At 61.4% G+C, this 105345-nt stretch carries 104 protein-coding genes, 2 tRNA genes, 1 other RNA gene and 1 pseudogene; 64 read left to right on the top strand and 44 right to left on the bottom strand.

Features of this window, described 5'->3' with window-relative positions; translation table 11 throughout:
• The first annotated feature begins 563 nt into the window (after positions 1 to 563).
• Positions 564 to 770, top strand: a complete 207-nt coding sequence (locus GA0061103_RS33805) for a hypothetical protein (protein ID WP_092720247.1) — start codon at positions 564 to 566, stop codon at positions 768 to 770.
• Positions 771 to 835: 65 nt separating this feature from the next.
• On the opposite strand, the gene GA0061103_RS33810 is transcribed toward GA0061103_RS33805, so the two are convergent.
• The gene (locus GA0061103_RS33810) at positions 836 to 2188 is read right to left on the bottom strand and encodes an ATP-binding protein (protein ID WP_092720250.1); all 1353 of its coding nucleotides are present in this window, start codon (positions 2186 to 2188) and stop codon (positions 836 to 838) included.
• A 3-nt stretch (positions 2189 to 2191) separates the two neighbouring features.
• On the bottom strand, positions 2192 to 2911 hold the full coding sequence (locus tag GA0061103_RS33815) for a response regulator (RefSeq protein ID WP_092720253.1): 720 nt from the start codon (positions 2909 to 2911) through the stop codon (positions 2192 to 2194).
• Positions 2912 to 3272: 361 nt separating this feature from the next.
• Between GA0061103_RS33815 and GA0061103_RS33820 the strand changes: the two genes are divergently transcribed.
• The 4 genes from GA0061103_RS33820 (at position 3273) to GA0061103_RS33835 (ending at position 7673) form a co-directional block, all read left to right on the top strand.
• On the top strand, positions 3273 to 4073 hold the full coding sequence (locus GA0061103_RS33820) for a pseudouridine synthase (RefSeq protein WP_092720256.1): 801 nt from the start codon (positions 3273 to 3275) through the stop codon (positions 4071 to 4073).
• Positions 4074 to 4086: 13 nt separating this feature from the next.
• The gene (locus GA0061103_RS33825; protein WP_092720258.1) at positions 4087 to 4770 is read left to right on the top strand and encodes a phosphoribosyltransferase; all 684 of its coding nucleotides are present in this window, start codon (positions 4087 to 4089) and stop codon (positions 4768 to 4770) included.
• 144 nt (positions 4771 to 4914) lie between these two features.
• The gene (locus GA0061103_RS33830; RefSeq protein ID WP_092720400.1) at positions 4915 to 5859 is read left to right on the top strand and encodes a phosphoribosylaminoimidazolesuccinocarboxamide synthase; all 945 of its coding nucleotides are present in this window, start codon (positions 4915 to 4917) and stop codon (positions 5857 to 5859) included.
• A gap of 350 nt (positions 5860 to 6209) precedes the next feature.
• Positions 6210 to 7673, top strand: a complete 1464-nt coding sequence (locus GA0061103_RS33835; RefSeq protein WP_092720260.1) for an efflux transporter outer membrane subunit — start codon at positions 6210 to 6212, stop codon at positions 7671 to 7673.
• Here the strand turns inward: GA0061103_RS33835 and GA0061103_RS34900 are convergent.
• Positions 7645 to 7920, bottom strand: coding sequence for a hypothetical protein (locus GA0061103_RS34900; RefSeq protein ID WP_141694513.1), 276 nt, complete (start codon positions 7918 to 7920; stop codon positions 7645 to 7647). The two genes, GA0061103_RS33835 and GA0061103_RS34900, sit on opposite strands and share 29 nt — an antisense overlap.
• Before the next feature lie 462 nt (positions 7921 to 8382).
• Between GA0061103_RS34900 and GA0061103_RS33845 the strand changes: the two genes are divergently transcribed.
• Entirely contained in the window at positions 8383 to 9264 is an 882-nt protein-coding gene (locus tag GA0061103_RS33845) for an SH3 domain-containing protein (RefSeq protein ID WP_092720265.1), read from the top strand.
• A gap of 223 nt (positions 9265 to 9487) precedes the next feature.
• Here the strand turns inward: GA0061103_RS33845 and GA0061103_RS33850 are convergent, their stop codons facing one another.
• The 3 genes from GA0061103_RS33850 to GA0061103_RS33860 form a co-directional block, all read right to left on the bottom strand.
• Positions 9488 to 9730, bottom strand: a complete 243-nt coding sequence (locus GA0061103_RS33850; protein WP_092720268.1) for a DUF982 domain-containing protein — start codon at positions 9728 to 9730, stop codon at positions 9488 to 9490.
• 226 nt (positions 9731 to 9956) lie between these two features.
• Positions 9957 to 10079 (bottom strand): hypothetical protein, encoded by a 123-nt coding sequence (locus GA0061103_RS35605; protein ID WP_280949812.1) that lies wholly within the window; start codon positions 10077 to 10079, stop codon positions 9957 to 9959.
• A 78-nt stretch (positions 10080 to 10157) separates the two neighbouring features.
• Positions 10158 to 10346: a hypothetical protein gene (locus tag GA0061103_RS33860; RefSeq protein WP_092720271.1), complete on the bottom strand. Its 189-nt coding sequence runs from the start codon at positions 10344 to 10346 to the stop codon at positions 10158 to 10160.
• Between the two features lie 339 nt (positions 10347 to 10685).
• Between GA0061103_RS33860 and GA0061103_RS33865 the strand changes: the two genes are divergently transcribed.
• From GA0061103_RS33865 to dnaJ, 3 genes are all read left to right on the top strand, one after another.
• Positions 10686 to 13106, top strand: a complete 2421-nt coding sequence (locus GA0061103_RS33865) for a transglycosylase domain-containing protein (RefSeq protein WP_092720273.1) — start codon at positions 10686 to 10688, stop codon at positions 13104 to 13106.
• A 397-nt stretch (positions 13107 to 13503) separates the two neighbouring features.
• A complete protein-coding gene (gene dnaK / locus GA0061103_RS33870; protein WP_092720275.1) occupies positions 13504 to 15423 on the top strand; it encodes a molecular chaperone DnaK in 1920 nt (639 codons plus the stop codon).
• 84 nt (positions 15424 to 15507) lie between these two features.
• Positions 15508 to 16653 (top strand): molecular chaperone DnaJ, encoded by a 1146-nt coding sequence (gene dnaJ, locus GA0061103_RS33875; protein ID WP_092720277.1) that lies wholly within the window; start codon positions 15508 to 15510, stop codon positions 16651 to 16653.
• A 145-nt stretch (positions 16654 to 16798) separates the two neighbouring features.
• Here the strand turns inward: dnaJ and GA0061103_RS33880 are convergent, their stop codons facing one another.
• Complete coding sequence (locus tag GA0061103_RS33880; RefSeq protein WP_092720279.1) at positions 16799 to 17602, bottom strand: APH(3'') family aminoglycoside O-phosphotransferase; 804 nt, start codon at positions 17600 to 17602, stop codon at positions 16799 to 16801.
• A 365-nt stretch (positions 17603 to 17967) separates the two neighbouring features.
• Between GA0061103_RS33880 and recF the strand changes: the two genes are divergently transcribed.
• Complete coding sequence (gene recF, locus GA0061103_RS33885; protein WP_092720281.1) at positions 17968 to 19095, top strand: DNA replication/repair protein RecF; 1128 nt, start codon at positions 17968 to 17970, stop codon at positions 19093 to 19095.
• A gap of 36 nt (positions 19096 to 19131) precedes the next feature.
• Positions 19132 to 19902 (top strand): molybdopterin-synthase adenylyltransferase MoeB, encoded by a 771-nt coding sequence (locus GA0061103_RS33890; protein ID WP_092720283.1) that lies wholly within the window; start codon positions 19132 to 19134, stop codon positions 19900 to 19902.
• 284 nt (positions 19903 to 20186) lie between these two features.
• On the opposite strand, the gene murA is transcribed toward GA0061103_RS33890, so the two are convergent.
• Positions 20187 to 21500, bottom strand: a complete 1314-nt coding sequence (gene murA, locus GA0061103_RS33895; RefSeq protein ID WP_092720285.1) for a UDP-N-acetylglucosamine 1-carboxyvinyltransferase — start codon at positions 21498 to 21500, stop codon at positions 20187 to 20189.
• Positions 21501 to 21642: 142 nt separating this feature from the next.
• Positions 21643 to 22644 (bottom strand): 2-hydroxyacid dehydrogenase, encoded by a 1002-nt coding sequence (locus tag GA0061103_RS33900; RefSeq protein ID WP_092720288.1) that lies wholly within the window; start codon positions 22642 to 22644, stop codon positions 21643 to 21645.
• A gap of 192 nt (positions 22645 to 22836) precedes the next feature.
• Here GA0061103_RS33900 and GA0061103_RS33905 point away from each other — a divergent pair, with 192 nt between their 5' ends.
• Both GA0061103_RS33905 and GA0061103_RS33910 read left to right on the top strand, forming a co-directional pair.
• Positions 22837 to 23376, top strand: a complete 540-nt coding sequence (locus tag GA0061103_RS33905) for an SH3 domain-containing protein (RefSeq protein WP_092720290.1) — start codon at positions 22837 to 22839, stop codon at positions 23374 to 23376.
• A gap of 94 nt (positions 23377 to 23470) precedes the next feature.
• Positions 23471 to 24073, top strand: coding sequence for a cadmium resistance transporter (locus GA0061103_RS33910; RefSeq protein WP_245304959.1), 603 nt, complete (start codon positions 23471 to 23473; stop codon positions 24071 to 24073).
• An 82-nt stretch (positions 24074 to 24155) separates the two neighbouring features.
• Here GA0061103_RS33910 and GA0061103_RS33915 read toward each other — a convergent pair whose 3' ends face one another.
• On the bottom strand, positions 24156 to 25148 hold the full coding sequence (locus GA0061103_RS33915) for an adenosine kinase (RefSeq protein WP_092720294.1): 993 nt from the start codon (positions 25146 to 25148) through the stop codon (positions 24156 to 24158).
• A 398-nt stretch (positions 25149 to 25546) separates the two neighbouring features.
• Here GA0061103_RS33915 and GA0061103_RS33920 point away from each other — a divergent pair, with 398 nt between their 5' ends.
• Both GA0061103_RS33920 and GA0061103_RS33925 read left to right on the top strand, forming a co-directional pair.
• Positions 25547 to 26491: an AEC family transporter gene (locus GA0061103_RS33920; RefSeq protein WP_092720296.1), complete on the top strand. Its 945-nt coding sequence runs from the start codon at positions 25547 to 25549 to the stop codon at positions 26489 to 26491.
• A gap of 120 nt (positions 26492 to 26611) precedes the next feature.
• Positions 26612 to 27769, top strand: coding sequence for a patatin-like phospholipase family protein (locus tag GA0061103_RS33925; protein WP_092720298.1), 1158 nt, complete (start codon positions 26612 to 26614; stop codon positions 27767 to 27769).
• Between the two features lie 61 nt (positions 27770 to 27830).
• Here GA0061103_RS33925 and GA0061103_RS33930 read toward each other — a convergent pair whose 3' ends face one another.
• Positions 27831 to 28406: a c-type cytochrome gene (locus tag GA0061103_RS33930; protein ID WP_092720300.1), complete on the bottom strand. Its 576-nt coding sequence runs from the start codon at positions 28404 to 28406 to the stop codon at positions 27831 to 27833.
• 151 nt (positions 28407 to 28557) lie between these two features.
• On the opposite strand from GA0061103_RS33930, the gene GA0061103_RS33935 reads away from it, so the two are divergent.
• Positions 28558 to 29313 carry a 3-deoxy-manno-octulosonate cytidylyltransferase gene (locus tag GA0061103_RS33935; RefSeq protein ID WP_092720302.1) on the top strand — a complete coding sequence of 252 codons (756 nt, stop codon included), beginning with the start codon at positions 28558 to 28560 and terminating at the stop codon, positions 29311 to 29313.
• A gap of 24 nt (positions 29314 to 29337) precedes the next feature.
• Positions 29338 to 30192 carry a prephenate dehydratase gene (locus GA0061103_RS33940; protein ID WP_092720304.1) on the top strand — a complete coding sequence of 285 codons (855 nt, stop codon included), beginning with the start codon at positions 29338 to 29340 and terminating at the stop codon, positions 30190 to 30192.
• Between the two features lie 212 nt (positions 30193 to 30404).
• On the opposite strand, the gene GA0061103_RS33945 is transcribed toward GA0061103_RS33940, so the two are convergent.
• The 6 genes from GA0061103_RS33945 to GA0061103_RS33970 form a co-directional block, all read right to left on the bottom strand.
• Positions 30405 to 30803: a VOC family protein gene (locus tag GA0061103_RS33945; protein ID WP_092720306.1), complete on the bottom strand. Its 399-nt coding sequence runs from the start codon at positions 30801 to 30803 to the stop codon at positions 30405 to 30407.
• A gap of 210 nt (positions 30804 to 31013) precedes the next feature.
• A complete protein-coding gene (locus GA0061103_RS33950; protein WP_092720308.1) occupies positions 31014 to 31382 on the bottom strand; it encodes a VOC family protein in 369 nt (122 codons plus the stop codon).
• A 321-nt stretch (positions 31383 to 31703) separates the two neighbouring features.
• The gene (locus GA0061103_RS33955) at positions 31704 to 31931 is read right to left on the bottom strand and encodes a hypothetical protein (RefSeq protein WP_092720310.1); all 228 of its coding nucleotides are present in this window, start codon (positions 31929 to 31931) and stop codon (positions 31704 to 31706) included.
• A gap of 186 nt (positions 31932 to 32117) precedes the next feature.
• The gene (locus GA0061103_RS33960) at positions 32118 to 32804 is read right to left on the bottom strand and encodes a helix-turn-helix transcriptional regulator (protein ID WP_092720312.1); all 687 of its coding nucleotides are present in this window, start codon (positions 32802 to 32804) and stop codon (positions 32118 to 32120) included.
• A gap of 13 nt (positions 32805 to 32817) precedes the next feature.
• Positions 32818 to 33777, bottom strand: a complete 960-nt coding sequence (nudC, locus tag GA0061103_RS33965) for an NAD(+) diphosphatase (RefSeq protein WP_092720314.1) — start codon at positions 33775 to 33777, stop codon at positions 32818 to 32820.
• Positions 33774 to 34184 carry an HIT family protein gene (locus GA0061103_RS33970; RefSeq protein ID WP_092720401.1) on the bottom strand — a complete coding sequence of 137 codons (411 nt, stop codon included), beginning with the start codon at positions 34182 to 34184 and terminating at the stop codon, positions 33774 to 33776. Before GA0061103_RS33970 ends, nudC begins: the two co-directional genes overlap by 4 nt.
• Positions 34185 to 34275: 91 nt before the next feature.
• Between GA0061103_RS33970 and ffs the strand changes: the two genes are divergently transcribed.
• From ffs to GA0061103_RS33985, 3 genes are all read left to right on the top strand, one after another.
• An RNA gene (gene ffs, locus GA0061103_RS33975) (signal recognition particle sRNA small type) lies at positions 34276 to 34373 on the top strand.
• Between the two features lie 66 nt (positions 34374 to 34439).
• The gene (locus GA0061103_RS33980) at positions 34440 to 36317 is read left to right on the top strand and encodes a DNA polymerase III subunit gamma/tau (RefSeq protein WP_092720316.1); all 1878 of its coding nucleotides are present in this window, start codon (positions 34440 to 34442) and stop codon (positions 36315 to 36317) included.
• 98 nt (positions 36318 to 36415) lie between these two features.
• On the top strand, positions 36416 to 36739 hold the full coding sequence (locus GA0061103_RS33985) for a YbaB/EbfC family nucleoid-associated protein (protein WP_092720318.1): 324 nt from the start codon (positions 36416 to 36418) through the stop codon (positions 36737 to 36739).
• A 15-nt stretch (positions 36740 to 36754) separates the two neighbouring features.
• On the opposite strand, the gene GA0061103_RS33990 is transcribed toward GA0061103_RS33985, so the two are convergent.
• Positions 36755 to 37231, bottom strand: coding sequence for an Lrp/AsnC family transcriptional regulator (locus tag GA0061103_RS33990; RefSeq protein ID WP_092720320.1), 477 nt, complete (start codon positions 37229 to 37231; stop codon positions 36755 to 36757).
• Between the two features lie 113 nt (positions 37232 to 37344).
• Between GA0061103_RS33990 and GA0061103_RS33995 the strand changes: the two genes are divergently transcribed.
• Positions 37345 to 37881: an RBBP9/YdeN family alpha/beta hydrolase gene (locus GA0061103_RS33995; RefSeq protein ID WP_092720402.1), complete on the top strand. Its 537-nt coding sequence runs from the start codon at positions 37345 to 37347 to the stop codon at positions 37879 to 37881.
• Between the two features lie 94 nt (positions 37882 to 37975).
• A complete protein-coding gene (locus tag GA0061103_RS34000) occupies positions 37976 to 38587 on the top strand; it encodes a LysE family translocator (protein WP_092720321.1) in 612 nt (203 codons plus the stop codon).
• Here the strand turns inward: GA0061103_RS34000 and GA0061103_RS34005 are convergent.
• On the bottom strand, positions 38584 to 39207 hold the full coding sequence (locus GA0061103_RS34005) for an MOSC domain-containing protein (RefSeq protein ID WP_092720323.1): 624 nt from the start codon (positions 39205 to 39207) through the stop codon (positions 38584 to 38586). The genes GA0061103_RS34000 and GA0061103_RS34005 overlap by 4 nt on opposite strands.
• Positions 39208 to 39264: 57 nt before the next feature.
• Here GA0061103_RS34005 and recR point away from each other — a divergent pair, with 57 nt between their 5' ends.
• The 13 genes from recR to GA0061103_RS34070 all read left to right on the top strand — a co-directional run bounded on the left by recR (position 39265) and on the right by GA0061103_RS34070 (position 54598).
• On the top strand, positions 39265 to 39870 hold the full coding sequence (gene recR / locus GA0061103_RS34010) for a recombination mediator RecR (protein ID WP_092720325.1): 606 nt from the start codon (positions 39265 to 39267) through the stop codon (positions 39868 to 39870).
• A gap of 23 nt (positions 39871 to 39893) precedes the next feature.
• A complete protein-coding gene (locus GA0061103_RS34015; RefSeq protein ID WP_425349582.1) occupies positions 39894 to 41336 on the top strand; it encodes a lytic murein transglycosylase in 1443 nt (480 codons plus the stop codon).
• Positions 41337 to 41495: 159 nt separating this feature from the next.
• Entirely contained in the window at positions 41496 to 42101 is a 606-nt protein-coding gene (rimP, locus tag GA0061103_RS34020; RefSeq protein WP_092720327.1) for a ribosome maturation factor RimP, read from the top strand.
• A gap of 62 nt (positions 42102 to 42163) precedes the next feature.
• Positions 42164 to 43774, top strand: coding sequence for a transcription termination factor NusA (gene nusA, locus GA0061103_RS34025; RefSeq protein ID WP_092720329.1), 1611 nt, complete (start codon positions 42164 to 42166; stop codon positions 43772 to 43774).
• Positions 43771 to 44463, top strand: coding sequence for an RNA-binding protein (locus GA0061103_RS34030; RefSeq protein WP_092720331.1), 693 nt, complete (start codon positions 43771 to 43773; stop codon positions 44461 to 44463). Before nusA ends, GA0061103_RS34030 begins: the two co-directional genes overlap by 4 nt.
• 101 nt (positions 44464 to 44564) lie before the next feature.
• Positions 44565 to 47312: a translation initiation factor IF-2 gene (infB, locus tag GA0061103_RS34035; protein WP_092720333.1), complete on the top strand. Its 2748-nt coding sequence runs from the start codon at positions 44565 to 44567 to the stop codon at positions 47310 to 47312.
• Between the two features lie 95 nt (positions 47313 to 47407).
• Positions 47408 to 48007: a hypothetical protein gene (locus GA0061103_RS34040; RefSeq protein WP_245304960.1), complete on the top strand. Its 600-nt coding sequence runs from the start codon at positions 47408 to 47410 to the stop codon at positions 48005 to 48007.
• Positions 48008 to 48077: 70 nt separating this feature from the next.
• Positions 48078 to 48485 carry a 30S ribosome-binding factor RbfA gene (gene rbfA, locus GA0061103_RS34045; RefSeq protein ID WP_092720337.1) on the top strand — a complete coding sequence of 136 codons (408 nt, stop codon included), beginning with the start codon at positions 48078 to 48080 and terminating at the stop codon, positions 48483 to 48485.
• 12 nt (positions 48486 to 48497) lie between these two features.
• Positions 48498 to 49430 carry a tRNA pseudouridine(55) synthase TruB gene (gene truB, locus GA0061103_RS34050; protein WP_092720339.1) on the top strand — a complete coding sequence of 311 codons (933 nt, stop codon included), beginning with the start codon at positions 48498 to 48500 and terminating at the stop codon, positions 49428 to 49430.
• 94 nt (positions 49431 to 49524) lie between these two features.
• Entirely contained in the window at positions 49525 to 50376 is an 852-nt protein-coding gene (locus GA0061103_RS34055; RefSeq protein ID WP_092720341.1) for an alpha/beta fold hydrolase, read from the top strand.
• Between the two features lie 164 nt (positions 50377 to 50540).
• Positions 50541 to 50810 (top strand): 30S ribosomal protein S15, encoded by a 270-nt coding sequence (rpsO, locus tag GA0061103_RS34060; RefSeq protein WP_092720343.1) that lies wholly within the window; start codon positions 50541 to 50543, stop codon positions 50808 to 50810.
• Between the two features lie 325 nt (positions 50811 to 51135).
• Positions 51136 to 53274 carry a polyribonucleotide nucleotidyltransferase gene (gene pnp / locus GA0061103_RS34065; RefSeq protein ID WP_092720345.1) on the top strand — a complete coding sequence of 713 codons (2139 nt, stop codon included), beginning with the start codon at positions 51136 to 51138 and terminating at the stop codon, positions 53272 to 53274.
• A gap of 307 nt (positions 53275 to 53581) precedes the next feature.
• Positions 53582 to 54598, top strand: a complete 1017-nt coding sequence (locus GA0061103_RS34070) for a class I SAM-dependent methyltransferase (protein ID WP_092720346.1) — start codon at positions 53582 to 53584, stop codon at positions 54596 to 54598.
• A 303-nt stretch (positions 54599 to 54901) separates the two neighbouring features.
• Here the strand turns inward: GA0061103_RS34070 and GA0061103_RS34075 are convergent, their stop codons facing one another.
• The 5 genes from GA0061103_RS34075 to fabA all read right to left on the bottom strand — a co-directional run bounded on the left by GA0061103_RS34075 (position 54902) and on the right by fabA (position 58565).
• Complete coding sequence (locus GA0061103_RS34075; protein ID WP_092720348.1) at positions 54902 to 55477, bottom strand: GNAT family N-acetyltransferase; 576 nt, start codon at positions 55475 to 55477, stop codon at positions 54902 to 54904.
• Positions 55478 to 55511: 34 nt separating this feature from the next.
• The gene (locus GA0061103_RS34080) at positions 55512 to 55877 is read right to left on the bottom strand and encodes an HIT family protein (protein ID WP_245304958.1); all 366 of its coding nucleotides are present in this window, start codon (positions 55875 to 55877) and stop codon (positions 55512 to 55514) included.
• Positions 55878 to 55961: 84 nt separating this feature from the next.
• Positions 55962 to 56768: an enoyl-ACP reductase FabI gene (gene fabI / locus GA0061103_RS34085; protein WP_092720352.1), complete on the bottom strand. Its 807-nt coding sequence runs from the start codon at positions 56766 to 56768 to the stop codon at positions 55962 to 55964.
• Between the two features lie 4 nt (positions 56769 to 56772).
• Positions 56773 to 57996, bottom strand: coding sequence for a beta-ketoacyl-ACP synthase I (gene fabB / locus GA0061103_RS34090; RefSeq protein ID WP_092720354.1), 1224 nt, complete (start codon positions 57994 to 57996; stop codon positions 56773 to 56775).
• A gap of 53 nt (positions 57997 to 58049) precedes the next feature.
• On the bottom strand, positions 58050 to 58565 hold the full coding sequence (gene fabA / locus GA0061103_RS34095) for a 3-hydroxyacyl-[acyl-carrier-protein] dehydratase FabA (protein ID WP_015338264.1): 516 nt from the start codon (positions 58563 to 58565) through the stop codon (positions 58050 to 58052).
• 297 nt (positions 58566 to 58862) lie between these two features.
• Between fabA and irrA the strand changes: the two genes are divergently transcribed.
• A complete protein-coding gene (gene irrA / locus GA0061103_RS34100) occupies positions 58863 to 59285 on the top strand; it encodes an iron response transcriptional regulator IrrA (protein WP_092720356.1) in 423 nt (140 codons plus the stop codon).
• Between the two features lie 55 nt (positions 59286 to 59340).
• On the opposite strand, the gene GA0061103_RS34105 is transcribed toward irrA, so the two are convergent.
• Positions 59341 to 59976, bottom strand: coding sequence for a trimeric intracellular cation channel family protein (locus GA0061103_RS34105; RefSeq protein ID WP_092720405.1), 636 nt, complete (start codon positions 59974 to 59976; stop codon positions 59341 to 59343).
• Between the two features lie 140 nt (positions 59977 to 60116).
• Between GA0061103_RS34105 and GA0061103_RS34110 the strand changes: the two genes are divergently transcribed.
• The gene (locus tag GA0061103_RS34110) at positions 60117 to 60596 is read left to right on the top strand and encodes a hypothetical protein (protein ID WP_092720357.1); all 480 of its coding nucleotides are present in this window, start codon (positions 60117 to 60119) and stop codon (positions 60594 to 60596) included.
• A gap of 89 nt (positions 60597 to 60685) precedes the next feature.
• Here the strand turns inward: GA0061103_RS34110 and GA0061103_RS34115 are convergent, their stop codons facing one another.
• From GA0061103_RS34115 to GA0061103_RS34140, 6 genes are all read right to left on the bottom strand, one after another.
• The gene (locus GA0061103_RS34115; protein ID WP_092720359.1) at positions 60686 to 61477 is read right to left on the bottom strand and encodes a YdcF family protein; all 792 of its coding nucleotides are present in this window, start codon (positions 61475 to 61477) and stop codon (positions 60686 to 60688) included.
• Positions 61478 to 61549: 72 nt separating this feature from the next.
• A complete protein-coding gene (locus GA0061103_RS34120) occupies positions 61550 to 62272 on the bottom strand; it encodes a YoaK family protein (protein ID WP_092720362.1) in 723 nt (240 codons plus the stop codon).
• A 102-nt stretch (positions 62273 to 62374) separates the two neighbouring features.
• A complete protein-coding gene (locus tag GA0061103_RS35730; RefSeq protein WP_092720364.1) occupies positions 62375 to 62845 on the bottom strand; it encodes a GIY-YIG nuclease family protein in 471 nt (156 codons plus the stop codon).
• Positions 62806 to 62881 (bottom strand) — tRNA-Ala (locus GA0061103_RS34130). The genes GA0061103_RS35730 and GA0061103_RS34130 overlap by 40 nt, the downstream gene beginning before the upstream one ends.
• Positions 62882 to 63033: 152 nt before the next feature.
• Complete coding sequence (locus GA0061103_RS34135) at positions 63034 to 63414, bottom strand: TIGR02300 family protein (protein ID WP_092720365.1); 381 nt, start codon at positions 63412 to 63414, stop codon at positions 63034 to 63036.
• A gap of 83 nt (positions 63415 to 63497) precedes the next feature.
• Complete coding sequence (locus GA0061103_RS34140; RefSeq protein WP_092720366.1) at positions 63498 to 63689, bottom strand: hypothetical protein; 192 nt, start codon at positions 63687 to 63689, stop codon at positions 63498 to 63500.
• On the opposite strand from GA0061103_RS34140, the gene aroA reads away from it, so the two are divergent.
• From aroA to rpsA, 4 genes are all read left to right on the top strand, one after another.
• Complete coding sequence (gene aroA, locus GA0061103_RS34145; RefSeq protein ID WP_092720367.1) at positions 63688 to 65037, top strand: 3-phosphoshikimate 1-carboxyvinyltransferase; 1350 nt, start codon at positions 63688 to 63690, stop codon at positions 65035 to 65037. The two genes, GA0061103_RS34140 and aroA, sit on opposite strands and share 2 nt — an antisense overlap.
• A gap of 100 nt (positions 65038 to 65137) precedes the next feature.
• Positions 65138 to 65773, top strand: a complete 636-nt coding sequence (locus GA0061103_RS34150) for an FMN-binding negative transcriptional regulator (RefSeq protein WP_092720368.1) — start codon at positions 65138 to 65140, stop codon at positions 65771 to 65773.
• 29 nt (positions 65774 to 65802) lie between these two features.
• Positions 65803 to 66435 (top strand): (d)CMP kinase, encoded by a 633-nt coding sequence (cmk, locus tag GA0061103_RS34155; RefSeq protein WP_092720369.1) that lies wholly within the window; start codon positions 65803 to 65805, stop codon positions 66433 to 66435.
• A 179-nt stretch (positions 66436 to 66614) separates the two neighbouring features.
• Entirely contained in the window at positions 66615 to 68318 is a 1704-nt protein-coding gene (gene rpsA / locus GA0061103_RS34160; RefSeq protein WP_092720370.1) for a 30S ribosomal protein S1, read from the top strand.
• A gap of 103 nt (positions 68319 to 68421) precedes the next feature.
• Here the strand turns inward: rpsA and GA0061103_RS34165 are convergent, their stop codons facing one another.
• From GA0061103_RS34165 to GA0061103_RS34175, 3 genes are all read right to left on the bottom strand, one after another.
• Positions 68422 to 70110, bottom strand: a complete 1689-nt coding sequence (locus tag GA0061103_RS34165) for a hypothetical protein (protein ID WP_092720371.1) — start codon at positions 70108 to 70110, stop codon at positions 68422 to 68424.
• A gap of 238 nt (positions 70111 to 70348) precedes the next feature.
• Entirely contained in the window at positions 70349 to 70975 is a 627-nt protein-coding gene (locus GA0061103_RS34170; RefSeq protein ID WP_069615362.1) for a ribonuclease D, read from the bottom strand.
• A gap of 82 nt (positions 70976 to 71057) precedes the next feature.
• Positions 71058 to 71885 carry a MerR family transcriptional regulator gene (locus GA0061103_RS34175; RefSeq protein ID WP_092720372.1) on the bottom strand — a complete coding sequence of 276 codons (828 nt, stop codon included), beginning with the start codon at positions 71883 to 71885 and terminating at the stop codon, positions 71058 to 71060.
• Between the two features lie 222 nt (positions 71886 to 72107).
• On the opposite strand from GA0061103_RS34175, the gene GA0061103_RS34180 reads away from it, so the two are divergent.
• Together GA0061103_RS34180 and GA0061103_RS34185 are read left to right on the top strand one after the other, a co-directional pair.
• Entirely contained in the window at positions 72108 to 73379 is a 1272-nt protein-coding gene (locus tag GA0061103_RS34180; RefSeq protein ID WP_092720373.1) for a 4-aminobutyrate--2-oxoglutarate transaminase, read from the top strand.
• Positions 73380 to 73450: 71 nt separating this feature from the next.
• A complete protein-coding gene (locus tag GA0061103_RS34185) occupies positions 73451 to 74932 on the top strand; it encodes an NAD-dependent succinate-semialdehyde dehydrogenase (RefSeq protein ID WP_092720374.1) in 1482 nt (493 codons plus the stop codon).
• Between the two features lie 7 nt (positions 74933 to 74939).
• On the opposite strand, the gene GA0061103_RS34190 is transcribed toward GA0061103_RS34185, so the two are convergent.
• Positions 74940 to 75713, bottom strand: a complete 774-nt coding sequence (locus GA0061103_RS34190) for a metallophosphoesterase (RefSeq protein ID WP_092720375.1) — start codon at positions 75711 to 75713, stop codon at positions 74940 to 74942.
• Between GA0061103_RS34190 and GA0061103_RS34905 the strand changes: the two genes are divergently transcribed.
• Both GA0061103_RS34905 and copD read left to right on the top strand, forming a co-directional pair.
• A complete protein-coding gene (locus GA0061103_RS34905; RefSeq protein ID WP_141694514.1) occupies positions 75712 to 75906 on the top strand; it encodes a hypothetical protein in 195 nt (64 codons plus the stop codon). The genes GA0061103_RS34190 and GA0061103_RS34905 overlap by 2 nt on opposite strands.
• A gap of 185 nt (positions 75907 to 76091) precedes the next feature.
• Positions 76092 to 76976 carry a copper homeostasis membrane protein CopD gene (gene copD, locus GA0061103_RS34195; protein WP_092720376.1) on the top strand — a complete coding sequence of 295 codons (885 nt, stop codon included), beginning with the start codon at positions 76092 to 76094 and terminating at the stop codon, positions 76974 to 76976.
• Here copD and GA0061103_RS34200 read toward each other — a convergent pair.
• Together GA0061103_RS34200 and GA0061103_RS34205 are read right to left on the bottom strand one after the other, a co-directional pair.
• Positions 76973 to 77743 carry a TIM barrel protein gene (locus GA0061103_RS34200; RefSeq protein WP_092720377.1) on the bottom strand — a complete coding sequence of 257 codons (771 nt, stop codon included), beginning with the start codon at positions 77741 to 77743 and terminating at the stop codon, positions 76973 to 76975. The genes copD and GA0061103_RS34200 overlap by 4 nt on opposite strands.
• An 82-nt stretch (positions 77744 to 77825) precedes the next feature.
• Positions 77826 to 78776, bottom strand: coding sequence for a helix-turn-helix domain-containing protein (locus GA0061103_RS34205; RefSeq protein ID WP_245304961.1), 951 nt, complete (start codon positions 78774 to 78776; stop codon positions 77826 to 77828).
• 86 nt (positions 78777 to 78862) lie between these two features.
• On the opposite strand from GA0061103_RS34205, the gene GA0061103_RS34210 reads away from it, so the two are divergent.
• The 5 genes from GA0061103_RS34210 to GA0061103_RS34230 all read left to right on the top strand — a co-directional run bounded on the left by GA0061103_RS34210 (position 78863) and on the right by GA0061103_RS34230 (position 85102).
• The gene (locus GA0061103_RS34210; RefSeq protein WP_092720379.1) at positions 78863 to 80137 is read left to right on the top strand and encodes an ABC transporter substrate-binding protein; all 1275 of its coding nucleotides are present in this window, start codon (positions 78863 to 78865) and stop codon (positions 80135 to 80137) included.
• A 112-nt stretch (positions 80138 to 80249) separates the two neighbouring features.
• On the top strand, positions 80250 to 81110 hold the full coding sequence (locus GA0061103_RS34215) for a carbohydrate ABC transporter permease (RefSeq protein ID WP_092720406.1): 861 nt from the start codon (positions 80250 to 80252) through the stop codon (positions 81108 to 81110).
• Positions 81107 to 81943 (top strand): carbohydrate ABC transporter permease, encoded by an 837-nt coding sequence (locus GA0061103_RS34220; RefSeq protein WP_092720380.1) that lies wholly within the window; start codon positions 81107 to 81109, stop codon positions 81941 to 81943. Before GA0061103_RS34215 ends, GA0061103_RS34220 begins: the two co-directional genes overlap by 4 nt.
• 15 nt (positions 81944 to 81958) lie before the next feature.
• Positions 81959 to 83047: an ABC transporter ATP-binding protein gene (locus tag GA0061103_RS34225; protein WP_092720381.1), complete on the top strand. Its 1089-nt coding sequence runs from the start codon at positions 81959 to 81961 to the stop codon at positions 83045 to 83047.
• 51 nt (positions 83048 to 83098) lie between these two features.
• Positions 83099 to 85102, top strand: coding sequence for an aldo/keto reductase (locus tag GA0061103_RS34230; RefSeq protein WP_092720382.1), 2004 nt, complete (start codon positions 83099 to 83101; stop codon positions 85100 to 85102).
• 163 nt (positions 85103 to 85265) lie between these two features.
• Here the strand turns inward: GA0061103_RS34230 and GA0061103_RS34235 are convergent, their stop codons facing one another.
• Complete coding sequence (locus tag GA0061103_RS34235) at positions 85266 to 85799, bottom strand: methylated-DNA--[protein]-cysteine S-methyltransferase (RefSeq protein ID WP_092720383.1); 534 nt, start codon at positions 85797 to 85799, stop codon at positions 85266 to 85268.
• Positions 85800 to 86055: 256 nt separating this feature from the next.
• Here GA0061103_RS34235 and GA0061103_RS34240 point away from each other — a divergent pair, with 256 nt between their 5' ends.
• Positions 86056 to 86391, top strand: a complete 336-nt coding sequence (locus GA0061103_RS34240) for a DUF6665 family protein (RefSeq protein ID WP_092720407.1) — start codon at positions 86056 to 86058, stop codon at positions 86389 to 86391.
• 3 nt (positions 86392 to 86394) lie between these two features.
• Here the strand turns inward: GA0061103_RS34240 and GA0061103_RS34245 are convergent, their stop codons facing one another.
• A complete protein-coding gene (locus GA0061103_RS34245; RefSeq protein ID WP_092720384.1) occupies positions 86395 to 87597 on the bottom strand; it encodes an ROK family transcriptional regulator in 1203 nt (400 codons plus the stop codon).
• Between the two features lie 229 nt (positions 87598 to 87826).
• Between GA0061103_RS34245 and GA0061103_RS34250 the strand changes: the two genes are divergently transcribed.
• The 13 genes from GA0061103_RS34250 to GA0061103_RS34310 all read left to right on the top strand — a co-directional run bounded on the left by GA0061103_RS34250 (position 87827) and on the right by GA0061103_RS34310 (position 102929).
• Positions 87827 to 89065 carry an extracellular solute-binding protein gene (locus tag GA0061103_RS34250; RefSeq protein WP_092720385.1) on the top strand — a complete coding sequence of 413 codons (1239 nt, stop codon included), beginning with the start codon at positions 87827 to 87829 and terminating at the stop codon, positions 89063 to 89065.
• Positions 89066 to 89136: 71 nt separating this feature from the next.
• A complete protein-coding gene (locus GA0061103_RS34255) occupies positions 89137 to 90021 on the top strand; it encodes a carbohydrate ABC transporter permease (protein ID WP_092720386.1) in 885 nt (294 codons plus the stop codon).
• Positions 90021 to 90866, top strand: coding sequence for a carbohydrate ABC transporter permease (locus tag GA0061103_RS34260; RefSeq protein ID WP_092720387.1), 846 nt, complete (start codon positions 90021 to 90023; stop codon positions 90864 to 90866). The genes GA0061103_RS34255 and GA0061103_RS34260 overlap by 1 nt, the downstream gene beginning before the upstream one ends.
• Complete coding sequence (locus GA0061103_RS34265; RefSeq protein WP_092720388.1) at positions 90863 to 91885, top strand: SIS domain-containing protein; 1023 nt, start codon at positions 90863 to 90865, stop codon at positions 91883 to 91885. Before GA0061103_RS34260 ends, GA0061103_RS34265 begins: the two co-directional genes overlap by 4 nt.
• Complete coding sequence (locus tag GA0061103_RS34270; RefSeq protein WP_092720389.1) at positions 91886 to 92815, top strand: PfkB family carbohydrate kinase; 930 nt, start codon at positions 91886 to 91888, stop codon at positions 92813 to 92815.
• Positions 92812 to 93876 (top strand): ABC transporter ATP-binding protein, encoded by a 1065-nt coding sequence (locus GA0061103_RS34275; RefSeq protein WP_092720390.1) that lies wholly within the window; start codon positions 92812 to 92814, stop codon positions 93874 to 93876. Before GA0061103_RS34270 ends, GA0061103_RS34275 begins: the two co-directional genes overlap by 4 nt.
• Positions 93877 to 94025: 149 nt before the next feature.
• The gene (locus tag GA0061103_RS34280) at positions 94026 to 95228 is read left to right on the top strand and encodes an MFS transporter (protein WP_092720391.1); all 1203 of its coding nucleotides are present in this window, start codon (positions 94026 to 94028) and stop codon (positions 95226 to 95228) included.
• Between the two features lie 114 nt (positions 95229 to 95342).
• The gene (locus tag GA0061103_RS34285) at positions 95343 to 96017 is read left to right on the top strand and encodes a response regulator transcription factor (protein ID WP_092720392.1); all 675 of its coding nucleotides are present in this window, start codon (positions 95343 to 95345) and stop codon (positions 96015 to 96017) included.
• Complete coding sequence (locus GA0061103_RS34290) at positions 96014 to 97351, top strand: sensor histidine kinase (RefSeq protein WP_092720393.1); 1338 nt, start codon at positions 96014 to 96016, stop codon at positions 97349 to 97351. The genes GA0061103_RS34285 and GA0061103_RS34290 overlap by 4 nt, the downstream gene beginning before the upstream one ends.
• Before the next feature lie 278 nt (positions 97352 to 97629).
• On the top strand, positions 97630 to 98259 hold the full coding sequence (locus GA0061103_RS34295) for an outer membrane protein (protein WP_092720394.1): 630 nt from the start codon (positions 97630 to 97632) through the stop codon (positions 98257 to 98259).
• A gap of 135 nt (positions 98260 to 98394) precedes the next feature.
• Positions 98395 to 99519, top strand: coding sequence for an efflux RND transporter periplasmic adaptor subunit (locus GA0061103_RS34300; RefSeq protein ID WP_092720395.1), 1125 nt, complete (start codon positions 98395 to 98397; stop codon positions 99517 to 99519).
• A gap of 12 nt (positions 99520 to 99531) precedes the next feature.
• Positions 99532 to 102660, top strand: coding sequence for an efflux RND transporter permease subunit (locus tag GA0061103_RS34305; protein ID WP_092720396.1), 3129 nt, complete (start codon positions 99532 to 99534; stop codon positions 102658 to 102660).
• The gene (locus GA0061103_RS34310; RefSeq protein WP_092720397.1) at positions 102657 to 102929 is read left to right on the top strand and encodes a hypothetical protein; all 273 of its coding nucleotides are present in this window, start codon (positions 102657 to 102659) and stop codon (positions 102927 to 102929) included. Before GA0061103_RS34305 ends, GA0061103_RS34310 begins: the two co-directional genes overlap by 4 nt.
• Positions 102930 to 102965: 36 nt before the next feature.
• Here GA0061103_RS34310 and blaOXA read toward each other — a convergent pair whose 3' ends face one another.
• From blaOXA to GA0061103_RS34335, 5 genes and pseudogenes are all read right to left on the bottom strand, one after another.
• The gene (gene blaOXA / locus GA0061103_RS34315; protein WP_092720398.1) at positions 102966 to 103766 is read right to left on the bottom strand and encodes a class D beta-lactamase; all 801 of its coding nucleotides are present in this window, start codon (positions 103764 to 103766) and stop codon (positions 102966 to 102968) included.
• A gap of 11 nt (positions 103767 to 103777) precedes the next feature.
• Positions 103778 to 104014, bottom strand: coding sequence for an SIMPL domain-containing protein (locus GA0061103_RS34320; protein ID WP_141694515.1), 237 nt, complete (start codon positions 104012 to 104014; stop codon positions 103778 to 103780).
• 117 nt (positions 104015 to 104131) lie between these two features.
• Positions 104132 to 104503 carry a hypothetical protein gene (locus GA0061103_RS34325; protein WP_425349583.1) on the bottom strand — a complete coding sequence of 124 codons (372 nt, stop codon included), beginning with the start codon at positions 104501 to 104503 and terminating at the stop codon, positions 104132 to 104134.
• Positions 104504 to 104608: 105 nt separating this feature from the next.
• Positions 104609 to 104827: pseudogene (locus GA0061103_RS34330) on the bottom strand (sterol desaturase family protein); the annotation flags it as partial.
• A 182-nt stretch (positions 104828 to 105009) separates the two neighbouring features.
• Positions 105010 to 105086: transfer RNA gene (locus GA0061103_RS34335), tRNA-Met, on the bottom strand.
• Positions 105087 to 105345: the final 259 nt, after the last annotated feature.

The following is a 105345-nucleotide window of genomic DNA, read 5'->3' on the forward strand; positions in this document are numbered from 1 at the left end:
TCAGGTCCCGCAAGCTTCGCCGCCCACGTTTCTCTTTCTTCTCATCTTCAATTGTCAAATAACAGACCAGAAAAACCCAGTCGAAACAGAACTTCCTTCAATCCCAGGCCAAGCCCAGAACCAACAATCAGCATCGCAGCCAATCAAGGAAACACTAGAGCGAAGGACTTCGTCGCCAGCAGCGCCGCCGCCCTCGTCAGTGATCGGGCTTATAGACCCCCCACCCCGAACTAGTCAACACTCCAACTGTAAAAATTCTGACATTTTTGTAAGTAATTGATTTATAAGATTGTTTTGTCGGAGCCGCGGAAATGATGGAGAATTTTACCTCGAAAGGCCGTAAAAATGTTGTCCGGATGGTCAAATTTTGCTCGAGCGACGGAATCCGACAGACTTCCCCTCCATATATGCCCTGCTCATCTGTCTGAGCACCCCTTCCAGGCTGCCGGACGGCTTGTTGGGTTCACGGGCAAATCCAGCGGCGGCAAACCTCAGAAAAACCAAGATTTTCCATAAGGTTTCTGCTATGGTTCCAGCTAGATAATAAGGGAAGGGAGGAAACAATGCATACAACAAGACCGGAAAGCATTATCGAAGTCAGCTTCGACAGCGCCAATGGCCGCCGTGCGCTCGGTATTATGAGCATGCGCCAGGCATTGGATCTGCCCGACCTGCCGAGCTTTACCTATACGCATCCTGATCCGCAGAAGGCGGCTGCCGGCATCGTCTTGAGCCGGCAAGAGCTGCAAAGCTTCCTGACCTGCCATTGAGCAGGCGGCCTCGCACAACGCGTCGATCGCGCCCAGGCGCGATCGATTATTAATCACGGCTGTCTTCAGGCCGCTCTTCTTTCCATTATTGCCAGCGGTAGCAGGACGACGGCATTCAGGCCGCCTCCTTCGCGGTCTTCCAGACAGAGCGCGCAACCATGCGCATCGAGAATCTGGCGGACGATCGCCAAGCCGAGCCCACTGCCACCGAGATCGCGATTGCGCGATTCCTCCAGCCGCACGAAGGGTTCGAGGACCTCTTTGCGTCGCTCTGCCGGGATGCCTGGTCCGCGATCGCCGACGACGATGGCACCGTGATCGCCCCGACGCTCGACGACAATATCGGCCCGGCTACCGTAGCGCAGCGCATTGTCCATGAGATTGTCGAGCACCCGCACCAGCGCGGTCTCTGTCATCGTCACGGCGATCGGCTGCCCGATCGGCGCAAAACCCACGAGGCCCTGGCCGTCCTGCCGCTCTGCGAGGTGGCCTCGAATGGCCGCATCGAGATCGACGATGGTCTTGCCATCCGAGACGACGGTGCTGCGGGCAAAGCCGAGCGCGTCCTCCACCAAGCGCTGCATGGCCTCGACGTCGGCGATCGCCCGCTCGCGATGCGGCGTTTCGGGCATCATTTCCATGCGCAAGCGGAAACGGGTAAGATAGGTTCTCAGATCATGCGAGATCGCCCCGAGAATGAGGGTGCGGTTGCTGACAAGCGCGGCGATGCGCAATTGCATAGCATTTATCGCCTTGATCAGCAGACGCAGCTCGCAGGCGCCTCTTTCGGGAATATGAACCGGCTGCAGACCATTGCCGATCGAGTTGACGGTTCGCGACAGGCGCGTCAGGGGCCGGGTTTCCCGCGCCACGGCGGCAATGGCGATAACGGCGACCAGCATGCCGAGGATGCCGGCGATGAGGCCGATGGGAACGCCGTTCAATCGCACCGTCGGCGTATCAGGCAGGTTGAAGACGGCGATCTTGCCGCCGGCAACGCCGATCGACACTTCCATGATCCTGTCCGGCGCACCGACGGAGAACCAGCCCTGTGGCTTTTCGGAGAGAGAACGCATGTTGAAGTAGCGATTGCCCAAGGCGATTGCCGCAAACTCGCGAGCCAGCTTGTCGGTAAGCGTCAGATTGGACGCCTCTTCCTTCCGGCCTGGAGCCGGCAGATCGGCGAGACGGATCGCCAGGCCATTGGCATTCAGTGCTCGCACGGCTGTCTGCTGCGCCTCGGGCGGAATGGCATCGAGAAGACGGATCGCCGTCTTGACCTGCATGGCCGGCGACAGCTCCGGATTGAACGGCGTATCCGGCTTGAGCTGCGCGGCGACGAAAGCCGCAAGCTGGATGATAAACAATGCCACGGCGACGATCATGATGATGCGGGCGACGAGACCGAGTTTCAGCATGGCTCAGACATCCTTCACGTCCATTGTGAGGAGATAGCCGGCATTGCGCACGGTGGTGATGATATGGGCGCCATCGGGCAGGCAATGGCCGAGCTTGGTGCGCAGGCGGGAGACCGTGACATCGATGGTGCGATCGAAGGGATCGGCGCCACGGCCGCGCGTCCAGTCGAGCAATTGCTCGCGTGAGAGCACACGACGCGGCCTTTCGAGGAAGCAGACGAGCAGATCGAATTCGGCCGTCGTCAGGTGCACGACGCGCTCGCCATCCATCTCGATCACCCGGCCGTCAAGATCGACCGTCAACCCCGCAAAGCTTTTTCGCCTTGACGGGCGGCTGATATCTTCCGGCCGTTCCGGGCCGGAACGGCGAAGGATGGCGCGGATGCGCGCCAGGAGCTCGCGCGGATTGAAGGGCTTGCCGAGATAGTCGTCGGCGCCCATTTCGAGGCCGAGGATGCGGTCTATATCTTCCGTTTTCGCCGTCAACATGAGGATCGGCACCTTGCTGCGGGCGCGGATGCGGCGGCATGCCGACAGGCCGTCTTCGCCGGGCAGCATCAGATCGAGGATGATCAAATCAGGAAAGCCCTTGGACAAAAGGCGATCCATGGCAGCGGCGCTGTCGGCCGCCTGCACGGAGAAACCCTCACGGCTCAGGAACTCCTCCAGGAGCGCCCTAATCTCGCGGTCGTCCTCGACCAGAAGCAGCGATGCGGAAACCATGGCTCTTCCATGCGGGGCGAGAGGCGGTTTTGGCAACAGGGAAACGGCCGGCGTTACAAACTGTAACAAATTTCCCTTCTTTTGAAAAATCCCAGCAAAAGAAGCAGTGCAGTTTCTCTGCAACCGCGATCCCTCCGGAGCGAATGGCGGCAGCCACGTTGCCGTCTACCCGACCCCATCGCCCGCTCCGGTCCGCGACAGGGCTCGTATCCATGAAATGCGAGCCCTGTCTGCCTTTCAAACCGACCTCTCCGATCCTGCCTCGACAATGCGATTTGCGTCCGGTTCGTTGCCATGCGAAAGAATTGTGCTCCCCGGCTGCCATGCCGGACCACGGCAACAAGCATATGAGGCAAGACGGGTGAGCCAACGGCAATCACCGCAAAGATCAGGCAGGGCGGCGAAAGGCAGGCCGGAGCCAGAGGGCAAGCGCGTGACCTTGCCACGGGCGCTTTCCAAGCTCGGCTATTGCTCCCGCACCCAGGCGGAGGCACTGATCGCGGCCGGCCGCGTGAGCGTGGACGGGCGCAAAGTGTCAGATCCCGCCACCTGGGTCGATCTCGAACATTCGAAATTCGCGGTTGACGGCACGCAGATCGCTGCGGAGAAAAAACTCTACTTCATGCTGAACAAGCCGCGCGGACTGGTGACCACCCGCGACGACCCCGAGGGGCGTCCAACGGTCTATGATTGCCTGAAGGAGATCGATGCCCGCCACCTCGCTCCCGTCGGGCGATTGGACAAGGCGAGCGAGGGGTTGCTGCTCTTTACCAATGATACGGTGCTGGCGCAGGCTCTGCTCGATCCGGTCAGCCATGTCGGCAAGACCTATCATGTGCAGGTCGACCGGATCATGGATCACGAGCAGCTTTCGCGCATGGAGCGCGGCATTATCGACGATGGTGAGCTGCTGACCGCCAGTTCCGCCCGCCTGCTGCGCAGCGGCGATCGCAACGGCTGGATCGAAGTGGAACTGAAAGAGGGCCGCAACCGTCAGATCCGGCGCATGCTGGAGGCGCTTGGCATCGAATGCCTGCGGCTGGTGCGCATCGCCTTTGGCGATATCGTGCTCGGCGATCTGCCGAAGGGCGCGGTGCGCGCCCTGGCCGAGGCCGAAATCCTCGTGCTGCACCGGCGCGCCGGAATGAAGACCAACAGATAGAAGGCGGACTGCGATGCAACCCCATGACTTCTGGCAGGAGCTGCATGCGCCTGGCACTTTCGATCCCATGGAGGAGCGCGCGGATTTCCATGTGGCCGAACTGCCGGACGGTCGTCAATTGCGCCTGCCGATCCGTGTGCTCGCCGATGGCGAACATGCGCTGGCATCGCTGATCGTCAATCAGGCAAGCTTCACCGTTCTGGAAGCTCTGGCGGAGACGCTTGCGGAGCGGATCGCAGCTTACGATATCGATGTCGTCGCCGGCTTGCCCACCCTCGGGCTGACACTGGCGGCAGCAGTGGCCCGCGTGCTCGGCCATGCGCGTTACGTGCCGCTCGGGACATCGCGAAAGTTCTGGTATCGTGACGAGCTGTCGGTCTCGCTTTCCTCCATCACCACGCCGAACCAGGATAAGCGTCTTTATATAGACCCGCGCATGCTGCCATTGCTGCAGGGAAAGCGCGTGGCGCTGATCGACGATGTGATTTCCAGCGGCACCTCGATCGTGTCAGGGCTTTCGCTTCTATCCTCCTGCGAGATCGAACCGGTCATGATCGGTGCGGCCATGCTGCAATCCGATCGCTGGCGGGAGCGCATCGATGCGGATGGCAAGCAATGGAGCGCGCGGATCGTCGGCGTCTTCTCGACACCGATCCTCGAGCAGAGTGAAAACGGCTGCTGGCGCCGGCCGGCGTGACCACTTTTCGCACCGGCAACCCGACGAATGGAGCCGTTTACATATTATTGTATGTGAAAACCGTTCCGATTCCGGCTGCAATGCGCTAAGGGTCCGCTCAAGAAGCATCCGCCGGGCGGATGCATGAGCCTGTTGGTGGACGCGTTGCGAATTCTCTCCGAAGCCCATTTCCCCGAATTGCCCAACTACTATCGCGGCAAGGTGCGCGAGAATTACGATCTGCCCGACGGTAGCCGCATCATCATCAGCACCGATCGGTTGAGTGCCTTCGACCGCATCCTCACCTGCATTCCCTACAAGGGTCAGGTGCTGACGCAAACCGCCCGGTACTGGTTCGAACAGACGCGCGATATCTGCCCGAACCACGTCATCGACTATCCGGACCCGAATGTCGTCGTCGGCAAGCGGCTGAATATTCTCCCCGTCGAAGTCGTCGTCCGCGGCTATCTCGCCGGCACGACCGGCACGTCCATCCTGACGCTCTACAAGAAGGGCCAGCGGGAGATGTACGGAATTACGCTGCCCGACGGCATGCGCGACAACCAGATCCTGCCGGAGCCGATCATCACGCCGACGAGCAAGGAATTCGACGGCGGTCACGATGAGCCGCTGACGCCGACCCAGATTGTCGAGCACGGGCTTCTGACAAAGGAGCAATGGCAGACGCTGACGAATTACGCTTTTGCCCTGTTCGCACGCGGGCAGGAACTCGCCCGCAAGCGCGGGCTGATCCTCGTCGATACCAAATATGAATTCGGAACCGACGAGAACGGCACCATCATCCTTGCCGACGAGATCCATACGCCCGACAGCAGCCGTTACTGGCTGGCCGACAGCTATCAGGACAGGTTCGAAAAAGGCGCGCGCCCGGAAAGCTTCGACAAGGATTTCGTCCGTGCCTGGGTCACGGAGCGCTGCGATCCCTACAAGGACGAGATTCCGGAGATTCCGAGCGACCTCATCGAACAGACGTCCAAGGTCTATATCCGCGCCTATGAAGCAATCACGGGCATGTCTTTCGTGCCTGATGATCGCGGCGCGACGCCGCTTGATCGGGTTCGCGCAAGCCTCGCCCGCTACACGCCGTAAGGACAGTCCAAACGGACTTTTGACTGGAGCGATTCTGCGAAGCAACTCCTTAGAGTTGCGGCGTGCGCCGATTTTTGGCTATCCTGCACCCTTGAGTGGTGTGCAAAAGGGTATGTTTTTTGCAACACCTTAGATTTTTTTTAACGGCGCACTGATATTTCGGCCGATCCCACATATGTTCGCAGCCGAGAATTCGTAAAAGCCACTGTGCTATTGCAAAACTCGTTGCTAGATTAACGCCGACCGCTTCGGGTCATTGTTTGTATCGTGTAAGACTGGAGCGCCGGCATATGGGGTCATTCCGATCCCGACAAAACACTGATCAGTAAATTGAATTGTGGGACAATGTGATGGTTTCCATTCGTACAGCCGCCCCCGCCCTGCTGCTTGTTTTGGCAGGTTGCGTCAGCGGCCCAGACCATAAGCCACCGGAAATGCCTCTCCCGGCCAAATTCTCGGAGGGCGGTACGAAGGCGAACGGCGATATTGCCGGCTCGCAATGGTGGACCGCTTTCGGCGACTCCAAGCTGAATGCCTTCGCCGCACAGGGACTTGCCCAGAACCTTACCATCCAGCAGGCACTGGAACGCATCAACCAGGCGGAAGCTGCTGTCGTCACCGCAGGTGCAGGCGGTCTCCCGAGCCTCACCGTCTCCGGCGACAACACGACCAGCGGCCAGAAGGGCGGCTCCAGGGTTTCCTCGTCCGGCGGAAGACGAAACACCACGACCGGCACCGCTTCGGCTTCCTGGCTGCTCGACCTCTGGGGTCAGTATCGCCGCGCAACGGAAAGCGCCAACGCCTCGCTCGACGCGGCCTACTCGACCGTCGACGTCCAGCGCCTGGCCTATCTGCAGGATCTCGCCAACAGCTACGTCAACGCCCGCTATTACCAGGCTCTGATTTCGATCGCTCAGGAAAACCTGAAGTCGCGGCGCGACACGCTTTCGCTGACCAAGTTCCAGCTGGAAGCCGGTGCGGCATCCCGCCTCGACGTGGTTCAGGCGGAAGGCCTCGTCAACCAGACGCTGGCACTGGTACCTGGTTATGAAATCAGCTACCGCCAGCAGGTGCATCATATTGCAACGCTGCTCAACGTTCCCTCATCGACGATCATCGCGCAGATGCAGGGCGGCGGCAGGCAGCCGATCTTCCGCGGCAGCGTCCGCACCGGTGTTCCGGCCGACCTCATCCGCAACCGTCCGGACGTTCGCGTTGCAGAGCGCACCCTCGCAGCCTCGACGGCCCAGATCGGCGTGGCCGAAGCCAAGCTCTTCCCGTCGATCACGCTCAGCGGCTCGATTTCGCCGACCTATATCCATACCTCGTCGGCGAGCGGCGGCCTGACCACCTGGTCCTTCGGCCCGTCGCTGAACCTGCCGATCTTCGATGGCGGCGCCCTGCGCGCTGGCGTCAAGAGCGCTGAATCGACGAGCCGTGAGAACTATCTCGCCTGGCAGTCGACGGTACGCTCGGCGATCGAAGAGGTTGAAAACGCGCTCTCGGCCGTCAGCCGCGATGCTCAGACGGTTGCCGCGCTGCAGGCTCAGGTCAAGTCCTATCAGGAAGCCCTGCAGCTCTCGACGGCAAGCTATAAGGACGGTGCATCCTCGCTGCTCGACGTTCTCGATGCTCAGCGCAACGTGACCGCCGCCCAGCAGAGCCTGGCACAGGCCGTCCAGACGAGCGCAACCGACTATATCTCGCTGAACGTCAACATCGGCGCCGGTTATGTCCCGGCCAGCAAGGCGACTGTCGCCCAGGCTCCGGCCAAGGCCAAGGTCGTCAAGGTTTCGGCCAAGAAGGCGAACTAACGATATCGCCTGCCTGGCAGGCGCATCGCTTAAAGTGAAAAGCCGCCGCAGGCATCTGCGGCGGCTTTTCTTTTGCCATTTGAGAGATGCCGAAAATGAAAATGGCGCGCTCCGCTTTCGTCGGGAGCGCGCCATCGCCAAAAAACAAAAAGGCCGGAATGATCCGGCCTTTCGCCATCCGCCTTCGTATCAGTGCCAGTACATCCGTGGTCAAAGGCAAGGGCGGAACTGCAGCCAGATTGATCATGAAAGGTCAACGAAGAGTTAACGCTGCTTCCATGATATCGACGGACCAAACGGCTCGCTTTCCAGCGCGCCCAGCGCCCCTCGGCTGCATGACTGAACCGTATATCGGCATCCAAGGTGTCAATTTCAAGGCCGCTTTTTAGTTTCTTCGAAAAAGCTCTTGAAGCAGCCGACGCTGCCACGTCGGTAACGCCGATGAAGGCAAGTAAGCCTTGTCAAAAAAGGCACGCAGCTTTTCAGTTTCGAACTGATGCCGTTCAAGCTGCATTCATGCAATTACTTCTACAACACATGCAAAGATTGAAGAGGCATCATGGAATCCTATCAGATTCCGTGCAGCGCCAGGCCTTTATCTTGCCGAAATTGGAAAGTCTTACCGAAGAGCGCCGGGGTAGGCGCACGACAGCGGAACAGGCACCAGGCAGCGATTTCGCAGCATGGGTGCGCAAAGGGAGAATAATCTATGAGGTTCAAGATTCTTGCGGCGGGCATTCTGGCGGCGCTCGTGGCGCTGCCAGCCATCGCGGAAGCGGCAGAAGGCTTTGCCACCGCGAACGTCAACATGCGGTCCGGTCCGAGTACCGCCTATCCGGCAGTGACGATGATCCCCGTCGGCGTGCCGCTTCAGATCAACGGTTGCCTCAATGAGACGCCGTGGTGCGATGTTTCCTTCTATGGCGGCCGCGGATGGGTTGCCGGTCGTTATATCCAGGCAACCTATCAGTCACGCCGCATCTATGTCGGTCCGCAATATTACCGCCCACTCGGCATCCCGACTGTGGTCTTCAATTTCGACGACTACTGGGGTCGCTATTATCGCGGCCGCGACTTCTATCGTGACCGCGACCGCTGGCGCCGCGGCCCGGGCTGGGTCGACCGCCGTCCCGACAGCGGCTGGGACCGCAATCCTCCAGGCTGGGATAACGGACCGGATCGCAACTGGGACCGCCGCCCCGATCGCAATCGCGATTGGGATCGCGGATCGGACTGGAGCAACCAGCCGGACCGCAACTGGGATCGCCGGCCCGATCGTGATCGCAACTGGGACAGGCAGCGCGACGGCAATCGCGACTGGGGCAGACAGCGCCCGGACGACAACCAGAACTGGGGTAACCGGCCGGACCGCCAGCGCGACAACAATCGCCCGGACAATAATCGCCCGGACAACCGCCCGCGTCCGGAACCGCAGCAGGCTCAACCGCAACCACAGCCGCAGCAACCGCCGCCGCAGAACAATCCGCGACCGAATGCAGCCGAGCCGGGACCTTATAGCCCTAACCACAGGGATCCATGCCCCGCGTCGGAACCGAATTGCCGGATGTCCGTGAGAGGCTCCAACCGCTGACGGCTCAGCGACACGCAAAAAGCAAAAAGGCCGGCGACTTCGAAAGTCGCCGGCCTTTTTGCTGGCATCGCCTGTCAGAGAACGGCGCTCACCGCTTTGCGTGGGAGCGCATTAACGAGATGTCTTCATGAAACCGTATCCGTCCGAAGCTCTTGGCGCCCGCCGCGCATTCGCCGGCTCCAAGACTTGGACGGCTGATCAGGCCGAATGCACCGAGCACGCTTCAATGCATCTTCAGATGCGCTTCCCGCGTCGCCGAGATGAACATTTCCCGTGCCTCCTCGGCGGACTTGCGGCCGTCGATGGCAGCCCGGCAAAGGCTTCTTGCCGCCACGTAGAGCGGACCGCGCCGGTCAGGCCAGAGATTGGCCATGCAATTCAAGGCCTCGGACGGACCAGTGACGACCTGGAAGGTACCCTGAGCAAAGCCGATCTCGATCGGATTGCTCCATTTGACGTGTCGCATGAATACTCCTCCTCACGCGCTACCAATTGCTTGGAACTGTCCTCCAAGACAGCCACATGACAGTACTATAACCTTGATCAGCTCATTCGAAAATACGGAAGATTGCGGGCAATACGCGAAGTTTCGCCGCATCCGCCAGGACAGTTCGGCCGCATCGCGGCTGGGTCGTCTTCCTGAAGCTTTTGGGAAACAGATGGGATGGCCGATATTGAAGGCGCGGCAGCGGCTATTTTTCGCGCGCGATCCGCCTTGCCTCGTCCGGGGAGAAACCTGCCCGGCGGGCAAGCTGCTCAAGGCCGAATATCCGGTCGATCTGGTCGACCAGCCAGAGTTCGAAACGCTTCCACATTGGCGTAGCCTCCTCCGCTGCGATCCCTTCGGTCGCAACAGCATGCGATGAACATCGCGCCCCGCTTGCCAATTCCTGTCAGCGAAATTGGGGCGGCCTCTGCGCGTTGGAGAGCAGTTCCTGCTTTGTCGCAAAGTCGCCGAACAGCTTTTTCAGCCGGGCTTCCTCCTCCTTGCAAATCCGGTGGCGTCGGGCGAAATCCTCGACACTCCAGACCTCGCGCAACTTGCTCTCTTCGACTTCCTCTATCTTGATCAATGAACTCATGGGTTCGCCCTCTTCGTTTTTTATGGGGGGATAATGCTCAGGATAGCGAAAAGTTCCCTATACACGCCTGGCGGACACCGGGCGAAGGCAACGATGATGCGGATCGGAATGTTCTTAATCCCTCCTTAAATCGCCGCATTTACAGTTCAGGCGGGACTTGATGTCTTCACGAGGGGTTCGTGGACGAATAGTGGGTTGCTCCGCCTTGAAAGCCAATGACGGTTTTCGGGATCATGCGCCGCCCGGGCGACCGAGCAGGCTCAAAGATTTCTACCGCTCCCGTGATCAGCCTGATAGAAGACATGGAATACAAGGGCACCGAGGTACGACCGGCCGGCAATGGCAGATAAGAAGAAATCACGCCAAAGGATAGAACCATCCTTTTCCAGCGGCCGGGAACGCATCGAGGACGGATTCAATGCCGGCGAGCGCATCATCGGCAACAGGCGCTCGGCCAAGAAATATTCATCTTCTTCCAAGACATACTACGAAGAGCCTGACCCCGACGAAGACGAGGATGAAGACGACGAGGACGAGCCCGTGGTCGAAAAGCCTCGCCGCACCCGTGCCCGCCGCCGCCGCAAGCCTGCGCGCCGTGCGCCGCCGCGGCGTGGCTTTTTCGGCTTCATCCGTTCGACAATCTACTGGGGTCTTGTGCTCTGCCTCTGGGGCGGCATCGGCCTTGCCGGCCTCGTCGCCTATTACGGGTCGCGCATGCCGAGCGCCAGCACCTGGTCGATCCCCGAGCGGCCGCCGAACGTCAAGATCAACGATCTCGACGGCAGCCTGATCGCCAATCGCGGCACAACGGGCGGCGAGGCGGTCGCACTCAGCGACATGTCGCCCTATATCCCGGAAGCCATCATCGCCATCGAGGATCGGCGCTTCTATTCGCATTTCGGCTTCGACCCGATCGGCCTTGCCCGCGCCGTCGTGACGAACGTCGTCACCGGGCACGCCGTGCAAGGCGGCTCGACGCTGACGCAGCAACTCGCCAAGAACCTGTTCCTGTCGCCGGACCGAACGCTGGAACGCAAGGTGCAGGAGGTGCTGCTGGCGCTGTGGCTGGAGCACAAGTACACCAAGGACCAGATCCTGGCGATGTACCTGAACCGCGTCTATTTCGGCTCCAATGCCTATGGCGTGGAAGCCGCATCGCGGCGCTACTTCAACAAATCGGCCAAGGACGTCAATCTCGGCGAGGCGGCCATGCTTGCCGGTCTGGTGAAGGCGCCATCGCGGCTGTCGCCGGCCCGCGATCCGGCCGCCGCCGAGGCCCGCGCCCAGCTGGTGCTGCAGGCCATGCACGACCAGGGTTTCATCAGCGAATCCGACATCAAGACGGCGCTGGCGCAGCCGCCGACCCGATCGAAGAGCTATTGGAGCGGCGCCGAGAACTACGTTGCCGATATGGTCATGGACCAGCTGCCGAAGCTGATCGGCGGCGACGTCAAGGAAGATCTGATCGTCGACACCACGCTCGACATGTCGCTCGAGGAAAAGGCCGAAAAGGCGCTAAGCGACGTGCTTGAAAAGGAAGGCAAGAAGCTCAACGCCTCGCAGGCCTCGCTCGTTTCCGTCGACGCGACGGGCGCGATCCGCGCTCTTGTCGGCGGCCGCGACTATGCGCAGAGCCAGTTCAACCGCGCCGTCACCGCCAAGCGCCAGCCGGGCTCCGCCTTCAAGCCCTTCGTCTATACCGCAGCGCTTGAGATGGGCCTGACGCCGAATTCGATCCGCAACGACATGCCAGTCAAGATCGGCAACTGGGCGCCGGAAAACTACGAGCAGCGCTACAGCGGTCCAGTGACCCTGGCGACGGCGGTGGCGAAATCGCTGAATACCGTTGCCGCTCAGGTGGTCGCCGAGGTTGGGCCTGATCAGGTCATCAAGGTCGCTCGCAGGCTCGGCATCGAATCCGACCTGCAGGCCAATGCCTCGATCGCGCTCGGCACCTCCGAAGTGTCGCTGCTGGAACTCACCTCCGCCTACGCCACCTTCATGAACGGCGGCTTCAAGGTAGCGCCGCATGTCATCACCAAGGTGACGACTGCCTCCGGCAAGGTGCTCTACCAGGCCAATACGGACAATCCGGAGCGCGTGCTGAACCCGGATATCGTCACCAACATGAACGCCATGATGGCCGGCGTCATCGCCAATGGCACCGGCAAGGCAGCACGCATTCCCGGCTGGCAGGCGGCCGGCAAGTCGGGCACGACGCAATCCTTCCGCGATGCGCTGTTTGTCGGCTTCACCAGCCATCTGACGACGGGCGTCTGGTTCGGCAATGACGACGGCAAGTCGATGCGCAAGGTGACCGGCGGCGGTCTGCCGGCGAAAGCCTGGAAGGAATTCATGATCGCCGCCCACAAGGGCATCACGCCGACACCGATCTTCGGCGGCGGCCAGATCATCGACAACGGCCTGCCGATGGCGCAGACCGGGCCGAACGGCGACCAGCCGACGACGATCGGCAACATCATTTCCGGCGTCGCCGACGGCGGACAGCCCGTACAGCAGCCGACCTTGCAGCAGCGGCCATCGCAGCAGCCGGTTCAGCCGCAGATCGTCAACCAGACCGCCGCCAACGACGATCCACAGGATCTGCCGCCGGCGAACCTGGCCGACGATGCCAACCCCTACAGCTCCAATCCATATGACAGCGATATACCGCCGGCGGATGTCGGCGATAGCGGCGCGCCGATCGCCACAGCGCGGCCGCACCGCTCCTCGCTGCTCGACGTCATCCTCGGCCGATAAAATCGCAATTTTGCACCCACAGCACCGCGCTTCACATATGGCGCGCTAAGGTCGCTGTAGCGCTTTAGCGCTGCTGCATGATTTTCTCCCTAAATCGATGCCGATTTAAGGAATTATGCAGTAGACGCTTGCATGGCCGCCGCAAGGCTGCTCTGATACGCGGTCGCGTCAAATCCGCTGATCCCCGGCGCATATGGGACCACGTGGAATTTGGGCGACAAACCATTTGTTTTGCTGGATTTCAGGCCATTTCCTGCCTTGCAGTCAGTAAAACCGCTACTTATATACGCGGCATCACCGCAGTCATGGCTGCGCAATCCTCAAGACCATCCCGTAAGGGGCTGTCAATGGAATGCCTGACAGGGGTTCCGACAGCTTGCTTCAAGGAGAGAATGACATGGCAAAAGTAATTGGTATCGACCTTGGAACGACAAATTCCTGCGTCGCCGTCATGGACGGTAAGGACGCGAAAGTGATCGAGAATGCCGAAGGCGCCCGGACCACCCCCTCCATGGTTGCCTTCACCGACGACGGCGAACGTCTCGTCGGCCAGCCGGCCAAGCGCCAGGCTGTCACGAACCCCACAAACACCCTCTTCGCTGTCAAGCGCCTGATCGGCCGCCGCTACGAAGATCCGACCGTCGAGAAGGACAAGCACCTCGTTCCCTTCAACATCGTTCGGGGCGACAATGGCGACGCCTGGGTCGAAGCCAACGGCAAGGGCTATTCGCCCGCACAGATTTCCGCAATGATCCTTCAAAAGATGAAGGAAACCGCCGAATCCTACCTCGGCGAAAAGGTCGACAAGGCCGTTATCACCGTTCCCGCATACTTCAACGACGCGCAGCGCCAGGCAACCAAGGATGCTGGCCGCATCGCCGGCCTTGAAGTCCTGCGCATCATCAACGAGCCGACCGCGGCCGCACTTGCTTACGGCCTCGACAAGAAGGACGGCAAGACCATCGCCGTTTACGACCTTGGCGGCGGCACCTTCGATATCTCCATCCTGGAAATCGGCGACGGCGTCTTCGAAGTGAAGTCGACCAACGGCGACACCTTCCTCGGCGGTGAAGACTTCGACATGCGTCTCGTCGAGTACCTCGTTGCCGAGTTCAAGAAGGACAACGGCATCGACCTCAAGGGCGACAAGCTTGCCCTGCAGCGCCTGAAGGAAGCTGCCGAAAAGGCCAAGATCGAACTTTCGTCCGCACAGCAGACCGAAATCAACCTGCCCTTCATTACGGCAGACGCCACCGGCCCGAAGCACCTGACGCTGAAGCTGACCCGCGCCAAGCTGGAAAGCCTGGTCGACGATCTCGTCCAGCGCACCATCGCTCCGTGCAAGGCAGCCCTCAAGGATGCCGGCGTCACGGCTGCCGAGATCGACGAAGTCGTTCTCGTCGGCGGCATGAGCCGCATGCCGAAGGTACAGGAAGTCGTCAAGCAACTGTTCGGCAAGGAACCGCACAAGGGCGTCAACCCGGATGAAGTCGTCGCTCTCGGCGCCGCCATCCAGGCCGGCGTTCTGCAAGGCGACGTCAAGGACGTTCTGCTCCTCGACGTAACCCCGCTGTCTCTCGGCATCGAAACGTTGGGCGGCGTCTTTACCCGCCTGATCGAGCGCAACACGACGATCCCGACGAAGAAGTCGCAGACCTTCTCGACCGCCGATGACAACCAGTCGGCCGTGACCATCCGCGTCTCGCAGGGCGAGCGCGAAATGGCTGCCGACAACAAGCTGCTCGGCCAGTTCGACCTCGTCGGCCTGCCGCCGGCACCGCGCGGCGTTCCGCAGATCGAAGTCACCTTCGATATCGACGCCAACGGCATCGTTCAGGTTTCGGCCAAGGACAAGGGCACCGGCAAGGAACAGCAGATCCGCATCCAGGCTTCCGGCGGTCTTTCCGACGCCGACATCGAAAAGATGGTCAAGGATGCAGAAGCCCATGCTGCTGAAGACAAGAAGCGCCGTGAAGGTGTTGAAGCCAAGAACCAGGCTGAAAGCCTGATCCACTCCAGCGAGAAGTCGCTGAAGGATTACGGCGACAAGGTCACGGAAGCCGATCGCACCGCGATCAGCGACGCGATCGCAGCCCTGAAGACGGCAACCGAAGCTGCCGATCCGGATGCGGAAGACATCAAGGCCAAGACCCAGACGCTCATGGAAGTTTCCATGAAGCTCGGCCAGGCGATCTATGAGTCGCAGCAGGCGGAAGCAGGTTCGGGTGATGCCTCGGCAGCTGGCGGCAAGGATGATGTCGTTGATGCCGACTACGAGGAAATCAAGGACGAAGACGACCGCAAGCGGTCTGCATAAGCGCGAACCGAAAGGTTCGAGGAAACTTAGATCCGGCTGCCTTTTGGCAGCCGGAAATCCATTTCCGGGGTTCTAATCCTTAATATGGCAAAAGCGGATTTTTACGAGACGTTGGGCGTCTCCAAGACGGCGGACGAGAAAGAGCTGAAGAGCGCCTTTCGCAAGCTGGCAATGCAATATCATCCGGACAAAAACCCGAATGACAGCAATGCCGAGCGGAAGTTCAAGGAAATCAACGAAGCCTACGAAACGCTCAAGGATCCGCAGAAGCGCGCAGCCTATGACCGCTACGGCCACGCCGCTTTCGAGCATGGTGGCATGGGTGGCGGTGGCGGCTTCGGAGCCGGTTTCGGCGGCGGCGGCTTCTCCGATATTTTCGAGGATATTTTCGGCGAGATGATGGGTGGCGGCCGCGCGCGCGGGCGTTCCTCCGGCGGTCGCGAACGCGGCGCCGATCTTCGTTACAACATGGAAATCTCGCTCGAGGAAGCCTTCAGTGGCAAGACGGCGCAGATTCGCGTGCCGACCTCGATCACCTGCGACGTCTGTTCCGGCTCAGGCGCCAAGCCCGGCACACAGCCGAAGACCTGCGGCACCTGTCAGGGTTCCGGCCGCGTCCGCGCCGCCCAGGGCTTCTTCTCCGTCGAGCGCACCTGCCCGACCTGTCACGGCCGCGGCCAGATCATTCCCGATCCCTGCACCAAGTGTCATGGCCAGGGCCGCGTGACCGAGGAGCGTTCGCTCTCCGTCAACATTCCCTCGGGCATCGAAGACGGCACGCGCATTCGCCTACAGGGCGAAGGCGAAGCAGGCCAGCGCGGCGGTCCTTCGGGCGATCTCTATATCTTCCTCTCCGTCAAACCGCATGAATTCTTCCAGCGAGATGGCGCCGATCTTTATTGCGCCGTGCCGATCTCGATGACGACGGCGGCACTCGGCGGCACCTTCGATGTGGCGACGCTCGACGGCACCAAGTCGCGCGTCACCGTTCCCGAGGGCACGCAGGTCGGCAAGCAGTTCCGCCTCAAGGGCAAGGGCATGCCGGTGCTGCGCTCCAGCCAGGTGGGCGATCTCTATATCCAGATCCAGATCGAGACGCCGCAGAAGCTGACTAAGCGCCAGCGCGAACTGCTGCAGGAATTCGAGCAGATCTCCTCGAAGGACAACAATCCCGAATCGACGGGCTTTTTCGCCCGCATGAAGGATTTCTTCGACACGTTCAGCGACTGATTCGCGAATCAGAAGTGTTTCACATGAATCCGGCCGATGATTCGGCCGGATTTTTTTGTTTTTGCAGGCGAATCACCCGCCCTCATGGTTCGAGACGACCCTGCGGACCTCCCCGCGATGCGGGCTAGTTTTGGCAATCCGCGAATCAGCCCCAGGTCAGCGGATCGAGGCGGAGATAGAAGGCGAGACGCGCGCGATCCGGTTCTGCGATCTCCAGGGTTTCGAACAGGATCGAAAAGGCCCTTTGCCCCTGTTCAGGCGTCGTCCAGTTTTCCTCGGCATTGGCGATCATCAGCGCGAGATCGACATAGCGATCGGCCTTGCCGACGCGGCCGAGATCGATCAGCCCGGTACATTGCAGGCTATGCGGATCGACCATGAAGTTGGGCATGCAGGCATCGCCATGGCAGAGAACCCTGTCGATGGCCTCCTGATCCAGCCGGACGGGCAGATCGCGCTCGACGCGATCAATCAGGTCGCAGGCGGGCCTATCCTGATCCTCCGGCGGCAGGAAATCCGGGTTCACCGCATCTCGCGCAACCACATCCACCGCCTTCGCAAACATCAGCGACAGGCTGCGATCAAAGGGGCATCGATCGACCGGAAGCTCGTGAAGAGCCTTCAGCTGTCGCACCATCGACGGCCAAGCCTTCAAAAGCGCATCTCCGTCCAGATCGACCGCCGGTATGCCGGGAATTGCAGTCATGACCAGGCAGGCCCCCTCCTCCACCTCACGCCAATCGAGGACTTCGGGCACGGCAATGCCCTTGCCTTGCAGCCAAAGCAGCCGGTCGCGCTCTCCGGTAAGGTCAGTCGACCGGGCTGACGACGCGATTTTCGCATAAGCGAGGCCATCTTCGCGGCGATAGACAAGATCGCCCGATTCGCCCGCCTTTACGCGCGTCCAACGGGCGTTCGTATGCGCGAGCAGTGTCTTTGCAAATTCCAATTGATGCCCCCTTTATCCCAAAACTTTCCCGAGCATAGCGATATAGGTAGTGCCGTGCGCTAATGCCAATATCGGCGGGAATTCAAGCAGATCTCTTCAAGAGACAAGGATGCCGAATGGCGGGCGAATCACCCGCCCTCGTGGTTCGAGACGGCCCATCGGGCCTCCTCACCATGAGGGCTAGTCTTCGCCGAATCAATTTCCTTGGGGCTGGATGCAAGACCTCACTCCACCCTCATCCTGAACCCGTCGAAGGACGAGGGTGGTCCTAGACGCCACCGACACCGCGATCCAGCGGCAAAATCCTTGCACTTGCGCAGGGTTCGGCATACCCCTCGGCCATCGATTGCGAATCTTAAGGACTCATGCCGAACAAGGTTTCCATCTCGCGCCTGAAGCTGACCGACTTCCGCAATTATGCGGCGGCGGCGCTGACGCTTGACGGGCGACACGTGGTGCTGACCGGCGACAATGGCGCGGGCAAAACCAATCTCATGGAAGCGGTTTCGCTGCTGTCGCCCGGTCGCGGCCTGCGTCGCGCCGCCTATGCCGATGTTACGAGAGTCAACGCAGCGGGAGGATTTTCGATCTTCGCCGAGCTTGAGGGCATGGAAGGCACCGTCGAGATCGGCACCGGCATCGATACGACCGACGAATCAGCTGCCCGCCGGCTGCGAATCAACGGCACGCCGGCCAAGACCGTCGACGAGCTGACCGATCATTTGCGCGTGCTCTGGCTGACCCCGGCGATGGATGGCTTGTTCACCGGTGGTTCTTCCGAGCGGCGCCGCTTTCTCGACCGGCTGGTACTCTCGCTCGATCCCGCCCATGGCCGTCGCGCCAGCGATTTCGAGCGCGCCATGCGCAGCCGCAACAAGCTGCTATCCGAAAGCCGATTCGATCCGTCCTGGCTTGCCGGCATCGAGGAACAGATGGCGAGCCTCGGCATTGCCATGGCGATCGCGCGGCAGGAAATGCTCGGCCTTCTCTCGCGGCTGATCGCCGAAACGCGCGAGACGACGCCATTTCCCTCGGCAGCCCTTGAGCTTTCCGGTTTCCTCGACGGACAGTTCGACCGGCCAGCCGTCGACCTGGAAGATACCTATGCCGATATGCTGCGCGAAGGGCGTTACCGCGACGCCGCTGCCGGACGTACGCTGGACGGGCCACACCGCGCCGATCTCCTCGTGCGCCACCGCGAGAAGGACATGGAGGCGGAACGCTGCTCGACGGGCGAACAGAAAGCCTTGCTCGTCGGCCTCATCCTCGCCCATGCGCGTCTGGTCGGCAACCTCACGGGCTATGCGCCGATCCTGCTGCTCGACGAGATCGCTGCCCACCTCGACGAAGGCCGGCGCGCGGCGCTTTTCGATCTCATCGACGGGCTTGGCGGCCAGGCCTTCATGACCGGCACCGACAAATCCATGTTCTCCGCCCTTGGCGAACGCGCCCAATTCTTTACCGTGGCGCATGGCGGCATTACGGAATCCTAGCGGCTCCTTCGCCGCGATTGTGATAGAGTTGCGCCCATGGATCCTTTGAACTCAGACGAAATCGCCCGCTATCACCGCCATATCCTCCTGCCGGAGGTGGGCGGCGCCGGTCAGCAACGATTGAAAGCGGCGCGCGTGCTTGTCATCGGCGCCGGCGGCCTTGGTGCGCCGGTGCTGCAATATCTCGCCGCTGCCGGCGTCGGCACGCTCGGCATTGCCGATGACGACCGCGTTTCGCTGTCCAACCTGCAGCGGCAGGTGATTCACGATACTGGCACCATCGGCGAGATGAAGACGCAGAGCGCGGCCGATGCCATTGCGCGGCTAAACCCGCATGTGCGGGTCATCCGCTTCGAGGAGCGGTTCAGCCTTGAGACAGCAGCGCGGCACCTTGCCGGTTTCGATCTCGTCATCGACGGCTCTGACAATTTTGACACGCGCTACGCCGCCGCCGATGCGACAGAAGCCGCCCATCTGCCGCTGGTGACTGGTGCCGTCGGGCGATTCGATGGGTCCGTCACGACGTTGAAGCCCTATGAAAGCGATGCGGACGGCAACCTCAATCCGCGCTATCGCGATCTCTTCCCGGCACCGCCGCCGGAGGGTCTCATCCCCAGCTGCGCGGAAGCCGGCATCATCGGCGCGCTGACGGGTGTCATCGGCACGCTGATGGCGATGGAGGCGATCAAGCTCATCACAGGCATCGGAGAACCGCTGATCGGCCGACTGCTGCTCTATGACGGGCTTTCGGCGCGATTCGAGACTGTGCGCTACAAGCGCAAGAAAGTGCGTATTGCTGCGGAGTGATACACCTCTATCGGTGGCCCTCACCCGCCCTCGTGGTTCGAGACGGCCCTTCGGGCCTCCTCACCATGAGGGGCTAGCCTTCTTGTTCCGGCGCTAAGGAGAGCTACCTCCTCGCTTCGCCGCCAGTGAGTGGCATCGGCATCGAAGTCCGGGGCCTCTCCACCTTACCCTGAGGTGCGGAGGCTCCTGAGCTTGTCGAAGGGCCGAAGCCTCGAAGGGCGAGGTGGCCCCTTGGCCTGCAAATGCAACAAAGCCGACCACAGCTACCGATCCTCTAAAAAGGATCACGCCTCGCGTGGCGGGATGCGGGTGATGCGGGCACCCATGGCGTTCAGCCGTTCCTCGATGCGCTCATAGCCGCGCTCGATCTGCTGGGCATTGTTGATGACGCTCGTGCCTTCGGCGCACATGGCAGCGATCAGCATCGCCATGCCGGCGCGAATGTCAGGGCTTTCGAGCTGAGCGGCGCGCAGCTTCGACGGGCCAGCGACGATGGCGCGATGCGGGTCGCACAACACGATGCGGGCGCCCATGGCTATCAGTTTGTCGACGAAGAACATGCGGCTTTCGAACATTTTCTCGAACATCAGCACAACGCCATCGCATTGCGAGGCGGTGACGATGGCGATCGACATGGTGTCAGCCGGAAAGGCAGGCCAGGGCTGATCCTCGATCTTCGGAATATGACCGCCGAAATCGGGCTGGATCTTCATTTCCTGACCGGAGCGGATGATGAGATCGTCGCCATCGATCTGACAGCGGATGCCCAGGCGCTCGAAGGTCATCAGCGTGGAACGGAGATGCTCGACCCCCGCACGGCGAATGGTGATTTCCGAGCCGGTGACGGCGGCAAGGCCGATCAGCGAGCCAACTTCATTGTGGTCCGGGCCGATGCGATGCGACGCGCCGCCGAGCCGCTGACCACCATGGATGGTCATCATATTGGTGCCGACGCCCTCGATTCGAGCGCCCATGGCTATCAGGAACCGCGCCAAATCCTGAACATGTGGCTCGGAGGCGCAATTGCGCAGGATCGTCGTCCCCTCGGCGAAGACGGCAGCACAAAGCGCATTTTCCGTTGCCGTCACCGAAGGTTCATCAAGGAAGACGTCGGCGCCGCGCAAGCCTTCCGTGCGGAAGCTGTAGACGCTGTTGACCTCGATTTTCGTGCCGAGCTGCTCCAACGCCAGGAAATGCGTATCGACCCGCCGGCGGCCGATGACATCGCCGCCGGGCGGCGGCAGGGTGATCTCGCCACAGCGCGCCAGCATCGGACCGGCAAGCAGAATGGAAGCACGAATGCGGGCACAGAGATCGGGATCGAGGTTGGCAGGACGCAGCTCGCGCGCCTCGATCTCAAGCTCATTGCGGCCAAGCCAGCGTACCTTCGCACCGACCGACTGGATCAGCTCCACCAGTGCTTCGACATCGCGGATGCGCGGCACGTTGCTCAGCTCGACGCGTTGATCGGTCAGAAGCGACGCGGCGATGATCGGCAATGCGGCGTTCTTGTTGCCGCTCGGTTCGATCTCGCCCGACAGCTTGAAGCCGCCCTCGACCACATATTGAATCCGCTCATGCGGCAGCGCACGCGCCATTGTTTCCGCCCTTCCTGATTTGTGTTTGTGGTCACCTCTGGGCCGGCTTTGTGACATGCACATGACCGGCGAGTGGGAAGTGCGATCAAATTTGCAGCCGAATATTCAGCCGCGTTTCGGCGGGCGAATCAGCGGGCTTCGATCACCGAAACGGCAGCACGCGATTGGGCGGACGATGACCGTCGATGAAGGTGCGGATGTTGATGATGACCTTGTCGCCCATGTCGATGCGGCCCTCGAGCGTGGCCGAACTCATATGCGGCAGGATCACCACCTTGCCCTCGTTGGCGAGCTTTACCAGCTTCGGATTGACCGCCGGTTCGTTCTCGAACACGTCGAGGCCGGCGCCGGCAATCTTGCCCTCGCGCAGGATCTTGATCAGCGCCGTCTCGTCGATGACGTCGCCGCGCGCCGTGTTGACGATGTAGCTCGTCGGCTGCAGCAGCGCGAGACGCCGGGCCGAGATCAGATGATAGGTGGCCGGGGTCGACGGGCAATTGACAGAGACGATATCGACACGGGCGAGCATCTGGTCGAGGCTGTCCCAATAGGTCGCCTCCAGCTCGTCCTCGGTCGCCGGGTTGACTCGTTTGCGATTGTGATAGTGGATCGAGAGGCCGAAGGCCTTGGCGCGGCGGGCAACTGCGGTGCCAATCCGCCCCATGCCGACGATGCCGATTCGCTTGCCGTGAATGCGGCGACCAAGCATCCAGGTGGGCGACCATCCGGCCCAATCGCCGGGATTGTCTGTGAGAACGCGCGCACCTTCCGCCAGCCGCCGCGGGACGGCGAGGATCAGCGCCATCGTCATGTCGGCCGTGTCTTCGGTCAGCACGTTGGGCGTGTTCGTCACAGTGATGCCGCGACGGGCAGCAGCCTCGACATCGATATGATCGGTGCCGTTGGAGAAGCTGGCGATCAGCTTCATCTGCGGGCCGGCTTCCTCGATGATCTCGGCGTCGATGCGGTCGGTGACCGTCGGCACCAGCACATCGACATCACGAACGGCCTGGATCAACTCGTCCTTCGTGCGCGGGCGATCATCGATGTTGAGCTCGGCATCGAAGAGCTCGCGCATGCGCGTCTCCACCGCATCAGGCAGTTTGCGCGTGACGTAGACCTTCGGTTTTTTCTTCGTCGTCATGGCGAGCGGCGATGCCTTGTTCAGATGTTCTTAACCAAGAAGCGGGATAATTTTCCCGTTCCGGGCATTTCTACCAGACCCGCAGGCGAAGACAAATAAAACTCGCTGACGCGATCCGAGGATTTGCCGCTTACCGGAGCGAAAGGTCGCCGGAACGGCGCGCCTTTGTCATGACGAACGAACGGAAATCCCATGCGTGGCAACGTCTTGAAGTCCTGCGCCATTTTCGCAATCGGCCTGATGATGGCTGCTGCGTCAGCCGATCTTGCCGCCGCCCAGGCCGCCAAGGGGCCGAGCGGCCTGCCGCTGCCGCGCTTCGTCACGCTGAAGTCGAAGCGGGTCAACCTGCGCATCGGCCCGAGCGCTGATTACGCCGTGTCGTGGCTCTATCTCAAGCAGGGCCTGCCGGTCGAAATCATCCAGGAATATGATAATTGGCGGCGCGTGCGCGATGCCGACGGCACGGAGGGCTGGGTCAACCAGTCGCTGCTGTCCGGCCAGCGTTCGGCGATCGCCGCTCCCTGGATGAAGGGCAAGGGCAAAGCCGTTTTCGTCAACATGCGCCGCGAATCCCAACCATCCGCGGCCGTCATCGCCAAGCTTCAGCCCGGCGTGATGATGACCATCAAGGAATGCACCGGCGACTGGTGCCTCGCGAGTGCCGACGGCACCGAGGGATGGGTCGCGCAATCCGAGATCTGGGGCGCTTACCCCGGCGAGGCCTTCAAGTAACGACCGCTCGCTTGGCGCCGAACGCAGCCATGCGACTTTCGCGGCGTAATGCTATATCCGGCATAAGAAACGGAGACCGGTTATCTTGGGGTATGTGCTCGGCGTTCTCGGCGTTGCAATCGCTACGTTCACATCAACGAACATAGACGATATTTTCGTGCTGCTCGGCTTCTTTGCCGATCCGAAGTTCCGATTGAGGCAGATCATTGTCGGTCAATATCTCGGTATCGGCGTTCTTTACGGCGTCAGCGCCATCGCTTCATTGCTCGCTCTCGTCATTCCGGCCACCTATATCGGCTTGCTCGGCTTTGCACCAATCTACTTCGGCCTGAGGAGGTTGTGGGAGCTCTGGAACGGCGTCGAGACCGACGACAATCCGGAAGATCACACCAAAGCGTCGGCTGGGCATGGAAACATCATGGCGGTCACGTTGGTGACGATCGCCAATGGCGGCGACAACATCAGCGTCTATACACCTCTCTTTGCCACGCGCTCCGCCTATGAGGTGCTGACCATCGGCTGTATCTTCGCTGTGCTGACGGCAATCTGGCTTGTTACCGCGCACTCTCTCGTCAATCATCCGACAATCGGCGCCCCGATCAGGCGCCACGGACACAGGATCGTGCCGTTCGTTCTGATCGCGCTCGGTATTCTGATCCTGTATGAGGCCGAGACGATATCGCTCTTCTGGCGTTAGTGGAGGCAGCCAACATCAAAAGCAAAAGCCGCCCGACGCTGTGCGACGGGCGGCTTTTGCGATCATCAACAATGATTCCCACTCAGAGCAGACCGAATTCCTTCCCGGCGTCCGAGAGTGACCGCATCGGCCGTGGGCCGATCTGTTCGATGACTATGGCCGCGGCGAGGTTACCGAGCCTGGCGCAATCCTCCAGGCCGCGGCCCTGCGTATAGCCGAACAGGAAGCCGGCGGCGAAGAGATCGCCGGCGCCAGTCGTATCGACTCGCTCCTCGATCGGATGGGCATCGACGACATAGCGCTCGTTGCCGCGCACGATCACGGCGCCGTCCTTGCCCGTCGTCACGGCGGCGATCTTGCAATCAGCAGATATCAGCTTCAATGCCTTGTCAAAATCATCGGTCTCGTAGAGCGACAAAGCTTCATCGCGATTGGCAAAGACGATATCGACGGTGCCGGAGCGCATGAGATCGAGGAACTCGTCGCGGTAGCGACCGACGCAGAAGCTGTCGGAGAGCGTCATCGACATTTCCCGGCCATTGGCATGGGCTATGCGGGCGCATTCGCGGATAGCTTCCTTGGCGCGCGGCGGATCCCAGAGATAGCCTTCGAAATAGGTCACCTTGGCATCGGCAACGACCTCTTCCTCGACGTCTTCGGGGCCAAGTTCGACGCAGGCGCCGAGATAGGTGTTCATGGAGCGCTCGCCATCCTCGGTGACGAAGATCATCGAACGGGCGGTTGGCGGAAAAGTGCCCTTCGCCTTGGTTTCGTAATGCACGCCCTGGGCGCGAATATCGTGCGCGAAGATCTCTCCGAGCTGGTCTTCGGCGACCTTGCCGAAATAGGCTGCCCTGCCGCCGAAATTCGCGACACCCGCAGCCGTGTTGCCAGCGCTGCCGCCAGAGGCTTCCAGCGCCGGTCCCATGCGCGAATAAAGAAGCTCGGCGCGCTCGGCGTCGATGAGGTTCATCGCGGCCTTGGTGATCTTGTTGTCGATCAGGAACTGATCATTGCAACGGGCGATAATGTCGACGATGGCATTGCCAACGGTCAGTACATCGAAGCGAGTCATCTATAGGAAGGTCCCGGATACTGGTGATAGCCGGTATCCGGTATTATCGGTTTTTCTGAAGTTTGGAAGAAAAATCGGCACCGGCGCGGCGAAGTTAATTGCATTCAGTCATTTGCCTGTCACTTTCTATCTTTAAATGCTTATCAAGCGGCTGGGATGGGAAGCTCGAAAGACTTCCAAGCCAGTCTGGGAAGGAATGATGCCTTCCGCCTCACCGGTACGCGGGCCGACCACGGATGAACTGGCGGCATGTGCACCGGGGGGATTTTCCGGCGAGGCCGGACACACAAGCGGGCTAAGCCCGCTTTTTTGTTTTTTGTGGGTTCTCACGCGTCGGTGAACTGCTACAACTTCTGGATCACCCTCCAGAGTCACGCTTTTTCACGACCCCGCCCGGCATGTCCGAAATCCTCACCGATGTTCTTCCGGTCTTCCTGCTCATTCTCGTCGGCTGGGTGATCGTTCGCACCGGCCTATTGAAGGCCGAGGTCGGCGAGGCGATGAGCGAGTTCGTCTTCAAGATCGCAGTGCCGCTCTTGCTGTTCCAGACCATAGCGGAGGCCGACTTTCGCGGCGCATCGCCGTTTCGGCTCTGGATCGCCTATTTCTCCGGCGTCGCCATCACCTGGACCGCCGGCCATATCGTGGCGACGCGGTTTTTCGGGCGGGATGCGCGCATCGGCGTGCTGGCCGGCGTTTCCTCGGCCTTCGCCAACACGATCTTCATCGGCCTGCCGTTGGTCGGGCGCACGGTCGGGCCAGATGGCGTCATGGCGATGTCGATCCTGATCGCCGTGCACCTGCCGACGATGATGATCGCCGGCACGCTGCTGATGGAACAGGCCGAGCGCAAGGAGAATGCCGGCGCCGGCCGCAGCACCATCGAACTGCTACAGCAGGTCGGCAGCAATCTCGTCCGCAATCCTCTCGTCATTGGGCTTTTCTGCGGTCTTGTCGTCCATCTGACCAGCCTTCCCATCCCTGCGACGCTCGGTACCGCTATTGACAGCATTGCCAATATCGCCGGCCCGGCGGCGCTGATCTCGCTCGGCATGGCACTGCGCCAATACGGAATGTCAGGCAATCTCGGCATTACCAGCGTGATTGCCTCCTTCAAACTGTTCCTTCTGCCAGCCTGCGTGCTGGCAGCCGGCCATCTCCTTGGTCTTAGCCCGGAATGGCGCGCCGCGCTCGTGCTGACTGCCGCAGTTCCTACAGGTGTGAACGCCTGGCTGATTGCCAATCGCTTCGGGGTCGGTCACAGTCTCGCCGCCTCGACGATTACCTTGACGACAGCGCTCGGGGCGTTCTCGGTGTCGCTTTGGGCCTATCTGCTCGGATAGCTGGGCTCGAACCCACCGACAATAACGGCATCTCTCCGCTTTCGGAGAGGCACGCAGGAAAATGGTCATATATTTTGCGCATCCCGGCCTTCCCACCCGGAGCGCAGCAAAGGATGGCACATGAATATTGCAGCTCCAGTCACCAATCCCGCATCAGCCTATTCGCAGAAAGTCTTCGTGCTTCAAGGCGGCGGCGCGCTCGGCTCGTATCAGGCGGGTGCCTTCCAGGCGCTCAGAGAACAGAATATCGAGCCGGACTGGATCGCCGGCATCTCGATCGGCGCGATCAACGCCTCGATCATGGCCGGCAACGTGCCCGGCGAACGGCTTGAGGCACTGCGTTCCTTTTGGAACAAGGTGACCGTACATCTCCCCGTCGATTTGCTGATGGAAGATCGGCGCGAGACCAACCCCTTCTATCGCTCGGTCAGCAGCTGGTGGGTGTCGACCTTCGGCGTACCCGGCTTCTTTTCCCCTTGGCAGATTCCGTCCTGGCTCCAGACGCGCGGTTCGGCGGGCGCGACCAGCATCTACGACACCGGGCAATTGCGCCAGACGCTGCTCGACCACGTCGATTTTGACCGAATTAACCACGGCCCGGTGCGCCTGAGCCTCGGTGCCGTCAATGTCCGCACCGGCAATTTCGCCTTCTTCGATAACAAGGACATCAAGATCGCGCCGGAACATGTGATGGCGAGCGGCGCCTTGCCGCCTGGTTTTCCCGCAGTCAAGATCGGCAACGAGCACTACTGGGACGGCGGCCTGGTCTCGAACACGCCCCTGACCTACGTGCTGCGCAACGGCGCCGCGATCGATACGGTCGTCTTCCAGGTCGACCTTTTCAGCGCCGTCGGGCCGCTGCCGCAGGATCTGGAAGAAGTGGAGGAACGGCGCAAGGACATCACCTATTCCAGCCGCACCCGACTCAATACCGACCTCTTTCTCGAGCGCCACCGCCTGCGGCGCGCCATCTCCGATCTTTACGCACGACTTCCCGAAGAGGCCAAGGCCGATCCGGAAATCAAGAAGCTGGAGCAGCATTGCTCCGACTATGGCGTGACGATCATCCACCTGATCTATCGCAACAAGCAGTTCCGCTCGCATTCCAAGGACTACGAGTTTTCGGCGCTGTCGATGCACGAGCATTGGGAGGCCGGCTTGCGCGATGCGCGAAAGGCGCTGATCGCCGAGGATTGGCGCATGCCGCCGAGCGCCGAGGACGGATTGAAGGTCTTCGACCTCGATCAGCGGACGCGTTCACGCCGTCACGCGATCTAACGGATGAAACACGAAAACCCGGCCATGACGGCCGGGTTTTCAATCGATCTTCCGCTTTGGCTTAGTTCGTGGCGGCCGGTGCATTCGGGTCCGGCAGCGGCACCTGCGTATCGGCAAGCGTGCGCAGATAGGCGATCACGTTGGCACGATCCTCTTCCTTCGGCAGGCCGGCAAAGCCCATCGCCGTGCCCGCAACGAATTTCTTCGGAGCGGCCAGGAAGTGATAGAGGTGGTCGTAGGTCCACTTTTCCGCACCGCCCTTGGAGAAGTCCTTCATGCCGGACGAATAGGCGAAGCCCTCGTGCTCGGCGACCGGGCGGTCGACAATACCCCAGAGATCGGGGCCAACCTTGTTCGGCCCTCCCTTCTCTCCGGAATGACAGGCCTGACACTTCTTGAAGATCGTCTCGCCGACCTTGGCATCAGCCTTCTGCAGCAGCTGAGCAATCGGCGTATCCGGCTTGGCAGCCGCAGCCTTATCGCCCGCCGCCGGCTCTTCCGTAGCGACGATGGCGAAGCCGGGCTTTTCCGGTGCCTCCGAATGGAAAATAAATCCTGACGCGAGCGACACGGACTTCAACACGAACAGCGTGGCCAAAAGCGCCCCGACTCCCATGTTCACGTAGGATGAATTCATCTGCTATGCTCCCCTCGCCGCCGGCATCCTCCGCCGGCCCATCTTGAATTCGCGCGAAACCTATGTCTTTTGGCTGTTTCTTGCAACTCTGTAAACGGTCTCCACCATGAGACGTTTTGACACTTTTCCCTCGGGAATAGAAGGCCCAAGAATGACTGATTCAAATTTAGACAAGACGCTGGTCCTCATTCCCGCCCGCATGGCCTCCACACGCCTGCCGGGCAAGCCGCTGGCGGATATTTGCGGCCTGCCCATGATCGTACAGGTTGCCAAGCGTGCGCGCGAGGCGGCGATCGGTCGCATCGTCGTCGCCGTCGACCATGAGGATACCTATGCGGCAGTCGCCAATGCCGGCTTCGAAGTGGTCATGACCCGCACCGACCATCAATCCGGCTCGGACCGCATCTACGAAGCGCTGCAGGCGGTCGATCCCGAAGGCCGCGCCGAAATCGTCGTTAACGTGCAAGGCGACCTGCCGACGATCGATCCCGACACCATCCGCGCGTCCCTGCGCCCGCTCGAAGATCCGGCCGTCGACATCGCCACGCTGACGGTCGAGATCAAGGACGAGGAAGAAAAGACCCTGCCGAGCGTCGTCAAGGTCATCGGCTCGCCGATTTCCGACAATCGCCTGCGGGCGCTCTATTTTACCCGGACGACCGCGCCCTATGGCAACGGGCCGCTCTTTCACCATATCGGCCTCTATGCCTATCGCCGCGCTGCGCTCGCGAAATTCGTGAGCCTCGGCCCATCGACGCTGGAACGGCGAGAATCACTCGAGCAGTTGAGGGCGCTGGAAGCCGGCATGCGCATCGATGTCGAGATCGTTGACACGGTCCCGCTCGGTGTCGATACTCCCGGCGACCTCGAAAAGGCCAGACGTATCCTCTCCGCCGCTTCTCTCTGACGGCATTCCCCCAAGGGCAGTCCCATGATTACCAAGACCAACAAGATCTCCTTCCAGGGCGACTACGGCGCCAATTCCGACATGGCCAGCCGTGACATGTTCCCGACCATGGAGCCGCTGCCCTGCCAGACCTTCGAGGATGCGCTGACCGCCATCGACAATGGCGACGCGGATCTCGGCATGATCCCGATCGAGAACACGATCGCCGGTCGCGTGGCGGACATCCATCACCTTCTGCCGGAATCCCGCCTGCATATCGTCGGCGAATATTTCATGCCGATCCGCTTCCAGCTGATGGTGCTGCCGGGCGTGAAAAAGGAAGAAATCCGCACGGTGCACAGCCACATCCACGCGCTCGGCCAATGCCGCAACATCGTGCGCGCGAACGGCTGGAAGCCTGTCATTGCCGGCGATACGGCGGGTGCTGCCAAGCTGGTGAAGGAAACCGGCGATCGCAGCATGGCGGCGCTGGCGCCGCGGCTTGCGGCCGATCTCTACGGGCTGGAAATCATCGCCGAGAATGTCGAAGACACCGAAAACAACATGACGCGCTTCGTCATCCTGTCGCGCGACGAGGACTGGGCCGAGCGCAGCGCACCTGACGAAAAAATCGTCACGACCTTCGTCTTCAACGTCCGCAACATTCCGGCCGCGCTCTACAAGGCGCTCGGCGGCTTCGCCACCAACGGCATCAACATGACGAAGCTCGAAAGCTATCAGCTCGGCGGCCGTTTTGTAGCAACGCAGTTCTATGCCGATATCGAGGGCCATCCCTCCGATCCGCATGTGCGCCGCGCGCTGGAAGAATTGCGCTTCTTCTCGGAGAAGGTCCGCATACTCGGCGTCTACAAGGGGCATCCGACGCGGGGCGATCTTTAACATTCGGCACTGACCTGGGCCACCTCGTGGTTCGAGGCGCTGCCGTCATCGCTCCGCTTCGACCACAGCGCACCTCACCATGAGGTGGGTCACACCCCTGTGGCCAGGCACAAAAGATCAGTCCTCATGGTGAGGTGCGGAGCTCGAAGAGCGCAGCCTCGAACCACGAGGGCGGATGGCTATTTGCGACCACTACGATTTGCGTCCGGCGGCTATCTTTCGACCTTGGTCACGACCTCGATTCGATGCCCGTCTGGATCGATGACGAAGGCTGCAAAGTAGCTCGGGCCATAATGAGGCCGAAGGCCCGGCGGGCCATTGTCCTTGCCTCCATGCGCGAGCGCGGCCTCATGAAACGAGATAACCGCTTCATGGCTTGGCGCGGCGAAGGCAAGATGGAAGCCCGCACCTGGCGCATGAGCCGCGCTGCCGCGCAATTTGATGGCGAACTTGTCGCCCCCACCCGCAGGGCCATATCCAATTGCCTGGTCGGGATCGCCGGGGGTCAAGTCTTCCCAAACCCTGACATAGCCGAGCGGCGCGAAGGCTGCGTCGTAGAATGCAGCGGCTTTGTCGATATCTGCGACGCCGAACGAAATATGATGCAGCAATTGTGGCTCCTGTCGCTCTTTGGGCGTGTCGTTCAGTTTCTTCCGCGAATGCGCGAAGTCAACTTGGACGTGCGGCGCGGCTGCAAGGCAAGTTGCTTCGACGGGACGATCTCTAATCGTCGCTTCTAGCCCCTCATCCGGCCTTCGGCCACCTTCTCCCCGCAAGCGGGGAGAGGGCTAGGGTGAGGGGCAAGCCAGACAATCGGCAACCTACTTATCCGGCTCACAAACGCGAAGGCGATGGCCGTCCGGGTCGAGGACGACGAAGGTCGGGCCGAAATCCATCGTCGTCAGCTCCTGCGCGATGGGCAGGCCGCGTGCCTTCCAATCCTTGTAGTGCTGCTCGACGGCGCCGGCGCCTTCGACCATGAAGCCCAGTTCGCCGCGATTGCCGATGGCGGAGGACTGGGGCTCGACGCTGCTTCGGCGCCAGAGGCCGAGACTTAGGCCATTGTCGAGCGAGAAGGCCACGAAGTTCGGTGACGCAAAGGCTGGTTCGCGGCCGAACAGATCGCGGTAGAACGGCGTGCTCTCGCTGGGGTCCTTGACATAGAAGATGATGAGGTTCGGGCTGGTCATCTGAATAGTCCTCTTGTTTTGATGGATTTAAGGGCATGCAACGGCAGTCCGGCAGACGGAGCTCGGCCCGCCGAAGATGGCTTTGTCTGTCATGATGAGTGCTTGCGAAGCCGCGTTTCCGAAGCCTTCAGCAGCCTCCGGATCGGCGCCTTGCGCTTGAATTTCCGATTTTACCGATGTCTCTATCGCAAAGTCGCGCCGAACTTCGCGCGGGATGCTCTGGGGCGGTTCAGTTTCTCATGGAATCTCTGAACCGTCCTATCTCGTTATTTTCCTGCAATTCCGGATGGAAAACTGCTGCGCACTTTTCCGGGAATTGTTCTAATGCATCCGCTCTTCCTCACGGTAAGGTGCGCGGCCATCGAGAAAACCGAGATCCCGCATCACGGAACTCGGCGCCTCCTCGATATCGAGACGATTCCAGCGGCGGGTGAAATAGCCAAGCGCGACCTCGGAGAGACGAGCCGGCCATGACTGATGCTTGCCTTTGAGCGCCTCGACGCCACCGCGATGCACGTGTTGCGAAATGATGGAAACGTTGCCGGCCATGATCGGTCCTCCTTCCTGATTGGATGGACCCATCATAGCCGCATCTACTGACAGTTTCTGGCAGTAGCATCACACTAAAGCGCGTCACGATCTTTCAGATTTGCTTCCTGCGCTTCAGGTCTTTGATTTTACGCATGTCGTTGTCGCAAAAACGCTGCCCACTTTTGCGCGACATGCTTTGGCGGATCAATTGTGGACCCTGCCCTCCCGGGCGTGCCATTCCCTGGCGAGCGCGACACGCCGGCGCGGATAGCGCGCCTCCAGCACCGCGAAGTCAACAATGCGATCGGCGCGGAAATGGCGGAAATCCTGGCGCAGCTCGCACCAGGCCATGACGATGCGGGCATTGTCGAAATAGCCGAGCGCGAAGGGCCAGATACGCCGGGTGGAAATGGAGCCGTTCACATCGCCATAGGTCAGCTGCACCATGCGTTCGGTGCGGATCGCCTTGCGCATGAGGGAAAGATCGGCCTTGTCCTCGGTGACACGGCGTGTGGCAACGACCACCGCCGCCTGGTCGACCTCGTCGCGGAGGTCCGCGGGCAGCACGGCGGCGATCTTGGCAAGCGCGTCGGCACCGGCTGCCGCCAATCGCGAATCGGTGGCGCGCGCCACCCATCTGGACCCCAGCACCAGCGCCTCGATCTCATCCTGCGAAAACATCATCGGCGGCAGCATGAAGCCGGGTTTCAGGACATAGCCGATGCCCGGCTCGCCCTCGATCATGGCGCCCTGCGACTGCAGGCTGGCAATATCGCGATAGAGCGTGCGCAGACTGACGCCGGTCTCCTCCGCCAGAACGGCACCGCTGACCGGACGGCGATAGCGCCGCAGCGTCTGCAACAGCGTCAGCAAGCGTTCGGAGCGGGCCATGGCACGATAAGACCTAGCGTTTCCATTCCACCCAGTCGCGCATCAGGCGATGGGCAATGGCGCCCTTGGGTGGAGATGTATTGCCGGAAGCCGAAACGCGATCGAGCATGGCGAGCGTCTCCTCTGGCGTGAACCAGCGGCAATCCTCAAGCTCGGCTTCATCCATGTGGATTTCCGTCGACTTCGCCTCGGCATAGCAGCCGATCATAAGGGAATGCGGCATCGGCCAGGGCTGGGAAGCATGGTAGCGCACGCGGCCGATCTGAATACCGGACTCCTCATGCGTCTCGCGGCGCACCGCATTCTCGATGGTTTCGCCCGGTTCGACGAAACCGGCGAGACAGGAATACATGCCTGGCGCGAAGTGATGGCTGCGGCCAAGCAGGCAGCGATTCCGCTCCTCATCGATCGTGAGCATGATGACGACCGGATCGGTGCGCGGAAAGATCATATGCTCGCAGGCCGTGCAGACGCGCTTATAGCCGCCGATGCGGCTTTCCATAACCGAGCCGCAGCGCCCGCAGAAACGGTTATCGCCATTCCAGCGGAGGAGGCTCATGCCCTGCGCCGCTTCGCCGAGGATTTCGCCTTCGAGCAAAAGATCGCGCCAGAGCGAGCGCATGTCGGCCGGCTTGTACTGGCAGGCAAGTTCATCTGCATTGACGCGCACAGGCACGGCAAGCCGGGGTTCGCCAGTCTTGCGATAGCCGAGAAGCACGGCCTCATCCCAATTGGGATCGAGGTCCTTCAGCTCATAGCGGGCAAAGAGCGGGTCGAGCACCTGACCATCATGTTTCAACACCAAACGATCCTGGGCGAAAGCCAGGATATGCGTGCCCTCCTTGGCCAGCGCATGCTTGATCGATTCCTCGTCGCGATGCTCGGCATCCCGGTTGAGCTGGTTTTCCGCAAAAGCGGTGAGACTGCTGGCTTCCGGATGCGGCGCATCCGAGGAAAAGATGGAATGGCTCATTGTGAAAGCGTTTCCCGCAACTTGGCTATGAGGCTGTTCATGTCTTCATCCGAATAGGGTTCGGCCTTGCCATAGCCCCAGACGGGACCAGGCCAGTTGGCGTCACCTTCGAACCGCGCGATGACATGAACATGCAGCTGGCGGACGATATTTCCAAGTGCCCCGACATTGATTTTTGTCGCACCCGTCACCGTCTTCAGCGTGGCTGCGACCTTATCCGTTTCGAAGGTCAGCAAAATCCGGTCGAGCGGGGTCAGCTCGAAAACCTCCGATTTGTCGGGCCGTCGGGGGATCAGCACGAGCCATGGCCAGCGGCTATCCTTCATCAGCCGCACGTCGCAAAGGCCGGTGATGGCGACGGAAATGCTGTCATTCGCCAGACGATCGTCGAGCGTAAACTCCTTCAAGGGGGCATCCTCCATTGTTTTATCAAATGTTTAGCAGTTTTTTTTGACCTTGGCTTGCTTTTGATGACGATATTGCCGATATGTGCATCCGGGAGGTTGGTGGTGGACGAGCCACTCGCCAACCGGGTCAGGTCCGGAAGGAAGCAGCCCTAACGAGCCCGGCACGGGTCATTCGTGCCAGCCTCCCACCCTTTCCGAAAGCAAGTCCCGGCTTTCGTCCGGCGATAAGCTAGGCACCGGGCAACAAGCAGGGCGATGAGCGACACCGAGCGACAAGCAAAAGATGCCGCCTCGACCGGCACCGGTTACCGGGTGCTGGCCCGCAAGTACAGACCCAAGGACTTCACGGACCTGATGGTCGGCCAGGAGCCGATGGTTCGCACGCTGACCAACGCGTTCGAGACCGGTCGCATCGCTCAAGCCTATATGCTGACCGGCGTGCGCGGGGTCGGCAAGACCACGACCGCCCGCATCCTTGCCCGCGCCCTCAACTACAAGACCGCTGACATCGACCGTCCGACGATCGACCTGCGCGAACCGGGCGACCATTGCCAGGCGATCATGGAAGGCCGGCACGTCGACGTCATCGAGATGGACGCCGCCTCGCACACCGGTATCGACGATATCAGAGAGATCATCGAGCAGGTGCGCTACCGACCGGTTTCGGCGCGCTACAAGGTCTACATCATCGACGAAGTGCACATGCTGTCGACGGCCGCCTTCAACGGCCTCTTGAAGACGCTCGAAGAGCCGCCCGAGCATGTGAAGTTCATCTTCGCCACCACCGAAATCCGCAAGGTTCCGATCACGGTGCTGTCGCGCTGCCAGCGCTTCGACCTGCGCCGCATCAGCGCCTCCGATCTCGTCGGGCTCTTCACCACCATCGCCGGCAAGGAAGGCATCGAGGCCGAGCCGGAAGCGCTCGCCATGATCGCGCGTGCCGCCGAAGGCTCGGCGCGCGACGGCCTGTCGCTGCTCGACCAGGCGATCGCCCATGGCAGCGGCTTCGTTGCCGCAGATGCCGTACGCGCGATGCTCGGGCTTGCCGATCGCGCCCGCATCGTCGATCTCTTCGGCCATGTCGTCAAAGGCGATGTCTCGGCCGCCCTTGCGGAATTCAACAGCCAGTACGAGGCCGGCGCCAATCCTGTCGTCGTGCTCACCGATCTTGCCGATTTCACCCATCTCGTGACCCGCCTCAAATATGTGCCCGATGCCGCCGGCGATCCGTCGCTCAGCGAAGTCGAGCGCACGAAAGCGGCGGAATTTGCGCAAGGCGTGGCGGTAACTGCGCTTTCCCGCATCTGGCAGATGCTTCTGAAGGGCATCACCGAGACGGAGAATGCCTCGCGCACCGCCGGTGCTGCCGAGATGGTGCTGATCCGGCTTGCCCATGCCGCCCATCTGCCGGCACCGGAAGATGCCGCGCGCAGGCTTGCCGAATTTTCAGACGGCAATGGTGGCTCCCGTCCCTCGCCGTCTCCGAGCGGCGGCAATGGTGGTGGCGGAGCGGTGTCCTATCAGGGCAACGCCATGGCCCGCGCCGTCGAAACGCCGGCGCCGCGCCCGGCGCCCTCCGCACCGATCGCCATGCTTCGCTCCGTGCCGAATACACAACCGGATTCGCAACCTGTCGGCCGCATCGAGCCGAAGCCGGTCGAAGCGCCGAAGCCACTGGTGCCTGTTAATTCGATGGCCGATATCGCCGAGCTTGCCAGCCAGAAGCGCGATCCGAAGCTGAAGGCGCTGGTGCGCACCTTTGTGCGCCCGGTCAAGCTCGAGCCGGGCCGGCTCGATGTCAGCCTGACCTCGGGTGCACCCGGCACGCTGTTGAACGAGTTGGCCGTCAAGCTCAAGGAATGGACCGGCATCCACTGGATCGTCAGCCTCAGCCGCGAGGAAGGTCAGCCGACGCTGGTCGAAGCCGAGGCGAACGCGCAAAAGCAGCGGGTCGCGGATGCCCGGCAGGACCCCGATGTCGCGGCGATCCTGGCGCAGTTTCCCGGCGCAAAGATCATCGACGTTAGGGTGCGGGCGCCCGAGACGGAAGACGAAGAGGAGACTGCTGCTCCTCCGGCCGCTGCCGAATCCGTTGATGGCGATATTCTACCGGGCGACGATATCGAATTCTAGCGCTAGGATAGACGTTTGCGGAACCGCATCGGTTTGAGGCCGTTGGCGACATATCCCGGCTGACCGAACAGACACTTGCAGAAGAAGGACCAAAGACGATGCGCGACATCATGGGCATGATGGGCAAAGTGAAGGAAATGCAGGCGAAGATGGAGAAGATGCAGTCGGAGATCGCCGACATTCGCGTCGAAGGCAAGGCCGGTGGCGGCCTCGTCACCGTCACCGTCAATGGCAAGGGCCTGATGCTCAGCCTGAAGATCGATCCCTCGCTGTTCAAGGAAGACGATGTCGAGATCCTCGAGGACCTGATCGTCGCCGCCAACAAGGATGCCCAGGAAAAGGCCGAGGCGATCGCCGCCGAAAAGACCCGTGAACTCACAGCCGGCCTGCCGATCCCGCCCGGCTTCAAGCTGCCATTCTGAGACCGGCATCCTCCATCAGCGGGCGGCGGCCTTGCGAATGAGATCGCGGCCGATCGCCTTTACAGGCTCATTCCGCAGCACCAGCGACGTCGTCACCGCGCCATGGCGGGCAATGGAATCGACGATGGTTTCAAGGTCTGATGGTGTCGGCACCAAAACCTTGAGCAGAAAGCAATCCTCGCCCGTCAGCCGCAATACCTCGATAATCTCAGGCATTTCGGAAAACTGTTTCAGATAGGGCCGGATATGCTCATGCGTCGTCCGCAGCCGTATGACTGCCATCATGCCGAGCCCGACGGCTGAGGGATCAATAACCGCGCGATAACCGGCAATCACGCCACGCTCTTCGAGCCGCTTCAGCCGTTCCGACGCTGCCGGCTGCGACAGGCCGACACGGCGGCCAAGTTCCGATACCGAAATCCGTCCGTCCTCTTGCAGGATCTCGATGATCGATAGATCCGTCGGATCCAGCCCTCTTTCGATAGTATCCATAACTCACCTTCAATTCATCGGGTGGCGAAGGTTTTATCCGATGGATTGCAATGTCAATCGGCAACCCGACATGCCAGCTTTTCTTCGTCGATAAACATGGAGAAAGGATTGGCATGAGCGACATCATCACGCTACCGGGGCTCGGCGGCTCGGGCGAAGGTCACTGGCAGACATTGTGGGAACAGAATGATCCGACCATGCACCGGTTTCAGCCGTCGAGTTGGGACAGACCGATACTTTCGGATTGGATCGCCGCATTGGAGGGGGAAATCGCCCGCTCGCAAACGCCGCCGATCCTGATCGCCCATAGCCTTGCCTGCCAGTTGATCGCCCATTGGGCGCCGATCAAGAAGGTGGCGATCCTTGGCGCGTTCATGGTGGCCGCGCCTGATCCCACAGGCGAAATCTATCTTGCCGAGGCCAGCAGCTTTGCCAATCCGCCACGGCAGCGGCTGCCTTTTCCATCGCTGCTCGTTGCCAGCACTGACGATCCCTTCGGCTCCTTCGACCATGCGCGCCGTAGCGCCGAAACCTGGGGCAGCGCCTTCGTCGATGTCGGGCCACACGGTCATATCAATGCGGCATCCGGGCTGGGCGACTGGTCGGAAGGCAAGGCAATCTTCCAGCGTTTTCGCGCCGAGCTTGGCTGAGCGCAATCAGGCGTTTGGAAAAGCCGCACCGGAATGGTATCTCTGGCGCTCTTCTTCCAGATATCATCTGGTTTGCCCGCTTGGAGGGAATGTCATGAGCCTGTCGACGCTGCTCGTTTTTGCCGGCGCCTTGTTCATTGCGGCGGGATCGCCGGGGCCGAACATCGCGGCACTCGTGGCGCGCGTGCTGACAAAGGGCGCGCGCAATGTACTGCCCTTCCTCTCCGGCATGTGGCTCGGCGAGGCGATCTGGCTCACCTGCGCCGTCGCCGGCCTTGCGACCATTGCCGAAACATTTCACTTGGCCTTCGTGGTCATCAAATGGCTCGGTGTCGCCTATCTGCTCTATCTCGCCTGGAAGATGTGGTTTGCCTCCTCCGATACGACGGGAGAGGAGTTGCCGGACGAGCAATCGGCTACGCGGCTTTTCCTTGCCGGCTTCACCGTCACCATGGGCAATCCAAAGATCATGGTGTTCTACGTGGCGCTGCTGCCGTCGATCATCGATCTGCACGGCGTAACGCTTTCGGGCTGGGCTGAACTGGTGGTGACGATGTTCGTGGTGCTTGTGGTCATCGACCTCTCCTGGGCGATGCTGGCGGCGAAAGCGAGGACCTTCCTCAAGAGCCGCCGCGCCGTGCGAATCGCCAACCGCACCAGCGCCGCCACCATGGCGGGCGCGGCCGTCGCCATCGCTATGCGCTAACCGCCAGGTTCGCTCTCGAGAAACGCTCGCAGCCTATGGTGAATGGGCGTCGTGAGATAACGCGCCCGATCCTCGCGAGACGGCGACCTATCGAGCATTGCCATCAGGTCCGGCATGGTGACGCGGCTGCCTGCATAGGGAACATAGGTGACCGCTGCACCGGCACTCACCGTGCCGGCCTGCAGGACACGGCAGTAGATGCCGGGACGCCCTGCCCGCATATAGCGTTTCACGAATTTCGGATCGCCCATCTTCGCGGCGAAGGTGGTGCAGGGAATGCGGGCCGAGGTGACCTCCAGAACTAGATTGCCGGCTATGAATTTATCGCCGACGGCAACGGTGCAATTATCCAGGCCCTCGATAATGAGATTCTCGCCAAAGGCGCCGGGCTCCAGCGGGCGCCCGAGCTCTCTCGCCCACCAGTCCAAAGTCAGCGAACCCTCGACATAGACAGCCTGATCGCGACCGCCATGATGCTCGCGATTGCAGATGGCGTCGCCCAGCAGCCCCTCCTCGTCGATCATGACAGTGGCGTTGACGGCGTGCTTGTTGATGCCGGTCTTGGCTTTTTTGCCGGGAAGCGTTTCAGGAGCGCCGAGGCAAACGGCCAGAATTTTCATCGCTCAACCATCCCTTCCGTGATTCCGTTCCTTGAGCATATGAGCTAAAAGCCTCCCATGGCAAAGCGAGTCACCGGCCCCGAAATCGAAAAACTCATCCAGCTTCTGGCAAAGGTGCCGGGCCTCGGGCCACGCTCGGCGCGCCGCGCGGCGCTGCATCTGATCAAGAAGAAGGACCAGCTGCTCGGACCGCTGTCCCACGCCATGGGCGATGCCTATGACAAGGTGAAGATCTGCTCGCGCTGCGGCAATGTCGATACCGTCGATCCCTGCACCGTCTGCACAGACGACCGGCGCGACCAATCCGTCATCATCGTCGTCGAAGACGTGTCCGACCTCTGGGCGCTCGAACGCGCCGGCGCGATGAACGCCGCCTATCACGTTCTCGGCGGCGTGCTGTCGCCGCTCGATGGCGTCGGGCCTGATGATCTCAACATTCGCGGCCTGATTGCCCGCGTCGGCGAAGGCGGCATCCGCGAAATCATCATCGCCGTCAATGCGACGGTCGAGGGGCAAACCACAGCACACTATATAACCGACCAGCTGGCGGGTCTCGAAGTGAAGATCACTCGGCTTGCCCATGGCGTGCCCGTTGGCGGTGAGCTCGATTATCTCGACGAGGGCACGCTTGCGGCTGCGCTCAGGGCGCGGACGGCGATTTGATTGCTGCGATAAAGGACTGATTCATGAGGAGAGTGCGCACCCCCCTCTGTCACTTCGTGACATCTCCCCCACAAGGGGGGAGATTGGCCGCTTGCGACACCGTCTCCGCGAAACCATTTGCCACTGCAACTACAGAAACTTCGGACCTTCGATATGGCGCGAAGCCCGCCGCCAACAATCTCCCCCCTTGTGGGGGAGATGTCCTGAAAGGGACAGAGGGGGGTATCTTCCGACACATTCTGCCATTGCTTATCTTCCTCCTTGCCCTACTCCCCCTACCCGCATTCGCCGCCTCCAAAGCTGATGTTGAAGCGCAGTTTCAGGCCTGGATCCAGAAAGATCTCTGGCCGGAAGCGCAGAAAGCCGGGATTTCGGCAAAGACCTTCCAGGCCGCTTTCGCCGGCGTGACGCTGAACTGGGATCTGCCTGACCTCGAACCGCCGGGTTTCCCAAAACCCAAGCAACAGGCGCAGAGCCAGGCCGAATTCTCTTCCCCCGCCCCCTATTTCAACGAGGCGCGGCTGCAGAAGCTGGCGGCGACCGGGCGGAGCCTCGCCTCGCAATATGGGCCGGTGCTGCGAAAGATCGAGAAGACCTATGGCGTGCCGGGGCCGATCCTGCTGGCCATCTGGGGCAGAGAGACCGGCTTCGGTGCCGCCAAGCTGCCGAATTCGGCGATGCAGGTGCTGGCGACCAAGGCCTTCATGTCGACCCGCAAGGACATGTTCCGCACCGAAGTGATCGCCGCGCTGCGAATTCTTCAGCATGGCGACGTGACGCCGGATCAGTTCAAGGGCTCCTGGGCCGGCGCGCTCGGTCAACCGCAGTTCATGCCAACCAACTACCTGAAATATGCCGTCGATTTCGATGGAGACGGCCATCGCAACATCTGGACCTCGGTGCCGGATACGCTAGCATCCATAGCCAACTATATGGCTCAGAAGGGCTGGCAGCGCGGCCGCGGCTGGGGATACGAAGTCACGATCCCGCAGAATGTCTCCTGCGCGCAGGAAGGGCCTGATCTCGCCAAGCCGATATCGCAATGGGCCTCGCTCGGCATCAAGCCGGTCTCCGGCAAGGCCTTTCCGGCGGACGAATTGAAGGCCAGTGGGATGATGCTGGTGCCGGCCGGCCGCGACGGGCCGGAATTCATCGTCACGCCAAATTTCTACACCATCAAGGAATACAACAACTCCGACCTCTACGGCCTTTATATCGGCAATCTCGCCGACCGCATCGCCTCGGGCAGCGGCGCCTTCCAGGAAAAATGGGGCGATGTTGGCAAGATGCTGCGCTCGGATGTGGCCGGCATGCAGAAGGTGCTGGAGCGCAAGAGCTATGATGTCGGCGGCACCGACGGCCTTCCGGGCTACAAGACGCGGCGCTCTATCGGCCAGTGGCAGGAGAAGAGCGGCATGAAGCCCACCTGCTATCCCGATAGCTCCATGCTCGGCGTGCTCAAATAGCGGCCGACAAGCCTTTCGACGCGACTGCCTTGCAATTTGCCGGAAAGGGGCTTATATCGGCTTCAAATTCTTGATCGCGTGATGAAGAGTGGGCCGCAAGGACCCGCTCTTTTTTATTAGCGCGATCTCCCAATGCATGAACAATGCAGGAGTGAATGCTTGTCGGACGTGACAAACGCAGACAATACCAATGAACCCAGGCTGATCGTCGAAACCGGCCTTGACCAGCGCGTCGCCGCCATCATCGAGCCCGTTCTTGTGGGCATGGGCTTCCGCCTGGTGCGCGTGCGCCTCCTCAATCTGAACGGCCTGACGCTGCAGATCATGACCGAGCGCAACGACGGCACCATGACCGTCGAGGACTGCGAAGAGGTCTCCACGGCCATTTCTCCGGTCCTTGATGTGGAAGATCCGATCGATAAGGCGTATCATCTTGAAGTGTCTTCGCCCGGCATCGACCGCCCGATGGTGCGAAAGTCGGATTTCCAGCGCTGGATCGGCCACATCGTCAAGTGCGAAACGTCGATCCTCGTTGACAACCGCAAGCGTTTCCGCGGCAAGATCGCCGCCGTCGACAATGACGGCTTCACGATCGAACGCGACCAGGTCGCCTATGGCGAGGAGCCCAAGGTGACCATTCCGTTCAGCACGCTGGCCGAAGCCAAGCTGATCCTGACGGACGATCTCATCCGCGACGCGCTGCGCGCCGACAAGCTGGCGAAAGCCGAGGCAGCGAACCAGAACGAAGCGGACGACCAGGAATAACCGATCAACGAACCGCCTGACGGAACGGGAACCCAAGGGCAGGAAGACGGAGACTAAAGACAATGGCAGTCAGTGCGAACCGGCTAGAACTTCTGCAGATCGCAGATGCAGTGGCGCGCGAAAAGGTCATCGACCGCGAGATCGTGCTTGCCGCAATGGCGGATGCGATCCAGAAGGCCGCGCGTTCGCGTTACGGTACGGAATCGAACATCCGCGCCGACATCAACCCGAAGACGGGTGAAATTCGCCTGCAGCGTCTGCTCGAAGTGGTCGAGAAGGCCGAGGACTATTCCACGCAGATCCCGCTGGAACTGGCCCGCGACCGCAATCCGGACGCAGCCCTTGGCGATTTCATCGCCGATCCGCTGCCGCCGATGGATTTCGGCCGCATCGCTGCCCAGTCGGCCAAGCAGGTCATCGTGCAGAAGGTGCGCGAAGCCGAGCGTGACCGCCAGTTCGACGAATTCAAGGATCGCGTCGGCGAAATCGTCAACGGCACGGTCAAGCGCGTCGAATACGGCAACGTTATCGTCGACCTCGGCCGCGGTGAAGGCATCATTCGCCGCGACGAAATGATCCCGCGCGAAAACTTCCGCTACGGCGACCGCGTCCGCGCCTATGTCTACGACGTCCGTCGCGAACAGCGCGGCCCGCAGATCTTCCTGTCGCGCACGCATCCGCAGTTCATGGTCAAGCTCTTCACCATGGAAGTGCCGGAAATCTACGACGGCATCATCCAGGTGAAGTCGGTGGCCCGCGATCCGGGCTCGCGCGCCAAGATCGCCGTCATCTCGAACGACTCGTCGATCGATCCGGTCGGCGCCTGCGTCGGTATGCGCGGTTCGCGCGTTCAGGCCGTCGTCGGCGAGCTGCAGGGCGAAAAGATCGACATCATTCCCTGGTCCAGCGAGCCGGCGAACTTCGTCGTCAACGCGCTGCAGCCGGCGGAAGTCGCCAAGGTCGTTCTCGATGAGGATGCCGAGCGCATCGAAGTCGTGGTGCCGGACGAGCAGCTGTCGCTCGCCATCGGCCGCCGCGGCCAGAACGTTCGCCTCGCTTCGCAGCTGACCGGCTGGGATATCGACATCATGACGGAAGCCGAGGAATCGGAACGCCGCCAGAAGGAATTCAACGAACGCACCAACCTGTTCATGGACGCGCTCGACGTGGACGAAATGGTCGGGCAGGTCTTGGCCTCGGAAGGCTTTGCCGCCGTCGAGGAACTGGCCTATGTCGATCTCGACGAAATCTCCTCGATCGACGGTTTCGACGAAGACACCGCCCAGGAAATCCAGACCCGCGCCCGCGAATATCTCGAAAAGCTCGAGGCCGAAATGGACGAGAAGCGCAAGTCGCTCGGCGTTGCCGACGAACTGCGTGAGATCAATGGCATGACGGCGCAGATGATGGTTGCCCTCGGCGAGGACGGCATCAAGACGATCGAGGACTTCGCCGGCTGCGCCGCCGACGACCTCGTCGGCTGGTCCGAGCGCAAGAACGGCGAGACGAAGAAGTTCGAAGGCCTGTTCTCCAAGCTCGAAGTCTCGCGCGTCGAAGCCGAACAGATGGTCGTGCAGGCCCGCCTGCTGGCCGGCTGGATCACCGAAGCCGATCTCGCTACCGAAGCCGAAGAGGCATCGGAAGGTGAAGGCGAGGCCGAGCAGGAAGCATGATGAGCGCAGAGGGGCCGAAGGCTGCACCCGAAGACGACGATCTTGCGGGTGACGGCACAAATGGCCGTATGTGCATCGTAACACGCGAAAGCGGATCGCCAGATGAGCTGATCCGCTTCGTCGCCGCTCCGGACGGAACCGTGGTTCCGGATCTGAAGCGGCAGCTGCCGGGACGCGGATGCTGGGTCAAGGTCGACCGGGCACTCGTGGACAAGGCAGTGGCAAAGAAGTTGTTCTCCCGCGCCCTGAAGGCGGAGGTGACCGCGCCGAGCGATCTCGGCGCCACCGTCGACCGCCTGCTTGCGGCGCAACTGGCCGGGATGATGAACATGGCACGCAAGGCGGGCCAGTTCGTATCCGGCTCGTCGAAGGTGGACGGCGCCGTTCGCAACGGCTCGGCACTTGCCGTGTTCCATGCGATGAACGCCGCCGCCGATGGCGTGCGCAAGATCGACCAGGCGCGCAAGGCCTGGCATCTCGGCATGGAGACCGAAGCAGTAATACCGTCCTTCCGTGTCTTTACGGAGGCGGAAATGGACGAACTGATGGGCCAGAATGCTTTTATCCATGCCGCAGCGCTTGCAGGGCAGGCGGGTGAGGGTGTAGTGAAGCGCGCAAACCTGCTCGAACGGTACCGCAACGGCGGTCAGTCCCGGGCAACGGGCGGCGCTGGCCGGCGAAAACAATGACGCGGTCACCGGCCTTTGCCGGACGCCTCATTAAGGTACATGCATTGAACGACAGGGTCTGACGGACTATTCCGTACCCTGTCCGAAGGAACAGGAACGGAATGACCGACAATCAAGACGACAAGACGCTGAGTGTTTCGGGTAAGAAGACCCTCACCTTGAAACCTTCAGGCGTAAACCAGGGCACCGTGCGCCAGGACATGGGCCGCGGTCGCACCAAGGCGGTCGTGGTTGAGACCCGTAAACGCCGCCCGCTACGTCCTGAAGACGAAAAGCCAATCACGCCGACGACGACAGCAGCGCCATCGGTGACACGCGTCGCCGAGCCGACACCGCAGCCGCCGCGCCCGCCGCAGCCGGCTCCGCGCATTCATCAGCCTGGCGGCCAGCAGCAGCGGCCGGCACAATCCAACCAGGGCTATCAGCAGCGCCCGCAGCAGGAGCGCTCGTCGCGTCCGGTGGTCCTGAACCATCTGTCGGCCGACGAGATGGATGCTCGTCGCCGCGCGCTGGCTGACGCACAGGCTCGCGATGCCGCGGACGCCGTTCGTCGCGCCGAGGAAGAAGCCCGTCGCAGGGTGGAAGAAGAAGCACGCCGCGTCGCCGAACAGGCCGAAGCCGTCCGCCGTGCCGCCGAAGAGGCTGCCCAGGCCGCGGAAGCAGCCAAGGTCGCTGAACAGGCTCCGGCCGCTCCGGTCGAGGCGAAGGTTGAAGCTCCGAAGCCGGCTACGCAGCCTGCTCCGGCGCCGGCCGTTGCGCGCCGCCCGGATGCGTCTACTCCGCAGTCTGCCCGCCCCGGCGCTGCAGCCACGGAAGCACCGGCCAATCGCCGCCGCCCCGGCAACGAGGAAGAGGAAAGCCGTGGCCCGTCCCGCGGTGCTCCGATCCGCGGCAAGGTCACCCGGCCTGAGCCGGCCAAGCCCGTCACCACGCGTCCGAAGACCGAGGACGAGCGGCGCCGCGGCAAGCTGACGGTCACGACGGCCGATGTCGATGAAGACGGCAACGCACGCGGTCGCTCGCTTTCGGCCATGCGCCGCCGCCAGGAAAAGTTCCGCCGCAGCCAGATGCAGGAAACGCGCGAAAAGATCTCGCGTGAAGTCGTGCTGCCCGAGACCATCACCATTCAGGAATTGTCGCAGCGCATGTCCGAACGCGCCGTCGACGTCATCAAGTACCTGATGAAGGAAGGTCAGATGATGAAGCCGGGCGACGTCATCGACGCCGATCTGGCAGAACTCATCGCCGGCGAATTCGGCCACACGGTCAAGCGCGTTTCGGAATCCGACGTCGAACAGGGCATCTTCAACGTTGCCGACGAGGAAGGCGAACTGGTTTCGCGTCCGCCGGTCGTTACCATCATGGGTCACGTCGACCACGGCAAGACCTCGCTGCTCGACGCCATCCGCCATGCCAACGTGGTAGCCGGCGAAGCCGGTGGCATCACCCAGCATATCGGTGCCTATCAGGTCGAGCAGAACGGTCAGAAGATCACCTTCATCGATACGCCCGGCCACGCCGCCTTCACGGCGATGCGTGCCCGCGGCGCCCAGGCGACCGACATCGCGATCCTGGTGGTTGCTGCCGACGACAGCGTGATGCCGCAGACGATCGAATCGATCAACCACGCCAAGGCGGCCGGTGTTCCGATCATCGTGGCGATCAACAAGATCGACAAGCACGAAGCCAATCCGCAGAAGGTCCGCACGGAACTGCTGCAGCACGAAGTCTTCGTCGAATCCATGGGCGGTGAAGTGCTCGACGTGGAAGTCTCCGCGAAGAACCGCACCAACCTCGACAAGCTGCTCGAAGCCATCCTGCTGCAGGCGGAAATCCTTGACCTCAAGGCCAATCCGAACCGCACGGCCGAAGGCACCGTCATCGAAGCCCAGCTCGATCGCGGCCGCGGTTCCGTCGCCACCGTGCTCGTGCAGAAGGGCACGCTGCGTCCTGGCCAGATCGTCGTTGCCGGCGATCAGTGGGGCCGCGTTCGTGCGCTCGTCAACGACAAGGGTGAGCATGTGAAGGAAGCGGGCCCGGCCATGCCGGTCGAACTGCTCGGCCTTTCCGGCGCACCGCAGGCCGGCGACAAGTTCGCCGTCGTCGAAAGCGAAAGCCGTGCCCGCGAGATCTCGGAATACCGCCAGCGCCTCACCCGCGACAAGGCGGCTGCCCGTCTGTCCGGCCAGCGCGGCTCGCTCGAGCAGATGATGACGCAGCTGCAGGCTGTCGGCGTGAAGGAATTCCCGCTGGTTATCAAGGGCGACGTGCAGGGCTCGATCGAAGCCATTGCCGGTGCTCTCGAAAAGCTCGGCACCGACGAGGTCCGTGCTCGCATCGTCCATTCGGGTGCCGGCGGCATCACCGAGTCGGACGTCTCGCTGGCGGAAGCCTCCAATGCGGCCATCATCGGCTTCAACGTCCGCGCCAATGCGCAGGCACGTCAGTTCGCCGAGCGTCAGGGCATCGAGATCCGCTACTACAACATCATCTACGACCTGGTGGATGACGTGAAGGCAGCGATGTCGGGTCTCCTGTCGCCGGAGCGTCGCGAAACCTTCCTCGGCAATGCCGAGATCCTCGAGGTGTTCAACATCACGAAGGTCGGCAAGGTCGCGGGTTGCCGTGTCACCGAAGGCAAGGTCGAGCGTGGCGTCGGTGTTCGCCTCGTTCGCGACAACGTCGTCATCCACGAAGGCAAGCTCAAGACGCTCAAGCGCTTCAAGGACGAAGTGTCCGAAGTCAATGTCGGTCAGGAATGCGGCATGGCCTTCGAGAACTACGAAGATATCCGCGCCGGCGACACCATCGAGTGCTTCCGCGTCGAGCATATCACCCGTACGCTCTAAGCAATCTTCGATTTGCAAGACATCAAAACCGCCGGCGAAACCGGCGGTTTTTTCTTGGATCCCGGCGAACACGAGGAAGCATCGACGTGACTGCAATGCTCGAAGATGACAACAGGATCGTCGTCTCCTTCGTTCGCCAGCCAAGCGAACATGTCGCTGTCATGTGGCAGGCAGGGCAACGCCTTGCCCTTCGCCACCCTCCGAACGCGCATAACCGGGCAGCTTGGCGGTTCGTCTCCGCAATCGGTGTCGGCGCGGGCTTCCCGGTGCTGTTCTACTTGTTGCGCGCTTACGTCTTTGTTCCCGTATTCGGATTGTCGCCATCCATGGATTTGGGCGACATGGCGATCATCTGGCTCGTGCCGACTCTGATCATCTATGTGCTCATCCTGATCTATTCCCGGTGGGCAACGCGGCGGCGCACGGCGACGATGCGATCGCGCATACGTCCCGATGTTACCATTACGGTAACGATCACATCTGAGGGCGGCTCCTGGAATTCGGAGCATACATCGATTTGGCTTGGCTGGCGCGAGATCCGGGACATCGGTCGCCGCAATGGGCGGATTGAATTCGATACGGAGTCCTTCGTCACCTATATTCCGGCATCCGCTTTTGCCGATGAGGCCGCGCAGCAGGCCGCATTCGCAAGGATTCTCGGCTTCTGGCGGGCCGCAAACCCTGTCCAGCCTTGACCTTTGCGCCGGATCGAGTCATTTCACCCGCTTTATCGCGTCCCTGGGGGACGCTGCTAACGGAACAACCATGACCAGACCAACTTCTTCCGCGCCTTCGCAGCGCATGCTTCGCGTCGGCGAGCAGGTGCGCTCAGCGATCACGCAGGTCCTGCAGCGCGGCGAAGTGCGCGACGACCTGATCGAGCGCACCGTGATTTCCATTTCCGAAGTGCGCATGTCGCCCGATCTGAAGATCGCGACCGCCTTCGTAACCCCGCTCGGCGTTTCCGACCATGCCGCCGTCATCGAGGCGCTGAACCGCCATGCGAAATATATCCGTGGCCGCCTCGGTCCGCAGCTTCGCCAGATGAAGTACATGCCGGAAGTGCGCTTCCGCGACGATACGAGCTTCGACAATTACAAGAAGATCGACGCATTGCTGCGTTCGCCCGAGGTCAGCCGCGATCTCGAAGACGATAACGACCAAGATCAATAACAGAGACAGAGAATGTCCAAACCACGCAAGCCCAAGGGCCGCCCGATTTCGGGCTGGCTCATCCTCGACAAGCCGATTGATTTCGGCTCGACCGAAGCCGTCTCCAAGATCAAGTGGCTGTTCAAGGCCCAGAAGGCCGGCCATGCCGGCACGCTCGATCCGCTCGCATCCGGCATGCTGCCGGTCGCGCTCGGCGACGCCACCAAGACGGTCCCCTACGTCATGGATGGCCGCAAGATCTATGAATTCACCGTGAGTTGGGGCGAGGAACGCGCTTCCGACGACCTCGAAGGCGAAGTGACCGCGACCTCCGACAAGCGTCCGAGCGAAGAGGATATTCGCGCGCTGCTGCCGAACTATACCGGCGTCATCCAACAGATCCCGCCGCAGTTCTCCGCGATCAAGATATCAGGCGAACGCGCCTATGACCTCGCCCGCGAAGGCGAAACGGTCGAGATCCCCTCGCGCGAAGTCGAAATCTTCCGCCTGACGCTGCTCGCCTGCCCGGACGCCAACACGGCACATTTCGAAGTCGAATGCGGCAAGGGCACCTATGTGCGCGCGCTTGCCCGCGATTTCGGCCGCGATCTCGGCTGCTATGGCCATATTTCCGGCCTGCGCCGCAGCTTCGTTGCCCCCTTCGCAGAGGAGGCGATGGTGCCGCTTGCCGATCTTGTGGCGCTGGAAGAGATCGAAGACGCGGACGAACGGCTCGCAGCCCTCGATGCGCTGCTGATCGACACGGCGGAAGCCCTCTCTTCGCTGCCACATCTCGTCATCAGCGATGACCAGGCACACCGCCTGAAAATGGGCAACCCGATCCTGGTGCGCGGCCGCGATGCGCCGGTTGCCGAAACCGAGGCCTATGCCACGGCACGCGGCAAGCTGATCGCCATCGGCGAGATCGGCCAAGGCGAATTCCGCCCGAAGCGCGTCTTCGGCTGACCTGCTGCCGGCCAAAAAAAGGCGGCTATTGCAGGGTTATAGCGATGCGATATGCTCCCCGGCGGGCCATGACGGCCCGTTCAAGGGGGAGAAGATGCGCAGAGCTACCATCGGCATACTGACGTTCCTTTCATTGTTCCTCACAGTCGCAAGCGCGCATTCCGCCGAGCGCTGGGCCGGGCTGCCACCCTTTCCGCCGATGCCGCAGCCGAAGGCGAGCGGCATGGCCGATGTCAACGACATCAAGATGTATTATGCCGAATATGGCGCGGGCGACCCGATCCTCTTCATCCATGGCGGCCTCGGGAACGCCGACGTCTGGGGCGCTCAGGTCGCCGATTTCGCTAAGGATCATCTCGTCATCGTCGCCGACAGCCGCGGGCATGGCCGCTCGACGCGCAGCCAGCAGCCGTTCGGCTACGATCTGATGACTTCGGATTACGTGGCGCTGCTCGACTATCTGAAGATCGGCAAGGTGACGCTGGTCGGATGGTCCGATGGCGGCATCATCGGCATCGACATGGCGATGAAACATCCCGAAAAGCTGACCCGCGTGATCGCGCAAGCCGCCAATGTCACGACCGACGGCGTGAAGCCCAACGTCATGAGCAACAAGACCTTCAACGACTACATCAACGTCGCCGGCGAGTATTACAAGAAGCTGTCGCCGACCCCGAACGAATATGACGCCTTCGTCAACCAGATCTCGCAGATGTGGGCGACGCAGCCGGCATGGACCGCAGCCGACCTTGGAAAGATCACGGTGCCGGTGACGCTTGCCATCGGCGACCATGACGAGGCGGTTAAACTCGACCATACTGAGATGATGGCGAAGGAGATACCGGGCGCGAAGCTCGTCATCCTGAAGGACGCCAGCCATTTCGCCATGCTGCAGGATCCCGAGGGCTATGATGCGATGATCCGGGATGCCATGGCGGGACGCTGAAAAGGCCTGGGAAACCTCCCGAGGGAGAACCCTCTTTCCATTGGCGCTCATTTGGTTTATAGGCAGCGCCAGCATCGGGCGTGCCTGATTGCATTCGCGGCCAATGCTGGACGACATCCCGGCGTTTGGCGACTTTAATCTCCTCTCATAGAAAGGACCATCCGATGTCGATCACTGCTGAGCGCAAGGCTGCGCTGATCAAGGAATACGCTACCGCCGAAGGCGACACCGGTTCTCCGGAAGTCCAGGTTGCGATCCTGACCGAGCGCATCAACAACCTCACGGACCACTTCAAGGACCACAAGAAGGACAACCACTCGCGTCGTGGCCTTCTGACGATGGTTTCCAGCCGCCGCTCGCTTCTTGACTACCTCAAGAAGAAGGACGAAGGCCGTTACACCAAGCTGATCAACAGCCTCGGTATCCGCCGCTAATAAAACCTCCGGCGGGCGTTCTGCTGAACGCCCGCCGGATGCTTATAGAGGGTATGAACCCTTGAAGACCGTTTCGCTTGCGCCTTGCATTGGCGCGATGCGAGATTGCCGGCAGCCCGGATGGGCCGGTGCTGCCAACAACAACCGTTGACCTGTCATGGGGCAGGATTGCCGGATGCTTTCAGCCGAAGCTTCACGCTTCGGCCGACTTTCGAAAGCCTCTCGTTGTCTTGCCCGTGATGCGTCACACTTCGTGCGGTTGAAGATGCGCCCTGCCGAACTCGTCGGCCACGGCGCCTTTTCCCGTACTGTGCAAGGATAAGATATGTTCGATATCCATACCGTCGAAATCGAGTGGGCAGGCCGCCCGCTGAAGCTGGAAACCGGCAAGATCGCCCGCCAGGCCGACGGCGCCGTCGTCGCCACCTATGGCGAGACCGTAGTGCTTGCGACCGTCGTTTCCGCCAAGGCTCCGAAGCCGGGCCAGGATTTCTTCCCGCTCACCGTCAACTACCAGGAAAAGACCTACGCTGCCGGCAAGATCCCCGGCGGCTACTTCAAGCGCGAGGGCCGTCCGAGCGAAAACGAAACGCTCGTTTCCCGCCTGATCGACCGTCCGATCCGCCCGCTCTTCCCGGAAGGCTACAAGAACGACACGCAGGTCGTCGTGACGGTCATCCAGCATGACCTCGAAAACGATCCGGACATCCTGTCCATGGTCGCGACCTCGGCTGCCTTGACGCTCTCCGGCATCCCGTTCATGGGCCCGATCGGCGGCGCTCGCGTCGGCTACATCAACGGCGAATACGTGCTGAACCCGCATCTCGACGAGATGGACGAGTCGACCCTCGACCTCGTCGTCGCCGGTACGCAGGACGCTGTTCTGATGGTTGAATCCGAAGCCAAGGAACTGCCTGAGGACGTCATGCTCGGCGCCGTCATGTTCGGTCACCGCGGCTTCCAGCCTGTCATTGACGCGATCATCAAGCTCGCCGAAGTTGCCGCCAAGGAGCCCCGCGACTTCCAGCCGGAAGACTATTCCGAGCTCGAGAAGGAAATGCTCGGCCTCGCCGAAGCCGAACTCCGCGACGCCTACAAGATCACGCAGAAGGCCGATCGCTACGCCGCCGTCGACGCCGTCAAGGCCAAGGTCAAGGCACACTTCCTGCCCGAGGAAGGCGAAGCCAAGTACACGGCCGAAGAAGTCGGCGCCATCTTCAAGCACCTGCAGGCCAAGATCGTTCGCTGGAACATTCTCGACACGTCGAGCCGCATCGACGGCCGCGACCTGTCGACCGTTCGCCCGATCGTCTCGGAAGTCGGCCTTCTGCCGCGCACGCACGGTTCGGCGCTGTTTACCCGCGGTGAAACGCAGGCAATCGTCGTCGCCACGCTCGGCACCGGCGAAGACGAACAATATGTCGACAGCCTGACGGGCATGTACAAGGAGCGTTTCCTGCTCCATTACAACTTCCCTCCCTACTCGGTTGGCGAAACCGGCCGCATGGGCTCCCCGGGTCGTCGCGAAATCGGTCACGGCAAGCTCGCATGGCGCGCTATCCGCCCGATGCTGCCGTCGGCTGAACAGTTCCCCTACACGCTGCGCGTCGTCTCCGAAATCACCGAATCGAACGGCTCGTCCTCGATGGCGACGGTTTGCGGTACCTCCCTCGCTCTGATGGATGCCGGCGTGCCGCTGGCCAAGCCGGTTGCCGGCATTGCCATGGGTCTGATCCTGGAAGGCGATCGCTTCGCCGTTCTCTCCGACATTCTCGGCGACGAAGACCATCTCGGCGACATGGACTTCAAGGTTGCCGGCACGGAAGCAGGCATCACCTCGCTGCAGATGGACATCAAGATCGCCGGCATCACCGAAGAGATCATGAAGGTCGCTCTCAGCCAGGCCCAGGGCGGTCGCACCCACATCCTCGGCGAAATGGCCAAGGCCATCTCCGAGAGCCGTGGCCAGCTCGGCGAATTCGCACCGCGCATCGAGGTCATGAACATTCCGGTCGACAAGATCCGTGAAGTCATCGGCTCCGGCGGCAAAGTCATTCGCGAAATCGTCGAAAAGACCGGCGCGAAGATCAACATCGAAGACGACGGCACCGTCAAGATCGCCTCGTCCTCCGGCAAGGAAATCGAAGCGGCCCGCAAGTGGATCCACTCGATCGTCGCCGAGCCGGAAGTCGGCCAGATCTACGAAGGCACGGTCGTCAAGACCGCCGACTTCGGCGCCTTCGTCAACTTCTTCGGCGCCCGCGACGGCCTCGTCCACATCTCGCAGCTCGCTTCCGAGCGCGTTGCCAAGACGCAGGACGTCGTCAAGGAAGGCGACAAGGTCTGGGTCAAGCTGCTCGGCTTCGACGAGCGCGGCAAGGTTCGCCTGTCCATGAAGGTCGTCGACCAGGCCACCGGCCAGGAAATCGCTGCAGACAAGAAGAAGGACGACGCGGCCGAATAAGCTGCGCCTTCATAAACTTTCCGGGGCGCGGGATTCGTTTCCGCGCCCCTTTTATATTGAAGAGGCTGGCGATTTCGGTTTTTCCGAAGCTCTGTGCCCGGCCCCTCACCCTAGCCCTCTCCCCGCAATGCGGGGAGAGGGGATTTGACAGCGCTTGATGATCGCCCTCTCCCAGACTGGGCATGTTGTCTTGCTCTGTGGTCCCCTCTCCCCTTCCCAACGGGGAGAGGGCTAGGGTGAGGGGCAAGCACTAGGACAGACATCTGCCCGCAGGCCCAACCAACGAAACAATAACGAGACCACGCCCATGAGCCGCGATGCCCTGAAGACCCTGTTCCATCCCTTTGCCTCCGGCACCGTCGACGCTCCCGGCGAGGGTCAGCGGATCCTGTTCCTAGGCGCCGAGGCCGGCTTTGCGCTGCCGGAGGGCTTTGCTGCCGAGCTTTCCGCCGTTCAGGGTTTCCGCCCCTTCTATCGCCAGCTGCAGGCGCAGCGCATCAACGTGACGCCGGAGATCGAGGGCGAAGGCTATGACGGCGCGCTGGTGCTCTGCGGCAAGCATAAGGGTGAGAATGAGGACCATATCGCCGAAGCGCTTTCGCGCGTGAAAGAAGGCGGGCTCATCGTCGTTGCCGGCGGCAAGGAAGACGGCATCCAGCCACTGCGCAAGCGCATCGAAGCCTTCGGCCTCGAGATCGAGCATATGCCGAAATATCACGGCGTTGCCTTCTGGTTTGCCCGTCCTGCCGATATCAAGCTGTTGACGGCGCAGCTCGCCAGGCCGGCAACGCGCGTCGACGACAGCTTCACAACGGCGCCCGGCATGTTCTCCCACGACCGTGTCGATGCCGGTTCGGAGCTGCTCGCGTCGCGCCTGCCGACCGACTTTTCCGGCGATGCCGCCGATTTCGGTGCCGGCTGGGGCTATCTTTCCGTCGAACTCGCAATGAAGTCACCACGGATTGCACGTATCGACCTCTACGAGGCCCATTACGGCTCTCTGGAGGCCGCGCGCACCAATCTGCTATCACACTGCCCGAAGGTCGCTCAGCGCTTCTTCTGGCACGATCTGGCGAGCGAGCCGGTCAAGGACAAGTACGACCTGATCATCATGAACCCGCCTTTCCACGAAGGCCATGCCGCCGAGCCTTCGCTCGGCCAGGCGATGATCAAGACGGCCGCTTCGGCGCTGCGCGGCGGCGGCCGCCTGATGCTGGTCGCCAATCGCGGCCTGCCCTACGAGCCGGTGCTGGCGGAGAACTTCAAGGAATTCGGAGAGACCTGCCGCAATGCCCGCTACAAGGTGCTCTGGGCAAAGAAGTAAGCAATGAATGGCGGTCAAATGGCCGCCATTTTTATGCGAGGCTCAACCGCGCTGCTTGGCGCCGCAGAATACCCCAGGGCTCTTTCTTCACCATCTCTACCGTCATCCTCGGGCTTGACCCGAGGATCCACGCACAAGCGTTTCAACCGGATGCATCATCTCTGGTTGAGCCACAAACGAGAGTGCGGCGCGGATCGTTGTTACGATGCCCGCGGACGCGGCAACGCACACGGGACTTGTGTCTGGATCCTCGGGTCAAGCCCGAGGATGACGAAGTGTGAATATGCCGCGATGGCAAACCGATCACACCTCACGCGACGCCCTTGCCGCCCATTCCCAGCTCAGCACAGCATAGACGCATTCATCGCCCCAAATGCCGTTGAAGCGATCGCTTTCAATCAAAAGCGCCTCGCGACGCAGACCAAGCCGCTCGACGACGCCGACGGAGCCGGCGTTCTTCGCATCCAGTCGCGCGAAGATCCGGTGAAAGCCGAATTTTTCGAAACCGAGGGTAATCATGGCTTCTGCCGCTTCGGTGGCATACCCCTTGCCGGCATAGGCGGGATTGAAGATATAGCCGAGCTCGGCTTGAAGTGCGGCCTTGTTGACGAGCTTCAAGCTGACCTGGCCCATCAGGGCATCATCCTCGCATCGCATGACGGCGCAACGGAGAATATCGCCGTCTTCCGACAAACGCGTATTGAAGCTGGCGTCGAAACGCTCGCGCATCTCCTCTTCCGACGGAGGATCGCTGTAGAGATAACGATAGATCTCCGGCAGAGAACGGTAAGCGCTGTAGGCTTCGAAATCCTCCGGCACAAAGCGGCGAAGGATGAGGCGATCCGTAGAGGCAAAATATTCGCTGTCCGCGAGTGTCATCAAGCATCCAAAATGTTCGTGCTGGCAGGGCTACTCAATCCGGTCGCGCGGCCGGCAATTCCATATCACCCAGCCGGCGCGGGATCAGATGGACATGGGCATGAAAGATTTTCTGGCCGGCCGCATGGCCGATGTTCGACCCGAAGTTAAATCCGCTGACGGATGGGTCTTCGCTTCCGATCGCCTCTTGGCACCGCACAGCAAGTTGGTGAATGGCTTCACGCTCATTCGCATCAGTTGCGAAAATATCCGCCACATGGCGCCTGGGAATGATCAGCGTGTGCAGCGGCCGCACCGGGAATTTGTCCCTGATCGCAAAGGCGGCAGTGTTTTCGACAAGGATGGTCAGTTCGGACACACAGCAAAAGATGCAGTTCTCACCCGCCACACAGACCTCCATTAAAGCTTAGGGCCGCTCGTGGCGGCCCCAAAATGCTATAGAATTTGCGATTGAGGCGATAGCTTCCGCACTCAAACGCTTGACTTATTCCGCGTCCGCGCTCGACAGCGTTTCCAGTGTCGGCATCGAGGTGATGTTGTAGCCGGCATCGACGAAGTGGATTTCGCCGGTCACGCCTGCCGAGAGATCCGACAGGAGATAGAGCGACGAGGAGCCGACCTGATCGATGGTGACGGACTTGCGCAGCGGCGCGTTGCGCTGGTTCCACGACAGGATGGCGCGGGCATCGGAAATGCCGGCGCCGGCGAGCGTGCGGATCGGGCCGGCGGAAACGGCGTTGACGCGAATGCCGCGCGGGCCGTAATCGGCAGCGAGATAGCGAACGGAGGCCTCGAGTGCGGCCTTGGCGACACCCATGACGTTGTAGTTCGGGATGACGCGCGTCGAGCCGTTATAGGTCAGCGTCAGCATGCTGCCGCCCTCGGTCATCAGCTCGGCGGCGCGCTTGGCAATCTCGGTGAAGGAGAAGCAGGAAATCACCATGGTACGGGTGAAGTTCTCCCGCGTGGTGTCGGCATAAAGCCCCTTCAGCTCGTTCTTGTCGGAAAAGCCGATGGCATGGACGATGAAATCCAGTTTGCCCCAGCGCTCCTTGATCGCCGCGAAGACGGAATCGACCGATGCGAGATCCTCGACGTCGCACGGCAGAAGGAAATCCGAGCCGACTTCGGCTGCCAGCGGCTTGACGCGCTTGCCGAGAGCTTCGCCCTGAAAGGTGAAAGCCAGTTCCGCGCCTTCGGCTGCAAGCGCCTTCGAAATACCCCAGGCAATCGAGTGATTGTTTGCGACGCCCATGATGAGGCCGCGCTTACCCTGCATGATTCCCGTCATTGCCTTATCCGTTGTAGCGCTGGAATACGAGCGTGGCGTTGGTGCCGCCGAAGCCGAAGGAGTTCGAAAGAGCGATATCGAACTTGGCGTTGTCGATACGCTTGCGCACGACCGGCACGCCTTCGAATTCCGGATCGAGTTCGGTGATGTGAGCGCTTTCGCCGATGAAACGCTCCTGCATCATCAGGATCGAGTAGATCGATTCCTGAACGCCGGCTGCGCCGAGCGAATGGCCCGTCAGCGACTTGGTCGACTGGATCGGCGGGATCTTGTCGCCGAAGACTTCGCGGATCGCGCCGATTTCCTTGCTATCGCCCACCGGCGTCGAGGTGCCGTGGGTGTTGATGTAGTCGATATCGCCCTTCACGGTGGCGAGCGCCTGGCGCATGCAGCGCACGGCACCCTCGCCCGATGGCGCCACCATGTCGTAACCGTCTGAAGTGGCGCCGTAGCCGATGATCTCGGCATAGATCTTGGCGCCGCGGGCCTTGGCGTGTTCCAGCTCTTCCAGAACCAGCACGCCCGCGCCGCCGGCGATGACAAAGCCGTCACGCTTGGCATCATAGGCGCGCGAGGCGGTTTCCGGGTGGTTTTCGTTGAAATCCGACGACATCGCTCCCATGGCGTCGAAGAGGTTCGACATGGTCCAGTCGAGGTCTTCGTGGCCGCCGGCGAACATGACGTCCTGCTTGCCCCACTGGATCATTTCAGCGGCATTGCCGATGCAATGCGCGGAGGTCGAGCAGGCCGACGAGATGGAGTAGTTGACACCGTGGATCTTGAACCAGGTCGCAAGCGTGGCCGAGGCGGTCGACGACATCGACTTCGGCACGGCGAAAGGTCCGATGCGCTTCGGGCTGTTGTTCTTGCGGGTGATGTCGGCAGCCTCAATCAGCGTGCGGGTCGACGGGCCGCCGGAGCCCATGATGATGCCGGTGCGCTCGTTGGTGATATCACCTTCCTCGAGGCCGCTGTCTGCGATCGCCTGCTTCATGGCGACGTGGTTCCAGGCACCGCCCTGCGACAGGAAGCGCATGGCGCGGCGATCCACCAGGTCCGTCGTATCGATCTTCGGCGCACCCCAGACCTGGCACTTGAAACCGTGCTCGGCGAAATCGGGGGAGAAGGAAATGCCGGATTTGGCGTCGCGCAGCGAGGCGGTCACCTCTTGAGCATTGTTTCCAATCGAAGAGACAATACCCAGACCCGTAACAACTACCCGTCTCATGTCGATGACCTTTTCTAAAACATCTGTCTTTGTGGAGGCGGCGGTGCCGCGGTTCAGGCAACCTTGTCCTTGGACAGGCCCACGCGCAGGTCCGTCGCCTGATAGATGGTCTCGCCGTCGGCCTTCAGCCAGCCGTCGGCAGTGCCAAGGACGAGGCGCCCGCGCATGACGCGCTTGAAGTCGATGCCGTATTCGAGAAGCTTCGTATCCGGACGAACCATGCCCTTGAACTTCACTTCGCCTGTCGAAAGCGCCATGCCGCGGCCGGGCTCGCCGAGCCAGCCGAGGAAGAAGCCGGTCAGCTGCCACATGCCGTCGAGCCCGAGGCAGCCCGGCATGATCGGATTGCCGGCAAAATGGCAGGGGAAGTACCAATCATCAGGGCGCACGTCGTATTCGGCGCGAATATAGCCCTTGTCGAAGGCTCCGCCCGTCTCGGAAATATCGGTAATGCGATGGACCATCAGCATCGGTGGCAGGGGAAGCTGTGCGTTGCCCGGGCCGAACAGCTCGCCGCGGCCACAGGACAGGATTTCCTCGTAATTGAAGCTGGATTGTCTCGTCGTCATAAAAATTCCGTTTCCCCCGCATGAATGCCGATGGATGTGAAGCTTTAGTGCAAGATCGACAGAAAATGAAGCGCAACCATCACACTCTCATTCAGCCGTTCGATCGAACGCACCAGCTCTTATGTGGTGGTCGCATACAGGAACGCCAGAGCCGCTACCAGTGCCAAATGCGGCAAAAGCCCGATTTTTCCGGCTTTTGAGCACCTTCCCACCCCATTGAAACTATTGAAAGCAATCAAGGCAAAAGTTATATGGCTTAGTAAAGAATTATAGAGATCAGGAATCCGGAGTCCCTGAATGGCGGAAGAAGCCGAAATCGCGATCGAGAGCAGGCTGCGCAATGTGGGCCTGAGGCCGACCAGGCAGCGCATCGCGCTCGGCGATCTTCTCTTCGCCAAGGGGGATCGCCATCTGACCGTAGAGGAGCTTCACGAGGAAGCTGTCGCCGCCGGCGTTCCGGTTTCGCTCGCGACTGTCTACAACACGCTGCATCAATTTACCGAGGCAGGCCTGATCCGCGTGCTCGCCGTCGAAAGCACTAAGACCTATTTCGACACCAACGTCTCCGATCATCATCACTTTTTCGTGGAAGGCCACAACGAAGTGCTGGATATTCCGATCAGCAATCTGACGATCGACAATCTGCCAGAGCCGCCGAAGGGCATGGAAATCGCCCATGTCGACGTGGTGATCCGCCTGCGCCGCAAGCAGAGGCAATAGGATTGTCTTCCAACCATTTGCTATTGCCTACTGCCTAATTCCTACTGCCTCACATCTACATCACATCGTCCGGATGCCGGCCCGGCTTGTGATGATAGGTCGGAAAGGTCCAGCCGAACCAGAGCGCGCCGCCGCGCACCGCAAAGGCCGCGATCACGCCCAGTCCCGCGGACATATAGAGCGGCATCGGGGTCGCATTGGCGGCGGTGAAAACGCCTGCGCCGACGAGCGAAGCCGTCACATAGATTTCCGGACGCAGCAGCACCGAGGGTTCATTCGCCAAAAGATCGCGTAAAATGCCGCCGAAGGTCGCCGTCAGTGCGCCAGTGACGATAGCGACGGTAGGCGAGCCCGTCGCCGCCATGCCCTTGGCCGCTCCCATCACGCAATAGGCCGATAGTCCCACTGCATCGAGCCAGATGAGCAGCCGATAGCGCGATTCGAACAGGTGCGCGGTGAAGAAGACCAGGACGCCGACCACGGCGCAGATGATGATATAGGTCGGATTCAGCACCCAGAAGACCGGCACCCGGCCAAGGACGATATCGCGCAGCGTGCCGCCACCGATACCGGTGACGGCCGCCAGGAACAAGAAGCCGATCAGATCGAGCTGCTTGCGCGAGGCGGCGAGCGCGCCGGTTGCGGCAAAAAGGGCGACGCCGGCATAATCAAGAAACGAGAGAAGCGACATCGAAAACTCCAACGGGAGGCCGGCAATCTTTCCGAAATGAATCACGACGGCAAGGGCCGCGCAAGCAGGCGCGTGCAAAGATGTCGCAGCGGCTGCGGCTGTCATCGCGGCCGTAACGGCGCTTCGAAAAGGAATCCTCCGTGAAATCCCTGCTGATCGTAATCCTCAACCTCTTCGCTCTCGTGATCATGCCCGCCGTGGCCGAGGCGCAGCAATCGATCCTGCAGGACCCCGTGGCCTTCGAGAAGGATCACTTTACCAAGAGCTGCGACGGCCAGGTGAGCTTCGGCGACCATTTCGCCACCCAGCAGGACATCAACAATGACAAGCTGATGGATATCGTCGTCAATGAGGGCGAGATCACCTGCAAGGGCGAAAAAGGCCCCTACTGCACCGACGAGGGCTGCCCCTATAATTTCTACGTCCAGGTGGCCGAGGGCGGCTATCTGCTCGTGGCCACCGCGCAGATCTACGGCTACGATTTCATCCAGCGTTTCGGCAACATGGTGCTGGTCATGAAAATGCATCCGCGCTTCTGCGACCGCAAGGATGGCGAAGCCGTCTGCGAAATCACTGTCAGAGTGCGCGGCGTCAAATTCGTCACGATCTCGAAGAAATAGGCAATTTCAGGAAAAGGCGGAAACGCAAGTTGCGGTTCCGGACACGTGGTTACGGTCCGAGGCACGTAGCTACGGCCTGGGACACGTAGTTACGGTCCGGGATAGAGTGCCGAGGTGCGGCCGACGGCGTAATAGCCGACCAGACCGACCCATTCGCGCAGGCCGGTTGCCAGCAGTTGCGCATTGCGCGAAGGCTGCGTGAAATCGAAGCCGAGGGTTTCCTTGCCGGTGCTGCGATAATCGACCGGCCATGGCACGACGGCAATGCCCTGCTTGCGGAAGATGCCCATCGAGCGCGGCATGTGGAAGCCCGAGGTGATGAGCAGGCAATCCGAAAGCCCGTTTTGCGCCAGCAGCTCCTTCGTATTGACGGCATTCTCGAAGGTGGTGCGTGAGGTCTTGTCCTCGACCATGCGACTTGTCGGAATGCCGAGCGCGGTGAAGAAACGCTCGGAAATCACGGCATCGCCCTCATAGGTGCCGCCGATCGAGCCATCGCCGCCGGAGATCACGATGCGCGCCTGCGGATATTTCTGCGCAAGGCGCAGCGCTTCGATGAGGCGATCGCCGGCCGAATCGAGTTCGTAGCCGCCGCGCGCCGTCGTCACCTCATTCTGCGTGGCGCCACCGAGAACGATCATGCATTTGAGATCGGCGGGATCGGCTGCGGGGTGCGGAAAACGCTCTTCCAGCGTTTGAACGACATAGGCGCCGGCCGTCGTATAAAGCGAGACGAACAGGATCAACGCCGATAGCAGCGACGAGACGACGGCCGTGGCGCGCCAGCGCAGCAGGGCGGCGATGAATGCCAGGAGAACGAAGAGAAAGGCCAGCGACAGCGGCTGACCGAAGATCCAGACAAGTTTCGAAAAAACGAACACGGCACATCCTTACGCTTGTCGGCAAAACGATTCGCTTTACTCCCTAGCAGATTTTTGTGCACTGCAATGTGGCTATTTCGCCCGTCGCACCGTCGGGGCGGCCACCGTCAGCCGCTGGCTGAAGCGACGCTGCAGCGGGCGAGGGATGAAAAGAGTGACAAGCGCGAGCACGAGCGCGACCATCGACACCAGCCAGAGCGCCCGGGCGCCAAAGGCATTGGCGAGAAGCGCGCCGATGATGGCGCCTGATATCATGCCGCTCCAGGGTACGATCTGTACCCTCCAGGCAAGATCCCGGTCTCCCAGAAGAAATCGGCCGATGCCGCGGCCGAATCGCGAGAGCGCGCCGGTGACATAGGTGAGGCCGATCGGCAGGCCTTCGATATGCTCGACGGTGGCGTTGACCATGCCCATGGAGAGCACCACCAGATAAAACTGCACCAGAATCAGCCATGACTCAGCAAAGCCCGCGGCCGCGGCCAGAAGGATGCTGACGCAGGCCAGCACGACAAAAGCCCGCCGATCCGCCGCATGGGCGACGACGATCCCCAGCGCATTGCCGGCAATGAAAGTCAGAATGGCGGAAAACAGCACCGCCGCATGGCCGAAATCCCCTGTCCCCAGCGCAATCGCCGCCCGCGTCGTATTGCCGGTCATGAAGGACACGAAATTCCCCGTCAGCATCAGCCCGACGGCATCGGTCATACCGGCGAGAAAGGCGATGGAGGCAACGAGCAAAAGCCCCGTCACGGTACGGCGGGTCTTGATGAGACGACGGCGGCGCTGTCTGGTCATGAGCGAATCGGGGGTGGGTTAAGGAGAGTTGGAGGCTAGCATGAAGTTGCGGGGATGCGGAGTGTCTACAACGTTGTCGATAGGGCGATACAGGCGTGCCTCTTAGAGCAACCTTTTCCTTGCAAATGCTCTGCCAGAATGAGACTTCAGATAGGCCTCAAATTCAAGAGCACGGTATTTGTCAGGAAAGGCAGAATACCAGAGGAGAACCCACGGCATGAACTTTGCGGTGTGGGTCGACTTACCGGCGTTGTGATCAGCAAGCCGCTGCTTAAGGTCCGAAGTCGACCCGGTATATTGCTGCTCGGGAAAATCCGCGCTTTGAAGGATGTAAACGTACCACATCCACATCTCGATCAGTTGGCATCCGGTGATTCGAACGCAAATTCTATATGCAATCGAGCTTGTCTTTGTATCTGAAAATGTTGAGTGGAGATTTAAGCCCGTCGTCGCCCTGCGGGCTTTGCCGGGCCACTGCTTCGGCCTAACGGTTTCCCACGGCTGCGCCACGCGAAGCCCGTAAGGGCGAAGCGTGGTGGAGCTAAGCGGGATCGAACCGCTGACCTCTTGCATGCCATGCAAGCGCTCTCCCAGCTGAGCTATAGCCCCATCAAGATGGTGCCGGTTGACCGGCCCTGGGTCCCTTCCGAGCGCTTCGCCCGTCGGGGTGGCGGCTTATTACTTGTGGTTTTCACAGATAGCAAGCCGAAAAATTCGGCCCGGGAAATTTTTCTTAAAGTCCGGGCCGATTGTCTTTCAGATCAGACGTCGTCTTCGTCGCCGGTGACGCCGATGATGTCGCTCATGTCGTCATCGTCTTCATCTTCGTCGGCTTCGAGGAAGGTATCGTCGTCATCGTCGCCGATTTCGACATCGTCATCGCCCATATCCGGAATGTCGTCGCCGCCTGCAGCGTCGTCGGCATCCTCGAGCGAAACCAGTTCGACTTCCGTGTTTTCGGTATCGACTTCGGCCACTTCCTCTTCTTCCGGAACTTCCTTGGAAGCGGAGGTTTCCTCAAAGAAGGACAAGGGCCAGGACTTGCCGGTATAAGGCGAGACCACCGGATCCCGGTTCAGGTCATAGAACTTCTTGCCGGTATCGGGGTCGGTACGTTTTGTTCCAAGTTCCGCTTTCGCCACTGTCAAAGCCTCATGAATGGCCGAATGAAAATTCGGCAATGCCGGGGAAGCCGGCGTTTTAAGGGAAATATCAGCCGGTCCCCTTAATCGTTGCGGCCGTTTCTGTCAAAGCTAAAGTTCATGCCGCTCCGCAGGCGCTTTTCGCGCGTGGCGGGATGACTGAGAAACAGGCCTGTGCTAACCAAGCGGCGTGAACCGCAGAACATCTGGCGCAGAACGATCGCAGCCAGCACAGAATGCGGATGGAATACCGGCATCGCAAAGGAATTGCCCATGCCGCACGATACTCTCCCTCAACCAGCCGTGGCACGCCGCTCGGCCGGCCTTTCCGGCGCAATCCGCATTCCCGGCGACAAATCCATTTCCCACCGCTCCCTCATGTTCGGCGGCCTTGCCGCGGGCGAAACCCGCATCACCGGCCTGCTCGAAGGCGAGGATGTGCTGAATACCGGCAAGGCCATGCAGGCCCTGGGCGCCACGATCCGCAAGATCGGCGACGAATGGATCGTCGGCGGCACCGGCAATGGTGCGCTGCTGGCGCCGGAGGCACCGCTCGATTTCGGCAATGCCGGCACCGGCTGCCGCCTCACCATGGGCCTGGTGGGCTCATATGATTTCGAGACCACTCTTGTCGGCGACGCCTCGCTTTCGAAGCGGCCGATGGGCCGCATCCTCGATCCGCTGCGCCTCATGGGAACGCAGGTCAAAGCCGCCAAGGCCGACAAGCTACCCGTCACTCTGCGTGGCCCCCGAGTGGCAAGCCCTCTCACCTATCGCGTGCCGATGGCTTCGGCGCAGGTCAAATCGGCCGTGCTGCTGGCGGGCCTCAATGCGCCGGGGATTACCACCGTCATCGAGCCTGTCATGACCCGCGATCATACCGAGCGGATGCTTGCCGGTTTCGGCGCAGCACTTTCAGTCGAAACGGATGCGGCCGGCGTTCGCACCATTCGCCTCGAGGGCCAGGGCAAGCTCACTGGCCAGACGATCGATGTCCCTGGCGATCCCTCTTCCGCCGCCTTTCCGCTGGTGGCTGCATTGATCGTGCCCGGCTCCGACATAACCATCCGCGACGTACTGATGAACCCGACGCGCACCGGCCTCATCCTGACGCTGCAGGAGATGGGCGCGGATATCGAGATCCTCGACCGGCACATGACGGGCGGCGAGGATGTCGCCGATCTGCGCGTACGGTCCTCCACACTCAAAGGCGTGACCGTGCCGGCAGAGCGTGCGCCGTCGATGATCGACGAATATCCGGTGCTGGCCGTCGCCGCAGCCTTTGCCGAGGGCACGACCATCATGCAGGGACTTGACGAGCTGCGGGTGAAGGAATCCGACCGGCTCTCGGCCGTCGCCGAGGGGTTGAAGCTCAATGGCGTCGACTGCATCGAAGGCAGGGATATGCTGACGGTTCAGGGCAAGCCTGACGGCAAGGGTCTCGGCAATGCTGGCAGCGCCAAAGTGAGCACCCATCTCGATCACCGCATCGCCATGAGCTTTCTCGTCATGGGCCTTGCTGCCGAACATCCTGTCACGGTCGACGATTCCGCCATGATCGCCACCAGCTTTCCGGAATTTTTTGCTATGATGACGAGATTGGGCGCGACGATCGAAACTTAAGCCTGATAGACCGCGCCATTGGCCATTCGAAGCCTTGCCTTGCCTTGCCAAATTTGCGGGAATGGGCTTTTGGCGATGGCGGCAACGACGGATCGAAGCCATGTATCAGCCTCCACATCATCGCGAAGACGATCTCGCCACGCAGCACCAGCTGATCCGTGCCCATCCGCTGGGGCTGCTCATTACGGCTGGTGACAGCGGGCTGATCGCCAATCCCGTGCCGTTCCACCTGAACACCGAACTTTCGCCGAAGGGCACGCTGCAGGCGCATATTGCCCGCGCCAACGGCCAGTGGAAGGAAATCGCGGCCGGCGCGCCGGTCCTCGTCGTCTTCCAGGGCGCCGACACCTACATCACGCCCTCCTGGTATGCGACGAAGCGGGAAACCGGCAAGGTGGTGCCGACCTGGAACTATGCGATCGTGCAGGTGCGCGGAGCCGTGCGGACGATCGACGATGCCGCCTGGCTGCGCACGCAGATCGGCGCGTTGACCGGCGAGAACGAGAGCGAGCGCCAGCAGCCCTGGGCGGTGGAAGACGCGCCGCCGGAGTTCATTGCCGCCCAGCTGAAGGGCATCATCGGCATCGAAATCAACATCGAGACGATTGACGGCAAATGGAAGGTGAGCCAGAACCGGCCGCTGGCTGACCGACAGGGCGTCGCCGAAGGTCTTGGCGCAATCGATCGAACGGATGCCGCCGAGATGGCTGATCTGGTGCGTCGTTACAGCAAATAACGAGATATCGGGTAGGGACGGAAGAAAACATGATCATCGCCATCGACGGACCTGCAGCTGCCGGCAAGGGAACTCTGGCACGCCGGATCGCCGAAGCCTATGGTTATCATCATCTCGATACCGGCCTCACCTATCGAGCCACCGCCAAGGCGCTGCTCGATGCCGGCCTGCCGCTTGACGACGAAGCCATTGCCGAAGACGTGGCGCGCAAGGTCGATCTCGCCGGCCTCGACCGGATCGTCCTGTCCCGACACGAGATCGGCGAGGCCGCCTCGAAGATCGCTGTCATGCCGGCGGTGCGCCGTGCGCTGGTCGAAGCGCAGCGCCGCTTTGCCGAGAAAAAGCCGGGCGCAGTGCTCGATGGCCGCGATATCGGCACCGTCGTCTGCCAGGATGCGCCGGTGAAGCTCTATGTGACGGCCTCAGCCGAGGTACGCGCCAGACGGCGCTATGAAGAGATCATCGAAGCCGGCGGCAGTGCCGATTACGACGCCATTTTCGAGGACGTCAAGCGGCGCGACGAGCGCGACATGGGCCGCACCGACAGCCCGCTCAAGCCGGCTGAAGAGGCATACTTGCTAGATACCTCAGAAATGAGTATAGAAGCGGCGTTTCAGACGGCAAAGTCGATCATCGACGCCGCTCTGAGCCGAAATGCCTGAAAATATGAGCGGCTTTCGCGTGCTTCGCGCCGGAACCGCCGATTTCAAATAGCCTGACATTCCGTCCAAGCGCCGGATAGCTTCCCGAACAGGAGGCGGACTGGGGTCAGGCCTGTTTAACGCGAACCACCGGCGCGTCAGTGTTCAGATCGCACGATCGGGACACGCCAGGAGATTTCATGTCTGTAACTTCCCCCTCTCGCGAAGATTTCGCAGCTCTTCTCGAAGAATCCTTTGCCAAGAACGACCTGGCTGAAGGCTATGTCACCAAGGGCATCATCACCGCCATCGAAAAGGATGTCGCCGTTGTGGACGTCGGCCTCAAGGTCGAAGGCCGCATTGCGCTGAAGGAATTCGGTGCGCGCGCCAAGGACGGCACGCTCAAGGTTGGCGACGAAGTCGAAGTCTACGTCGAGCGCATCGAAAACGCGCTTGGCGAAGCCGTTCTGTCGCGCGAAAAGGCTCGCCGCGAAGAAAGCTGGATCAAGCTCGAAGCCAAGTTCGAAGCTGGCGAGCGCGTTGAAGGCGTCATCTTCAACCAGGTCAAGGGCGGCTTCACCGTCGATCTCGACGGCGCTATCGCCTTCCTGCCGCGTTCGCAGGTCGACATCCGTCCGATCCGCGACGTTACCCCGCTGATGCACAACCCGCAGCCCTTCGAAATCCTCAAGATGGACAAGCGCCGCGGCAACATCGTCGTTTCGCGTCGTACGGTTCTGGAAGAGTCCCGTGCCGAGCAGCGTTCTGAAATTGTTCAGAACCTCGAAGAAGGCCAGGTTGTTGACGGCGTCGTCAAGAACATCACCGATTACGGTGCGTTCGTTGACCTCGGCGGCATCGACGGCCTGCTGCACGTCACCGACATGGCATGGCGCCGCGTGAACCATCCGTCGGAAATCCTGTCCATCGGCCAGCAGGTCAAGGTGCAGATCATCCGCATCAACCAGGAAACCCACCGCATCTCGCTCGGCATGAAGCAGCTCGAGAGCGATCCGTGGGATGGCATCCAGGCCAAGTATCCGGAAGGCAAGAAGATTTCCGGTACCGTCACGAACATCACCGACTACGGTGCCTTCGTCGAGCTGGAGCCGGGCATCGAAGGCCTGATCCACATCTCGGAAATGTCCTGGACCAAGAAGAACGTTCACCCCGGCAAGATCCTGTCCACGAGCCAGGAAGTCGAAGTCGTCGTTCTCGAAGTCGATCCGACCAAGCGTCGTATCTCTCTCGGCCTGAAGCAGACGCTGGAAAACCCGTGGGCAGCATTCGCCCGCAACCATCCGGCTGGCACCGAAGTCGAAGGCGAAGTCAAGAACAAGACCGAATTCGGCCTGTTCATCGGCCTCGACGGCGATGTGGACGGCATGGTTCACCTCTCCGACCTCGACTGGAACCGTCCGGGCGAGCAGGTCATCGAAGAGTACAACAAGGGTGACGTCGTCAAGGCTGTCGTTCTCGACGTTGACGTCGAGAAGGAACGCATCTCGCTCGGCATCAAGCAGCTCGGCAAGGACGCAGTCGGCGAAGCAGCCGCTTCCGGCGACCTGCGCAAGAACGCAGTCGTTTCCTGCGAAGTGATCGCAGTCAACGACGGCGGCATCGAAGTGAAGCTCGTCAACCACGAAGACATCACCTCGTTCATCCGCCGCGCCGATCTGTCGCGTGACCGTGACGAACAGCGTCCGGAGCGTTTCTCGGTTGGTCAGGTTGTCGACGCTCGCGTCACCAACTTCTCCAAGAAGGACCGCAAGATCATGCTGTCGATCAAGGCTCTGGAAATCGCAGAAGAGAAGGAAGCCGTTGCTCAGTTCGGTTCGTCCGACTCGGGCGCTTCGCTCGGCGACATCCTGGGTGCGGCTCTGAAGAACCGCAACGCCGAATAATCTTCGGTAGACGCCTGAAAACAAAAGACCCGCCGGAGCGATCCGGCGGGTTTTTCTTTGTCCGTTCTGCGGCGTCCATGCCGCCTGTCCGTTGCGAGGCCGGCTATTCCCAGGTCACCATGCGCCGATAGAAATCGAAGGCGTGGTCGTGAAGCGGGTCGCGCAAAGGCTGCGGCAAGGCAACGAGCTCCGGCCTGACGTTATCGTCTCTCGCGGAGGCCGGGCCGGCTTCCGCTTCTTCGGATGCCTCACCCTCTGCTTGAGCCGGCGATTCCTCCGCATGGGCCTGTTCTTCATCCTGACCTTGCGGGTTCTCCTCGTCCTGAGCTTGCCCGCCCTCCTCATCGCCGACGGGATCGACGCGATTGAGCAATTTCGATTCGCTGCTCTTATCAGGAGTGTCGACCGGCAGATAATTCGCCACGACGAAGGGAACGCCGAGCGGCAGGGGCGCCGACATCGTTGCCTGCTCCGCAGCCTCATACACCGCCATCGGCGTTACGGACGACGTCTGCAACGGCGGCTTGCCGGAAGCGACAGGAAGAGCACCGGATGTTTCGGGTCCTTCCGCCAATGACACCGGCATGGCCGCCGCCGCGACCGGGCTCTTGGGACTTTCATTGACGGCCGGCGTCTGCGTGGACGATGTCTGCGCCGCGCTATTGCCGGTCAGCGCCTGGGCGATGATCTTCTCCACGGAAGAGGAGGGATTGTTGATGATCTGCAAAAGGTCGGGATCGGTCGCCATCGCGGGCGGACTGATGACGACCTGCAGGCCCTGTTTGATATCGGCTTCTATCTGCTGGATATCGCGCGGCACCGGCGGCGGCGCCAGCGGTGACCGGATCAGTGCGACTTCAGTCGGGAGTTCGGCTTCGGCGGCGACCGCCGTCAGCAGCACACTCGCGGTCAGGTCATCGACAAGAGATGCGAGCGCGGAAGGTTGGGCAGTGGCGGCGGCAACGCTGCCGGCAGGCGCGGCTTGCGGGGCGGCGGCGATACCGTTTTGCGCGACCGTCTGTGTTTGAGCCGTCGGCGCCACGATGGTCTGGCCAGCAGCTGGCGCTGATGCCGATTGTACCGGAGTGCCCGGTTGCGGCGTCTGCTGCGCCGCAGGTGCCGGCTGTGCGGCAGGCTGAGCCGTCGCTGGCGTGGCCGTCGTAGGCGTGGGTATAGCGGAAGCCGGCTCTTCTGTAGCAGCGGCAAGCGCCGTTGCAAGGGTGGCCAGATCGGCGGCCCTCTGCAGTGGGGCTGATATAGGAGCCCCGGGGGCTGGCGTTTCCACCTGACCGGCATTCTGCCCATAGGAATTGACGACCGCCTTCAGCACGGCATCCGGCTCGGCTGCCGACGCCTGTTCCAAACTGAGAGCCAGCTGCACCGCCTGCGGGCTTTCGGGGTCTTCCAATGCTGCCGCCAGAAGCGGCAGTGGCACCGGCGTCCTCATCTGCGCATCCAGCCGTTGCTGAGCGGTAGCGAGCTGCGGCGGCGTCAGGCTGCGGATTGCGGCGGCGACACGCTGCGCATAAGCGGTATTGCTCTCGCCCGGCTCACGGGAAACATTCACCACCTTGCTGGCGGCATCGATCGCGGAGAGTAGGCTGTCGAGCATGCGTTCGCGGGCCGCAACCAGCAGCATGTTCAGCTTGCCCTCGACGCTGGCATTGACGGTGCTCGACAGAACGGCAAGCGGCGTTGCCGTCGTCTGAAGCCCGGAGGTCTCGGCCGTCGCGGCAATCGGCTTTTCAATGGATACACCCACAGCGGACACGGCACCAACGGGAAGCAACATGACATGCTCCTTTGTCTGGCAAGGCGACGATGGAAGCGGGAAGGCAGGTTCAATCCAGGTCCGCTCATGCGGCCTGTGGATTTCCTAGCGCCGGATGACCGAACTGGCGAGGCGCGAACGCGCAGAACTGGAAATCATCCGCAAAATAGCAGTCGAGTCCTTAACAGATCACTAAATAAAAGGGCCGATGCCACGTCCGCGACACCGGCCTCTGGATTTCGCCCTGCAAGCGAAGCAATCAGCTATGCGCGAAGATATCCGCCTCTTCCCAGCCGAGAAGGTCGAGCTTGGCGCGTGTCGGCAGGAAGGCGAAGCAGTCATCCGCATAGTCCATGCGTCCGTCGCGCAGCAGGCGTTGCGTCAGCTTTTCGCGCAGCGCATGCAGATAAAGTACATCGGAAGCGGCATATTCGAGCTGCGCCGGAGACAGCGTTTCCGCCGCCCAGTCCGACGACTGCTGCGCCTTGGAAATATCGACGTCGAGCATTTCCTTGAGATTGTCCTTCAGGCCATGGCGATCCGTATAGGTGCGGCAGAGGCGCGAGGCGATCTTGGTGCAGAAGACCGGCGTCGTGGTCACGCCGAACGTATGGAACAGCACGGCGATGTCGAAGCGGCCGTAATGAAAGATCTTCTGGTGCGTCGGGTCGGCGAGCATGGCGACGAGATTGGGGGCCTGCTTCTGTCCGGCGGCAATGCGGATGACGTCAGCCGTGCCGTCGCCCGGCGAAAGCTGCACGAGGCAAAGTCGGTCACGGCGTGGAACGAGGCCGAGGGTTTCCGTATCGATGGCTATGGCGCCGGTGTAGCGGGCGGCATCCTCAGTCGAAATATCGCCTTCGTGATAGCGGATGGTGGCAGCCATGAAACTCTCCCGGCTCTGTCTTCAAAATTCGCTTTTCGTCCGTTCTATAGAACAGACGGGATGAGAACCATACCGGTGCCTGTCAAAAAGTCGGCGGCGTGTTGATCCAGAGCAATATGGTCTCACCATCATGGCGGTTGCGCCAGGAATGATAACGGCGGCTTTCGAAATAAAGGGAATCGCCCGGCAGGAGATCGAAGAACTGGTCGCTGTCGAGCACGAGCTCCAGGCGACCAGCGAGAACATGGATGAATTCCTCGCCCCCGTGGCGATAGGCACCTTCGCTCGTCGCACCGGGTGCGAGCACGAAGCGATGGCAGTCCATCATCGTCCGTCCTTCGGCAAGAAGCTGGACAGTGACGCCCGGCGTCGTCGCCGGCCAGGAACGCCATTCGCCGGACCGGATGAGTGCGGGAACATCCTCCCGCTCCTCACCTGACAGGCGCGATACCGTCGTGCCGTAGTAGTCCGCCAGATCATGGAGGGTCTTGAAGCTGACGCCTTGCGAGGTGCGCTCCAGCGTCGATAGCGTCGACGACGTCATGCCCATGTCAGCGGCAACCTGCTCCAGCGTCTTGCCGGCGGCGTGGCGTAGCGAGCGAAGTCTGCGGCCGATATCCGAAGAGGCCAGTTGCTCGCCATTTTCCAGACCGGCGGCGCCCTCCTCCGTCTCGAGCGCCTCGCGAATCGCTGCCGGATTGAGGCCGCGCTCGGCACGGAACCAGGAGATGCGCTTCAGCCGCGCCACGTCCTCGGCGCTGTACTGGCGATGCCCGGTCTCGGAGCGGGAGGGGACGACGAGCCCCTGGCTTTCCCATAGGCGCAAAGTGGAGGCTGATACGCCAGCAAGACGTGCCGCTTCCGCCACCTTGTAGCGCACGGGGTAGCGCTCCGGCTCGATGCTGCTCATATGCCAATATCCCTGATTTTCGTCTTTTGAACCGTTTAGCATGGATGACGCGGCTTAGCGCGCCTTAAAAGCCGCGCCACACTCCATACGAGCCTTCCGCGCATTCTTGTCACCCGCACAAAATCCCGCTTGAAATCTTACAGGAAAAATGTAGGAGTTTTGTAAATAATTTGCAGAAGTTCTGCAAGATAATTCGAGAGCGACTTTCTGGGAGCCACTGCAATGACCTTGACCGAGCGGAAGAATGCCGCCATTTCCCGCGGCGTCGGCATGACGACGCAGATCTATGCCGATCGCGCCGAAAACGCCGAGATCTGGGACAAGGAAGGCAATCGCTACATCGATTTTGCCTCCGGCATTGCGGTGGTGAACACCGGCCACCGCCATCCGCGCGTCATCGCTGCCGTCAAGGAACAGCTCGACCGCTTCACCCACACCTGCCATCAGGTCGTGCCCTATGAAAATTACGTCCATCTTGCCGAGCGGCTGAACGCGATCGTTCCCGGCGATTTCGCCAAGAAGACAATCTTCGTGACCACAGGCGCGGAAGCAGTCGAAAACGCCGTCAAGATCGCCCGCGCCGCCACCGGCCGCTCCGCAATCATCGCCTTCGGCGGCGGCTTCCACGGCCGCACCTTCATGGGCATGGCGTTGACCGGCAAGGTCGCACCCTACAAGATCGGCTTCGGCCCGATGCCGGGCGATGTTTTCCATGCACCCTTCCCGGTGCCGCTGCATGGCGTAACCGTCGAGCAGTCGCTCGCGACACTGAAAAAGCTGTTTGCTGCCGACGTCGATCCGCAGCGCGTAGCCGCCATCATCCTCGAGCCAGTGCAGGGTGAAGGGGGCTTCTATCCGGCGCCGGCCGCCTTCATGAAGGCGCTGCGCGAGATCTGCGACCAGCACGGCATTCTCCTGATCGCCGACGAGGTGCAGACCGGCTTTGCGCGCACCGGCAAAATGTTCGCGATGGACCACCATGAGGTGGCGGCCGATCTCGTTACCATGGCGAAGAGCCTTGCCGGCGGCTTCCCGCTTGCCGCCGTTACCGGCCGCGCCGAGGTGATGGACGCGCCCGGACCGGGCGGCCTCGGCGGTACCTATGGCGGCAATCCGATCGGCATTGCCGCGGCTCATGCCGTGCTCGACGTTATCGCCGACGAGGGCCTCTGCGACCGCGCCAACCAGCTCGGCTCGCGCCTGAAACAACGGCTTGAATCGTTGCGCGACAAGGTGCCTGAGATTGTCGACATTCGCGGCCCCGGCTTCATGAATGCCGTGGAGTTCAACGATGCGGCGACGAAGCTGCCGAGTGCCGATTTCGCCAACAAGGTGCGGCTGATCGCGCTTAACAAGGGGCTGATTCTCTTGACCTGCGGCGTCTACGGCAATGTCATCCGCTTCCTGTCGCCGATCACCATTCAGGACGGCGTCTTCAGCGAAGCGCTCGACATTCTCGAGGCATCGCTGATCGAGGCAAGCGCCTCCCGCTAAGCGCGTCTTTTCGATTTTCTCATCTGTCCACCCGCGCGGCCTGCCGGGCGAAACCTGTCGGAGTGCATAGCATGTCCTTTACAACAGCAATGACCAAGCATGTCCCCTTCTCCTCGCGCCTCCTGCGCGCCGCCGGCTATATCAACGGCAACTGGACGGCCGGCAGTGCGACGAAGACCTTCGATGTCATCAATCCCGCGTCAGGCGAAGTGCTCGCGACGCTTCCCGACATGGGCGCCGCCGAGACCACGGCCGCCATCGATGCCGCCTATGTCGCACAGGTCGCCTGGGCTGCCCGCCCGGCCAAGGAACGCGCCGTAATCCTGCGCAAATGGTTCGATCTCATGGTCGCCAATGCCAATGAACTGGCCGCCATCCTGACGGCCGAAATGGGCAAGCCACTGCCGGAAGCGAGAGGCGAAATCCTCTATGCTGCCTCCTATGTCGAATGGTATGCGGAAGAGGCCAAGCGCATCTACGGCGAAACCATTCCCGCGCCCTCGAACGACAAGCGCATGGTCGTCATCAAGCAGCCGGTCGGCGTCGTCGGCACGATCACGCCCTGGAATTTCCCGGCCGCGATGATCGCCCGCAAGATCGCGCCGGCCCTTGCTGTCGGCTGCACCGTCGTCTCGAAGCCGGCCGAGCAAACGCCGCTCACGGCAATCGCGCTGGCCGTGCTTGCCGAAGAGGCCGGCATTCCCCCAGGCGTCCTCAACATCATCGTCGGCCTCGACGGCCCGGCGATCGGCCGCGAGCTTTGCGGCAATGCGAAGGTGCGCAAGATCAGCTTCACCGGCTCAACGGAGGTCGGCCGCGTCCTGATGCGCCAATGCGCCGACCAGATCAAGAAGGTCAGCCTGGAACTCGGCGGCAATGCGCCCTTCATCGTCTTCGACGATGCCGATCTCGACGCCGCCGTCGAAGGGGCAATGGCCTCGAAGTATCGTAATGCCGGCCAGACCTGCGTCTGCGCCAACCGCATCTATGTCCAGTCCAACGTCTATGACGCCTTTGCCGCCAAGCTTGCCGCCAAGGTCGCCGAACTCTCCGTCGGCGACGGCTTCAAGCCGGGCGTGACCGTTGGGCCACTGATCGACGAACAGGGTGTCGCCAAGGCCGAGGACCATGTTCGGGACGCGCTTTCGAAGGGTGCCCGCATCGTGGCGGGCGGCAAGCGCATCGAGGGTGCCGGTACTTTCTTCGCGCCGACCATCCTGACCGGCGTCGACCGGAGCATGAAGGTTGCCCGCGAGGAGACCTTCGGTCCGGTGGCGCCGCTCTTCCGCTTCGACACCGCCGAGGATGTCATCGCACAGGCGAACGACACCGAATTCGGCCTCGCCGCCTATTTCTTCGCCGGCGACCTCAAAAAGGTCTGGCGGGTGGCCGAAGCGCTGGAATACGGCATGGTCGGCATCAATACCGGCCTGATGTCGTCAGAGACAGCGCCGTTCGGCGGCATCAAGCAATCCGGCCTCGGCCGCGAAGGCTCCCGTCATGGCGCCGACGACTATCTGGAAATGAAGTACCTCTGCATCGGCAATCTATAGTCGGCTATCAGGTTGAGGTGATGTGAATGCGGCCCTGCCACAGGCGGGCCGCGCTCAGCCGGTCGGTGTAAAAGGCGCCGGTATCGAGATTGAGCCTGAGACCATTGACTTCGGCGCGCTGGACTGGCGTATGGCCGTGGATGATCAGCTTCGGCAGCGGCTGCGCGCTATCGTAGAAGCGCGAGCGGATGAAGACCAGGTCGTCGTCTTGTTGGTCGGCAATCGACCGATCCGGATCGATGCCGGCATGGACGAACAAGGCCTCGGGCGTGTCCAGCAGGATCGGCAGACGCCGCAGGAAATTGACGTGATCGTCCGGCAGCCAGGTTCGGATAAAAGTATCGAGCTTCTTCCGCTTGGGATATAATTGCTGCAGACGTGGGATATCCACGCCATAGGAAGCGAGCGTCGCATCACCGCCAAGCGCGACCCAATCCTCGAGCGATATCTCCCCATCGACGTAAGAGAGCATCGCCATCTCGTGATTGCCGGTGAGGCAAATGCGGTCGAAACCGTTCGGCGGCGGTGCCATGAGGCGGCCGACCACCTGCGCCGACGCCGGACCGCGATCGATGAAGTCCCCCAGCATGATGATGAGTTTTCGGCCGGGCAGACCGGCCGCATCGGCGAAGATCTTGCGCTCCAGCGCGCTCAGAAGATCGTAGCGGCCATGGACGTCACCGATGACGTAGGTGGGCATGTCGAGGTGTTCGAGCCGTTCTCGGCGCCGACGATGGCCGAAGCCATTGGCCATTTTTTCGCGTATCCTGGATGCCGCCATGAAACTGCCTTTCGAGCGCACACCCCGGAACGCCTTAACTGTGTCTGCAAAAAGGACTCAAAAGCGACGATTCTTTGCCAGAAAGGCGGAAATCATCGCTAATGACGGTTCTGGCAGCGGCCTTGGCCTGCGGCACCGGCTTGCCGTGCGGCAAAGCGTCCCGAACGGCGCCTTTATGCATGGAGAAAGTTGACAGTGCGTATCCGCAATCTTATCGCGCTAGCCACGCTGGCGCGAGAAATTCCCGCCGCTCAACCCGAGAAAAACATGGGTGTCGGGCGGCTTCGGCCTATTGGTTGCCGGATTGCCGACGCAAACGACATGCCTCAAACTGGAACGTCCCATTCATGGCGCCTGTAAACTTATCGTGAAGTCCTGATGGATACGACGACAGCGCTCCAACTCTGCCGCTTCCTGCATGATGCATCCCTGATGTTTCTATGGGGCGCCTGCGCCTATCTCTCTCTGTTCGTGCCGAGAGCGCTTGCCGACACCGTTTGGCGCATGGTTGCAAAGCCGTTTTTGCTGATTGCCGCGATTGCCGTTTCAACGGCACTGGCCGCATTGCCGGTGACGACGGCGACTATCGGCAACGGCTGGAGCGATGCGCTCGATACCGGCATGATCTATGACGTGGTTTTCGAAACCACGGTCGGAGTCGCCTGGCAAGCGCAGGCGCTAGTAGCCATCGTGATGGTTTGCGTCTTGCTGCTGCCGCAGAGCTGGCGCCGCCATGGGCTGGCCCTGGGCGCCGGCCTCGGCCTTGCCTCGCTGTCATTGACCGGGCATGCCTCAATGCTGGAGGGCTGGGTGCAGCAGGCGCACCGGGCCAATGATATCCTGCATGTGCTGACCGGTGGCGGCTGGCTGGGCGCGTTGGTGCCGCTGATCCCTATCCTCAAGCTTCTCGGCCGTCCGGAATGCCGGGCGGAAGCACGGGTGGCGTTGCGCCGCTTTTCAAATGCCGGGCATGTTGCAGTCGCGCTCGTCATTCTCTCCGGTGTCGTCAACACGCTGCTGATCCTGAAACGCCTGCCGACGGACTGGTCTTCGCCCTATCAGCAGCTGCTTGCCATCAAGATCGCGCTGGTCGCCGTCATGGCGATGCTGGCGATCATCAACCGCTACGTCTTCGTTCCCTGGATCAGCCGCAAGCCGGCCCACGCGCTATTGGCCCTCCGGCTTGGAAGCATCACCGAGATCGTCATCGGCATTGTCGTCATCGGGCTGGTCGCCGTCTTCGGCATGACGGAGCCCGCCTAGCCGCCGAGCGATTTCACGACCGCACGAACGGCTGCCGGATCTTGCGTCGTCGGCTTGTATTCCAGGCCCACCCTGCCACGATAGCCTTGGGCGTATAGCCAATCCAGCCGCTCCGCCAGATCGATATGGCCGGTGCCGGGATCGTTGCGGCCGGGATGATCAGCGACATGGAGATGAACGATGCGGTCGATCCGATCGCCGACGACTTCGCGCGTATTCTCGCCCATGACGGCCGAATGATAGAGATCGTAGACAATGCCGATTTCCGGGCGGCCGACCTCATCGACGATATCGAGCCCCTCCACTGTCGAAGACAGATAATAGCCGACATGGTCGATCGTCGTGTTCAGCGGCTCCAGACCGAGCCGAACACCGGACCCTTTCAGAACGTCAGCACCGGCGCTCAAGGCGGAGACGATGGCCTCCCGCTGCTCGGCACGGGAGAATTCCGGCAGGTCATCTCCGGCCTGAGCAATCAGAACCGATGCGCCGAAACGCTGCGCGACCGTGACGGACTCCCGCAGCCCCTTGAGCCAAGCCTCCTTGTTTGCAGGATTCGTCAGCGCGATCATCGGCTCCGCCACGAGGCCGGACACCGCAATGCCGGTCTCGGCTACAGCCGCCGTGATCGCGTTGAGATCCTTGTTCGTCCAGTGCCAGAACTCGACCGCATCAAGCCCCGCTTCATGCGCCAGCCGGATACGATCCGCAAAGGCATCACCGTCGCGCGCAAACAACCATTCGATACAAGCCGAAAACTGCCGCATAAAAATTCTCCTCCCTCAATCGGTCACGAGCAATGCGCGAGATCGCCCGCAACTGCAAGGGAAACCGGGGCTGCAATCGTCCCTAGCGATGGAATTGATGGGGCGAGCGCGGCATCGGAGATTTTATCGCCTCGACATTCATTGCCGAGAGCACGCGCATGTCCCGGCGGAAATCAGAGGGCGTCATGCCGGCGATGTGGCGGAAGGATTTGTTGAAGGCGCTGATCGAGCCGAAGCCGCTGTCCATCGCCACCTGCAGCACATTGGCGCCGTCCCGCATCAGCATCGCCTGGGCGCGCGACAGGCGCAGCAGGTTCACATATTTCGCCAGCGTCATGCCTGTGGATTTCTTGAAGAGATTCATCGCGTATTTCGGATGGAGATGCGCCGCCTTAGCGATATCGACGGTATCGATGTCGTGTAGAAAATTATCGGCGATGAAATCGCACATGCGCGCCAGGCTGCGCGAGGATTGCGGATGGGCCTGGTCGTTGGTCAGGCTTTCCTGCTTCTCCGGCACCATACGATAGGGCTCGAAGGCGATCCGCTCCAGGCGCAAGAGAAGTTCCGCGACGGCATGTTCGGCCTTGGCGCCGTCTTCGGACATGACATAACGATGCCATCGGGCGAAATTCTCGTCGTCTGCGGCATCGGTCGCCGAGCTTATCAGCGCCTGCCCGCGAATGAGACGGCCGGAAATATCGAGCGGCAGCCGCAGGCGGAAAAAATGCACGAGCGGCAGATGCGCGCCCGCATAGATCGCATCCTCCGACAAGTCGTCCAACAGATGCGGCTGACCGCCCCAGAAAAGGCAGATCTCGCCCGCTCTCAAAGTAAGCTCGTGATCGCCTATGCGGTAATGCACGATGCCGCGAACGATGTAGTTCACTTCCACCTGCGCGTGCCAATGCGGCTTTGCCATCGGCAACGGGTGGTTATGGAACATCTGCAGGACATTTGGGAGCCCTTCGACGCTGCTCGCACCCGGCTGATAAACCGCCCGTTGACCTACCTTACTTTTCGCCAAGTCGATGTTCCTTTTTTAGGAGACAGAAGCGTATCGACAGCTAGTTTAAGCGTGTTCTCTTGAGGACGGCAATTGAAAAGGGAGGATTTTCAATGCGTTTAAAACTTGCTGGAGCGACGGCCCTTGCTGCCCTGCTCGCTTCCGGTTCTGCCTTTGCTGAGCAAACCACCATTACGGTCTGGAGCTGGAACATCGCCGCATCGGCGCTGAAATCCACAGTCGAGGGGTTCAACAAGAAATATCCTGACATCAAGGTCGAGGTTCAGGACATCGGCAACCCGCAGGTCTTCGACAAGATGCTGGCTGCTTGCGCTGCCGGCGGCGATGGTCTGCCGGATGTCATGTCGATCGAAAACCACAAGGCTTCGATCTTCTGGAATCGCTTTCCGGACTGCCTGACCGATCTCACCAAGCTCGGCTACAACGACGAGCTGAAGAAGCAATTCCCGGATTTCAAGCGCGCCGAGCTTGAAGTCGGCGATGCCGCCTACGCGATGCCGTGGGATTCCGGTCCGGTCACCATGTTCTATCGCCGCGACATGTATGAAAAGGCCGGCGTCGATCCGGCAACGATCAAGACCTGGGACGATTTCATCGCCGCCGGCAAGAAGATCTCAGCCGCCAATCCCGGTGTCGTCATGACGCAGGCCGATCTCAACGGTGATAGCGAATGGTTCCGCATGCTCGCCAACGAACAAGGCTGCGGCTATTTTTCGAGTGACAGCCAGAGCATCACCGTCAACCAGCCCGGCTGCGTCAAAGCGCTGGACAAGGTGAAGGAGATCAAGGACGCGGGCCTGATGACGGCGGCGAACTGGAACGAGAAAATTCAGGCGAACACTGCAAGCAAAGTGGCATCGCAGCTCTATGGCGGCTGGTATGAAGGCACTGTCCGCTCCACCTCGCCTGATCTCGCCGGTAAATGGGGCGTCTATCCGATGCCGAGCATGACGGCTGACGGCCCGCATGCAGCCAATCTTGGCGGTTCGTCGCTCGCAATCGCCAGCGGCTCCAAGCACAAGGAAGCTGCCTGGAAATTCCTCGAATACACGCTTGGCACCAATGAGGGCCAGGTGACGATGCTGAAGTCCTTCGGTCTCGTGCCGTCGCTGTTGACGGCAGTCAAGGATCCCTTCGTCAACGAACCGCAGCCCTATTGGGGTGGGCAAAAGGTCTGGGCCGATATCCTCGCCACCCTGCCGAAAATCCACCCGAGCCCAGGCACCCAGTATTTCAGCGACGCCGATGAGGTCATCAAAGCCGTCCAGACGAAATACCTTGCCGGCGGCTATCCAAACGGCAAGGCCGCGCTCGACGATGCGGCGCAGCAGATCGCCTCGGCGACAGGCCTGCCGCTCGCGAAATGAGTGACACTGCCGGGCGCGCATCCCGAGCCGCGCCCGGCATCCCCGTCGCCCTCAGGGCGGCGGGGATGCGATGTCACGCGTCATTTCACTGCGCATAAAGGAGAAGGCTTTCATGCGGTTGCGAAACCGGAGCGCCTATGCGTTCCTTGCACCCTATCTTCTGGTGTTCGCCGCTTTCTGGGTCTGGCCGATCATCGATTCGTTCCTGATCTCATTCCAGAACACCCGGGTTAATCCGTGGGTCTACAATCTGTCGCTCAATTGGGGGCGTCTGTTCGGCGACCCGGCCTTCTACAACGCGCTTCAAAACACGCTGATCATCCTGGTCGTCCAGGTCCCCGTCATGATCACGCTCGCCACGGTCATGGCGGTGCTGCTGAATTCACCGCTGCTGAAGGCCCGTGGCATTTTCCGCTTCGCTTTCTTCGCACCCGTCGTTGTTGGAGAGGTCGCCTATGCCGCGGTCTTCCGCCTGATGTTCAACGTCGATTTCGGCATCATCAACAAGCTACTCGGCGGCATCGGCATAGCGCCCATATCGTGGTTTGCCGACTCCCATGCCGCCATGGTCCTCATCATCATCGCCGTGACCTGGCGCTGGGCCGGTTATAACGCCATCATCATCCTGTCCGGGCTGCAATCGATCCCCGAGGATGTCTACGAGGCTGCAACCCTCGACCGCGTCAGCCGTTTCCAGCAGTTCATCCATATTACCCTGCCACTGTTGAAGCCGATCATCCTGTTCTGTGTCGTCCTGTCTGTCATCGGCACCATGCAGCTCTTCACCGAACCATACCTGATCACCAACAGGGGTGGTCCCGGCGGCGGGACGGAAACGCTCGGCCTGCTGCTCTATCGCCAGGCCTTCCAGTCGACCAACTTCGGCTATGCCTCGGCGGTCGCCTACACGATGGCGGCGCTTGCAGTGGCCATCTCTCTTCTCAATCTCTGGGTGGGGCGCGAACCGAAATGAAATCGAAATCCAAGTCCACTCTGATCCGCTCGATCGCGCTACACGGCTTGCTGGCGCCGCTCGCCATCATCTGGCTGTTTCCGCTCTGGATGATGTTCGTCTTTTCGACCATGCCCGATTACGGCATTTTCAGCCCCGGCATCATCCTGACACCGTCGACAGGTTTCATGGACAACTTCCGGAACCTGCAGGCCGACACCAACTTCATCGGTGCCATGACGATCTCCATCGTCGTTGCCGTCGTCTATACCGTCCTGTCGGTGCTGCTGACCTCGATGGCCGGATGGGCGCTGGCGCGCTACCAGTTCGCCGGCCGTTCGGGCGTTATCGGCATCATCCTCGGCACGATCACGCTGCCATACTCCGTCGTCGTCATCCCGCAGTTCATCATGGTAGCGCGCGATTTCGGGCTGGCCAATTCATGGGTCGCCCTGATCGTCCCGCCGCTCTTCAACTCGCTCGGTGTGCTCTTCATGCGCCAGGCCTTCTCGATGATGCCGGGTGAACTCTTTGACGCCGCCCGCGTCGAGGGCGTCAAGGAATGGCAGATCTTCCTGCGTATCGCCCTGCCGCTCGCGCGGCCGACGATGGCAGCGCTCGCCATCATTCTGTTCCTCGCTTCGTGGAACAATTACCTCTGGCCGTTGCTCATCAACTCCCGGCCGGGGATGATGACCGCACCCGTCGCGCTCGGAACGCTGATCGGCCTCACCAGGGTCTCCTGGGGCGGCATCATGGCCGGTGCCGTGATGCTGACGGCACCGATCCTCATCATCTTCGTTCTCCTGCAACGCCACTTCATCGCCGGCATCGCCGCCGGCGCAATCAAATAATTCCGGGAGACCTGTATGGCTGAACTGTCCCTTACCAATATCGTCAAACGCTACGGTTCTCTGGAAATCATTCACGGCGCCAATCTCGAGGTGAAGGATGGCGAATTCGTCGTCTTCGTCGGGCCGTCCGGATGCGGCAAGTCCACACTGCTGCGCATGATCGCCGGTCTCGAAGACATCACAGGCGGCGAGTTGAAAATCGGCGGCCGCGTGGTCAACGACATGGAGCCGGCCGACCGCGGCATCGCCATGGTCTTCCAGTCCTATGCCCTCTATCCGCATCTGACTGTCGAGCAGAACCTGAATTTCGGCCTGCGCATGAACGGCAACCCGAAGGCCGATACCGATCGCCGTGTCAAACAGGCAGCCGAGATCCTGCAGATATCAGAGCTGATGCAGCGCCGGCCGAAACAGCTTTCAGGCGGCCAGCGCCAGCGCGTTGCCATCGGCCGCGCCATCGTGCGCGAACCGCAGATCTTCCTGTTCGACGAGCCGCTGTCCAATCTCGATGCCGAGCTGCGCGTGCAGATGCGCGTCGAAATCTCCCGCCTCCACAAGAAGCTTGGGACGACGATGATCTATGTCACGCACGACCAGACCGAGGCGATGACGCTTGCAGACAAGATCGTCGTGCTCCGCAGCGGCAATATCGAGCAGGTGGGAGCGCCGCTCGACCTCTATGACGACCCGGCCAACCAGTTCGTAGCCGGATTCGTCGGCTCGCCGAAGATGAACTTCCTGCAGGCCGAAGTTAGCGACAATCAAGCCGGTCGCATCGCCATCGTGCTCAAGGGCCAGCGCAATGTCCGCCTGACCTTGCCAGTCACGTCTGCAAAAGTGGAGGTCGGCCAACCCGTGACACTGGGCGTCCGCCCGGAACATTTCCTCGAAGCCGGCCGCGGCGACGTGGACATGACCGTCCATGTCGATGTCGCGGAGCATCTCGGCAATACCAGCTACATCTACGCCAATATCGAAGGCGGCGAGCAGATCGTCATCGAGCGCGAGGAGTCCCGCAATACGGGCAACCGAGACACGCTCACCGTGGCGCTCTCGGCGGCCAAGGCATTCCTGTTCGACAGCGCCGGCAACCGATTGCGGTAGGCGCTGCCCATACTCCCAAGACAGCATGCAGATTTAGGAAAGGATCGTTCCATGACTACTGAGACACCAATCCGCTGGGGCATCATCGGCCCCGGCCGGATCGCACAGACTTTTGCCGATGGCGTCGCCCATTCCCGCAGCGGCAAGCTGGTAGCCATCGCCAGCCGCAACCCGGACAAGCCGGGTCTCGGTGACGGCTTCCCCGGCGCGCGCATCGTCAATGGCTATGAAGCCCTGCTCGCCGACAAGGACATCGACGCCGTCTACATCGCCACGCCGCACACCGGCCATGCCGAATGGGCGATCAAGGCGATCCGCGCCGGCAAGCATGTGCTCGTTGAAAAGCCGATCGCGCTCTCGGCTTTCGATGCGGAGGCTATCTACTACGAGGCCAAGAAAGCCGGTGTCTTCGCCGGCGAAGCCTTCATGTATCGCGTCCATCCGCAGACGGCGAAGCTGATCGAACTCGTCAAGAGCGGCGTGATCGGTGATCTCCGCATCATCCGCACCTCCTTCGGCTTCAACATGGGCAAGGTCAATCCGGAACACCGGCTGTTTGCCAATGAGACGGCCGGCGGCGGCATTCTCGATGTCGGCGGCTATCCGGTCTCGATGGCTCGCCTGATTGCTGGCGCGGTCAACGGCAAGCCGTTCCTCGATCCCGAAAAGGTGTCGGGCGTCGGCCATCTCGGCCAGACCGGTGTCGATGAATGGGCTTCCGCCGTCCTGAAATTCCCGAACAACATCATCGCCGAAGTATCCTGCTCGATCATGGCGAACCAGGACAACACGCTGCGCATCATCGGCTCCGAAGGCCGCATCGAGGTCACCGATTTCTGGTTTGCCTCCGGCCACAAGGGCGGCGTTGGCAAGATCGACGTCATCAAGGGCGGCGAAACCCAGACGATCGAGGTCAAGGAAGACCGCTGGCTCTATTCCTTCGAAGTCGATGCGGCAGGTGACGCCATCCGCGCCGGACAAAAGGAATTCGCCTATCCCGGCATCGGCTGGGCGGATTCGATCGGCAACCTCCGTGTTCTCGACCAGTGGCGTGCCTCGATCGGCCTCGAATATAGCGTCGAGAAAGCAGCAAAGCGGACGAAGAATATTGCCGGCGCGACCGTGACCAAGGGCAACAGCATCCCGAAGCGCGCCATTCCGGGCATCTCCAAGCCGGCATCGCTCGTCACGCTCGGCTTCGAATTCTTCCCGAATTTCGCGGCCGCTTCGCTGACGCTCGACGCCTTCTACGAAGCGGGCGGCAACGCCTTCGACACGGCCTATGTCTATGGCGGCGGCAAGACGGAAAGCATCTTCGGCGACTGGCACACCAGCCGCAACGTGCCGCGCGAAGAGATCGTGCTGATTGGCAAGGGCGCCCATTCGCCGCTTTGCTACCCGGACATGATCAAAAAGCAGCTCGACCAGTCTCTCAACCGCCTGAAAACCGACTATGTCGACATCTACTTCATGCATCGCGACAATACCGACGTTCCGGTCGGCGAGTTCGTGGATGCCATGGATGCCGAGGTGAAGGCTGGCCGGATTCGCGGCATCTTTGGCGGCTCTAACTGGACGCGCGCGCGCTTCGACGAGGCGATCGCCTATGCCGAGAAAAACGGCAAGACGGCACCGGCTGCCCTTTCCAACAACTTCTCGCTGGCGGAAATGCTCGATCCGATCTGGGCCGGATGCGTTGCGGCTTCCGACGACGACTGGAAGGCGTGGCTCAACGCCAAGCAGATCCCGAACTTCGCCTGGTCGAGCCAGGGCCGCGGCTTCTTCACCGACCGCGCCGGCCGCGACAAGCGCGACGACGAGGAATTGGTTCGCGTCTGGTATTCCGACCGAAATTTCGGCCGCCGCGACAGGGCGATCGAACTGGCGCAGAAGCTCGGCCGCAACCCGATCCACATCGCGCTTGCCTATGTCGTCGCACAGCCCTTCCCTGTGATACCGCTGATCGGCCCGCGCACGGTCGCCGAACTGGAAGACAGCCTTTCCGCGCTCGACATCAAGCTGACGCCGGAGCAGGTGAAATGGCTCGAGGGCTGAGATAGGCACTCGACCGTGACGTCACGGTCGGTTGCTAAGCTTGGATATAAGAAATGAAAACAGCCCATCCGAAATGCCGGATGGGCTGTTTTCATATGGGAAGAGCTCCTTGCAACGCACCATCTTTTCCCCTCGGGGAGAAGGGGTTTACGGCAATGAGCGATCACGCGGCGAAATCGAATGTCTTCGTATCCGCGCCCTCAAGCCGCAGCAGATAGGCCTTGCGCTCGAGACCGCCGGCGAACCCGCGCAGATCACCAGCCGATCCCACCACGCGATGGCAGGGTGCTATGATCGAGATTGGATTGCGGCCATTCGCGGCGCCGACCGCACGGATCGCCTTGGCCGAGCCGATCTCGGTTGCGATCTGGCTGTAGCTGCGCGTTTCACCGAAGGGGATGGCGAGCAGCGCCTGCCAGACCTTCTGCTGGAACTCCGTCCCGGCAAAATCGAGCGGCAGATCGAAAGCCTGTCGTTCACCGGCGAAATACTCGCGGAGCTGCCGCTCGGTTTCCACGAGCACGGGATGGCTGCCATCCTCAGCCACGATGAGCAAGGACACACGGCCCGGGCGATCATTGTCCCAGAGGATTGCGGCAAGTCCATCATCGCTGCCGACGAGCTTCAAGGCGCCAACGGGCGAGTTCATGATCCGATAGACATATTGCTTTTCTGCATTCTTCGCATTTTTGGTCATGCCGATATCCTTTCTTTGAATTGCGCTCGTGGCGTCGGGCGAAATTGCCTCTGGTGCAGCGCTTATGTCCCTATTGGACCTCAAATGACGGTCGTCAACCACCCGAAAACGGACAATGGGCAGGAAAATCCCGGCATTTCCTGATTCATATGTGCTCAGCCGCAGGAGGACGCAGGCTCCATGCACATGCTTGGGGAATGGGCTGGAATTGTGTAGAATCGCGGAAAGCCAGATCGTCAAGCATGCGGAGCCCTTTATGACAGTTCGCCCGCCGCGCAATTTCAATCCTTCGCAGACGCACGAGACCGGCCTCGGCATTCTCGAATATGAAATGATGTCGGAAAGGGCGAGCTCGCTCGGCCGGCACGGCATGAAGGTCGAGGAGGCACTCGCCGCCTTGAAGGAAGGCGAGGCCAAGGGCAAGGAGGGCGTCGAACACGAGCGGCTGGTCGATACCGCCGCTGAAGCCGTCTGGGCCATGTTCATCCACCGCGAGATCTGCGGCCTGCGCAACAGCCGCGACGTCATCCAGCGCTACGGCATTCCCAACAAGGTGCTTGCGCGCCTCGGCGCCAGCCCGAGACATCCCTGAATATTAGGACTTCAGGATCGCCTGGAAACGCGGATCGAAGGCATGGCCGATCGGCTCGGCCGCCGCACCGCGTGCCACGGCCCAGGGATCGGTCATGCCGAGCTGCAGGCGCGGCAGCAGCCGGCCGGGGCGATCGGCGTTGGAGGGCAAGAGCGGCTGCATGGCAGCAATCAGCCGCATCGCGAGCGCCGCCGGCGCGCCGCCGCACAGAATCACGGTCTGCGGATCGAAGATGGTTTCAATCAGCTGCACGCTCCAGCGCAGGTCGATCGCCGCCTTTTCGATCCAAGCGAGGATTTCCGGATCGTCGGCAGCGGCGCGCCTGTCGATCAGCGAATAGATATCCGGCGCCATCGGATCGACGCCGAGGTGATCGTAAAGCGAAGCCAGCGAGGCGCGATGCTCAAGCTGGGTCTGCTTCCCGCCGGCCGTCAGCAGCGCCATGCCGATTTCGCCGGCATTGCCATGGGCGCCGCTATAAAGCTCGCCGCCCAGGATCAGCCCGGCGCCGATACCATAGCCGACATAGAGGCAGACGGCGTGGTCGAGCCCATGCGCAGCGCCGACCATGCGCTCGGCCGTCGCGCAGGCCGCAGCGTCGTTCTGCAGGGTGACGTTCAGACCGGTTCCGGCCGATAGGGTTTCGAGCAAGGGGAATCGCTGCCAGGCGCCCATCATCCAGGGGTTGTCGGCATCCTCCTGCTCGATGCCGAAGGGACCGGGCATCGCCGCACCAAGGCCGACGAGGCGCTTCTCCGCTTGCGCCACGCGCTGACTGAGCTCCGCACGCACGTCGGCCACCAGCTGGAGGACGACCGGTGTGCCCGTGGCCGGTCCGCCAGCCGGCAGGTATGCTTCCTTGCGGATGAGGACATTGCCGACAAGGTCGACGGCGATGGCGCGGGTGATGTGACGATCGATCTGCAGGCCGATGGCGAAGGCGCCTTCGGGCACAAGACCATAGGGGGTCGAGGGCTGACCGCGACCGCGGCGCACCGTTTCCCGCGAGGTCACCAGCCCGTCGTTTTCCAGCTCCTCCATGATGTTGGAGACCGTCTGCTTTGTCAGGCGGGTGGCACGGGCAAGGTCCGCGCGGGAGAGCGCGCCGTTGAGCCTGAGGGCGTCGATGATCACCCGCCGGTTATGGGCGCTGGTGCCTTCGTGGTTCGTTCCGCTCGTAGCCCGGATCGGGCGAATATCGTTCATCTGTTTTTGCCTCTTGACACCAATAGAATATTGAAGAACAAATTAGTCAAGACAATTGACTTAAAAGAAACCACAGAGTTTCATCAGGGAACGCAAGCGAGCCTTCTGGCTCCAGAGACGCGCCGATCGATGTTCGGCAGCCGGCCCGGCCAATTGCCTGCTCGACACCCGATGGCGACATCAGCCGCCATTGGAAAAATCGCGTGACTGTCAAAAACTGGAGGATGGAATGTTGAAATCATTGAACAAGACATTGCTCGGCGCAGCGATGATCGGCGTATCCTTCGCCTCGCACGCCTTTGCCGAAACCACCATCAATGCTCTCTTCATGGCGCAGGCCGCTTATAGCGAAGCCGATGTGCGCGCCATGACGGATGCCTTTTCCAAGGCCAATCCGGACATCAAGGTCAATCTCGAATTCGTGCCTTACGAAGGCCTGCACGACAAGACCGTGCTGGCGCAGGGCTCCGGCGGCGGCTACGACGTCGTGCTCTTCGACGTGATCTGGCCTGCCGAATACGCGACCAATAAGGTTCTGGTCGACGTTTCCTCGCGCATCTCCGACGACACGAAGAAGAATGTGCTCCCGGGCGCCTGGACGACGGTCCAGTATGACGGCAAGTACTACGGCATGCCGTGGATCCTCGATACCAAGTACCTGTTCTACAACAAGGAAATCCTTGACAAGGCCGGCATCAAGACGCCGCCGAAGACCTGGGACGAACTGAACGAACAGGCGAAGATCATCAAGGACAAGGGTCTTCTCGCCACCCCGATAGCCTGGAGCTGGTCGCAGGCCGAAGCCGCGATCTGCGACTACGCCACGCTCGTCAGCGCCTATAAGGGCGACTTCATCAAGGACGGCAAGCCGGACTTCCAGACCGGCGGCGGCCTCGATGCTCTGAAATACATGGTCACCAGCTACAAGTCCGGCCTCACCAATCCGAACTCCAAGGAATTCCTCGAAGAGGATGTCCGCAAGGTCTTCGAGAACGGCGATGCCGCCTTCGCGCTGAACTGGACCTACATGTACAACATGGCCAACGACCCGAAGGACAGCAAGGTTGCCGGCAAGGTCGGCGTCGTGCCGGCACCGGGCGTTGCCGGCAAGAGCGAAGCCTCGGCCGTCAACGGCTCGATGGGCCTCGGCATCACCACGGCCAGCAAGCATCCGGACGAAGCCTGGAAGTACATTTCCTTCATGACTTCGCAGGCGACGCAGAATCAGTATGCCAAGCTCAGCCTGCCGATCTGGGCATCGTCCTATAGCGATCCGGCCGTGACCAAGGGCCAGGAAGAACTGATCGCGGCCGCAAAGGTCGGCCTCGCCGCCATGTATCCACGTCCGACAACGCCGAAATATCAGGAACTGTCGACCGCATTGCAGCAGGCGATCCAGGAATCGCTGCTCGGCCAGTCTTCTCCGGAAGATGCGCTGAAGTCTGCTGCCGATAACAGCGGTCTCTGATAGTCTTACCGGGCGGCGCATTGCACCGCCCGCCTCTCATCCTCCATGAAGAATGAAAGAAGGGGCCCGTCATGTCCGGCACCTCCATGACAACTCGCGCCTGGTTTTTGATGCTGCCGCTGCTGGTGGTGATGCTCGCAGTCATCGGCTGGCCGCTCGTCGACACGGTCGGCCTTTCTTTCACCGATGCGAAGCTCGTGGGAACCGGCGGCAATTTCGTCGGCATCGACAACTACGCGAAGATGCTGGCGAATTCCAATTTCCAACGCACCCTGATCACCACGGCATGGTTCGCCATCATTTCCGTCGCCGCCGAAATGGTGCTCGGCGTGCTGGCCGCGCTGCTGCTGAACCAGGACTTTAGGGGTCGCGGCGTGCTGCGCGCGCTGATGATCCTGCCCTGGGCATTGCCGACCGTCGTCAACGCGACGCTCTGGCGCCTGATCTACAATCCCGAATATGGCGCTCTCAACGCCGCCCTCACCCAGCTCGGTCTGCTCGACGCCTACCGCTCCTGGCTTGGCGAACCGGGCACGGCGCTGACCGCGCTCATCGTCGCCGACTGCTGGAAGAATTTCCCGTTAGTGGCGCTGATTGCGCTCGCCGCCCTGCAAGCAGTGCCACGCGATATCGTTGCTGCCTCGCTGGTCGATGGCGCCGGCCCCTTCAAGCGCTTCCGCTTCGTCATCCTCCCTTATCTGGTCGGGCCGCTAATGGTGGCGCTGGTGCTGCGCACCATCGAGGCCTTCAAGGTCTTCGACATCATCTGGGTGATGACGCGCGGCGGCCCGGCAAACAGCACGCGCACGCTGTCGATCCTCGTCTACCAGGAGGCCTTCTCCTTCCAGCGGGCGGGTTCCGGCGCATCGCTTGCCCTCATCGTCACGCTGTTGGTCACGGTGCTCGCCGCCGCCTATGCCGCCCTTGTCCGCAAAACTGCAGGGAGTGCCACCTGATGGAACGCCAGAGCCCGCTCTTCACCTGCTTCATCTATGTCTGCGCCATTTTACTCGCCGTCGTCATCCTCGCGCCGATTGCCTGGCTATTCATCATGAGCATTTCGCCGGCTGCCGATCTCGCCGCCAAACCACTGCGCTGGTGGCCGCAGACTGCGGATTTCTCACGCTACAAGGTGCTGCTCTCGACACTGGAAAACAGCGAAGGTGCGGCCTTCACCTCGTCGCTGCGCAACAGCATCGAAGTCGCCGGCATGGCAACCATCGCGGCCATCGCGCTCGCCATCCCCGCCGGCTGGGCCGTTTCACGCACGCCGTCCGTCGGATGGTCGCTCTCCATGGTCATCGCCACCTACATGCTGCCGCCGGTGGCGCTGGCCGTGCCGCTCTATATGGGCCTTGCCTATCTCGGCCTTCTCAATAACGTCTTCGGACTGGCGCTCGTCTATCTGACAATCCTTGCGCCATTCACGACCTGGCTGATGAAATCCGGCTTCGATTCCATTCCGAAGGAGATCGAAGCTGCGGCGATGATCGACGGCGCCGGGCTGTTCCAGACGCTGCGCATCATCACGCTGCCGCTTGCCATGCCCGTGACGGCGACCTCGGCGCTCTTTGCCTTCCTGCTTGCCTGGGATGAATTCTTCTATGCGCTGCTCTTCACCTCGGACCAGCGCGCAAAAACCCTCACCGTCGCCATCGCGGATCTCGCGGGCGGCCGTGTCTCGGATTACGGACTGATCGCGACTGCCGGCGTGCTGGCCGCCCTGCCTCCGGTGCTGATCGGCCTCGTCATGCAACGCGCCCTGATCTCGGGCCTGACCAATGGCGGCGTCAAGGGATGAACATGACCAAAGAGAAAACCCGCCCCGAAGGCCTTGCCGCCATCGACCGCGAAATGGCCCGCCAGCATGCCGATGCGCTTGCTTCTTTCGAGGCTGCCACCGATATGGCCGCCGAGGTCGCCGCCTCCCTGAAGCGCACCGGCAGGCTGCTCTTGCTCGGCATGGGAGGCTCGCACGCCGTCAACCGCGCCGTCGAACCACTCTATCGCGCCGCCGGCATCGATGCGATCGCGCTACCGCTCTCCGAACAGCTCGGCCAGCCGCTATCGCTGCATGGGCGCACGGTCTTCGTGACCTCGCAGTCCGGCGAAAGCGCCGAAGTCGTGCGCTGGTTCGACGAAACCGGCGGCAATGCCGACACGTTCGGTCTTACACTGGAGGGCAGCTCCTTCCTTGCGAGGACCGCACCTTCTCTCGTCGGCGCCGGCGGCACTGAGCTTGCCTTTGCCGCAACCCGCAGCCTCACCGTGAGCTTCGCGCTGCATCTAGCGATCTTCGCAGCTCTCGGGCAGGACGCAACGCGCGCCCTGGCGGTGTTGCAAGCCCCTGAAACGCCCGACATCGAGCCGGCTCTCACGGCCCTCGCCAATGTCGCAACGGTCGTCACCTCGGGCCGCCGCCTGCAGGGCGTGGCCGAAGCACTGGCGCTCGGCCTCACCGAACTCTCCCGCCGTCCCTGCTTCTCGCTCGAAGGCGGCCAGCTGCGCCACGGCCCGATGGAAATGCTCGGGCCCTCGGTCGGCGTGGTACTCTTTCGCGGCAACGATGCGACGGCGAGCCTCGTGACGGCCATGGCCGTTTCCGCCGTCGAGACCGGCGCACCCGTCATCGTCTTCGATGGCTCCGAGGAAGAACCGGTGCCTGGCTGTGTCACGCTGCGCTTTAAACCGGAAACAGGCCTTGCCGCCATCTTCCAGATACTGCCTGTCGCCCAGTCGCTGATGATTGCCTTCGCCGACGCGCGGGTGGAGAACGCCGGTACGCCGGTGCGCTCGACCAAGATCACCCGGAGTGAATGAATGAAGCCGCTTGCAGTCATCGGCAACGTCAATATCGACCTGATCCTCGGGCCGGCAGCGCCGTGGCCGAAAGCCGGCACGGAGATCATCGTCGATCACGACGAGCTGCGCGTCGGCGGCCAGGCGGGCAATAGCGCGCTCGCCTGGGAAGGCCTCGGCGTCGAATATGAGATATCGGCCAATGTCGGCAACGACCAGTTCGGGCGTTGGCTCAGCGAAGCGTTCGGTGCGCGCAGCAGCAAGTGGCCCGTTCGGCCCGAGGGCACGACGCTTTCGGTCGGCATCACCCATCCCGATGGCGAGCGCACCTTCTTTACGACGCGTGGTCACCTGCCACGATTCAATCTAGCCGATGTGTTTGCGGTCCTGGATGGCAAGACGCTTGCCGGCGGCTATGCGCTGCTCTGCGGCGCCTTCCTCACGGAAGATCTCACACAGGATTACGATGCGCTTTTCGACTGGGCCGACAAGAATCGTATCACCGTTGCGCTCGATACCGGCTGGCCGCTCGATGGCTGGACTGAGGAGAATTGCCAGGCCACGCGGCACTGGCTTTCCCGTTGCGGCGTGGCGCTGATGAACGAAGTCGAGACGACGACCTTGGCCGGTATGGACGATCCGGCCGAGGCTGCTCGTGCGCTCCATGCATTGATGCCTGAAGGCGCCATCTTCGTCGTCAAACGCGGTCCTGATGGAGCGCTCGCCATCGATGCCGACGGCAAGCTCGTTTCGGCCGAAGCGCCAAAGGTCATGGTCGTCGATACGATCGGCGCCGGCGATGTCTTCAATGCCGGATTTCTGGCCGCCCTTGCCCGCAGCGAGCCGCCTGCGGCCTGCCTTTCGGCCGGGACCGCGGTCGCATCCCGCGCCATTTCCACTCTGCCGCGCAGCTACGGCCCGGCCCCAGCATCCGAGGAGGCCGTTCGATGAGCGCGCTCGAAATCCAGAATATCCGCAAGAGCTACGGCGAAGTGGAGACCCTGAAGGGCATCGATATTTCGCTCGAAAGTGGCGAGTTCTTGGTGCTGCTCGGCTCGTCTGGCTGCGGTAAGTCCACACTTCTGAACATCATCGCCGGGCTTGCCGAGGCGACCAGCGGGGATATCCGCATCGGCGATCGCTCCGTGCTCGGCGTGCACCCGAAGGACCGCGACATCGCCATGGTTTTCCAGTCCTACGCGCTCTATCCGAACCTTTCGGTCCATCGCAACATCGGCTTCGGCCTGGAAATGCGCAAAGTGCCTGCCGCCGAGCGCGACAAGGCGGTGCGCGAGGCGGCGAAGCTCTTGCAGATCGAGGCGCTTCTGGAGCGCAAGCCGAGCCAGCTTTCCGGCGGTCAGCGCCAGCGCGTGGCGATCGGCCGGGCGCTGGTGCGCAAGCCCGAGGTCTTCCTGTTCGACGAGCCGCTTTCCAACCTCGACGCCAAGCTGCGCATGGAGATGCGCACCGAGCTGAAGCGCCTGCACCAGATGCTGAAGACCACCGTCGTCTACGTAACGCACGACCAGATCGAGGCGATGACGCTGGCAACCCGCATCGCCGTGATGCGGGATGGCCGGATCGAGCAGCTCGGCTCGCCGGACGAGATCTACAATCATCCGGCAACGCTCTATGTGGCGACCTTCGTCGGTGCGCCGCCGATGAACCTCTTGAACGCCACCGCCGATCAGGGATCGCTCCGCATCGACGGAACCTCGATCACCCTGCCGATGCCGGCGACAAAAGCTGACATCAAACAGGGCCAGCAGCTGGTGATCGGCATCCGGCCGGAAACGTTGCGCCTTGAGCAAGACGGCAAGCTTGAAGCCGTCTGCGAAGTCGCCGAACTCACCGGCCCCGAGCTGATCGTGACGGCGCAGGCGGGCTCGCAGCGGCTGATGGCATGCCTGCCGCCGCGCACCGTGATTGCCGAGGGACAGACGCTAAGACTCGGCTTTGACGCCAGTGCCTTGCATCTCTTCGACCGCGCCAGCGGCCAGCGCTGCGGATAGGCCTCCAAGCCCGGACGCATAATCACTAAGGACGGCTCTGGTAACCATTGCGGTTTCCGGTGCCATCCGTGGAAATTTTCGATTCCCGTAATGTTACCGCAAGGCAGAGCCCTGAACCTGACGATGCAAACGATCGTTGGGAAAGAATCGTGTTTCAACAATTTCAACGCAGCACGCGCTGGCCTTTCATCGGGCTTCAGTTGAGCAATGTCACCCTGAACGCCAGCCACGCCTTCGCGACCGTCCTATATCCCTGGATGATGTACGATCTCACCGGCAGCGTGGTGTGCATGGCACTGATGGCCTTCATCAACGGGGTGGTGATCTTGGTCGGCATGGTCTTTGGCGGCTATGTGGCGGAGATGCTCGGAATCCGCTGCACCGCCCTCATCTCCGCAAAGGTCGGGTTGCTGACCTCGCTGCTGATTGCGGTCCTCTATATGGCGGACTTCCTGCATCCGGGCACCTTCCTGCTTCTCGGCTTCATCGGTTCCATCCTCGATGGGCCGGCGACGGTCGCGACCGAAGCAAAAACCCCGGAAATCGCCCGCCTTTCGAGATTGCCCTCGGCGACAGCCAATTCCATCGATGACACGATCGACGGGGTTGTTCTGTTGACGGCGTCGGCCGCCAGCGCCTTCATCATCGCCATTATCGGCCCGAAAGATGCGGCCTGGTGGATCGTCGTCGGCAACTTCGTCGCGATGATGCTCCTGTCCTTCAGCCTGCCGAGATTCCGTCTGGGGGCCACACCGAAGCTCGGCGATATCGTCAGTGCCGGCAGGCGACTGCGTGCTTCGGCCGTGTCGCTGCCATTCACGCTGTGGGCAAGTGCTGCGCTCGGCTTCTTCATCGTGCTGCAGGTCTTTGTCGTGCCGGCCGCGTTGCGGCTCGAGGGGGCATCGGTGGCATGGCTCGGGCTCTTCATTGCAGCATCGGCGACCAGCACGATCATGATGAACCTGCACCTGGCGTCCCGCCATGCGATGCCGGCGCCGGCGGTCATCGTCTCCAGAGCCCTTCTCGGCCTGGCGCTCTCGATGTGCATTCTATGGATGCAGATTTCGCCGCTGACGATGATGCTTGCCGGTCTCGTGGCCGGACTGGCGAATGGCTGGCTCTCGCCCGCCTTCGTTGCGATCCTGCAGATGAAGGCGCCGCGCGACTGCCGGCCCTACATGATGGGTCTTTCCTATTCGGTGGTTCTGCTGTTTCTTCCGCTGGAATATATGCTGACGGGCGCTGCAATCGGTCTGACCTCGTTCCGCACGACCTGCATCCTGTTGATCTTTCTGCTGTCGCTCGCCGCCGCCGTCAGCGCGGCCTGGCTCGAATGTATCCAGACCGACTGACCGAAAACGCCTATAACGGCCGATGATGCGGCATGCGCCCGATTGCGCGCAATGATGCCGTAATGTTCATCGCTATGTCTTGGACGACACTAATTCGTTTCATGGAGGGTGCGAATGCGCCTCTTGCTTGTAGAGGATGAGCCGCAGATGGCCGAAGCGCTCGCGACCGCCCTGCATCAATACGACATCATCGTGGATCACGCCCCGAACCTCGATTTTGCCAGAGGCGCCATTGCCGAGCAGGTGCATGACATGATCGTGCTCGACCGGCAGCTGCCTGATGGCGATGGATTGGAGCTGATCCGGGATCTGCGCGCGATCGGTGCCACGACGCCTGTCATCGTGCTCACCGCCCGCGGCTCCGTCGCCGATCGCGTCAAGGGCCTGGATTTCGGCGCCGACGATTATCTCGCCAAGCCCTTCGCGCTGGAGGAGCTGCTGGCGCGCATCCGCGCTTTGATGCGCCGGCCAGCAACCGTTGCCCCGATGATCGCCAGGCTCGGCAGGCTGGAATTCAACCTCGACGACAGGGAAGCGCGGATATCGGGCAAGGTCCTCGATCTGCCGCGGCGCGAGCTTCTGGTGCTCGAAACGCTCGTCCGCCGCCAGGGCAGAACCGTGCTGAGGGCGGCACTGGAGGAGGCCGTCTATGCCTTCGATGACGAGATCCAGTCGAACGCGCTTGATTCGCACGTATCGCGGCTTCGCAAGAAGCTGGCCGACGCTGAGGCCGATGTTGAAATCCACGGCATTCGCGGCGTCGGCTATCTCCTGAGGCCGCTTACATGAAGCGTCTCAAATCAAAATCGCTGAAGCGGCGGCTGATCGCACAGCTCCTGCTCTTCCAGGCGGGTATCCTGCTGCTGTTCAGCGTCGCCTTCGTCGCCTACCTGATACAGGCGGGCGAAGGCATCGTTCTTTCCGATCCCGCATTCGCCGATGCGGCGGCGGGTGCGATCGAACGCAAACCCGATGGCCATCTCGTGCTCAACGAAACGGAAGAACTTGCAAAGATACGGCAACGCTCCGTGGATTTCTGGTTCGTCGCCCGCAGCGACAAGGGCGAGATCATCCAGACCGGCAATGTCCCTCCGGTTTATGCCGCGATGGCGGAGAACCTCGATCGCATAACCTTCGGCGACATCCGGGACACCAAGCCGCCCTTCTCGTACCTGGCCGTCATCCGCAACGTATCCGGCCCCGCTGGCGACTTTACGGTACTTGGCAAGGGCGATGTGTTCAGCATGACCTATGCCATCCTGCTGCTCTCGAACCTGCTGATGGTGCCGATCCTTATCCTGCTCGTCATCATCACCATCATCGTCATTCCGTGGATCGTGGGCCGGGCATTTTCCCGCCTTTCCGTCATCGCGAAGGAAGCGGAGGCCATCGATATCGACCGGCGCGGCTACAGGCTGCCGGAGAGCGGCATTCCCCGCGAGGTCATGCCGCTCGTCAACGCGATCAACGGCGCCCTGCAGCGCCTCGACGAGGGGCATGAGCGCCACCAGCGGTTCATTCTCGATGCGGCGCACGAATTGCGCACGCCGGTCGCCATTTTGCAGACGCGCGTCGAAACGATCGCCGAAGGGCCGATCCGCAGCAGGCTCCTGTCTGATGCCGGCCGCATCGCGGCTTTAGCCGAACAGCTGCTCGATCTGCAGCGCCTTGACGTTATCGGCGCGAATTTCTCCTCGGTCGATCTGGTGGAGATTTGCCGCAACGTCGCAGCCGACATGGCACCGCTGGCGATCGCACAGGGCTACGATCTCTCGCTCGAGACCAGGCTCGACCATCTGATTATCCAGGGAGATGCCGGTGCGCTGCAACGAGTCGTCCTCAATATCGTCCAGAACGCGATCGAGCACGCTGGCGGCAAGGGGAACATCACGATCCGGATCGACCGGCGATCCATCATAGAAGTGACGGACGAAGGGCCTGGCATACCGGCGGCGGAACGGGAGCGGATCTTCGAACCGTTCCACCGCCTTCAGCCGCATGAGCACGGCGCCGGGCTCGGGCTCAATCTGGTGAAGGAGATCATGCAGCGCCACGGCGGCCATGTCGTCGTTACCGACAATCCGCAGGGCGGCGCCTGTTTCCGCCTTTGCTTCCCGAGCTGACCGCCTGGCCTGGCCCGCCGGGCTAGGTCGATCTTTAATATTTAGTTAAGAAATTGCCAACAACTGCATAAAAATACTCGATAATTTTTCAATATTTTCGAATCCTGCAATGTATCCGCAATTCTCACCGGCAAAATGACCTGCATCTCCCGACGTTGATCCGCTCTCCCAAGACGGACGGCATCGGAGAGCAGCAGGAACCGATGTCCGGTTCTCCAACGCAACAGAGACCTTGCGAGCGCCTAGGGACGGCGCATGGGTTTCGTATGGAGTTAGCAATGTCGCTTAGCGCAAAATCTTTTCTGTTCGCGGCTCTGGCCTTGGCGGCCGCGGCCAACGCCTCTGCAGCCGATCTCACCACTTACCAGGCGCCGGATGCCGGCTATGACCGGCCAGCCGCCTTCCAGTGGAGCGGTGCTTATTTCGGTGCCCATAGCGGTATCGCCTCGCCGAAGTTCAACCCTTTTGCCGATGGCAAGGGCCTGACCGGCGGTGTGCAAGCCGGCTACAATTTCCAGGTGGGGCCTGGCATCGTCGGCGCCGAACTCGAAGGCTCCTACCTCGGAAACAACGAGCTGCGCGTGCCGAACGGCAAGGTGGAAGAACGTTTCCGCGGCGCCGTCAAGGCAAAGGCCGGTCTGACCTTCGATCGCACTCTCGTCTACGGCACAGCGGGTCTGACGATGACGAAGTTCGAAGGCGGCAAGGGCGTTTCCACCTCGGACGGCTGGAAGCAGGGCTATCTGTTCGGCGGCGGCGTCGAACAGGGCTTCGGCGGCGGCCTGTCGGCCAAGATCGAATACAACTACGTCATGACTAATGACGTCTCCACGACGACATCAAGCGGCAAGTCGAAGACCGACCTGCGTGACCATGTCATCAAGGCCGGTCTGAACTATCGCTTCTGATCGCCGGTCTGCAGAGGTCGGCACGCCTTTCAAGCCAGGGCGCGCCCGACGGAGAGCGGCGGAGGATGGCTTTGAAACCCCGCGTCTATCCTCCCGCCGCTCTCGATCATGAAATGAAATCATGATGTTGGTGCCATGATGAGCCATATCAAGAATATAATGATCGCCTTCGTTCTGGTGGCGCTGGCAATTGCAGCCGCGATGGTTGCACCGGACAGCAATGATGCGCTGGATGCCGGGCAGACGGCCAGCATCAAGGCGAAAACGGTCGAGGTCGCTCCCATGGAAGTGATGGAGGTGCATCGCCGCAACTACCGGCAGGCAATCCGCATCAACGGTTTCATCCAGCCGGCTCGCCGTGTGATGCTTACAGCCAGATTGTCCGGCACAGTGGCGTCCGTCGAGGCCGATGTCGGGACGGCGGTGCAGGCCGGCGCCGTCATCGCGCGGTTCGACACGGAAACGCTAGTGCTGTCCCTCAACAAGCTGGTCGCCACCGCCGAAGCCAAGGCGGCGACGCTGGCGCGAGCGCAGAAGGATCTCGAACGCACCCGCAGCCTCGTCGCGACCGGCGGTGTCGCCCAGGCGAAACTGACCGAGGTCGAGACCGACGTCGCGGTCCTGAAGGCTGAACTGCGCGCCCTGCAAGCGGAAGAAGCGGAAGCGCGGCGCGCTCTGGACGATGCGGTCGTCACCGCACCGTTTGACGGTGTCGTCAATAGCCGGAAGATCAATCCCGGCCAGGCGGTGTCGATCAACACCGAACTCTTCGAAATCGTCGATATCGCCAGGCTGGACCTGGTGGCTCTCATCCCCCCACAAGAGAGCGCCGGGCTTTCGATCGGCCAGACGGCGGAGATCGAGATTGAGGGTCTGCCGAAGAAGCCTCTCTCCGCACGGCTGGATAGGATCAGCCCCGCGACCGTCGACGGCTCGCGCTCGCTGCAGGTCTACCTGCGGTTGGAACAGACCGTGGCGGGTCTTCGCGGCGGCATGTTCGGCCACGGCATGCTGCAGATCGAAAGCCATGACGACATTGTTGCTGTTCCCGCGACAGCGGTCGCCAACGAAGGCGGAGAGACCTTCATCCGGACGATTACGAGTGGCACCATCCGCCGGCAACCCATCGTCCTCGGCAATGCCAGGGTTGGAGAAGACCTTGTCGAGGTTCAGAGCGGATTGAACGAAGGCGATCATGTCATAACCGCTCCCCTCAAAGACGCCGCGACCGGCACGCCGGCCAAGATCGCCGGACGCTGAGGATCACTCCCCATGTTTCTTGCCCGTATCTCCATTCAGCAGCCGGTTTTCGCCACCATGATGATGGTGGCCATCGTCGTGCTCGGTATCGTCGCCTGGTCGCGCCTGCCGGTCGATCTCCTGCCTTCGGTGGATCTACCGACTGTCATCGTGTCGACCAATTTTGATGGCGCTTCGGCGCTGGCCGTCGAGCAGCAGGTCAGTCGTCCGATCGAGGAAAGCATCGGCGCCATCTCCGGCATCAAGAAGATCTCTTCACAATCGTCGACAGGCAATTCGCTCGTCATTGCGGAATTCACCCTCGAAACGCCATCGCGAGCAGCAGCCGATGAGGTGCGCGACCGCATATCGCGATTGCAGGACGTACTTCCCGACGGTGCCGATCGGCCACTCGTCACGCGCTTCAACCCGCAGGATGCGCCGATCATGTCGCTCGCGGCCTTTTCCGCCGATATCTCCATCAGCCGGATGACCGAGATTGTCGATACCACGATCGTGCCGCGGCTGCGGCGTGTGCCAGGTGTCGGCCAGGTGACGCTGGTCGGCGGCAGCGAAGATCAGGTGCGCATTCAACCCGACCCGGTGAAGCTGCAATCCTTCGGCATCCCGATCCCGAGCCTGATCGAGGCCATTCAGCGGGCGACCCGCGACAGCGCCATCGGCTCCGTCGTCTCGTCCACGCGGGAGCGCAGCATCACCGTCAGCGTGCAGCCGGGCAGCGTCAGGGAATTTGCCGATATCGTCATTGCCCAGGACAGCGCCGGCCGCGCCGTCCGTCTCTCGGAAGTCGCCGACGTGATGGAAGCGGGCGCCGATCCGAAAAGCAAGGCCTGGTTCAACGGCAAGCCGGCCCTCGGCCTCGACATCGTCAAGCTGGAAGGCGCCAATACCGTCCAGGTGGCAAAGGGCGTTGAGCGGGCGCTTGAGCAACTCAGGAAGGAGGATGCGCTTCGGGATATCGGCATGGTCGTCTCGCAGGACAGCTCGCGCACCATCGTCGGCCAGATCGGCGACGTGCAACGCACCATCATCGAAGGCGGCGCGCTGACCATCGTCATCGTGCTCCTGTTTCTCAACTCCTGGCGCTCGACCATCATTACGGCGCTGACCCTGCCGGTCGCTGTTATCGGGACCTTTGCGGCAATCGCGGTTCTCGGCTTCAGCCTCAATCTGATGACCATGCTGGCGCTGTCGATCTGCATCGGCATCCTGATCGACGATGCGATTGTCGTGCGCGAAAACATCAGCCGCCACGCGGCCATGGGAAAAGATCGCAAGCAGGCCGCATTGGACGGCACCACGGAGATCGGGCTTGCCGTGTTGGCAACGACCTTTTCCATCGTCGCGGTCTTCCTCCCCGTCGCCTTCATGGGCGGGGTGATCGGCCGCTTCTTCCTGCAATTCGGCGTGACCGTCTCCGTCGCCGTGATGATTTCGCTTTTCGTCTCCTTCACGCTCGATCCTATGCTGTCGAGCGTCTGGGCCGATCAGCCGAATGGGAAACGCAAGGGAAGGCTACAGGCGCTGCTCGATCGCTTCGACAAGGCTTTCGAACGGATCGCCCACGGTTATGGCGGCATGGTCGGCTGGTGCCTGGACCATCGCGGCGCAACCTCGCTCGGCGTGCTTGTCCTGTTTGCCGCAAGCCTTTGCCTCATTCCCAGGATCGGCATGGAATTCGTGCCAAAATCCGATCAGGGCATGGTTGCTGTCGGCCTCACCCTGCCGGAGGGATCGTCGGTCGACTATACGGCCGCGAAGATCCGGCAGACCGAAGACATTCTGAGGGAGTATCCCGACATTAGGGATCTCTATTCGACCGTCAACAGCGGCGACGGCGCCAATACCAACGAGGCCAGGATTGCGGCCTCGATGGTGGCGCCGGAGAAGAGGAGCATGACTTCGGTGGCGATCGCGCCAAAGCTGCGCGAGGCGCTGAGCCCTGTTGCCGGAACGAGGATCGAGGTCGGGCAGCCCGGCGAAGTCTCCGGCGCACAGGCCAAGACCATCCAGATATCAGTCCTCGGCGGCGACTTGACCATCCTGGAAGAGATATCCCGCGATATGATGGCCAAGCTCGGCAAGATCGCGGGTGTTATCGACCTCGAATCCTCGGCGGACAAGAAACGGCCGATGCTGATGGTGCGTTTGCGCGCGGATGAGGCGGCCGATCTCGGAATTTCGACCGCGACCATCGAGCGCAATCTCCGCCCGCTCGTTGCCGGCGAGAAGCTGACAAGCTGGGCGCATGGCGGCGACGAATCGCGCTACGTCGCCATCAGGCTGCCGGAGACCGGGCGCCGAACGGTGGAAGACCTCGCGCAGATCCCGATTCCCATCGAGCGCGGCAGCAAGACAGGCCCTGCAGCCACCGTGCCGCTGTCCCAGGTGGCCGATATTACCGAGACCCTGGCACCGAAGACCATTATCCGGCGCGATGGCGATCGCGAGGTTCGCCTTTCGGCCAATCTGAACGGCCGGCCGCTCGGCGATGTCGTGCGCGATATCCAGGCATTGATATCAGCAGAGACCATGCCGGCAGGCTATCGCATGACGATCGGCGGCGAGGCCGACGACATGGCCGAAAGTTTTGGTTATGCGGCGCAGGCGCTGCTTCTGGCTATCGTCTTCATCTATCTCATCCTTGCCTCGCAATTCGGCTCCTTCGTGCAGCCGATCGCGATCATGACCAGCCTGCCGCTTTCGATCAGCGGAGTGCTGATCGGTCTTCTCGTCACGGGATCGACGATCAACATCTTCTCTGTCATCGGCGTCATCATGCTGATGGGCCTCGTCACCAAGAACGCCATTCTGCTTGTCGACCATGCCAACAAGCGGCGTCGGGAGGGCGCAAGCATGCGCCAAGGCCTGATCGATGCCGGCATTGTCCGCTTTCGCCCGATCGTCATGACCACCTCGGCGATGATTATCGGCATGATGCCGCTGGCGCTCGGCTTTGGCGAAGGCGGGCAGGAGCGCGCATCGATGGCGCATGCCGTGATCGGCGGCCTGCTGTCCTCGACGGCGCTGACGCTCGTCTTCGTGCCGGTGGCCTTGTCGTTGATCGAAAGCTGCCGGACAATGCCGGCGTTGAGGAAGAGTGGATCGGCAGCCGGTCCGATGAAGGATGCAGCCGAATGAGAGAGCGGGTTCCCTGGTTCCGCGTCAAGACCTACGGTTACGGAGCCGGCCTGCCTTGCCGCTGGCAGGGCTGGGCGGCAATTGTCGTCTATGCGCTGGTGCTGGCGGCTGCCGTCTCGGTCGTGGCCCCCTATGGGGATAGGCATCCGATCGCCTATGCGGTCGCGATCGGCCTCCCGACGGCAGTTCTGATTTTTGTCGTCTGGTGGAAAAGCGACGCCCCATGGCGCTGGCGATGGGGCGAATTCGAGGACATGAAGGAAGATTGATACTCCGGCTTCAGACGGAGCATTGCTGCTGCGAGATCAAAGCGCCTCGGGTCTGGAGAACAGGTCGGCGAAAAGAGCGTCGCGCGTTCTCTTGCCGGCCGACCCGGCTATCTTCCGCTCCTCGCCCGCGAGGCGCGCAAAGATGATCCTGCGATCTCCCTTGATCGCCCAGCCGACGAACCAGCCATACATCCTGTTGCCGTCCGGGCGCGATCCGGCTTTCGACGCCGGCATGGCGCCGGTCTTGCCGAAAACATGCCAGCCCGATGGCTGCACTCCATAGTCGGCTATCTTTGCCGTCATATCATAGGCTTGATCGCTGACACCGAGCTCGCGGCGGACCAGCTTGCGGAGGAACACCAGCTGTTCGACCGGCGAGATCTTCAGTGACGAGCCGAGCCAGGCATGGGTCAGGCCATCATGCTTGCCGGGATTGCCCGACACGTCGCGGTTGCCATAATCGAACTTCTGGACGTAGGCCTGAAACTTCTGAGCGCCCAGTGCCTCGGTGAGGCGCTGGGAATACCAGACGATGGATTTTTCCATCCAGAGCCGCGGTGTTGCCTCGTCCTCCCAGGACGTCGCCCAATCCGAATAGCCTCTAACATAGGGCCAGACGGGCTTGGATTCATCGGTGAGAATATGGGCATCATAGCCCATGAGGCTGAGGGCAAGCTTGAAGGTCGAAGCGGGAGAGAGGGTACGATCGCAATCGCCTTCCCTCACCAGCGCCTTGCCGGTCTCGACATCTTCGACGAGGGTGCAGATGGTTCCGGCATTCGCAATGGCCGGAGTCGCAATAAAGGCCGCGGCGACGAGCAGACGTATTCTTCTCATGTTTCCTCCCCTCATCGGGCGACCAGATAGGACACCGCCACGCGGGCGGTGATGACATTCTTGCCCGTCACGATCGGCACGCCACCATCGGAACTTCCGGCACGCAATCTGGCCTCGGTCGAGGCATAGGGAAAGACGGTTGCAGCCGGCTGGTCTTCGATCGCCACGATCGGCCCGAGCTTGAGGCTGGAGGCTTCCGCGATGGCGGCGGCGCTTTTCATCGCCGATGACACGGATGAAGCCCGCACCCTGCCCTAATTTCTCCTGGGCATGCGATGGCGTAGTCACGGCGAACGAGAGGCCTGCAAGGGCAGCCATAATAGCGAAACTGAGTTTCATATCCCGAAATCCTGCGGCTCGAGTGTTCATTCGCATTCCAGCGAAGGCTGGCGGAAGCTCGTCACATACCAATCCGAGCCGGAGCTGCGCGTGTAGAAGGTATAGAAGCATTCCGTATGCTCGACGTAACCGGGTGTTTCGGTGACTTCATAGCGCTTGCCACGGCGCGTATCCCTGATTTCGCCGCTCGATTGGCCAGGGACCACCTGCGTCTTCTGCTTCCGCCACTGGTAGGCGCGCTCACCCGGGCGCAGATCATAGACATTGTCCGGCGGTCCATAATCGACCATTACGCTGCTGATCGACGCGCCAATATAGCTTTTCATGATTTGCGAGGCGCAGGCAGACAGGATCAGCAGGAGCGTAAGAGCGGCAATACCAAGCGGAAGCCGCTTCATGCGAATGGCAGACATCAGACAAGTCCTTTGCAACTGACAGGAGATTGCAGGCAGAGGTACGTCCCAGGGATTACGGTAGCATTGCGCCTTGCGGCACCAGCCGCTTTTTGTCGAGCGGCCAAGGATCTGGCGGACGTCTTCCTTGCGGAAAGGCTGCGCCAGCTGGCCAAGGAAGCCTTTCCCGACTTCGCCGCGGATGCCGATGTCCTTCGAGGACGGCCGGTCGGGATTGAAATAGGTGCCGAACAGCAGATCGAAGAACACGACATTCTCGCCGTAATTCGTGTTGCCCTCGCACATATCCTTGGAGTGATACCAGCGATGGCTTATGCCTTAGCGCGGGGGATATTTGTGTTTGGTGGTGGAAAGAATTGGTTGCGGGGGCAGGATTTGTTATTTTCTGTCCCGCGGCGTCGGCTTTGCCTCCTTGCGGGCCCCTGATGAGGCGTTAAATCCTCGACCCGTTACCAATACAAAAAGCCCGCTTGATGCGGGCCTTTTTGTATTGGTTGCGGGGGCAGGATTTGAACCTGCGGCCTTCAGGTTATGAGCCTGACGAGCTACCGGGCTGCTCCACCCCGCGTTACCAGCGTAAGCCGCTTTGCGGCTTATCGCGCCCGAGCAAACCCTTGGGGTTTGTCGTGTGTCCCCTTGGCCTGTTATTTCAGGTTGGCAAGGGGATAATTGCTTGCTTATCAGAAGCGACAAAGGCCGCTTGTGAGCGGCCTATTGTAACACGGCCTGGGCCGTTATTCGATCAGAGAAGATTGTTAGCCTCATTTTTGATGAGGTGAGGCATAAATCGATTTCATCGATTTAGCGTGAGTTGCGATTAGCAGACC

The sequence above is a fragment of the Martinezella multihospitum genome (genome assembly GCF_900094585.1).
GTDB lineage: Bacteria > Pseudomonadota > Alphaproteobacteria > Rhizobiales > Rhizobiaceae > Rhizobium > Rhizobium multihospitium.

Bases quoted from the DNA above. Each gene is read 5' to 3' on its own strand.
- GA0061103_RS33805 (WP_092720247.1), top strand. From the start codon at position 564: ATGCATACAACAAGACCGGAAAGCATTATCGAAGTCAGCTTCGACAGC.
- GA0061103_RS33810 (WP_092720250.1), bottom strand. From the start codon at position 2,188: ATGCTGAAACTCGGTCTCGTCGCCCGCATCATCATGATCGTCGCCGTG.
- GA0061103_RS33815 (WP_092720253.1), bottom strand. From the start codon at position 2,911: ATGGTTTCCGCATCGCTGCTTCTGGTCGAGGACGACCGCGAGATTAGG.
- GA0061103_RS33825 (WP_092720258.1), top strand. From the start codon at position 4,087: ATGCAACCCCATGACTTCTGGCAGGAGCTGCATGCGCCTGGCACTTTC.
- GA0061103_RS33835 (WP_092720260.1), top strand. From the start codon at position 6,210: ATGGTTTCCATTCGTACAGCCGCCCCCGCCCTGCTGCTTGTTTTGGCA.
- GA0061103_RS34900 (WP_141694513.1), bottom strand. From the start codon at position 7,920: ATGATCAATCTGGCTGCAGTTCCGCCCTTGCCTTTGACCACGGATGTA.
- GA0061103_RS33845 (WP_092720265.1), top strand. From the start codon at position 8,383: ATGAGGTTCAAGATTCTTGCGGCGGGCATTCTGGCGGCGCTCGTGGCG.
- GA0061103_RS33850 (WP_092720268.1), bottom strand. From the start codon at position 9,730: ATGCGACACGTCAAATGGAGCAATCCGATCGAGATCGGCTTTGCTCAG.
- GA0061103_RS35605 (WP_280949812.1), bottom strand. From the start codon at position 10,079: ATGTGGAAGCGTTTCGAACTCTGGCTGGTCGACCAGATCGACCGGATA.
- GA0061103_RS33860 (WP_092720271.1), bottom strand. From the start codon at position 10,346: ATGAGTTCATTGATCAAGATAGAGGAAGTCGAAGAGAGCAAGTTGCGC.
- GA0061103_RS33865 (WP_092720273.1), top strand. From the start codon at position 10,686: ATGGCAGATAAGAAGAAATCACGCCAAAGGATAGAACCATCCTTTTCC.
- dnaK (WP_092720275.1), top strand. From the start codon at position 13,504: ATGGCAAAAGTAATTGGTATCGACCTTGGAACGACAAATTCCTGCGTC.
- dnaJ (WP_092720277.1), top strand. From the start codon at position 15,508: ATGGCAAAAGCGGATTTTTACGAGACGTTGGGCGTCTCCAAGACGGCG.
- recF (WP_092720281.1), top strand. From the start codon at position 17,968: ATGCCGAACAAGGTTTCCATCTCGCGCCTGAAGCTGACCGACTTCCGC.
- GA0061103_RS33890 (WP_092720283.1), top strand. From the start codon at position 19,132: ATGGATCCTTTGAACTCAGACGAAATCGCCCGCTATCACCGCCATATC.
- murA (WP_092720285.1), bottom strand. From the start codon at position 21,500: ATGGCGCGTGCGCTGCCGCATGAGCGGATTCAATATGTGGTCGAGGGC.
- GA0061103_RS33900 (WP_092720288.1), bottom strand. From the start codon at position 22,644: ATGACGACGAAGAAAAAACCGAAGGTCTACGTCACGCGCAAACTGCCT.
- GA0061103_RS33905 (WP_092720290.1), top strand. From the start codon at position 22,837: ATGCGTGGCAACGTCTTGAAGTCCTGCGCCATTTTCGCAATCGGCCTG.
- GA0061103_RS33915 (WP_092720294.1), bottom strand. From the start codon at position 25,148: ATGACTCGCTTCGATGTACTGACCGTTGGCAATGCCATCGTCGACATT.
- GA0061103_RS33920 (WP_092720296.1), top strand. From the start codon at position 25,547: ATGTCCGAAATCCTCACCGATGTTCTTCCGGTCTTCCTGCTCATTCTC.
- GA0061103_RS33925 (WP_092720298.1), top strand. From the start codon at position 26,612: ATGAATATTGCAGCTCCAGTCACCAATCCCGCATCAGCCTATTCGCAG.
- GA0061103_RS33930 (WP_092720300.1), bottom strand. From the start codon at position 28,406: ATGAATTCATCCTACGTGAACATGGGAGTCGGGGCGCTTTTGGCCACG.
- GA0061103_RS33935 (WP_092720302.1), top strand. From the start codon at position 28,558: ATGACTGATTCAAATTTAGACAAGACGCTGGTCCTCATTCCCGCCCGC.
- GA0061103_RS33940 (WP_092720304.1), top strand. From the start codon at position 29,338: ATGATTACCAAGACCAACAAGATCTCCTTCCAGGGCGACTACGGCGCC.
- GA0061103_RS33950 (WP_092720308.1), bottom strand. From the start codon at position 31,382: ATGACCAGCCCGAACCTCATCATCTTCTATGTCAAGGACCCCAGCGAG.
- GA0061103_RS33955 (WP_092720310.1), bottom strand. From the start codon at position 31,931: ATGGCCGGCAACGTTTCCATCATTTCGCAACACGTGCATCGCGGTGGC.
- GA0061103_RS33960 (WP_092720312.1), bottom strand. From the start codon at position 32,804: ATGGCCCGCTCCGAACGCTTGCTGACGCTGTTGCAGACGCTGCGGCGC.
- nudC (WP_092720314.1), bottom strand. From the start codon at position 33,777: ATGAGCCATTCCATCTTTTCCTCGGATGCGCCGCATCCGGAAGCCAGC.
- GA0061103_RS33980 (WP_092720316.1), top strand. From the start codon at position 34,440: ATGAGCGACACCGAGCGACAAGCAAAAGATGCCGCCTCGACCGGCACC.
- GA0061103_RS33985 (WP_092720318.1), top strand. From the start codon at position 36,416: ATGCGCGACATCATGGGCATGATGGGCAAAGTGAAGGAAATGCAGGCG.
- GA0061103_RS33990 (WP_092720320.1), bottom strand. From the start codon at position 37,231: ATGGATACTATCGAAAGAGGGCTGGATCCGACGGATCTATCGATCATC.
- GA0061103_RS33995 (WP_092720402.1), top strand. From the start codon at position 37,345: ATGAGCGACATCATCACGCTACCGGGGCTCGGCGGCTCGGGCGAAGGT.
- GA0061103_RS34000 (WP_092720321.1), top strand. From the start codon at position 37,976: ATGAGCCTGTCGACGCTGCTCGTTTTTGCCGGCGCCTTGTTCATTGCG.
- GA0061103_RS34005 (WP_092720323.1), bottom strand. From the start codon at position 39,207: ATGAAAATTCTGGCCGTTTGCCTCGGCGCTCCTGAAACGCTTCCCGGC.
- recR (WP_092720325.1), top strand. From the start codon at position 39,265: ATGGCAAAGCGAGTCACCGGCCCCGAAATCGAAAAACTCATCCAGCTT.
- GA0061103_RS34015 (WP_425349582.1), top strand. From the start codon at position 39,894: ATGAGGAGAGTGCGCACCCCCCTCTGTCACTTCGTGACATCTCCCCCA.
- nusA (WP_092720329.1), top strand. From the start codon at position 42,164: ATGGCAGTCAGTGCGAACCGGCTAGAACTTCTGCAGATCGCAGATGCA.
- GA0061103_RS34030 (WP_092720331.1), top strand. From the start codon at position 43,771: ATGATGAGCGCAGAGGGGCCGAAGGCTGCACCCGAAGACGACGATCTT.
- infB (WP_092720333.1), top strand. From the start codon at position 44,565: ATGACCGACAATCAAGACGACAAGACGCTGAGTGTTTCGGGTAAGAAG.
- GA0061103_RS34040 (WP_245304960.1), top strand. From the start codon at position 47,408: ATGCTCGAAGATGACAACAGGATCGTCGTCTCCTTCGTTCGCCAGCCA.
- rbfA (WP_092720337.1), top strand. From the start codon at position 48,078: ATGACCAGACCAACTTCTTCCGCGCCTTCGCAGCGCATGCTTCGCGTC.
- truB (WP_092720339.1), top strand. From the start codon at position 48,498: ATGTCCAAACCACGCAAGCCCAAGGGCCGCCCGATTTCGGGCTGGCTC.
- GA0061103_RS34055 (WP_092720341.1), top strand. From the start codon at position 49,525: ATGCGCAGAGCTACCATCGGCATACTGACGTTCCTTTCATTGTTCCTC.
- rpsO (WP_092720343.1), top strand. From the start codon at position 50,541: ATGTCGATCACTGCTGAGCGCAAGGCTGCGCTGATCAAGGAATACGCT.
- pnp (WP_092720345.1), top strand. From the start codon at position 51,136: ATGTTCGATATCCATACCGTCGAAATCGAGTGGGCAGGCCGCCCGCTG.
- GA0061103_RS34070 (WP_092720346.1), top strand. From the start codon at position 53,582: ATGAGCCGCGATGCCCTGAAGACCCTGTTCCATCCCTTTGCCTCCGGC.
- GA0061103_RS34075 (WP_092720348.1), bottom strand. From the start codon at position 55,477: ATGACACTCGCGGACAGCGAATATTTTGCCTCTACGGATCGCCTCATC.
- GA0061103_RS34080 (WP_245304958.1), bottom strand. From the start codon at position 55,877: ATGGAGGTCTGTGTGGCGGGTGAGAACTGCATCTTTTGCTGTGTGTCC.
- fabI (WP_092720352.1), bottom strand. From the start codon at position 56,768: ATGACGGGAATCATGCAGGGTAAGCGCGGCCTCATCATGGGCGTCGCA.
- fabB (WP_092720354.1), bottom strand. From the start codon at position 57,996: ATGAGACGGGTAGTTGTTACGGGTCTGGGTATTGTCTCTTCGATTGGA.
- fabA (WP_015338264.1), bottom strand. From the start codon at position 58,565: ATGACGACGAGACAATCCAGCTTCAATTACGAGGAAATCCTGTCCTGT.
- irrA (WP_092720356.1), top strand. From the start codon at position 58,863: ATGGCGGAAGAAGCCGAAATCGCGATCGAGAGCAGGCTGCGCAATGTG.
- GA0061103_RS34105 (WP_092720405.1), bottom strand. From the start codon at position 59,976: ATGTCGCTTCTCTCGTTTCTTGATTATGCCGGCGTCGCCCTTTTTGCC.
- GA0061103_RS34120 (WP_092720362.1), bottom strand. From the start codon at position 62,272: ATGACCAGACAGCGCCGCCGTCGTCTCATCAAGACCCGCCGTACCGTG.
- GA0061103_RS35730 (WP_092720364.1), bottom strand. From the start codon at position 62,845: ATGCAAGAGGTCAGCGGTTCGATCCCGCTTAGCTCCACCACGCTTCGC.
- aroA (WP_092720367.1), top strand. From the start codon at position 63,688: ATGCCGCACGATACTCTCCCTCAACCAGCCGTGGCACGCCGCTCGGCC.
- GA0061103_RS34140 (WP_092720366.1), bottom strand. From the start codon at position 63,689: ATGGGCAATTCCTTTGCGATGCCGGTATTCCATCCGCATTCTGTGCTG.
- GA0061103_RS34150 (WP_092720368.1), top strand. From the start codon at position 65,138: ATGTATCAGCCTCCACATCATCGCGAAGACGATCTCGCCACGCAGCAC.
- cmk (WP_092720369.1), top strand. From the start codon at position 65,803: ATGATCATCGCCATCGACGGACCTGCAGCTGCCGGCAAGGGAACTCTG.
- rpsA (WP_092720370.1), top strand. From the start codon at position 66,615: ATGTCTGTAACTTCCCCCTCTCGCGAAGATTTCGCAGCTCTTCTCGAA.
- GA0061103_RS34165 (WP_092720371.1), bottom strand. From the start codon at position 70,110: ATGTTGCTTCCCGTTGGTGCCGTGTCCGCTGTGGGTGTATCCATTGAA.
- GA0061103_RS34170 (WP_069615362.1), bottom strand. From the start codon at position 70,975: ATGGCTGCCACCATCCGCTATCACGAAGGCGATATTTCGACTGAGGAT.
- GA0061103_RS34175 (WP_092720372.1), bottom strand. From the start codon at position 71,885: ATGAGCAGCATCGAGCCGGAGCGCTACCCCGTGCGCTACAAGGTGGCG.
- GA0061103_RS34180 (WP_092720373.1), top strand. From the start codon at position 72,108: ATGACCTTGACCGAGCGGAAGAATGCCGCCATTTCCCGCGGCGTCGGC.
- GA0061103_RS34185 (WP_092720374.1), top strand. From the start codon at position 73,451: ATGTCCTTTACAACAGCAATGACCAAGCATGTCCCCTTCTCCTCGCGC.
- GA0061103_RS34905 (WP_141694514.1), top strand. From the start codon at position 75,712: ATGAAACTGCCTTTCGAGCGCACACCCCGGAACGCCTTAACTGTGTCT.
- GA0061103_RS34190 (WP_092720375.1), bottom strand. From the start codon at position 75,713: ATGGCGGCATCCAGGATACGCGAAAAAATGGCCAATGGCTTCGGCCAT.
- copD (WP_092720376.1), top strand. From the start codon at position 76,092: ATGGATACGACGACAGCGCTCCAACTCTGCCGCTTCCTGCATGATGCA.
- GA0061103_RS34200 (WP_092720377.1), bottom strand. From the start codon at position 77,743: ATGCGGCAGTTTTCGGCTTGTATCGAATGGTTGTTTGCGCGCGACGGT.
- GA0061103_RS34210 (WP_092720379.1), top strand. From the start codon at position 78,863: ATGCGTTTAAAACTTGCTGGAGCGACGGCCCTTGCTGCCCTGCTCGCT.
- GA0061103_RS34215 (WP_092720406.1), top strand. From the start codon at position 80,250: ATGCGGTTGCGAAACCGGAGCGCCTATGCGTTCCTTGCACCCTATCTT.
- GA0061103_RS34220 (WP_092720380.1), top strand. From the start codon at position 81,107: ATGAAATCGAAATCCAAGTCCACTCTGATCCGCTCGATCGCGCTACAC.
- GA0061103_RS34225 (WP_092720381.1), top strand. From the start codon at position 81,959: ATGGCTGAACTGTCCCTTACCAATATCGTCAAACGCTACGGTTCTCTG.
- GA0061103_RS34230 (WP_092720382.1), top strand. From the start codon at position 83,099: ATGACTACTGAGACACCAATCCGCTGGGGCATCATCGGCCCCGGCCGG.
- GA0061103_RS34235 (WP_092720383.1), bottom strand. From the start codon at position 85,799: ATGACCAAAAATGCGAAGAATGCAGAAAAGCAATATGTCTATCGGATC.
- GA0061103_RS34240 (WP_092720407.1), top strand. From the start codon at position 86,056: ATGACAGTTCGCCCGCCGCGCAATTTCAATCCTTCGCAGACGCACGAG.
- GA0061103_RS34245 (WP_092720384.1), bottom strand. From the start codon at position 87,597: ATGAACGATATTCGCCCGATCCGGGCTACGAGCGGAACGAACCACGAA.
- GA0061103_RS34250 (WP_092720385.1), top strand. From the start codon at position 87,827: ATGTTGAAATCATTGAACAAGACATTGCTCGGCGCAGCGATGATCGGC.
- GA0061103_RS34255 (WP_092720386.1), top strand. From the start codon at position 89,137: ATGTCCGGCACCTCCATGACAACTCGCGCCTGGTTTTTGATGCTGCCG.
- GA0061103_RS34260 (WP_092720387.1), top strand. From the start codon at position 90,021: ATGGAACGCCAGAGCCCGCTCTTCACCTGCTTCATCTATGTCTGCGCC.
- GA0061103_RS34265 (WP_092720388.1), top strand. From the start codon at position 90,863: ATGAACATGACCAAAGAGAAAACCCGCCCCGAAGGCCTTGCCGCCATC.
- GA0061103_RS34270 (WP_092720389.1), top strand. From the start codon at position 91,886: ATGAAGCCGCTTGCAGTCATCGGCAACGTCAATATCGACCTGATCCTC.
- GA0061103_RS34275 (WP_092720390.1), top strand. From the start codon at position 92,812: ATGAGCGCGCTCGAAATCCAGAATATCCGCAAGAGCTACGGCGAAGTG.
- GA0061103_RS34285 (WP_092720392.1), top strand. From the start codon at position 95,343: ATGCGCCTCTTGCTTGTAGAGGATGAGCCGCAGATGGCCGAAGCGCTC.
- GA0061103_RS34290 (WP_092720393.1), top strand. From the start codon at position 96,014: ATGAAGCGTCTCAAATCAAAATCGCTGAAGCGGCGGCTGATCGCACAG.
- GA0061103_RS34295 (WP_092720394.1), top strand. From the start codon at position 97,630: ATGTCGCTTAGCGCAAAATCTTTTCTGTTCGCGGCTCTGGCCTTGGCG.
- GA0061103_RS34300 (WP_092720395.1), top strand. From the start codon at position 98,395: ATGATGAGCCATATCAAGAATATAATGATCGCCTTCGTTCTGGTGGCG.
- GA0061103_RS34305 (WP_092720396.1), top strand. From the start codon at position 99,532: ATGTTTCTTGCCCGTATCTCCATTCAGCAGCCGGTTTTCGCCACCATG.
- GA0061103_RS34310 (WP_092720397.1), top strand. From the start codon at position 102,657: ATGAGAGAGCGGGTTCCCTGGTTCCGCGTCAAGACCTACGGTTACGGA.
- blaOXA (WP_092720398.1), bottom strand. From the start codon at position 103,766: ATGAGAAGAATACGTCTGCTCGTCGCCGCGGCCTTTATTGCGACTCCG.
- GA0061103_RS34325 (WP_425349583.1), bottom strand. From the start codon at position 104,503: ATGAAGCGGCTTCCGCTTGGTATTGCCGCTCTTACGCTCCTGCTGATC.